The organism is Cupriavidus sp. MPR-AND1C (assembly GCF_058809705.1).
Genome location: NZ_JBXASU010000019.1, coordinates 1 through 100,891 on the forward strand (window position 1 = coordinate 1; position 100,891 = coordinate 100,891).

General features: G+C 64.7%; 97 protein-coding genes and 4 pseudogenes. 41 read left to right on the top strand and 60 right to left on the bottom strand.

The annotated features are described in order from the left end of the window. The 5 genes and pseudogenes from AC1RWI_RS13015 to AC1RWI_RS13035 form a co-directional block, all read right to left on the bottom strand. A pseudogene (locus AC1RWI_RS13015) lies at window positions 1-384 on the bottom strand (copper resistance protein CopQ); the annotation flags it as partial. A gap of 148 nt (window positions 385-532) precedes the next feature. Continuing rightward, window positions 533-1,090 carry a GAF domain-containing protein gene (locus tag AC1RWI_RS13020; RefSeq protein WP_492866808.1) on the bottom strand — a complete coding sequence of 186 codons (558 nt, stop codon included), beginning with the start codon at window positions 1,088-1,090 and terminating at the stop codon, window positions 533-535. 4 nt (window positions 1,091-1,094) lie between these two features. Beyond that, entirely contained in the window at window positions 1,095-2,075 is a 981-nt protein-coding gene (locus AC1RWI_RS13025) for a Bug family tripartite tricarboxylate transporter substrate binding protein (protein ID WP_043353302.1), read from the bottom strand. A 138-nt stretch (window positions 2,076-2,213) separates the two neighbouring features. After that, window positions 2,214-4,043 (bottom strand): gamma-glutamyltransferase family protein, encoded by a 1,830-nt coding sequence (locus AC1RWI_RS13030; RefSeq protein WP_043353305.1) that lies wholly within the window; start codon window positions 4,041-4,043, stop codon window positions 2,214-2,216. A 179-nt stretch (window positions 4,044-4,222) separates the two neighbouring features. Further along, window positions 4,223-5,002 carry a hypothetical protein gene (locus AC1RWI_RS13035; RefSeq protein ID WP_492866811.1) on the bottom strand — a complete coding sequence of 260 codons (780 nt, stop codon included), beginning with the start codon at window positions 5,000-5,002 and terminating at the stop codon, window positions 4,223-4,225. 219 nt (window positions 5,003-5,221) lie between these two features. Here AC1RWI_RS13035 and AC1RWI_RS13040 point away from each other — a divergent pair, with 219 nt between their 5' ends. Then, a complete protein-coding gene (locus tag AC1RWI_RS13040) occupies window positions 5,222-6,172 on the top strand; it encodes a LysR family transcriptional regulator (protein ID WP_043353308.1) in 951 nt (316 codons plus the stop codon). 99 nt (window positions 6,173-6,271) lie between these two features. Here AC1RWI_RS13040 and AC1RWI_RS13045 read toward each other — a convergent pair. The 3 genes and pseudogenes from AC1RWI_RS13045 to AC1RWI_RS13055 form a co-directional block, all read right to left on the bottom strand. Then, window positions 6,272-6,433 (bottom strand): annotated as a pseudogene (locus AC1RWI_RS13045) (type II toxin-antitoxin system RelE/ParE family toxin); the annotation flags it as partial. Window positions 6,434-6,570: 137 nt separating this feature from the next. Further along, entirely contained in the window at window positions 6,571-6,855 is a 285-nt protein-coding gene (locus AC1RWI_RS13050; RefSeq protein WP_043353310.1) for a hypothetical protein, read from the bottom strand. 165 nt (window positions 6,856-7,020) lie between these two features. Next, window positions 7,021-7,926: a LysR family transcriptional regulator gene (locus tag AC1RWI_RS13055; protein WP_043353312.1), complete on the bottom strand. Its 906-nt coding sequence runs from the start codon at window positions 7,924-7,926 to the stop codon at window positions 7,021-7,023. A gap of 60 nt (window positions 7,927-7,986) precedes the next feature. Here AC1RWI_RS13055 and AC1RWI_RS13060 point away from each other — a divergent pair, with 60 nt between their 5' ends. The 3 genes from AC1RWI_RS13060 to AC1RWI_RS13070 all read left to right on the top strand — a co-directional run bounded on the left by AC1RWI_RS13060 (window position 7,987) and on the right by AC1RWI_RS13070 (window position 11,267). After that, entirely contained in the window at window positions 7,987-9,066 is a 1,080-nt protein-coding gene (locus AC1RWI_RS13060) for a 4-oxalomesaconate tautomerase (RefSeq protein WP_043353314.1), read from the top strand. A 55-nt stretch (window positions 9,067-9,121) separates the two neighbouring features. After that, window positions 9,122-10,069, top strand: a complete 948-nt coding sequence (locus AC1RWI_RS13065) for a Bug family tripartite tricarboxylate transporter substrate binding protein (RefSeq protein WP_043353317.1) — start codon at window positions 9,122-9,124, stop codon at window positions 10,067-10,069. Between the two features lie 139 nt (window positions 10,070-10,208). After that, window positions 10,209-11,267 carry a porin gene (locus tag AC1RWI_RS13070; RefSeq protein WP_158408295.1) on the top strand — a complete coding sequence of 353 codons (1,059 nt, stop codon included), beginning with the start codon at window positions 10,209-10,211 and terminating at the stop codon, window positions 11,265-11,267. A 145-nt stretch (window positions 11,268-11,412) separates the two neighbouring features. Here the strand turns inward: AC1RWI_RS13070 and AC1RWI_RS13075 are convergent, their stop codons facing one another. The 4 genes from AC1RWI_RS13075 to AC1RWI_RS13090 form a co-directional block, all read right to left on the bottom strand. Then, on the bottom strand, window positions 11,413-12,588 hold the full coding sequence (locus AC1RWI_RS13075) for an L-rhamnonate dehydratase (protein ID WP_492866815.1): 1,176 nt from the start codon (window positions 12,586-12,588) through the stop codon (window positions 11,413-11,415). A 162-nt stretch (window positions 12,589-12,750) separates the two neighbouring features. Beyond that, window positions 12,751-13,782, bottom strand: a complete 1,032-nt coding sequence (locus tag AC1RWI_RS13080; RefSeq protein WP_492866817.1) for a 4-hydroxythreonine-4-phosphate dehydrogenase PdxA — start codon at window positions 13,780-13,782, stop codon at window positions 12,751-12,753. 31 nt (window positions 13,783-13,813) lie between these two features. Then, window positions 13,814-14,779 carry a Bug family tripartite tricarboxylate transporter substrate binding protein gene (locus tag AC1RWI_RS13085; RefSeq protein WP_492866819.1) on the bottom strand — a complete coding sequence of 322 codons (966 nt, stop codon included), beginning with the start codon at window positions 14,777-14,779 and terminating at the stop codon, window positions 13,814-13,816. A 204-nt stretch (window positions 14,780-14,983) separates the two neighbouring features. After that, a complete protein-coding gene (locus AC1RWI_RS13090; RefSeq protein WP_043353329.1) occupies window positions 14,984-15,919 on the bottom strand; it encodes a LysR family transcriptional regulator in 936 nt (311 codons plus the stop codon). A 159-nt stretch (window positions 15,920-16,078) separates the two neighbouring features. On the opposite strand from AC1RWI_RS13090, the gene AC1RWI_RS13095 reads away from it, so the two are divergent. Both AC1RWI_RS13095 and AC1RWI_RS13100 read left to right on the top strand, forming a co-directional pair. Then, window positions 16,079-17,005: a dihydrodipicolinate synthase family protein gene (locus AC1RWI_RS13095; RefSeq protein ID WP_043353333.1), complete on the top strand. Its 927-nt coding sequence runs from the start codon at window positions 16,079-16,081 to the stop codon at window positions 17,003-17,005. Between the two features lie 33 nt (window positions 17,006-17,038). After that, complete coding sequence (locus tag AC1RWI_RS13100) at window positions 17,039-18,640, top strand: aldehyde dehydrogenase (NADP(+)) (RefSeq protein WP_492866821.1); 1,602 nt, start codon at window positions 17,039-17,041, stop codon at window positions 18,638-18,640. 41 nt (window positions 18,641-18,681) lie between these two features. On the opposite strand, the gene AC1RWI_RS13105 is transcribed toward AC1RWI_RS13100, so the two are convergent. After that, complete coding sequence (locus AC1RWI_RS13105) at window positions 18,682-19,497, bottom strand: MBL fold metallo-hydrolase (protein WP_052494877.1); 816 nt, start codon at window positions 19,495-19,497, stop codon at window positions 18,682-18,684. A gap of 89 nt (window positions 19,498-19,586) precedes the next feature. Between AC1RWI_RS13105 and AC1RWI_RS13110 the strand changes: the two genes are divergently transcribed. Next, window positions 19,587-20,552, top strand: coding sequence for a GlxA family transcriptional regulator (locus AC1RWI_RS13110; RefSeq protein ID WP_043353338.1), 966 nt, complete (start codon window positions 19,587-19,589; stop codon window positions 20,550-20,552). A gap of 135 nt (window positions 20,553-20,687) precedes the next feature. On the opposite strand, the gene AC1RWI_RS13115 is transcribed toward AC1RWI_RS13110, so the two are convergent. The 3 genes from AC1RWI_RS13115 to AC1RWI_RS13125 all read right to left on the bottom strand — a co-directional run bounded on the left by AC1RWI_RS13115 (window position 20,688) and on the right by AC1RWI_RS13125 (window position 23,729). Next, entirely contained in the window at window positions 20,688-21,146 is a 459-nt protein-coding gene (locus AC1RWI_RS13115) for a hypothetical protein (protein WP_043353339.1), read from the bottom strand. 193 nt (window positions 21,147-21,339) lie between these two features. Continuing rightward, window positions 21,340-21,870: an isochorismatase family protein gene (locus AC1RWI_RS13120; RefSeq protein WP_492866824.1), complete on the bottom strand. Its 531-nt coding sequence runs from the start codon at window positions 21,868-21,870 to the stop codon at window positions 21,340-21,342. A gap of 149 nt (window positions 21,871-22,019) precedes the next feature. Continuing rightward, a complete protein-coding gene (locus AC1RWI_RS13125) occupies window positions 22,020-23,729 on the bottom strand; it encodes a serine hydrolase (protein ID WP_492866826.1) in 1,710 nt (569 codons plus the stop codon). Window positions 23,730-24,227: 498 nt separating this feature from the next. Between AC1RWI_RS13125 and AC1RWI_RS13130 the strand changes: the two genes are divergently transcribed. Next, entirely contained in the window at window positions 24,228-24,554 is a 327-nt protein-coding gene (locus tag AC1RWI_RS13130) for a cupin domain-containing protein (RefSeq protein ID WP_043353345.1), read from the top strand. Between the two features lie 32 nt (window positions 24,555-24,586). Here the strand turns inward: AC1RWI_RS13130 and AC1RWI_RS13135 are convergent, their stop codons facing one another. The 8 genes from AC1RWI_RS13135 to AC1RWI_RS13170 form a co-directional block, all read right to left on the bottom strand. Beyond that, on the bottom strand, window positions 24,587-24,874 hold the full coding sequence (locus AC1RWI_RS13135; RefSeq protein WP_043353347.1) for a DUF6881 domain-containing protein: 288 nt from the start codon (window positions 24,872-24,874) through the stop codon (window positions 24,587-24,589). 39 nt (window positions 24,875-24,913) lie between these two features. Continuing rightward, complete coding sequence (locus AC1RWI_RS13140) at window positions 24,914-25,279, bottom strand: glyoxalase superfamily protein (protein WP_043353348.1); 366 nt, start codon at window positions 25,277-25,279, stop codon at window positions 24,914-24,916. A 17-nt stretch (window positions 25,280-25,296) separates the two neighbouring features. Next, complete coding sequence (gene fabV, locus AC1RWI_RS13145) at window positions 25,297-26,493, bottom strand: enoyl-ACP reductase FabV (RefSeq protein WP_492866829.1); 1,197 nt, start codon at window positions 26,491-26,493, stop codon at window positions 25,297-25,299. A 78-nt stretch (window positions 26,494-26,571) separates the two neighbouring features. After that, window positions 26,572-26,913 carry an FKBP-type peptidyl-prolyl cis-trans isomerase gene (locus AC1RWI_RS13150; RefSeq protein ID WP_043353352.1) on the bottom strand — a complete coding sequence of 114 codons (342 nt, stop codon included), beginning with the start codon at window positions 26,911-26,913 and terminating at the stop codon, window positions 26,572-26,574. Window positions 26,914-27,056: 143 nt separating this feature from the next. Further along, complete coding sequence (locus tag AC1RWI_RS13155) at window positions 27,057-28,154, bottom strand: CaiB/BaiF CoA transferase family protein (RefSeq protein ID WP_043353354.1); 1,098 nt, start codon at window positions 28,152-28,154, stop codon at window positions 27,057-27,059. Between the two features lie 29 nt (window positions 28,155-28,183). Beyond that, window positions 28,184-29,167: a tripartite tricarboxylate transporter substrate binding protein gene (locus AC1RWI_RS13160; RefSeq protein WP_492866832.1), complete on the bottom strand. Its 984-nt coding sequence runs from the start codon at window positions 29,165-29,167 to the stop codon at window positions 28,184-28,186. A gap of 63 nt (window positions 29,168-29,230) precedes the next feature. Continuing rightward, a complete protein-coding gene (locus AC1RWI_RS13165) occupies window positions 29,231-30,412 on the bottom strand; it encodes an acyl-CoA dehydrogenase family protein (protein WP_492866834.1) in 1,182 nt (393 codons plus the stop codon). Between the two features lie 11 nt (window positions 30,413-30,423). After that, a complete protein-coding gene (locus AC1RWI_RS13170) occupies window positions 30,424-31,977 on the bottom strand; it encodes an AMP-binding protein (protein ID WP_043353359.1) in 1,554 nt (517 codons plus the stop codon). 100 nt (window positions 31,978-32,077) lie between these two features. On the opposite strand from AC1RWI_RS13170, the gene AC1RWI_RS13175 reads away from it, so the two are divergent. Beyond that, window positions 32,078-32,968 carry a LysR family transcriptional regulator gene (locus tag AC1RWI_RS13175; RefSeq protein ID WP_492866836.1) on the top strand — a complete coding sequence of 297 codons (891 nt, stop codon included), beginning with the start codon at window positions 32,078-32,080 and terminating at the stop codon, window positions 32,966-32,968. Window positions 32,969-32,977: 9 nt separating this feature from the next. On the opposite strand, the gene AC1RWI_RS13180 is transcribed toward AC1RWI_RS13175, so the two are convergent. After that, window positions 32,978-33,913, bottom strand: coding sequence for a LysR family transcriptional regulator (locus tag AC1RWI_RS13180; protein ID WP_492866838.1), 936 nt, complete (start codon window positions 33,911-33,913; stop codon window positions 32,978-32,980). 192 nt (window positions 33,914-34,105) lie between these two features. Here AC1RWI_RS13180 and AC1RWI_RS13185 point away from each other — a divergent pair, with 192 nt between their 5' ends. Together AC1RWI_RS13185 and AC1RWI_RS13190 are read left to right on the top strand one after the other, a co-directional pair. Next, entirely contained in the window at window positions 34,106-35,275 is a 1,170-nt protein-coding gene (locus AC1RWI_RS13185) for a mandelate racemase/muconate lactonizing enzyme family protein (protein ID WP_043353368.1), read from the top strand. Between the two features lie 225 nt (window positions 35,276-35,500). After that, the gene (locus AC1RWI_RS13190; RefSeq protein ID WP_492866840.1) at window positions 35,501-37,687 is read left to right on the top strand and encodes a TonB-dependent siderophore receptor; all 2,187 of its coding nucleotides are present in this window, start codon (window positions 35,501-35,503) and stop codon (window positions 37,685-37,687) included. 233 nt (window positions 37,688-37,920) lie between these two features. Here the strand turns inward: AC1RWI_RS13190 and AC1RWI_RS13195 are convergent, their stop codons facing one another. After that, window positions 37,921-38,970 (bottom strand): DMT family transporter, encoded by a 1,050-nt coding sequence (locus AC1RWI_RS13195; protein ID WP_492866842.1) that lies wholly within the window; start codon window positions 38,968-38,970, stop codon window positions 37,921-37,923. A gap of 120 nt (window positions 38,971-39,090) precedes the next feature. Between AC1RWI_RS13195 and AC1RWI_RS13200 the strand changes: the two genes are divergently transcribed. Next, window positions 39,091-39,618, top strand: coding sequence for a hypothetical protein (locus AC1RWI_RS13200; protein WP_043353372.1), 528 nt, complete (start codon window positions 39,091-39,093; stop codon window positions 39,616-39,618). A gap of 117 nt (window positions 39,619-39,735) precedes the next feature. Next, window positions 39,736-40,683 carry a DMT family transporter gene (locus AC1RWI_RS13205; RefSeq protein WP_492866844.1) on the top strand — a complete coding sequence of 316 codons (948 nt, stop codon included), beginning with the start codon at window positions 39,736-39,738 and terminating at the stop codon, window positions 40,681-40,683. 94 nt (window positions 40,684-40,777) lie between these two features. On the opposite strand, the gene AC1RWI_RS13210 is transcribed toward AC1RWI_RS13205, so the two are convergent. Both AC1RWI_RS13210 and AC1RWI_RS13215 read right to left on the bottom strand, forming a co-directional pair. Then, window positions 40,778-41,218, bottom strand: a complete 441-nt coding sequence (locus AC1RWI_RS13210) for a GFA family protein (RefSeq protein ID WP_492866846.1) — start codon at window positions 41,216-41,218, stop codon at window positions 40,778-40,780. A 91-nt stretch (window positions 41,219-41,309) separates the two neighbouring features. Next, window positions 41,310-41,699 (bottom strand): hypothetical protein, encoded by a 390-nt coding sequence (locus AC1RWI_RS13215; RefSeq protein ID WP_043353376.1) that lies wholly within the window; start codon window positions 41,697-41,699, stop codon window positions 41,310-41,312. Between the two features lie 242 nt (window positions 41,700-41,941). Between AC1RWI_RS13215 and AC1RWI_RS13220 the strand changes: the two genes are divergently transcribed. After that, window positions 41,942-42,619: an alpha/beta hydrolase gene (locus AC1RWI_RS13220; RefSeq protein ID WP_492866848.1), complete on the top strand. Its 678-nt coding sequence runs from the start codon at window positions 41,942-41,944 to the stop codon at window positions 42,617-42,619. Window positions 42,620-42,637: 18 nt separating this feature from the next. Here AC1RWI_RS13220 and AC1RWI_RS13225 read toward each other — a convergent pair whose 3' ends face one another. Next, on the bottom strand, window positions 42,638-44,176 hold the full coding sequence (locus AC1RWI_RS13225; protein WP_492866850.1) for a DHA2 family efflux MFS transporter permease subunit: 1,539 nt from the start codon (window positions 44,174-44,176) through the stop codon (window positions 42,638-42,640). Window positions 44,177-44,305: 129 nt separating this feature from the next. On the opposite strand from AC1RWI_RS13225, the gene AC1RWI_RS13230 reads away from it, so the two are divergent. Beyond that, window positions 44,306-44,749 carry a MarR family winged helix-turn-helix transcriptional regulator gene (locus AC1RWI_RS13230; protein WP_043353379.1) on the top strand — a complete coding sequence of 148 codons (444 nt, stop codon included), beginning with the start codon at window positions 44,306-44,308 and terminating at the stop codon, window positions 44,747-44,749. Window positions 44,750-44,964: 215 nt separating this feature from the next. On the opposite strand, the gene AC1RWI_RS13235 is transcribed toward AC1RWI_RS13230, so the two are convergent. The 6 genes from AC1RWI_RS13235 to AC1RWI_RS13260 all read right to left on the bottom strand — a co-directional run bounded on the left by AC1RWI_RS13235 (window position 44,965) and on the right by AC1RWI_RS13260 (window position 50,015). After that, window positions 44,965-45,339, bottom strand: a complete 375-nt coding sequence (locus AC1RWI_RS13235) for a DUF1484 family protein (protein WP_492866852.1) — start codon at window positions 45,337-45,339, stop codon at window positions 44,965-44,967. A gap of 152 nt (window positions 45,340-45,491) precedes the next feature. Continuing rightward, a complete protein-coding gene (locus tag AC1RWI_RS13240) occupies window positions 45,492-46,682 on the bottom strand; it encodes a glycerate kinase (RefSeq protein WP_043353380.1) in 1,191 nt (396 codons plus the stop codon). Between the two features lie 124 nt (window positions 46,683-46,806). Next, complete coding sequence (gene glxR / locus AC1RWI_RS13245) at window positions 46,807-47,697, bottom strand: 2-hydroxy-3-oxopropionate reductase (RefSeq protein WP_492866854.1); 891 nt, start codon at window positions 47,695-47,697, stop codon at window positions 46,807-46,809. 156 nt (window positions 47,698-47,853) lie between these two features. Beyond that, window positions 47,854-48,645 carry an HpcH/HpaI aldolase family protein gene (locus AC1RWI_RS13250; RefSeq protein WP_043353384.1) on the bottom strand — a complete coding sequence of 264 codons (792 nt, stop codon included), beginning with the start codon at window positions 48,643-48,645 and terminating at the stop codon, window positions 47,854-47,856. A 202-nt stretch (window positions 48,646-48,847) separates the two neighbouring features. After that, window positions 48,848-49,558 (bottom strand): fumarylacetoacetate hydrolase family protein, encoded by a 711-nt coding sequence (locus AC1RWI_RS13255; protein ID WP_492866856.1) that lies wholly within the window; start codon window positions 49,556-49,558, stop codon window positions 48,848-48,850. Between the two features lie 34 nt (window positions 49,559-49,592). Next, complete coding sequence (locus AC1RWI_RS13260; RefSeq protein ID WP_043357696.1) at window positions 49,593-50,015, bottom strand: VOC family protein; 423 nt, start codon at window positions 50,013-50,015, stop codon at window positions 49,593-49,595. A gap of 189 nt (window positions 50,016-50,204) precedes the next feature. On the opposite strand from AC1RWI_RS13260, the gene AC1RWI_RS13265 reads away from it, so the two are divergent. Next, window positions 50,205-51,077: a LysR family transcriptional regulator gene (locus AC1RWI_RS13265; RefSeq protein ID WP_492866858.1), complete on the top strand. Its 873-nt coding sequence runs from the start codon at window positions 50,205-50,207 to the stop codon at window positions 51,075-51,077. A gap of 540 nt (window positions 51,078-51,617) precedes the next feature. On the opposite strand, the gene AC1RWI_RS13270 is transcribed toward AC1RWI_RS13265, so the two are convergent. Together AC1RWI_RS13270 and AC1RWI_RS13275 are read right to left on the bottom strand one after the other, a co-directional pair. Further along, the gene (locus AC1RWI_RS13270) at window positions 51,618-52,313 is read right to left on the bottom strand and encodes a glutathione S-transferase family protein (protein WP_492866860.1); all 696 of its coding nucleotides are present in this window, start codon (window positions 52,311-52,313) and stop codon (window positions 51,618-51,620) included. Window positions 52,314-52,341: 28 nt separating this feature from the next. Next, complete coding sequence (locus tag AC1RWI_RS13275; protein WP_492866920.1) at window positions 52,342-53,511, bottom strand: MFS transporter; 1,170 nt, start codon at window positions 53,509-53,511, stop codon at window positions 52,342-52,344. A gap of 494 nt (window positions 53,512-54,005) precedes the next feature. On the opposite strand from AC1RWI_RS13275, the gene AC1RWI_RS13280 reads away from it, so the two are divergent. Then, entirely contained in the window at window positions 54,006-54,581 is a 576-nt protein-coding gene (locus AC1RWI_RS13280; RefSeq protein WP_043353402.1) for a hypothetical protein, read from the top strand. On the opposite strand, the gene AC1RWI_RS13285 is transcribed toward AC1RWI_RS13280, so the two are convergent. The 3 genes from AC1RWI_RS13285 to AC1RWI_RS13295 form a co-directional block, all read right to left on the bottom strand. Next, a complete protein-coding gene (locus tag AC1RWI_RS13285) occupies window positions 54,578-55,894 on the bottom strand; it encodes a cytochrome-c peroxidase (protein ID WP_492866862.1) in 1,317 nt (438 codons plus the stop codon). The genes AC1RWI_RS13280 and AC1RWI_RS13285 overlap by 4 nt on opposite strands. Before the next feature lie 8 nt (window positions 55,895-55,902). Then, window positions 55,903-57,462, bottom strand: coding sequence for a metallophosphoesterase family protein (locus AC1RWI_RS13290; protein WP_492866864.1), 1,560 nt, complete (start codon window positions 57,460-57,462; stop codon window positions 55,903-55,905). An 84-nt stretch (window positions 57,463-57,546) separates the two neighbouring features. Beyond that, the gene (locus tag AC1RWI_RS13295) at window positions 57,547-59,211 is read right to left on the bottom strand and encodes a hypothetical protein (protein ID WP_492866866.1); all 1,665 of its coding nucleotides are present in this window, start codon (window positions 59,209-59,211) and stop codon (window positions 57,547-57,549) included. A gap of 260 nt (window positions 59,212-59,471) precedes the next feature. Between AC1RWI_RS13295 and blaOXA the strand changes: the two genes are divergently transcribed. Next, on the top strand, window positions 59,472-60,272 hold the full coding sequence (gene blaOXA, locus AC1RWI_RS13300) for a class D beta-lactamase (protein WP_492866868.1): 801 nt from the start codon (window positions 59,472-59,474) through the stop codon (window positions 60,270-60,272). 53 nt (window positions 60,273-60,325) lie between these two features. Further along, on the top strand, window positions 60,326-61,213 hold the full coding sequence (gene bla, locus AC1RWI_RS13305) for a class A beta-lactamase (RefSeq protein WP_492866870.1): 888 nt from the start codon (window positions 60,326-60,328) through the stop codon (window positions 61,211-61,213). Here bla and AC1RWI_RS13310 read toward each other — a convergent pair. The 3 genes and pseudogenes from AC1RWI_RS13310 to AC1RWI_RS13320 form a co-directional block, all read right to left on the bottom strand. Then, window positions 61,210-61,305, bottom strand: coding sequence for a hypothetical protein (locus tag AC1RWI_RS13310; RefSeq protein ID WP_492866872.1), 96 nt, complete (start codon window positions 61,303-61,305; stop codon window positions 61,210-61,212). The genes bla and AC1RWI_RS13310 overlap by 4 nt on opposite strands. A gap of 22 nt (window positions 61,306-61,327) precedes the next feature. Then, a pseudogene (locus AC1RWI_RS13315) lies at window positions 61,328-61,747 on the bottom strand (hypothetical protein); the annotation flags it as partial. 34 nt (window positions 61,748-61,781) lie between these two features. Beyond that, window positions 61,782-61,946: pseudogene (locus AC1RWI_RS13320) on the bottom strand (RNA repair transcriptional activator RtcR family protein); the annotation flags it as partial. Between the two features lie 130 nt (window positions 61,947-62,076). Between AC1RWI_RS13320 and AC1RWI_RS13325 the strand changes: the two are divergent. Further along, window positions 62,077-63,303: an RtcB family protein gene (locus AC1RWI_RS13325; RefSeq protein WP_492866874.1), complete on the top strand. Its 1,227-nt coding sequence runs from the start codon at window positions 62,077-62,079 to the stop codon at window positions 63,301-63,303. A 104-nt stretch (window positions 63,304-63,407) separates the two neighbouring features. Here the strand turns inward: AC1RWI_RS13325 and AC1RWI_RS13330 are convergent, their stop codons facing one another. The 8 genes from AC1RWI_RS13330 to fliL all read right to left on the bottom strand — a co-directional run bounded on the left by AC1RWI_RS13330 (window position 63,408) and on the right by fliL (window position 69,205). Further along, on the bottom strand, window positions 63,408-64,355 hold the full coding sequence (locus AC1RWI_RS13330) for a methionyl-tRNA formyltransferase (RefSeq protein WP_492866876.1): 948 nt from the start codon (window positions 64,353-64,355) through the stop codon (window positions 63,408-63,410). A gap of 194 nt (window positions 64,356-64,549) precedes the next feature. Further along, window positions 64,550-65,335, bottom strand: coding sequence for a flagellar biosynthetic protein FliR (gene fliR / locus AC1RWI_RS13335; RefSeq protein WP_043353409.1), 786 nt, complete (start codon window positions 65,333-65,335; stop codon window positions 64,550-64,552). 117 nt (window positions 65,336-65,452) lie between these two features. Continuing rightward, window positions 65,453-65,722: a flagellar biosynthesis protein FliQ gene (gene fliQ, locus AC1RWI_RS13340; protein WP_043353410.1), complete on the bottom strand. Its 270-nt coding sequence runs from the start codon at window positions 65,720-65,722 to the stop codon at window positions 65,453-65,455. 34 nt (window positions 65,723-65,756) lie between these two features. Next, on the bottom strand, window positions 65,757-66,599 hold the full coding sequence (gene fliP, locus AC1RWI_RS13345) for a flagellar type III secretion system pore protein FliP (protein ID WP_043353412.1): 843 nt from the start codon (window positions 66,597-66,599) through the stop codon (window positions 65,757-65,759). Next, window positions 66,596-67,114: a flagellar biosynthetic protein FliO gene (gene fliO, locus AC1RWI_RS13350; RefSeq protein ID WP_492866879.1), complete on the bottom strand. Its 519-nt coding sequence runs from the start codon at window positions 67,112-67,114 to the stop codon at window positions 66,596-66,598. Before fliO ends, fliP begins: the two co-directional genes overlap by 4 nt. Continuing rightward, entirely contained in the window at window positions 67,111-67,569 is a 459-nt protein-coding gene (gene fliN / locus AC1RWI_RS13355; RefSeq protein WP_043353414.1) for a flagellar motor switch protein FliN, read from the bottom strand. Before fliN ends, fliO begins: the two co-directional genes overlap by 4 nt. Then, complete coding sequence (gene fliM / locus AC1RWI_RS13360; RefSeq protein ID WP_043353416.1) at window positions 67,562-68,569, bottom strand: flagellar motor switch protein FliM; 1,008 nt, start codon at window positions 68,567-68,569, stop codon at window positions 67,562-67,564. The genes fliN and fliM overlap by 8 nt, the downstream gene beginning before the upstream one ends. 150 nt (window positions 68,570-68,719) lie before the next feature. Next, window positions 68,720-69,205, bottom strand: coding sequence for a flagellar basal body-associated protein FliL (fliL, locus tag AC1RWI_RS13365; protein ID WP_043353421.1), 486 nt, complete (start codon window positions 69,203-69,205; stop codon window positions 68,720-68,722). 720 nt (window positions 69,206-69,925) lie between these two features. On the opposite strand from fliL, the gene AC1RWI_RS13370 reads away from it, so the two are divergent. Both AC1RWI_RS13370 and AC1RWI_RS13375 read left to right on the top strand, forming a co-directional pair. Beyond that, window positions 69,926-70,243, top strand: a complete 318-nt coding sequence (locus tag AC1RWI_RS13370; protein WP_052494885.1) for a tripartite tricarboxylate transporter substrate-binding protein — start codon at window positions 69,926-69,928, stop codon at window positions 70,241-70,243. Window positions 70,244-70,399: 156 nt separating this feature from the next. Continuing rightward, window positions 70,400-71,263: an alpha/beta fold hydrolase gene (locus AC1RWI_RS13375; RefSeq protein ID WP_492866883.1), complete on the top strand. Its 864-nt coding sequence runs from the start codon at window positions 70,400-70,402 to the stop codon at window positions 71,261-71,263. Window positions 71,264-71,287: 24 nt separating this feature from the next. On the opposite strand, the gene AC1RWI_RS13380 is transcribed toward AC1RWI_RS13375, so the two are convergent. After that, entirely contained in the window at window positions 71,288-72,175 is an 888-nt protein-coding gene (locus AC1RWI_RS13380) for a LysR family transcriptional regulator (protein ID WP_492866885.1), read from the bottom strand. 213 nt (window positions 72,176-72,388) lie between these two features. Between AC1RWI_RS13380 and AC1RWI_RS13385 the strand changes: the two genes are divergently transcribed. Continuing rightward, entirely contained in the window at window positions 72,389-73,378 is a 990-nt protein-coding gene (locus tag AC1RWI_RS13385) for a Bug family tripartite tricarboxylate transporter substrate binding protein (RefSeq protein ID WP_492866887.1), read from the top strand. A 12-nt stretch (window positions 73,379-73,390) separates the two neighbouring features. Further along, complete coding sequence (locus AC1RWI_RS13390; RefSeq protein WP_492866889.1) at window positions 73,391-74,776, top strand: MmgE/PrpD family protein; 1,386 nt, start codon at window positions 73,391-73,393, stop codon at window positions 74,774-74,776. On the opposite strand, the gene AC1RWI_RS13395 is transcribed toward AC1RWI_RS13390, so the two are convergent. After that, window positions 74,773-75,672, bottom strand: a complete 900-nt coding sequence (locus AC1RWI_RS13395; protein WP_043353433.1) for a LysR family transcriptional regulator — start codon at window positions 75,670-75,672, stop codon at window positions 74,773-74,775. The genes AC1RWI_RS13390 and AC1RWI_RS13395 overlap by 4 nt on opposite strands. An 84-nt stretch (window positions 75,673-75,756) precedes the next feature. Between AC1RWI_RS13395 and AC1RWI_RS13400 the strand changes: the two genes are divergently transcribed. From AC1RWI_RS13400 to AC1RWI_RS13465, 14 genes are all read left to right on the top strand, one after another. Further along, window positions 75,757-76,452: a carboxymuconolactone decarboxylase family protein gene (locus AC1RWI_RS13400; protein WP_492866891.1), complete on the top strand. Its 696-nt coding sequence runs from the start codon at window positions 75,757-75,759 to the stop codon at window positions 76,450-76,452. Window positions 76,453-76,506: 54 nt separating this feature from the next. Beyond that, entirely contained in the window at window positions 76,507-77,307 is an 801-nt protein-coding gene (locus tag AC1RWI_RS13405) for an SDR family NAD(P)-dependent oxidoreductase (RefSeq protein ID WP_492866893.1), read from the top strand. A 44-nt stretch (window positions 77,308-77,351) separates the two neighbouring features. Then, window positions 77,352-78,347: a Bug family tripartite tricarboxylate transporter substrate binding protein gene (locus tag AC1RWI_RS13410; RefSeq protein ID WP_492866895.1), complete on the top strand. Its 996-nt coding sequence runs from the start codon at window positions 77,352-77,354 to the stop codon at window positions 78,345-78,347. A 21-nt stretch (window positions 78,348-78,368) separates the two neighbouring features. Further along, window positions 78,369-79,184: an amidohydrolase family protein gene (locus tag AC1RWI_RS13415; protein ID WP_492866897.1), complete on the top strand. Its 816-nt coding sequence runs from the start codon at window positions 78,369-78,371 to the stop codon at window positions 79,182-79,184. Between the two features lie 22 nt (window positions 79,185-79,206). Beyond that, on the top strand, window positions 79,207-80,160 hold the full coding sequence (locus AC1RWI_RS13420) for an SMP-30/gluconolactonase/LRE family protein (RefSeq protein ID WP_043353443.1): 954 nt from the start codon (window positions 79,207-79,209) through the stop codon (window positions 80,158-80,160). Between the two features lie 40 nt (window positions 80,161-80,200). After that, window positions 80,201-81,160, top strand: coding sequence for a Bug family tripartite tricarboxylate transporter substrate binding protein (locus tag AC1RWI_RS13425; protein WP_492866899.1), 960 nt, complete (start codon window positions 80,201-80,203; stop codon window positions 81,158-81,160). A 282-nt stretch (window positions 81,161-81,442) separates the two neighbouring features. After that, window positions 81,443-82,435 carry a tripartite tricarboxylate transporter substrate binding protein gene (locus tag AC1RWI_RS13430; RefSeq protein ID WP_492866901.1) on the top strand — a complete coding sequence of 331 codons (993 nt, stop codon included), beginning with the start codon at window positions 81,443-81,445 and terminating at the stop codon, window positions 82,433-82,435. A gap of 32 nt (window positions 82,436-82,467) precedes the next feature. Continuing rightward, complete coding sequence (locus AC1RWI_RS13435) at window positions 82,468-83,262, top strand: enoyl-CoA hydratase/isomerase family protein (protein WP_043353449.1); 795 nt, start codon at window positions 82,468-82,470, stop codon at window positions 83,260-83,262. Between the two features lie 3 nt (window positions 83,263-83,265). Beyond that, a complete protein-coding gene (locus tag AC1RWI_RS13440; RefSeq protein WP_492866903.1) occupies window positions 83,266-85,356 on the top strand; it encodes an acetate--CoA ligase family protein in 2,091 nt (696 codons plus the stop codon). After that, window positions 85,349-85,897, top strand: a complete 549-nt coding sequence (locus AC1RWI_RS13445; RefSeq protein ID WP_492866905.1) for an alpha/beta fold hydrolase — start codon at window positions 85,349-85,351, stop codon at window positions 85,895-85,897. The genes AC1RWI_RS13440 and AC1RWI_RS13445 overlap by 8 nt, the downstream gene beginning before the upstream one ends. Before the next feature lie 2 nt (window positions 85,898-85,899). Continuing rightward, window positions 85,900-87,234: an MmgE/PrpD family protein gene (locus AC1RWI_RS13450; RefSeq protein ID WP_492866907.1), complete on the top strand. Its 1,335-nt coding sequence runs from the start codon at window positions 85,900-85,902 to the stop codon at window positions 87,232-87,234. 31 nt (window positions 87,235-87,265) lie between these two features. Next, on the top strand, window positions 87,266-88,231 hold the full coding sequence (locus AC1RWI_RS13455; RefSeq protein ID WP_492866909.1) for a Bug family tripartite tricarboxylate transporter substrate binding protein: 966 nt from the start codon (window positions 87,266-87,268) through the stop codon (window positions 88,229-88,231). 22 nt (window positions 88,232-88,253) lie between these two features. Then, window positions 88,254-89,057 (top strand): IclR family transcriptional regulator, encoded by an 804-nt coding sequence (locus AC1RWI_RS13460; RefSeq protein ID WP_492866922.1) that lies wholly within the window; start codon window positions 88,254-88,256, stop codon window positions 89,055-89,057. Between the two features lie 133 nt (window positions 89,058-89,190). Next, window positions 89,191-89,361 carry a hypothetical protein gene (locus AC1RWI_RS13465; RefSeq protein WP_492866911.1) on the top strand — a complete coding sequence of 57 codons (171 nt, stop codon included), beginning with the start codon at window positions 89,191-89,193 and terminating at the stop codon, window positions 89,359-89,361. 20 nt (window positions 89,362-89,381) lie between these two features. Here the strand turns inward: AC1RWI_RS13465 and AC1RWI_RS13470 are convergent, their stop codons facing one another. The 6 genes from AC1RWI_RS13470 to catA form a co-directional block, all read right to left on the bottom strand. Then, a complete protein-coding gene (locus AC1RWI_RS13470) occupies window positions 89,382-90,215 on the bottom strand; it encodes a 3-oxoadipate:acetyl-CoA acetyltransferase (protein ID WP_043357708.1) in 834 nt (277 codons plus the stop codon). A gap of 152 nt (window positions 90,216-90,367) precedes the next feature. Continuing rightward, window positions 90,368-91,153, bottom strand: coding sequence for a 1,6-dihydroxycyclohexa-2,4-diene-1-carboxylate dehydrogenase (locus AC1RWI_RS13475; RefSeq protein WP_043353454.1), 786 nt, complete (start codon window positions 91,151-91,153; stop codon window positions 90,368-90,370). Window positions 91,154-91,181: 28 nt separating this feature from the next. Beyond that, complete coding sequence (benC, locus tag AC1RWI_RS13480; protein ID WP_492866913.1) at window positions 91,182-92,201, bottom strand: benzoate 1,2-dioxygenase electron transfer component BenC; 1,020 nt, start codon at window positions 92,199-92,201, stop codon at window positions 91,182-91,184. Window positions 92,202-92,226: 25 nt separating this feature from the next. Further along, complete coding sequence (gene benB, locus AC1RWI_RS13485; protein ID WP_052494889.1) at window positions 92,227-92,757, bottom strand: benzoate 1,2-dioxygenase small subunit; 531 nt, start codon at window positions 92,755-92,757, stop codon at window positions 92,227-92,229. Window positions 92,758-92,768: 11 nt separating this feature from the next. Continuing rightward, window positions 92,769-94,157 (bottom strand): benzoate 1,2-dioxygenase large subunit, encoded by a 1,389-nt coding sequence (benA, locus tag AC1RWI_RS13490; protein ID WP_043353457.1) that lies wholly within the window; start codon window positions 94,155-94,157, stop codon window positions 92,769-92,771. Between the two features lie 132 nt (window positions 94,158-94,289). Continuing rightward, window positions 94,290-95,204: a catechol 1,2-dioxygenase gene (catA, locus tag AC1RWI_RS13495; RefSeq protein ID WP_043353459.1), complete on the bottom strand. Its 915-nt coding sequence runs from the start codon at window positions 95,202-95,204 to the stop codon at window positions 94,290-94,292. Between the two features lie 196 nt (window positions 95,205-95,400). Here catA and AC1RWI_RS13500 point away from each other — a divergent pair, with 196 nt between their 5' ends. The 3 genes from AC1RWI_RS13500 to AC1RWI_RS13510 all read left to right on the top strand — a co-directional run bounded on the left by AC1RWI_RS13500 (window position 95,401) and on the right by AC1RWI_RS13510 (window position 99,717). After that, window positions 95,401-96,318, top strand: coding sequence for a LysR family transcriptional regulator (locus AC1RWI_RS13500; protein WP_492866916.1), 918 nt, complete (start codon window positions 95,401-95,403; stop codon window positions 96,316-96,318). 175 nt (window positions 96,319-96,493) lie between these two features. Further along, entirely contained in the window at window positions 96,494-99,079 is a 2,586-nt protein-coding gene (acnB, locus tag AC1RWI_RS13505; protein WP_043353461.1) for a bifunctional aconitate hydratase 2/2-methylisocitrate dehydratase, read from the top strand. A 164-nt stretch (window positions 99,080-99,243) separates the two neighbouring features. Beyond that, window positions 99,244-99,717 carry a thioesterase family protein gene (locus tag AC1RWI_RS13510; RefSeq protein ID WP_492866918.1) on the top strand — a complete coding sequence of 158 codons (474 nt, stop codon included), beginning with the start codon at window positions 99,244-99,246 and terminating at the stop codon, window positions 99,715-99,717. Window positions 99,718-99,737: 20 nt separating this feature from the next. Here the strand turns inward: AC1RWI_RS13510 and AC1RWI_RS13515 are convergent, their stop codons facing one another. After that, window positions 99,738-100,859, bottom strand: a complete 1,122-nt coding sequence (locus AC1RWI_RS13515; protein WP_492866925.1) for a tetratricopeptide repeat-containing glycosyltransferase — start codon at window positions 100,857-100,859, stop codon at window positions 99,738-99,740. Between the last annotated feature and the right edge of the window lie 32 nt (window positions 100,860-100,891).

Sequence of the window (100,891 nt, forward strand, 5' to 3'; positions counted from 1 at the left end):
GGCCGGCGTAGCCGATACGCCCGAGCGATCCAGGCCGGCAACCAGCGCGCCATCGGTGTACGGGTCAACCTTGCCGGTACGCGCACCATCGGTGTAGGCATCGAATCCGCGCGCCGGCGAAGCCGAAACGCCCGAGCGGTCCAGGCCAGCGATGCGGGCGCCTTCGGTGAAGGTATCCAGCTTGCCGCTGCGAGCGCCGTCGGTGAAGGCGTCGGTTGAACGGAAGTCGTAGCCATACTTGTCGGCGGGCACCGAGGTGCGGAATTCATAGCCGTACTTGTCGCCGGCGAGGGTGTCCTTGGCAGAAGCGGCCTGGGCGGCGCCGATGGCGGCGAGCGACAGCACGAGGGTGGAAGCGAGCTTGAGGGCGAAGGTCTTGGTCATGATGTTCTCCAGTATCTTAAAATTCGTTGAATTTCGTTGATTGTTCGCTGCGACTGCCAGAACGTTGCTTTGTTTGTGCGCGCCGTCCATGTAACGAACTATAGGAGAATCATCGGTGCGTTAGACCAGTCTTATCCGGATAGATTGTTCAGAATTTTTGAATTCGCGTCGGTGGCATCAGGCAGCCGCTAGCCGCCATCACGGCCGGCGTCGCCATCTGCGCGAGCACGCGCAACACGGCCACCTCGCTCTGCGTCCACGCGTTGCGCGCGGCAAGAAAGTTGAACGTCCCCACGCAGTGTCCGCGCTCGCATACCGGTACGTTCACCACCGCCGAAAGCGCAAGCCCGCGAATCGTCGAGATATCGTCGAACACGGCTTCAAGCGCCGCGTCCCCCTCGCCCACGAAGACCTCGCCCTGATGCAGCACCCAGCGTGTCCACGGCGTATCAGCCTTGTACTTGCGCCCGCCCACGGGGTAAGCGGTGGTGTCGGAGGACCATAGCCGCACCACTTCCGAGCTGGCGCGCCGGTACGCGTTGATGGTGAGCAGCCCCGGGCCCAGCAGCGCGGCAGTGGCGCTGCCGATCGCATCGAAGGCGATGGCGGGCTTGGCCGCGCGCGCCAGCGTGTCGCATAGCGCGGCTAGCAGCGGCACCGGCAAGGTCACGACGCAGGGCGCGGCATCATTCACGGTCTCGGTCACGGCTTCACTCTCCCTTGATGCCCAGGTCCCGAATCAACTTGCCATAGCGGTCCGCGTCGCGGCGCAGGATGGCGGCGAACTGCTGAGGCGTGGAGGTCGCGGTTTCCACGCCGATGGCGTTCATCTTTTCCTTCACGTCAGGCAGCGACATGATGCGGTTGATCTCCTGGTTCAGGCGCGCCACCAGCGCCGGCGGCATGCCGGCGGGGCCGAAGGCGCCGTACCACACGGACAGCTCATAGCCGGGCACAGTCTCGGCCACCGTGGGCACGTTGGGCAGCAGCGGCGAGCGCTTGGCTTCGGTCACGGCGAGCAGGCGCAGCTTGTTGGCCCTGACGTGGGGCAGGGTCTGCGTGCCGGCGGAGAACAGCAATTGCGTTTGCCCGGCCACGGTGTCGACCACGGCGGGCGCGCCGCCCTTGTAGGGCACGTGCAGCATCTGCACGCCGGCCATCTTCTCGAACAGCACCGCGCTCAGGTGGTTGGTGGAGCCGGGGCCGGCGCTGGCATAGGCTAGCTTGCCGGGGTTGGCGCGTGCGTAGGCGATCAGTTCCTTGACGTTGCGCGCGGGCACCGATGGGTTGACCACCATGGTGTTGGTGACAAAGGCCAGCAGGCCCAGCGGGGTGAAGTCTTCCACGCCGCGAAAGGGCATATTGGGCATCAGCGCGGGGTTCATCGCGTGCGTGCTCATGGAGCCGACCAGCAGCGTGTAGCCGTCGGGCTGGGCGCGCGCCACCATGGCGGAACCGATATTGCCCGAGGCGCCGGGCTTGTTGTCGACGATCACCGGCTGGCCGAGAGAGCGGGTCAGGTGCTCGGACAGCACGCGGGCAAGGATGTCGGTGGAGCCGCCGGCGGCCCACGGCACGATCAGCGTGATGGGCTTTTGCGGGAAGGGATCGGCGGCGCCGGCGCCCGAGGCGGCGGCAAACAGCGAGAACGTGGCAAGGCCCAGCAAGCAGCGCTTCAAAACGGCTTTCATCTCTTTCCTTCTCCGATGGCTATGCGAACCGCACGGTGCGATCCGCCTTGATTCGATCCTGCGAGTCTGGTCCAGCGGGCCAATGCACCAATGCACCAATGCACCAATGCACCAATGCACCAATGCACCAATGCACCGTCAGCGGCCCACCGCATATCCCTGCATGCCACGCGCATTGGCGCCGGCGCGCAGCACCAGCCGCCCCTGCGCATCGCGCTCCCGCGTGCAGGCGGACATCCGACCCTCCGACCAGGGCTCGCCTACCTTGACCTCATGGCCGCGCGCGCGCAGCGCCGCGATGGTGTCTTCGGGCAGCCGGGACTCCACGCTGAGCCGGTTGAGCACCACCGAGCGCGGCCAGAACGAGCCGGGGAAATGATCGACATGCCAGGCCGGCGCATCGATGGCTTCCTGCAGGTTCATGCCGTGCACGGCGTGGCGCAGGAAGAAGGCGACAGACCATTGGTCCTGCTGGTCGCCGCCGGGGGTGCCGAAGACCATATAAGGCTCGCCGTCGCGCAGCGCGAGCGAGGGCGACAGCGTGGTGCACGGGCGCTTGCCCGGCGCCAGCGTGTTGGGCAAGCCGGGCTCCAGCCAGGTCATCTGCAGGCGGGTATTGAGCGCGAAGCCCAGCTCGGGAATCACCGGGCTGGACGACAGCCAGCCGCCCGATGGCGTAGCCGCGACCATGTTGCCGTCGCGGTCGATCACGTCGATGTGGCAGGTGTCGCCAACGAAGATCTCGCGCTCGGCCCATTGCGCTACCGGCGGCATGGCCGCAAAGGTGGGCTCGCCCACGCCGAAGCGCACATCGGCGTGGCGCAGCGTGCGCTGCGCCGCGCCGAGGTCAGGCAGGCGGGGCGCGCGGCCATCGACCGTGCCCGGCAGGATGTCGAGCGAGGCGCATCCGCCGATCTGGCGCGCGCGTGCGGCGAGGTAGCCGGGATCGAGCAGGCCGGCCAGCGGCACATCGCCAAAATCGGGGTCGCCATACCACGCCAGGCGGTCGGCCATGGCCAGCTTGGCCGCCTCGGCAATGCGGTGCACGAACTCGGGCGAGGTGGGTGCGTGCGCGGCGAGATCGGCGTGGCGCAGCATGCCGAGTTGCTGCAGGAACGCCGGGCCTTGGCTCCAGATGCCGCACTTGGCCACCGTATAGCGGCCAAAATCCAGCGTGGCGGGCGCCTCCACGGTGGGTGTCCAGTGCGCCATGTCTTCATGGCGCAGCAGACCTTTATGCCGCTCGCCGGTGGTGTCGCGCACCGCCTGGGTACGGCAGAAGCTGTCGATTTCCTTGGCGACGAAGCCCCGGTACCAGCCATCCAGTGCGGCGTCGATCTGCTGCTCGCGCGTGCCGCTGGCGGCTTCGGCGGTCTCGACGATGCGCGTATAGGTGCGTGCCACGCCAGGCACCGTATGCAGGCTGCCCGGGCGGGGCACGCGGCCATCAGGCAGCCAGACGGCCGCCGAGCTGTGCCATTCGTTCTGGAACAGTTCGCGCACCGCCAGGATGGCTTGCGAGATGCGCGGCACCAGCGGGAAGCCGTCGCGCGCATAGCCGATGGCGGGGGCCAGCACATCCGCCAGCGTCCAGGTGCCATAGTCGCGCAGCATGGTCAGCCACGCGCCGAAGGCGCCTGGCACCGTGGCGGGCAGCAGGCCGATGCCGGGCACCAGGTCCAGCCCCATGGCGCGCATCGCCGCCGGGTCGGCCAGCGCGGGCGCCGGGCCTTGCCCGCAGATGGCGCGCACCGCGCGTTCGCGCTCGCTCCACAGCAGGATGGGCACCTCGCCGCCCGGCCCGTTAAGGTGCGGCTCCACCACCTGCAGCACAAAGCCGCCGGCAACGGCCGCGTCGAACGCGTTGCCGCCGCGCTCCAGCACGCTCATGGCGGTTTGCGAGGCCAGCCAGTGGGTGGACGAGGCCACGCCAAAGGTACCGACGATTTCCGGGCGGGTGGTGAACATGCAGACTCCGTGGCGGATCGGGCAGGGTGGCGAAACGCGCTGGCGCTCAAGCGCGCAACGCAAGCCGAGTGGGATTGGTGCCTGGAAGTATAAGGTCACCGGATAACTGTTTTTGGTCAATAAATTATCGTTGCATAACAGATTGGTTATGCATGGAGCGGGTCATGGCCGCATCCGGACTAGCCCTTCGCCAACGCGAACAGCAGAAGCAGGACATTCACAACGATTAACGCGTACAACACCAGCATGGGCGCCGGCGTGCTCCGGCACAGCGCAACCACGTTGCGCAAGCGCCCGTCTCGTCCGCGTTTGAGCAGGTAGGCCAGGCTCATGCCGAACGCGCCAAACCAGGCCAGGTTGCCAAGCGTGCCTTTGGGGGCGGAGGCCGCCTTGCTAGCGAGAGGGGGCGCGGCAGCGACAGCCGGCGAAGCGCGCGACGATGTATCCGCCGTGGTGGCGTTTAGGGCCGGTGGCGCGTCGTGCAGCGCGGCCATCGGCTGCGCCGATGCTGGCGGATTCTGTCTGAGCGGCATTGGCCTTGCTGCTTCGCCGCGCCGTGGACTGTTATGCGCTTCCAGCTTCTCGTGCTGCTTGCTGGAGCGGTTGGTGTCCCGGGCCGGCTTCGGCCTGGCATCGTGCTGCGGCCATTGCGCGAAGACACCGTCAAGACAGCGCACGGTGTCGCAAGCGTCCCGCTTCTTGCGCCAGGCTACGATATCCGCTTGGCGAATGGCACCTGCGTGCAGCAGCCGTTGCTGCTCGGCATAGATGCGCTCATAACCAATCGACAGAAGGGCGTAATCGCAGATGAGCCGCGCCGCGCGTGGGCCTTTGTCTGTTTGCCGCGCACACGCCTGGTGGCTTGCGGCCGGGCCTTGGCAACCGGCAGGGGCCGCACGGCTCGCTGTCTTACAGACGATGTCCGACGCCTGCGCACCAGGAATGACAAACAGGCTCAATGCTAGGAGGACGGCCAGGTGGCCTGTGACCCTGTTCATCGTGTCTTCTCATAGAAGTGACGATTTCGGCGCTGAGGTCCGGCCGGGATCCGTCAGACATTGTGCTACAACGTCACGACCGCGGTCCGCGCGTTACCGCACGTACGCCGCCAGCATCTTTTGGAAATGGTCTCTTAATAAAATCAAAGGTGTGCAACGCGCACAGGCCCAGGACTTTCATTGCCCTCACCAGTCGACAAACTCCAGCACAACCTCATCTCGCGCCTGCGCTTGAAGCACCTTGCGCTGCTCCTGGCGCTGGACCGCCAGCGCTCGGTCTCGCGCGTGGCGGCCGAGATGGACCTGACCCAGCCCGCCGTGACCAAGGCGCTGCGCGAGATCGAGGAGATCTTCATGGTGCCGCTGTTCGTGCGTTCGCGCCGGGGGCTGGAGCCGACGGGCACCGGCGCGGCGGTCTTGGCGCATGCGCGACTGGCCATGGCGGATACGGAGGCGCTGGGGCGGGAGCTGGCGGTGATCGGCGCCGGACTGCATGGGCGGTTGCGCATCGGCGTGATTCCCTATGTGGCGCCGGTGGTGCTGGACGCGGCCTGCTCGCACGGCCTGCGCCAGCAGCCGCGCGTGGCGGTGCTGGTGCGCGAGGGCACCACCGATGAACTGGTGGCGGCGCTGCGCGCGCACGAGCTCGATTGCGTGATCGCGCGGTCCTTCTACGCGCCGGGCGATGACATCGCGCAGACGCCGCTCTACCGCGAGGAACCGGCGCTGGTGGTGCCTGTGGACGCCGCGGCGCGGCTCGCGCGCGGCAAGCTGGACTGGCAGCGCCTGGCGGCGCTGGACTGGATCCTGCCGCCCGCGCACACGCCGATCCGGCGCACCATCAACACACTGTTCGCCACCGCCGGCGCGGTGCCGCCCACGCCAGTGGTGGAAACCTATTCGATCAAGACCATCGCCACGCTGATGCGCGACCAGCCGCGCGCCATCACCATCGTGCCGCGCGCGGTAGCGGCTGAACTCGCCGCCACCGGCAGCGCGGCTGTGTTGCCGCATGCGCTGACGTGGGACTTGCCCGCGGTGGGCGCGATGTGGTTGCGGCGCACGGAGCATAGCGAGCCGCTGCAGGCGCTGGTGCGGGCGTTGCTGGGGGCGGTGGCGGTGAAGGGCTGAAGCCTATGGGGAGCAGCCGGCACGGGGTCAATGTGAACATCCCCCGGTACTTCCGTGGCATCAGCTCTTACGCCTAGCGATCAAGTCATGCATCCATGGCTATCGCGCGTCGCCACGGCTTGTCTTACTTGGCCACCGTCGTGCGGCATGCAGAATGCGCAATATTTTCACGTCACTGCGCCCAATACGGTAGACCATGATGTAGTTCGATCTCACAACGCATTCCCTGGTGCCGGCGACTCTGCCTGCTTTATATAACTCAGGCCGCTGCCGAACCTGTTAGGCCACGGCTTCAAAAGTTTCATCCAACTCAACTGCAGCAACAGGATTGTCATCGCCGATGTAATCCATGATTGCCGCCCGATCTTCAAGTGCCGCTGGTAGCCAGCTTAGCCGCATCACTCGGTAGCCTTGGTCCCGCGAAGCAGCGCTTCACGACGCTTCGCGAAAATTCGGCGGGCCTCATTGTCCTTAACGCTTGGGCGGGCATCCTCGAGGCTGGCCTGAACCTCTTTGCGGAACCACGCGTCATGTTCAGTCGCCTCATCTTGGCTGCGCTTGACGTAGTCGCGCATGAAATCACGAAGCAGCAATGACGCTGGCCGGTCATGGGCCTTCGCAGCCTCGGTGAAAAGTGCTTTTAATCTATCATCAACGCGAAAAGTGAAGGTGGTTTCGGACATGAGTGACGATCTCCATGCAGATACTAGGTATGTATTTCGCACTAACAATGCACTGTGAACAAACCGAACCTAACAACGTCGTCGTGGCCGCACCAGACACTGCGAGCCGTCGATGGCGCTAGTGCCCGCGTTGCAGCAGGCGATTCGTGTGGATGGCCTGCCGCCCTATGTCGCTCGCCTGGCGGTTTTCTGCACCATGTCGCGAAGCACCTTGGCCGTGGGCGAGAGCGGTACGCTGTGCCGGGTGATCAGGCCCAGGGTCCGCGACACCTCGGGCTCGACCAGCGGGATGCTGCGCAACGTGGCATGCCCCTTCACAGGCAGGGCCAGGCGCGGCACCGCGGCGACGCCCAGCCCGGCTTCGACCAGCCCGAGCAGCGTCGACACATGGGCCACTTCAAAAAAACTCGTCGGCCTGCGTTCGCAGTTTGCCAATGCCGAGTCGATCAGCACGCGATTGCCGCTGGAGCGGTCGACGGTCATGAACCGCTCATCCGCCAGCTCCGACCACCTTACGCTTTTGCGGCGCGCGAGCGGATGCGTATGGCAAACGGCTAGCACGAACTTCTCGCTGAAGATCCCTTCGAAGGCGACATCCGGCTCCTGCGTGCCGATGAAGTTGATGCCGAAGTCCGCGCGCCCGGTGATGACGGCATTCAGCACGGTGTTGGCGCTTTCATCCAGTACACGGACACGAATGCGTGGGTAGTGCTGCGCAAATCGCAGGATCACCGAGGGCAGGAAGTAGTAGGCGGCGGACGGCACGCAAGCCACCGTCACCAGGCCGCTGCGTTGCGCGGCAAGGTCCGTGATGTTCAGCACCCCACCCTCAAGCTCCTCGAGTGCCGCCCGTGCGTGATCCAGGAACAGGCGTCCGACGTTGGTCAATGCAACGTGGCGCGTGCTGCGTTCGAACAGCTTGACGCCCAGGATGCCTTCCAGTTTTTCAATGCGCCGGCTCAGTGCCGGCGGCGAAAGATGGAGGTCGTCCGCGGCCGCGCGGAACGACAGTCGGTCCGCTACGGCCACGAATGCCTGCAGTTCCTGCAAATCGAAATTGATGCGTGCCATGCAACGATGTCTCCTGGAATTGCAATATACAAGTAATTACCTATAGGACATCATCAATTCATGAGCAAGGACATTCCCTGTGTATTGATGCGTGGCGGCACGTCTCGCGGACCTTTGTTCCGTGCGGACTGGCTGCCCGATGACCCGGCCAGGCGGGATCAGGTACTGCTGTCGGCGATGGGCTCGCCCCATGCCTTGCAGGTCGACGGGCTTGGCGGTGGCAGCTCGCTGACCAGCAAGGCGGCGATCGTCTCGTGCTCGCGCCGGCCAGGATGCGACATAGATTATCTGTTCGCGCAGGTTGCGGTCGACAAGCATCGGGTAGACACCCGTCCCAACTGTGGAAACATGCTCGCGGCCGTGGCGCCATTCGCCATCGAGGAGGGCTTGGTCCGGGCCGGCCAGTGCGCGACCACCCTGCGCATCTTCAACGTCAATACCTCGTCGGTCGTCGAAGCCGTGGTCCAGACCCCGGGCGGCCAGGTGACCTACGCCGGCGCTACGCGGATCGATGGGGTCGCCGGGACAGCGGCCCCGATCATGCTGAACTTCCTGGACGCCTGGGGGCGCGTGACCGGCGCCATGTTCCCGACCGGGAACACGATCGACGTGATCGACGCGGTCCCGGTGACCTGTATCGATGCCGCCATGCCTCTCGTCGTCGTTCATGCGGCGTCGCTCGGCGTGCGGGGAGACGAAACGCCCGCGGCGCTCGATGCCAACCGGGAGATGCTCGCGCGGCTGGAGTCGGTGCGCAGGCAGGCCGGACGCCGCATGGGGCTGGGCGACGTCAGCCACAGCGTCATTCCCAAGCCTGTCCTCGTCAGCGGCTGCGGCCGGGCGAATGAGATCACGTCGCGCTATTTCACGCCTTTGCGTTGCCACACGGCGCACGCCGTGACGGGGGCCGTCGGCATTGCGGCGGCGTATTGCACGCCTGGGACGGTGGCCAACGGGCTTGCCTCGACGCCTTCGCCGCAAGGCCGCATCGTGGTGCGTCACCCCGCTGGCAGCATCGAGGTCCACGTCGAACCGGAGCGCGACGGCGGCCCGTCGCCGTTCCGGCGCATCGGGCTCGTGCGTACCGCACGACGCATCATGAAAGGCCTGCTTTCCGTTCCCGGCGAAGTGATGGGCTGACCCCCGGGGTGCTTCGCGCTTCATCGCATCACGATAAACCTATCAGGAGATAAAGATGGCGACTACCTTCAGGCATGCCTGTGTCCTCGCGCTGGCCCTCGCCGCCGGCGTGGCGCACGCCAGGAACATCACGATCGTCGTTCCAACTTCGGCGGGTGGCGGCAACGATGCCATGGCGCGCGTCATCGCCCAGCGCATGAGCGTGTCGCTCGGCAAGCCGGTGGTGGTGGAAAACCGTGCCGGCGCCAACGGCGCGATCGCATCCGAGTATGTTGCGCGGGCCAAGCCGGACGGGCATACCATCCTGTTCGGGTACATCGCGACGCATGGGATCAACCCGGCTCTTCAGAAACTGCGCTACGACCCCGTCAAGGATTTCACGCCGATCGGCATGGTCGCCAGTTCCCCCACCCTGGTTGTCGTCAACCCGATGGTAAAAGCCGGCGACATGCAGCAACTGATCGACCTGGCACGCAACAAGAGTGCGAACCTGAACTACGCCTCCGCGGGCAATGGCACCGCGCCCCATGCCACGGCGGAACTATTCAGGCTCGCCACGCAGACGCAGATGGTGCACGTGCCTTACAAAGGATCCGCGCCGGCGCTGGTCGATACGATCGCCGGCAATACGCAGATCATGTTCCCGAGCTTGTTCACCGCCTACCCGCAGATCCGCAACGGCAAGGTACGCGTTCTCGCCGTGGCCAGCAGCAGTCGCACGCCGCTGCTGAAGGACACGCCGACACTGAACGAGCTGGGGATCGATGTCGCCGTCGATCAGTGGTATGCCATGTTCGCCCCCGCGGGCACGCCGCCGGAGATCGTCGCCCGGCTGAATGCGGAGCTCAACGCAGCGCTGCGCGACCAGGAAGTCGCGGACAAGATCGCGGAGCAGGGCGCCTACGTGCAGACCAGCACGCCACAGGAACTCGGCGCGCTCGTGAGCGCCGAGGTCGCCAAGTGGAAGCGGGTGGTTCAGGCGGCCGGCATGACCACGGACTGACTTCGGCAATTCCCGCCGCGTGGCGCCAGCCCGGTCTCGATTGGGGCATCGCGCGATCCGCGCGCGTGCTTGCATCACCGCATCGCTTCGCAGCATGGCCTCACAACATGGCCTCACGACACCTGACCACGGGGGACAAATGAACCAATACCGCCTCGCCATGCACGTCGCAAAACACACTTCGCTCGGTGCGATCTCGACACTGATGGCGTGCGCCGCGCATGCCCAATCCAGCGCGGCCATGTACGGCACCGTCGAATCCGGCATCCGGTACGCGACCAACGCCAGCAAGACCGGGGACGGCAAGCTTGAACTAACGGCGGGCGCGCTGAACGGGTCGCGATTCGGATTGCGGGGCACAGAGGATCTCGGCGCAGGGGTTGCGGCGGTCTATGTGCTGGAAGCGGGCTTTGACCTCGGCACGGGAAGCGCCCCGCAGTCATCCGTCGCGGGCTATGGTCAAGCGTCATCCGGTGGCGCGGGGCGCATGTTCAGCCGGCAGGCTTTCGTCGGGATGCAAAGCCGTTTCGGCGCGATCACCCTGGGCCAGCTGTACGGCGCGGCCTATCAGGCGACGGCAGGCGCGCAGATCTTCGGCAACCTGAGCCTGGACACGCTGGCGATCACGCGCTTCTATACCGGTAGCCGGCAAGACAACGCGGTCAAATACGAAGGAAAGGCCGGCAGTTGGAAGCTGGCCGCGCACCACGCCTTCGGTGAAGTGCCCGGCAACACGCGCGCCAACGCCAGCACCGGGACCGGCCTTAGCTACGACGACAGGAGATTCCGGGCTAGTGCGTTTTACCAGCAGGCCCGAAGCGCCGATGGCGCGCAGGCAAGAAAGACCGTGGGCGCTACGGCGGGATATGCGAGCGGCCGCCTGAAAGCGACTGCCGGATACCTCTCTAACCGATACAGCGCAACGGGCACGCGAAACGATGTCGTCATCGGCGGCGTCAGCTATCAGGTGTCACCGGCCTGGCTGGTCGGCGTGGGCGCATTCCACGATGAGCAGAAGGACCCGGGCGGGCGGCGCTCGGCCGCCTATCTGATCGCCGACTACCGTTTATCCAAGCGGACGGATGTCTTTTTCGGCGCCGACTACAACCGCATCACTGGCGGATACGCGCTGATCAAGTCGCAAGGCAGGGTGGGTGCCAAGGTAGGGGCGATGGTCGGGCTTCGGCATGTTTTCTGACGCCTCGTTCGCAACCGCGGCTTGCCGGAGCGCGCAAGCCGTTCGTCCCGATACGGGCAGCAAAAAAACGAGGCCGGCGGCGCCTGTCGCATGGCGCCGCCGGCCTCGTCCGATGCGATAGGGCGCCGGTCAAACGGCTTTGGCCTCACTCAATAATCTCGAACTCCCCGAAATACGCTTCATTCAGCGTCAGTCCCAACCCCGGCAGGTCATCGTCCAGTTGCAGATACCCGTTGTCCGGCGCCGGCTCGCCCTTGAAGATGTAATAGAACAGCTCATTGCCCACCTCCACGTCATGCACCGGGAAGAACTCGGACATCGGCGATGCGGTCGAGGCCATGGTCAGGTGATAGTTGTGCATCTGGCCCGCGTGCGGGATGACCGGCACGGACCAGGCCTCGGCCATGGCGTTGATCTTCTGCGCGGCGGTGATGCCGCCAACCCGGTTGGTGTCGTACTGGATCACGTCCACCGCGCGGCGCTCCAGCAGGTCCTTGAAGCCGTAGGAGGTGAACTCGTGCTCGCCGCCGGAGATGGGGAAGGGGCTCATCTTCTTGAGTTCGGCGTAGCCTTCGATGTCGTCGGCAATCACCGGTTCTTCCAGCCAGCGCGGGTTGAATTCGGCCAGGCGCGGAATCATGCGGCGGGCGTACTCCAGCGTCCAGCCCATATAGCACTCCAGCATGATGTCCACACCGTCGCCCACCAGCTCGCGCAGCAGGCGCACTTGTTCGATGTTTTTTTGCATGCCGGCGGGGCCATCCTTCGGGCCGTAGCCGAAGCGCATCTTCATCGCCGTGAAGCCCTGGTCGAGATAGCTCTGAGCCTCGGCCAGGAAGGCGTCGCGGTCATCGTTGTTGTAGAGCTTGGAGGCGTAGCACCAGATCTTCTCCTTGGTGCGCCCGCCCAGCAGCTTGAACACCGGCTTGCCCACGGCCTTGCCCATCAGGTCCCACAGCGCGATGTCCACCGCCGAAATCGCTGCCATGCCGATGCCCTTGCGGCCCCAGGCATGGGTGCGGCGATACATCTTCTGCCACAGGTATTCATTGTCGAAGGGGTCCTGGCCGATCACGATCGGGGCCAGGTACTGGTCGATGATTTCCTTGGCCACGCGCGGCGCCAGCGCGCAATTGCCGATGCCGACCAGACCCGTGTCGGTCTCGACTTCCACCACCAGCCAGCCGTGGAAGCGGAAGGAGCCCATGGCGTCGCCGCGCTCGAACAGGATGTCGGTGGCGTTGGTGCAGAAGTGGGCCTGCGGGGGCACGGTCTTGCCCTTCCATTCAAAGACGCGGGTGCGGATGTTGGTGATTTTCAAGAGAGTCTCCGTGGGTTTGGTTGCCAGTGGCGAATCGGTGGCGGGCTTAGAGGCCATTTCAAAAAGATTCTGGCGTCGTTGCGCGGCCTTGGCCGATCCAGTTGTACTGTCTGCGGCCGCGCGCCTAGCCAGAACCGCTTCGCTTCATTTTGAAACAGCCTCTTAGTCGGCTTTATGGGCTGCGCGGCTGCTGCCCATCTGGCAGGCGATGCGGAAAGCCTGCAGCGTGGCGCCGACGTCGGCGCGGCCTTGCTGCGTGATATCGAAGGCGGTGCCGTGGGCCGGCGTGGTGATCGGCACCGGCAGGCCGCCCTGCACGGTGACCCCGCGCGAGAAACCCATCAGCTTGATGCCGATCTGGCCCTGGTCGTGATACATGGTGACGATGGCGTCGAACTGCCGCTGCGCCGGGCCGCCCTGCACCTTGAGGAAGATGGTGTCGGCGGGGAACGGGCCGTCGGCCGCCACGCCGCGCGCCTGTGCGTCGGCCACGGCCGGCGCGATGATGTCGATCTCCTCGCGTCCGAAGGCGCCGTTGTCGCCGTTGTGCGGGTTCAGGCCGCACACGGCAATGCGCGGACGGGCCATGCCGGCGCCGCGCAGGGCCTGGTCGATCAGGTCGATGGCGTCGCCCACGCTGGCGCGGTTGATCATGGCGGGCACGTCCTTGAGCGCCACGTGCGACGTCACGCGGGAGGTCCACAGGCCATCGAGCACATTGAACTCGCAGAAGGCGCCGTGGTAGCCGAGCTTCTCGGCGAACCAGTGCAGCTCGTCGTTATGCCCCATGCCGGCGGCATGCAGCGCGCTCTTGTTGAGCGGGCCGAACAGGATGGCATCGGCCTTGCCGGCGTCGGCCAGTTCCAGCGCCAGTGCCAGCGTGCCGAGGCTGTAGCGCCCGCCTTCGGCGCTAGCCACGCCGCGCTGGTAGGCGGGCTTGCCGTCGAGTTGCCAGTGGAACAGGCGCGCTGCGTTGTTGCCGTCATCGCCGCCGAACGCCAGCGAATCGGTTTCGCGCAGTGCGATGTCGACACCAGCCACCTGCATGCCGCGGCGCCATTCGTCGCGATCGGCAATCAGCAGGATATCGGCGCGCGCCGCGGTGTCGGGGTCCGCGAGCAGCTTGGCGATCAGTTCGGGGCCGATGCCGGCGGGGTCGCCGAGCACCATGGCGATTCTGGGTCGTTGGGTCATGGGGGTCTCAGAGTGATCGGGAGATGTTGGTTCAGTCCAGCTTGACGCCGAGCTCGGCGATCATCTTGCCGTAGCGCGCATATTCGGCGCGCGAGAAGGCGTCGAACTGGGCGGCATTGAGCGTGCCTGGCAGCGCGCCCACGTCGTTCAGGCGGCGCACGGTGTCGGGATCCTTGAGTACGGTGGCCAGCGCGGCGCCCAGTTTTTGCAGCGTGGCGGGCGGCGTGCCGGCGGGGGCATAGACGCCGTACCAGGCATTGGTCTGGATGCCCGGCACGCCGGCTTCGGCCAGCGTGGGCACGCTGGGCAACAGCGCCGAGCGCTGGTCGGCGGTGACCGCCAGCGCGCGCAGCTTGCCGGCCTTGATATGGTTGATGACGGACGGCATGGTCTCGAAGCTCATGTCGACCTGCCCGCCCATCAGGTCCACCAGCGCGCTGCTGCTGCTCTTGTAGGGCACGTGCAGCAACTTGCCATGGATCTGGTGCGCAAACGCCGCGCCGGCCAGGTGCTGGGTGCTGCCCACGCCCGAGGAGCTATAGCGGAACTTGTCGGGGTTGGCCTGGATCTGCGCCACCAGCGACTTGACGTCGCGCGCCGTCACCTGGTTGTTGACCACCAGCACATTGGGCACCGACGACACCAGCGCCACCGGCACCAGGTCCTTGAGCGGATTGAATTGCAGCTTGAGCAGGTGCGGCGCGATGGCTTGCGAGGTGACCACACCCATCAGCAGCGTGTTGCCATCGGGCGCGGACTTGGCGGTAATGTCGGCGGCAATGGTGTTGGAAGCGCCGGGCCGGTTGTCCACCACCACGGGTTGCTTGAGGATGGCGGCGAGCTTGTCGGAGACGATGCGGGCCATGACGTCGGTGCCGCCGCCGGGCGCGGCACCCACCATCAACCGCACCGGGCGGGTGTCTTGCGCATAGGCGCCGGTCATGGCGGCGGCAATTCCCAGCAAGCCGGCGAGGGTGCCGGACATCCATCGTTTCATTATTGTCTCCATCGTTGTTATGGGTCTGCGCTGAGGTGCTGTTGTGCTGACGTGCTGTTTTGCTGATGCGCGGATAGCCAGACTATAAGGATGGGAGTGATATCTGACTAATGATGTTTATTGAATGGGTGATTACCTGCGGGAATACATCAGGACGCCCCCTGGTGTGTCTTGCCCGCCCTGCGCCCGGTCTGAAACGCGCTTTCAGGCTGGCGAGCAACCGGCGCGCAGCAGCTTGATCAGCTGGCCGGCCGCGGCGGACAGCGTGCCCCCGCGCCGGGTCACGATGCCGAAGGTCTGTTGCCGGGACTGCATCCTCACTGGAAGGATCCGCAGCAGCTTTTGCCGGGCAAACAGCTCCGCCACGCTGGTCGGCAGCAGCGATACCAGCCTGGCGCTGCGCTGCAGCATGGTCACCGTGACAAAGGTGGACGAGGTGGAGATCGCATTGGGCGGCATGCCCAGTCCCGCCATGTCCAGCTCCCGCTGCAGCAGGGCATGCATGGGCATCTGGCCGGGATAAACGATCCAGCGGTAGCCGGCAAGGTCGGCAAAGCCCAGTTCCTTGCCGCGCGGCGCCGCGTGGGCATAGCCCACCACCACGGAGATCGGCTCGTCGCCCAGCGGCTCGTATTGATAGCTGGCGGGCTGGTCGCTCACCAGCGCACGACCGATGACAAGGTCCAGCCGGCCATCGTCGAGCAGCGTCAGCATGCGCAGGCTGGTGTCCTCGACGATCTCGATGGACAGGTTCGGCTGGTCGGCCTGCATGGCATCGAGCGCCGGCACCAGCACCTGCGGCACCGCGCCCATGATGGTGCCCACGGCAAGGTGGCCGCCACGGCCCGAGCGGATCTCGGCCATGTCCTGGCACAGCGACGTCAGGTCCGTCGCCAGCAGGCGGGCATAGCGGATCACGCAATGGCCGAACTGGTTCGGCCGCATGCCGGTCTTGGAACGCTCGAACAGCGGCGCATCGAGCATGCCTTCCAGTTCCTGCAAGGCCTTGCTGGCCGCGGACTGCGTCATGGCCATGGCCGACGCGGCCTGGTGCAGCGATTTGTGGTCGTCCAGCGCGATCAGCAATTGCAGCTGCTTCATGCGCAGGCGGGACATCAGCACGTCCAGCGTGGCTTTCATATGCGTTCGGGTTCAGGAAGGAGGACGGCCATTTGAGCGGCCATGTGAGTCGTAAAAGCGATCACGAGATGGAAAGGTTTCAATATACAGCGCGGCATGGCGCGCCGTATATTCATTCCCTGCCGCAAGTCGCCCAGCCATAACAAGGAGAGAGACACCATGCCCAGTATCCAGCCCGCCTATCGTGGCGTATTCCCGGTGGCGCCCACCATCTTCGACGAGCAGGGTGGCCTTGACCTCGACGGCCAGCGCCGCTGCATCGATTTCATGATCGACGCCGGCTCCAACGGCATCTGCATCCTGGCTAACTTCTCCGAGCAGTTCGTCCTTGCCGACGATGAGCGCAGCCTGCTGATGACCACGGTGCTTGAGCACGTGGCCGGCCGCGTTCCGGTGATCGTCACCACCACGCATTTCAGCTCGCGCATCTGCGCCGAGCGCAGCCGTGCCGCGCAGGATGCCGGCGCCGCCATGGTGATGGTGATGCCGCCGTACCACGGCGCGACCATCCGCGTGCCCGAGCGCGCCATCTACGAGTTCTTCGCGACCGTCTCGGCGGCGATCGATATTCCCATCATGATCCAGGACGCGCCTGTCAGCGGCACCACGCTGTCGGCGCCGTTCCTGGCGCGCATGGCCAAGGAGATCGCCAACGTCTCGTACTTCAAGATCGAGGTGCCGCAAGCCGCGGTAAAGCTGCGCGAGCTGATCGCGCTTGGCGGCGACGCCATCGTCGGCCCGTGGGATGGCGAGGAAGCCATCACGCTGATGGCCGACCTCGATGCCGGCGCCACCGGCGCGATGACCGGCGCGGGCTTCCCCGATGGCATCCGCAAGATCGTCGATGCCTACCAGGCCGGTGACACGGAACTGGCCGCGCAGCATTACCAGCAATGGCTGCCGCTGATCAACTATGAGAACCGGCAAGGCTGGCTGGCCACCGCCAAGGCGCTGATGAAGGAGGGCGGCGTGATTGCCTCCGACGCGCTGCGCCATCCCTTGCAGCCCATGCACCCGGCTACGCGTGCCGGCTTGCTGCAGATCGCGCGCCGGCTGGACCCGATGGTGTTGCGCTGGGGCAAGTGAGGCGCGCCGCTTTTTTCATTTCAAGGACCCAAGATGAACCTCACAGGCGAACTGCTCATTGGCCGCCAGTCGGTGCGCGGCACCCATGGCGAGATCCGGGCCATCGATCCCGCATCCGGCGAAACCCTGGCGCCGGCTTTTGGCGGCGCCACGCGGGCGCAGCTGGATCAGGCTTGCGCGCTGGCCGCGCAGGCGTTCGATGGGTATCGCGAAACGCCGCTCGCGCAACGCGCCGCGCTCCTCGAGAAGATCGCCGCCAATCTCCTGGCGCTTGGCGACGCGCTGATCGCGCGCTGCGTCAGCGAGAGCGGCCTGCCGCGCGCCCGCATCGAAGGCGAACTAGGGCGCACCATGAGCCAGTTGCGGCTGTTTGCCGGCGTGGTGCGGCGGGGCGACTTCCTCGGCCTGCGCATCGATCCCGCGCAGCCGCAGCGCATGCCGCTGCCGCGCGTGGACCTGCGCCTGCGCCACATCGCGCTGGGCCCGGTGGCCGTGTTCGGCGCCAGCAATTTCCCGCTGGCGTTCTCGGTGGCGGGTGGCGACACGGCGTCGGCGCTCGCCGCCGGCTGCCCGGTTGTCGTCAAGGCGCATCCGGCGCATCCCGGTACCTCGGAGCTGGTCGGCCGTGCGATCCAGAAGGCGGTGGAAGAACTTGGCTTGCCCGAGGGCACGTTCTCGCTGCTGTTCGATTCCGGGCTGGAGATCGCGCAGGGGCTGGTCAGCGATCACCGCATCAAGGCGGTCGGCTTCACCGGCTCGCGCGCTGGCGGCACCGCGCTGATGCAGCTCGCCGCGGCCCGCAGCGAGCCGATTCCCGTCTACGCGGAAATGAGCAGCATCAACCCGGTCCTGCTGTTCCCGCACGCGCTGGGCAACCGCGCTGATGCCATCGGCAAGGCATTCGCTGCCTCGCTGACGCTGGGCGCGGGCCAGTTCTGCACCAATCCCGGCTTGATCCTTGCCGTGGACGGCCCGGATCTGGAGCGCTTCCTGGCCGCGGCCGAAGCGGCGATCGCGCAGATCCCGGCTTCCACCATGCTCACGCCCGGCATTCACCGCGCTTACGGCGCGGGGGTGGAAACCCTCGGCTGCCATCCGCAGGTGAGCACCGTGGCGCGTGGCCAGGCAGGTGCGCAATACCAGGGGCAGGCCGCATTGTTTTCCACCACCGCGCAAGCGTTCCTTGAACACGAGGCCCTGCGCGCGGAAATCTTCGGCGCGGCGTCACTGGTGGTGCGTTGCCCGGACCTGGCCACCATGCAGCGCGTGGTGGAATCCCTTGAAGGACAATTGACCGCCGCCATCCACATCGATGAAGCCGATTACGACACTGCGCGCAGCTTCCTGCCAGCCTTGGAGCGGCGCGTGGGCCGGATCTTGGTGAACGGTTTCGCCACGGGTGTGGAAGTCAGCCACGCCATGGTGCACGGCGGCCCATATCCGTCCACGTCGGACGGGCGCTCTACCTCCGTTGGCTCGCTGGCAATCGCACGCTTCCTGCGTCCGGTCTGCTACCAGGACATGCCTGCGGCTTTGCTGCCGCAAGCGTTGCGCGCGGGCAATCCGCTGGGCCTTGCGGTGCGGGTGGACGGCGAAATGCAGCCGGGCCACCAGCCAGTGGCGCATACCGGCTGAGGACGCGTGACCCGAGTCTTCGTTATCGGAGTGACGGTCGCCTAACCAGGCAGTGAGCACGGCCGTCGCTCTCTGTCCGGTGCCGCCAGATGCAACACCTCGCCATCCGTTGGAATACGCAATCGCGATTCGATGCCCGCCTGCCTTGCGGCGAGCGCTAGTGCGCAGCGTGTCACCGGGCAGTGGCTGAGCGCCTCCAGGTGATTTGCGACCACCGTGCCAGGTGCCAGGCGAGTGAGCTCGATGACTTCATCCACGCCCATGATGATGTCGCCACCCAGATCGAACCGTGCACCGCCGGCAGGCACGACGCACACCTGCGGGCGATGGCGCGCAACGAACGCCCGGACACCCGGTGTCAGTACGGTATCGCCGCTCAGATACAGGCTGGGCTCACCTGGTACTTCGATCAGGTAGCCGACGCCGTGCTCCATCAGTGTTCCAACCAGGCCACGGCCATGGGTGCAGCGGACCGTGCGGATCCGGCCTCCCAAAAAGGGGCTGGGCTGCTCATGCGCTTGCGGCAAGGGCTGGACATTCAATCCGCGTTCGGCCAGATAAGCGGCATCGTGCGGTGTGCAGATGGTCGGAATCTGCTTGTCGCGCAACCACCTTTTCGCGGCGCGATCCAGATGATCGAAATGGCCCTTCTGGCAATGCGTGATCAGGCAATGGGTGACAGATTCAAGCGCCGCCGCGGCCGAGCCGGGCAATTCGACTAACGGGTTGCGTTGCCTTGCGCCGAACAGGCGCAAGGGCGGCAGCGCATTTTTCGGCGCGAGCATCGGGTCGACCAGAACCCGGTTTGGGCCAAGTTCCAGAATGATGGTCGCGTTGCGAAGCTGGTGAATATGCATGACGAAGCCTCTGAGAAGAGACTTCATTGTGTCGAGGAGGCAATCCGTTGAGAATGGCGAGATTGGACATAATTGATTCGGTTTCTGCCATGCCAAAACCACTTCGTATTGGTTTGCTTTTTTTCCCGGGTTGCATGCCCGCCGGGCTGTTCGCGTTCTCGGATATGCTGCATGCGGCCAATCGGCGCACCGACCGCCCACTCTTCGAAATGCACCATGTGGCGCTGCGCGCTGGCACAGTCGAGTGCGCCCAGGGCGTGTCATTGCACGTTTCCAAGGCGCTGGATCTCACCAGCCTTGATGCTGTCCTGTTGCCAGGTTTTTGGGCCGAGTCGGCCCAGCAGGTAGACGACACGCTCGCGGCCAACGCAAGCCTTGTCTCGGCTCTGGCGACGCGACCCAAAGCAATGCTGCTATGGAGCTACTGCAGTGGGGTCTGCCTGCTGGCCGCAAGCGGGCAACTGAATGACCAGCCCGCGACCGTGACCTGGTGGCTGGCAGAGGCAATGGCACAACGCTACAAGAAGGTGAAATGGCAATGCGAGCGCAATTGCATTGTCACCGCGAGTACCGCCACGGCTTCCGGCGTGAATGGCTACCTGCCCATTGCCGAGGCGTTGATAGCGCGGCATGTCAGTCCTGAGGTGCTGCGCGATCTGGTCAACCTGATGGTGCTTCCACGTCCTGCGCAGCCGCATCCAGCGTTTCTGGCAATGAGCCTGATCGAGCAATCCAGCCGCTTGCTGCGGCAGTTGCATGCGCTGGTCGAGCAATTACCGGCCGAACAGGTCACGGTGCAACGGCTGGCGGAGCAACTCCGCATGTCGGAGCGCACGCTCGCTCGCAAGGTGAGAGCCGAAACCGGAGTGGCGATCGCAGCGTATGCCCGCTGCATCAAACTGAACCAGGTCAGTGACCGCCTTATTCTCACGGCATCGCCGGTCAGCATACTCAGCGCAGAGCTTGGTTTCAGCAGCGATTCCAATATGCGCCGCATGTTCAAGGAGTTGACTTCGCTGACGCCCCTGGCCTACAGGCAACGGTTCTCCAGATGACGACTCGGCACAGCATGCGCCTGGCTATCTGGTCGAGCCGGCTCGCTGCGTATTGACACCACCCACCCAGGCAAAGCGCGCGGCGCGGCTGTCAGCCGGCACCGCGCGCGGTGAAACCTCTTGCTAATGGATGCATCAGGCGTTGGCGCCTTCGGTGAAGACGTCGACCTTGCCGCTGCGAGCGCCATCAGTGTAGGCATCGAAGCTGCGGGCCGGCGTAGCCGATACGCCCGAGCGATCCAGGCCGGCAACCAGCGCGCCATCGGTGTACGGGTCAACCTTGCCGGCACGCGCACCATCGGTGTAGGCGTCGAATCCGCGCGCCGGCGAAGCCGAAACCCCCGAGCGGTCCAGGCCGGCGATGCGGGCGCCTTCGGTGAAGGTATCCAGCTTGCCGCTGCGTGCGCCGTCGGTGAAGGCGTCGGTTGCGCGGAAGTCGTAGCCATACTTGTCGGCGGGCACCGAGGTGCGGAACTCATAGCCGTACTTGTCGCCGGCGAGGGTGTCCTTGGCAGAAGCGGCCTGGGCGGCGCCGATGGCGGCGAGCGACAGCACGAGGGTGGAAGCGAGCTTGAGGGCGAAGGTCTTGGTCATGATGTTCTCCAGTATCTTAAAATTCGTTGAATTTCGTTGATTGTTCGCTGCGACTGCCAGAACGTTGCTTTGTTTGTGCGCGCCGTCCATGTAACGAACTATAGGAGAGTCATCGGTGCGTTAGACCAGTCTTATCCGGATAGATTATTCAGATTTTTTGAATATACAGACAGCTCGGGCGCACCGTGGCCCGCTACTTCACAAAGCCAAGCACCTCCCGGAACCGTTCATGCTGGCTCGTGCGCATCCATTCAAAGGCAACCATCTCGACCGTGGCCGCGGTTGCCCCGCTGTTGCGCATCCTGTCGATTGCCGCCTCCCGGCTGCAGGCCTGCCGCGAGCCGATGGCATCCAGCACCACGGTGACTTTCAAGCCGTGCCCGAGCAGCCCGGCAACGGTCTGGAGCACGCAGACGTGGGCTTCGCAGCCGGCCACCACCACGTTCTTCCGGCCTTCAGGAAGCAAGTCGAGCAAACCGTCCCGGCAGCCGTCGAAGTAATCCTTGGCCAGGGTCCGGTCGCACAGGCGCTTGATGTCATCGATATTCCCGCCCAGGCTGCCGGGGCTTTGTTCGGTGCCGATCACAGGCACGTCCAGCACGCGCGCGATGTTGCCAAGACGGACGGCCTCCTTTGCCACGCGATCGCCTTCGTGGATCGCCGGCATCAGGCGACCCTGGAAATCCACCAGCACTAGAACGGATTCGGCGGCGTTGTGCAGCATGTTCATTTCCTTTGGCGAGTTGGAGTGCCCAGCGTTTCGCGCATGCGATGCCCGGCGGGAGCGGTCGACGTCTCAAGCCGCATTGTCCCGCTTTGAGGCCGGCTCGGGCAGGTCGATTCAAGGGCGCCGGCATGCGGCCGTGATGCGGCTTACGCCGGCACAGCCTGCCGCAGTGCCAGGAAGGTGCCATCAGGCTGGTAGAAGATGACCGCGTCCACGATGTCTGGCGAGGGACGGCGAAACGCGACCCGATACCCCTGGAGGCCTTCCAGGTCAAAGGTCCGCCCGTCAAATGGCCGCAGTGGCCAACTCTGCCGCTCGTCGATGCGCAGCGATAGCTGGCCCGCCGCATCGAGCGTGACGCTGATCTCCTGCATGCCGTGCATGAAACTGCCAGCGCAGAGGGCGCGGAATGCCGGGTCGAGCACGTCGCCGCCTGCCGCGCGGCGAAATACGATATCCGCCACCATCGGCTCCAAAGGCGCGCAGATCCGGTCGATGTTGCCTTCCCGGTCATAGCCGAAGCTCAGTGCGAGATTGTCGGGATGGATCTCGGCCGGCTTGTCGGGGGTGGTGAACACATCGTAGTGGCGGTGTTCGAGCTGGCCCGACATGCCGCGCCAGCGCCATGCCAGCGCGTTGTTCTCTTTGGTGATGCCGATCCGCCCGTAGGCCGGGTGTTCGTACTCGCCCGCATAGTCGTCGAGCGGATGGCTCGGCGTGGTGCCGGTCCGGCGCAATTCGCTGCGCGCTTGCTGGTCGACCTTCTGCTGCGCAAGCGCCTGGCGGCGCATGGTGCGGAACCGGTCGAACCAGTCGATCGGCTTGTGGCCGCAAAGCTGATCGAGCGCGTGGTAGGTCAGCAGTTCGGTGACGGCGCTTGGGGCGCGATTGGTGAGCACCGCGATGCCGATCCGGCGTTCCGGCAGCATCGTCATGGCGTTGCCCCAGCCGACCCAACTGCCGGTGTGCGAGACCTTTCGTTCGCCGCGATAGTGTTCCAGTGACAGGCCGAGCCCGTAGTGGAACTCGCCCACCTCCTTGAACACGGAGCGGCCCACGTGCACGCGCGGGGTCATCATTTGCCGGACGATGTCCGCCGACAGCAGCGGCTTGCCGTCCACGGTGCCTTCGTCGATCAGCAAGCGCATCCACTTCGCCAGGTCCGACACGCAGGCATTGAGCCCGCCGGCGGGCAGGGCACGGATCGGCGTCAGCATCGCACGCTGGCTTTCGTCGCCTTGCATGATGTGTGGATGCGCATGGTTCGGCGCGGCGGCGAGCGCTTCGATGGATAGTCCGAAGTGTGCGAAGCCCAGCGGACGGAGCAGGCGCTCGGTGGTGAAATCCTCCCAGCGCTGCCCGCTGATGCGCTGCGCGATGTGCCCGGCCACGAGATACCCCAGGTTCTGGTACTGGTAGGCCTCGCGCACGTCGCGGCTCGGCTCCAGATGGCGCAAGGCCGCCAGGATCTGCACCATGGACAGGTCGCCCGGCGAGTGGATCCAGTCGTGGCGCGGGACGCCGCTGTGATGGCAAAGCAAGTCCCGCACGGTCACGCGCTCGGTCGCGACCGCATCGTGCAGCCGAAACTCCGGTATGTAATCGCGCACGGGCCGGGTCCAGTCGAGCTTGCGCTCATCCACCAGCAGGCCAAGCCCGGCGGCGGTGAAAGACTTGGTGAGCGAGCACAGCAGGAACTGGGTGTCCGCCGTCACGGGCGCCGACGCTTCCGTGTCGCGCACGCCATAGCCTTTTGCCAGCACCGTTTCACCATCCCGGATCACGGCGAGTGCAAGGCCCGGCACCTTCCATTCTTGCATCGACGCCTGGACGAGATCATCGAAATCACTGAGCATGGCGCGGGATCCTTGTCTGTGCAACGGCATGGTTTATTGGCGCTCGGCGCGGTTTGCGTTGCGCGCCGGATCGCCCGCGGGGATCGCAGCATGCGCCAGACGTTAGCACCGGCCCGGCAAACTGTTATCGCCACCAAGGAGGGTGTGTTGTGGCCGCGCGACGGCGCAGGACGCGGCGCAATCCTGCGAGGTTCCCGGCCGGATTGATTTACCGCCAGGACCTCGGAGCGGGGCGGACACCGCTGGGCTGCCGGCGAATGTGCATGTGGTTGGCGACACGCCATCGGGGCCATGATGCGGGATGGCACCTGATGTTACCGGGGCCAGCGGGCGGCCAGGTATCCGGGTTTTTCCGTGTGCGCTAATTTCCGGATCGCTGGCGGGCACGACTAGAATGGATTGTCCGGAGCGAGGCGCTTCGCACTGAAGTGCCCGCCACGCCCCACATCGCTCGCATCGCTCACATTACTCACGCCGTTCGCACCAGAGGAGCCGCCCATGTCCCTGCCTCATCTAGCTTCCGGCCAGGTGGCCAGCGTGCTGCCGCTAGGCGAGCGTCTCGCGAAGACACCCACTACCGCCTTCTTCAAGGAAAGCCGCCTGGAGGTCATGCGCCTGGTGCTGACCGCCGGCAAGCATATGCCGGCCCATGCGGTAGCCGGGCCAATCACCGTGCAGTGCCTGGAAGGCGAAGTCGATATCGGCGTGGAGGGCGCGCACCGGCTGCTACGCCAGGGCGACCTGGTCTATCTGGAATCCAACGTGATGCACGATGTGACGGCGATCAGCAACGCATCGCTGCTGGTGACGCTGGTGCTGCTGTAGCCAGTGCCATAGCTGGCGTCGCCAGGAAACGCTCAGTGCTTTGCCGGACGCGCGTGCAATAGCCAGAGGACTTCAAATTCCTCCGGTGTCATCGCCGTGCCGTCGAACTCCGGATCCGCGTTGATCTCGGCAAGGCAGGGAACCGGCACCAGCCCGAGATTGGTACTGCCCGTTGCCGCGCCGGTGCTCGCGAAGCCTACGGTTCCATCCCGGAAGAATTCCAGCTTCCTGGTCTCGAAGCGTGCGCCGTCAAGCTCCGACACGAGTCGAACCGGCTCCGAGGCAAGCTCGTGCCGCCAGATGACGTCGATGTATTCCATCGGGGTCTCCCCTCAAGCTGCGTGTCGCCAAACAAAAACCTAGTCCTTGGATAGCTCGCAGAACCGCAGGCGGTTGCCAAACGGATCCGCGACTTGCAACTGCCGTCCCCAACCCACCACGTCGATGCCCGGTTTTGCATAGCGATACTGCCTGGCATCCAGTTCGCGATGCAGGGCATCGATGTCCTCCACGGGGACGAACACCGTCGAACCCGGCGTGGCGTCGCCATGGTGCTCGCTCAGGTGCAGCGTCAGGCCGGATCGCCTCACCTGGGCGTAGAGCGGAAATTCCTCACCGAAACGATGCTCCCAATCGAGCGAAAAGCCAAGATAGTCCAGATAGAATTCCTTGGCCTTCTCGACCGAGAAGATCCGGAAGATGGGGATGGCGGGGGACAGGTTCATGGCATTGCGCCTGCGGCTTACGCTTCGACCAGGTTGGGAATCTCCACAGCGGGATTGACGTCGGCCGCATAGTCCACGCCGTCGATGCCGAATCCGAATAGGCGCAGGAACTCCGCCTTGTAGCCCGCAAAATCGGTGAGCGCGTAGATATTCTCGTCGGTGACCTGGTCCCACAACTGCGTTACGCGGGCCTGGACATCCGGGCTGAGTTCCTTCTCGTCCGTGCGCAGGCGGCCTTCCGTGTCCTGGCGCGGCGACTGGCTGTACAGGCAGTCCTGGTAGAGCGAGTAGACCTGCTCGATGCAGCCTTCGTGGGTGCCGGTTTCCTTCATGACCTTGAACAGCAGCGACAGGTACAGGGGCATCACCGGGATGGCGGAGCTGGCCTGGGTCACTACGGCCTTGAGCACCGCGACACGCGCGTCGCCGCCGGTGGCGGCCAGCTTGCCGCGCAGGTCCAGCACCTTCTGATCCAGGTCTTTCTTGGCGGCGCCGATGGAGCCGTTCCAGTAGATGTCGTGGGTGACCTTCTCGCCCAGGTAGGTAAACGCGGTGGTCTTTGCGTTGTCGGCGAGCACGCCGGCGGCGAGCAGGGCGTCGATCCACATTTGCCAGTCTTCGCCGCCCATCACGGCGACCGTGTGATCGATCTCTTCCTGCGTGGCTGGCTGCAGGTTGATTTCCTTGATCACCTCTTTGTCGGTGTCCAGGCCGCGCTGCCGGATTTCCTTGCCAATGGGCTTGAGCGTGGAAGTGAAGATTTCCCCCGTCTTAGGGTGCTTTCGCCGCGGCGCAGCAAGACTGTAGACGACCAGGTCGACCTGGCCGAGATCACGCTTGATGATGTCGATGGTTTGCTGCTTGATCTCGTCGGAAAAGCCGTCGCCATTGATGCTCATGGCATAGCGGCCTTCGGCCGCTGCCGCCTTGTGAAACGCCGCCGTGTTGTACCAGCCTGCGGTGCCAGGCTTGCTCTCGGTGCCGGCGCGTTCGAAGAACACGCCGAGCGTGTCGGCGCCGCAGCCGAACGTTGCCGTGATGCGAGCGGCTAGCCCATAGCCCGTGGAGGCGCCGATGACGAGGACCTTCTTGGGTCCGTTGGCGACCGGGCCGTTTGCCTTCACGTAGGCGATCTGCTGGTTGACGTTGGCTTCGCAGCCGGCGGGGTGGGCGGTGACACACATAAAGCCGCGCACGCGGGGTCCGATGATCATGGTGGGTTCCTTGCAATTTTGGTGGATTGTAATAGAACCCCGGCCTGCGGCATGCGCCAGCCTGCATTGCCGCCGGTATCAATCGTCCCGCGTCAGCACTTCCAGCAACTCGATCTCGAAGACCAGATTCGAGTTTGGCTTGATATGGGCGCCGACCTGCCGCTCGCCATAAGCAAGGTGGGCGGGGACATGGAGCTTGCGTTTGCCGCCGACTTTCATGCCCATCAGCCCCAGGTCCCAGCCTTTGATCACGCGTCCGGTGCCGATCACGCACTGGAAGGGCTTGCCGCGATCGTAGGAGGAGTCGAACCTGGTGCCGTCCTCCAGGTAGCCGCTGTACTGGGTGGTGATCAAGGCGCCTTTGACCACGGCCTTGCCGTCGCCGAGTTGAATGTCTTCAACCTGTAGTTCGTTGCTCATCCGCTGCTCTTTTTCATGGGTGCATTGACCGAGGAGGCAGAGTTTACATCCCGCGGCAGTGTCACCAGAAGGGGCACTGGCGCCGCACGTGCACATGCTGGATCTTGGCGGGCGTCAAGATGGTGTTCAGCGCACCGTTCGCGCTACGTGTTGTTCTCGCCAAGCGCGGGAACGTGATCGTCGCTTGCAGGCAGTCCAAGGGAGAACTTGACGGGGAAGTTCAGCGCGATGGCGTTCTCCGATGGCACCTCGCGGACCATGTTCCGCGCCTTGACGTGCGGGTCCGCGAAAAGCTCCCGCGCGCTGAGCGCCGGTGAGAACGGCAGGTCGAAGGGCGCGAAGACTGCCGCCCATTGCGCAAGGGACCGCGACCGGAAGATCCCGCAGAGCAGGCCGTTGACTTCTGGCTTGTGCTGCTGGCGGCCGGGCCGCGACGTGAACCGGGCATCGAGCAGCGCTGGAAAGTCCGCACCAATCGCCTCGCACAGGTTGAGCCAGAACTTGTTTTCCAGGATGCCCATGGCGAGATGGCGGCCATCGCTGGTCTCGAAGATATCGTTGTCCGGCATGACGGTTGGCGATTCGTGCGGGCGATCCTCGTACCCGCGCGCGGCCCAGGCGCCATGGGCAGTCCACGACAGGATGGCGTCATGGATCGACACATCGAGATGCTGGCCACGGCCATGTTGCCGCGCGCTCATGACCGCCACGGCCAGCGCCAGTGCCGCATAGCCCGAGGCCGCGTAGTCGGAAACGCGCACGCGCGGCCGGGACACCTTGTCGTCCACCTGCACCGGCACGGACCAGTAGCCTGCCAGCGCGAGATAGTTCAGGTCGTGGCCGGCATGGTTCGCATACGGGCCGGTCTGGCCGAACCCGGACACGGAGCACAGCACGATGGCCGGGTTGGCTTGCGCAAGCGCGTCATAGCCCAGGCCGAGGCGTTGCATCACGCCGGGCCGGAAGCCTTCGACAACGGCGTCCGCTTCTGTCACCAGGCGCAGGAATGCCGCGCGGCCCTCGTCGGATTTCAGGTCGAGCGCGACGGATTGCTTGCCGCGATTGAACTGGGCGAACACGGCAGGCCCGAGCTGGCGGGCGGTGTCGCCCGTGCCCGGCTGCTCCACCTTGATCACGTCCGCGCCCAGTTGCATGAGCAGGGTGGTGGCATGCGGGCCGGGCAGGAGCTGGCTGAGATCAATGATCTTGACGTCCTTCAGGCAGGACCACTCTGGTTTCATTGCGGGTTTCACTACGGGCTCCCGGCGCTTTAGCCGACGTCGCCGTTCATGCCGATCGAGCGGATCAGCTTGCCGTATCGGGCGGTATCCGCGGCCACCATGCCGTTGAACTGCGACGGCGAAGCACTGCGGCGCAATTCCCCGGCGTTGGCCTTCAACTGCGCATCCAGGCGCCCGCTGGCCTGCAACGCCGTGACTGCGGCAAAGAGCCGCTGGGTGAGTTCGGCGGGCAGGTGCGCGGGCGCGAACAGGCCGCTCCAGTTGTCCAGCACCAGGCCGGGGGGCAGGACCTCGGCAAGCGTTGGCACCTCCGGGAAATAGACGGAGCGTGCGGACGACGACACCGCCAGCGCCCGCACCTGGCCATTGCGCAGGTACTGGGTCGCTGTGCCCAGCACCGGCATGCCGAACTGGGTCTGGCCGCTGAGCATGGCGGTGATGATCTCCGTCGCGCCTTTGTAGGGGATGTGCACGGCCTCGGTGCCCGTCTGGTGCAGCAAGGCCTCTACCGCCAGATGCGCGATGCTGCCTTTGCCGCCCGAGCCGTAGTTGAGCTTGCCCGGCGCGCGCCTGAGCGCGGCGATCAGCTCGCCGGCGGTCTTGTATGGCGCATCGGCAGGCACGACGAGAGCGGTAGGGCCGCCGGAAATCGCCGCGATGGCGGTGAAATCGCGCGCGGGATCGTACGGCATGTTTTGGTACAGATGCACGTTGATCACATGCGCGTTCGCGAGAATGCCCAGCGTGTAGCCGTCCGCGGCGGCGCGCTTCAAGGCGTTCGCGCCGATCACGCCGCCCGCGCCGGGCATGTTCTCCACGACCAGCGGCTGGCCAAGCGCGCGGCCCAGCTCGGCCGACAACGTCCGTGCGATGTTGTCCGGCGCGCTGCCAGCCAGGAACGGGACGATCAGGCGCACGGGACGATTGGGATAGGGCGCGGCGGCGCGCACCGGCGCGAGCATGCTGCCAAGTGCGGCAGCGCCCGCGGTGGCGAGCCAGGTTCGGCGTTTCATAGGAGTGTCTCCAGTTATTGGCTGCGCAGTTTGCCTGCGTCGGATGGATCAACCGCTGCCGGCTCAGGCTTTCGCCTGCATGGGTTCGAGAATCGCGCGGGCGATGGTATTGCGCTGGATCTCGCTGGTGCCGGTGAAGATCCGGAACATGCGCAGCTTGCGGAAAGCCTGCTCCACCGGATGTCCTCGCGTCACGCCCACATTGCCGTGGATCTGTACGGCTTTGTCGGCCACCTCGAAACAGCGCTCGGAGATGAACAGCTTGCATGCCGCGGCCTTCACCCGAAGATCCGCGCCACTGTCCGCCAGCGTGGCGGTTTGCGCGATCATGCTCTCGCAAGCCCACAGCGCGGCGGCCATGTCCGCCAGCATGTGCTGGATGGCCTGGAAGCGCGCAATGGGCCCGCCGAACTGGCGGCGCTGGCCGGCGTACTCCAGCGAGGATGCGTAGGCCTTGGTGGCCAGGCCCAGCATGGTGGGGCAATGCAGCAGCCGGTTGACGTTGATGCGCGACATGCCGAGCTTGAAGCCGTTGCCTTCGCCGCCAAAGATGTTGGCGCGCGGCACCCGCACATTGACGAACTCGATGTCCCCATCGATATGCTGGCCCGACATCGGCACGTACTCGGTGCTGACCTTGACGCCGGGCAGGTCCAGGTCGATCAGCACGGCCGTGATGGCCGGGGGGGACGCAGTGGCGTCGGTGACGCACATGACGATGGCAAAGTCGGCAAACGGCGCGCCGCTGATGTAGTGCTTGCGGCCGTTGATGACGAGGTCATCGCCGTCCACCACGGCCGTGGTGGAGATGCTCTGGGCATCCGAGCCGGAATGCGGCTCGGTCAGGGCGAAGCAGGTGGACTTCTCGCCCCGGATGACGGGCTGGAAGTAGCGCGCCAGCTGGTCCGGCGTGGCGTACTTGAGCATATTGCCCACGCGCGGCGGGCCGCCCAGGTCGCCCAGCACATGCGGCGCCAGCACCGCGCCGCTGGCGGCAAGGTCTGCCTTCAGCGCGCATTGCTCGGCGATGTTCAGCCCCTTGCCGCCGAGCTCGACGGGCAGGCAGGCGGCATAGAGCCCCAGCTCGCTGGAGCGGCGCCACACGCCGCGCAGCACGTCGCGCGGCCAGGCATCTTCCGAGCCCAGGCCCAGCTCGCGCTCCAGCGGCAGCAGTTCCTCATGGATGTAGCGCTGGATGCTGGCGCGGGTCTCGACCAGCACGGGATTGGTGAGGTTGTCGAACATGGTGGTTCTCCTTAATTCACGCGACGGGATACGCCTTGCCAATACGGCTCGCGCACCAGTTTGCGAGCGAGCTTCCCGCTCGCGTTCTTGGGCAGTTCGGTGACGAAATCGATGGTTCGCGGCGACTTGTAATCGGCAATGCGCGCGCGGCAGTGCGCGATGAGGTCTTCGGCAGTGCCTTGCCGGCCGGGCCGCAGGGCGACGACGGCCTTGACGCTTTCGCCCCAGGTGTCGTCGGGCACGCTGATCACGCAGGCTTCCATCACGTCCGGATGCTGGTAAAGCGCGGCCTCGACCTCGGTCGGATAGACGTTGAAGCCGCCGGAGATGATCATGTCCTTCTTGCGGTCGACCAGGTAGATGTAGCCTTCTTCATCCACCCGGGCCAGGTCGCCGGTGCGCAGCCATCCGTCCACCAGCACTTCGCGCGTCAGCTCCGGCTCGCCCCAGTACCCGTGGAAGACATCCTCGCCGCGGATCACCAGTTCGCCGATGTCGTCCCCGGCCACTTCGCGGCCCTGCTCGTCGACCACGCGCACCTGCGTTTCGCCAAGTGCCCGCCCGCAGGAGGCCAGCCGCTCGGGCCGGTGCGCCAGTGCGTGGGCATGATCGTCGGTCGAAAGGCGGGTCACGCCGGAGGTGGACTCGCTCGCGCCATAGCCTTGCGACAGGATGGGGCCGATGCGCTCCCACGCCTCGCGGATGCGCGCGGGCGCCATCGGCGCGGCGCCGTAGGCCAGGGTCTTGAGGCTGCTCAGGTCGGCGCTGGCCAGGGTTGGTTCCGTCAGCAGCATATTGATCATGGCCGGCACCATGAACACATGGGTGAGGCGCAGCCTGGCCACCTCCGCCAGGAAATGCGCGGGCTCGAACTTGTCGAACAGCACCAACGTTGCGCCGGTGTACAGATACGGCTGCATCAGCATGCCGGAGGCGTGGGTGATGGGGCCGATCAGCGCCAGGCGGTCACCGGGACGTGCCGGCTTGTCCATGCTCTGCAGCATCTTGCGCAGCGCTGCCAGGCGGTTGCCATAGCTTTGCATGGCGGCCTTGATCTTGCCCGTGGAACCCGAGGAAAAATGCAAGACGGCGAGGTCGTCGGGCTGCGGCGCGATGTCGAGCGGCGCTGGGCTCGCGCCTGCGAGCAGGGCCTCGTAATCGCCGTAGCCGTGCGCGGGTTTGCCAATCGCGATGAACGTTTCCACTGACGCGAAGCCCGCGGTTTGCGCCGAGTAGCCGGTATAGCCCGGTCCGGCAAACAGGATGCGCGGCGTGCAGTTCTCGACCACATCCGATGCCTCCGCCGCCGTGAAGCGCGGATTGAGCGCGGCCTTGACGAGCCCGGCCTTGTACAGGGCGCACTCGATTTCGACCAGTTCGGGGCGGTTGCGTGACTGAATCGCCACGCGATCACCCCGGGTAAGGCCGAGGGCCAGCAAGGCATTGGCGAGGCGGTTCGAGCGCTCGTCCAGTTCGCGATAGGTCAGCACGCGGTCGTTGTAAAGCACGGCGGCGTGATCCCCCCAATAACGCGCGGCGCGGCGCAGGAAGAAAGCGAATCCCATGGGTTGTCTCCTTGATGGTTCTTGGCCGTAGTCTGTAAGATGCGGGGCATCACTACAATGCTGTACCGGATATAAAGACATAACCAGCGGGAATGTCGCGATGGAGACGAGAGATCTTGAATACGTGCTGGCCGTGGATGCGCACGGCGGCATCGGCCGCGCCGCGGAGTCGCTGGGCATCAGCCAGCCGGCCCTGACCAAGGCGGTGCAGCGTGTGGAAGCGCAGATCGGCCTGCCCTTGTTCGAACGCACCGCCCACGGCATGACGCCGACGCAGGCGGGCATGCAATTCATGGTGCGGGCGCGCCGCATCCGGCTGGAGTTCGACGATGCGCTCAAGGAGATGCAAGGCATCCGCACTGGCGAACTGGGCATGCTCCGTCTGGGCTATTCGCCTTCGATCCCCAATGCCCTGGTGCTGGACGCCTGCCGTCAGCTGCTGCGGGAGCGGCCTGTTGCCCGCCTGCGATTGCGCCGGCTGCTGGCGCGGGACCTCATGGAGCTGCTGCTGGCGGGCGAGCTGGACCTTGCCATTGCCCCCACACCGAGGGAGCGCGCCAGCGAGTTCGCGGTGGAAGAGCTGTTCGACGACCGGCTGGTGGTGGTGGCCGATGAAGCGCACCCGCTGCAGCGCCGCCGCAAGCTGACCCTTGCGGATCTGGCGGGCCAGGACTGGCTGCTGCCCGGGCCGCATATCATCTTGCGCCAGCAGGTTGACGCGGCGTTCCGCAAGCAGGGGCTGGCCGCCCCGAACCTGCGCATCGAGACCGATTTTGGCAGCGCCTCGCTCTTCGACCTGATGCGCGGCACGCTGATGCTGGGCATATCGGGCACGAACGCCAATGCGGTGACGACCGGGCTGCGCCCGCTCAACCTGGGGCATGAAGAACTGGACCTGCGCCGGCGCGTGGGCGTGATCACCCGGGCCGGCGCCTATCTCTCGCCGCTCGCGCAGCGCATGACGGCGCTGGTGCGCGAGCAAGGCGCCTGAGCTGCCGGGCTATGCGCCACTGTCTGGGGCCAGCGGGGCCACCGGAGTGAAAGGGGCGCGGAAATGATCGACCAGGAAATCGATGAACGCCCGCGCCCGCGTGGTCTGGTCGCGCTGCCCCGGATAGTAGACGAACAGGTCGGCCGGGGGCAGGGTGGCGTCGGGCAGCACCAGCCGCAAGCGCCCGCTTTCCAGGTACTTGGCCAGATCCCACTCGGAGCGCATCAGGATCCCATGCCCGTCGAGCGCCCAGCCCAGGACGATGTCGCCATCGTTGCTCGACAGCGTGCCATGTACCCTGACCATCTCGCCTTGGGTCCCTGCCATGAAGCGCCATATGCCATGTGCGTCGTCGTTCTGGCGATGGATGATGCAGCGGTGATTGGCCAGTTCGGCCAGGCTCGCCGGGGTGCCATGCCGGTCAAGGTAGGCGGGTGACGCGCACAGGAAGCGCCGGTTCGACATGATGCGGCGCGCGTTGAGGCGGCCGTCCGGCAGGGCGCCGAAGCGGATTGCCAGGTCGAAGCCGCTTTCCACGAGATCGATTGCCTTGTCGGTGACTTCGAATTGCACCTCCACGAACGGGTAGCGCCTGGCGAATTCGGAGACCAGCGGGGCGATGGTGGTCCGGCCGAAGCCGAGCGTGGCGTTGATGCGAAGCAGCCCGCGCGGCTCGGCACGGCTGCTGGAAATGGCATCCTCCATCTCGCGCAGCTGGGCGAGGATCTGCGTGGCGTGCGCGAGGTAGATGTCGCCCTCCCGCGTCAAGCTGGTGCTGCGGGTGGTGCGGTTCACCAGCCGTGCGCCAAGCCGTTCTTCCATTTGCGCGAGCCGCTTGGTGGCTGCCGGTGGCGTCAGGTTCAGCGCCCGCGCGGCGGCCGAGAGATTGCCGTATCTCGCAATCAGCACAAAAAACTCGAGGTCCGAGGTGATATCGGTTTTCACTGATGGAAAAGAGTGATGGGTGTCCCAGTGGATTTTAAGCGGGTTATTGCCGCCCGGAGCCGCATCAGTATTAACCACAAGTGAATAGTGAAATGCGTTCTGGCGAAACTCAGCCATGCGCCGCCTCGCTACGCTGGAGCCTTCCTACCACTCAGCGCACGCACGCCGTGCCACGCTCCAGGAGACGCTCCAATGAAAATCGTGGAAATTCGCGAGAAGACGGTGCCCATCAGCTCGCCGATCCGCAACGCCTATATCGACTTCAGCAAGATGACGCTGAGCGTCGTCGCCGTGGTGACCGACGTCATCCGGGATGGCAAGCCCGTCGTTGGCTACGGCTTCAATTCCAATGGCCGCTATGGGCAGGGGCTGCTGATGCGCGAGCGGTTCATCCCGCGCGTGCTCGAGGCGGACCCCGCAACCCTCATCGACGACAACGGCACCAACCTCGACCCCCACAAGATCTGGGCGGCGATGTTCGCCAACGAGAAGCCGGGCGGCCACGGCGAGCGCTCGGTGGCGATCGGCACCATCGACATGGCGGTGTGGGATGCGGTGGCAAAAATCGAGGGCAAGCCGCTGTTCCAGTTGCTGGCCGAGCGCTACGGCGACGGCAAGCCGGAGCGCAAGATCTTCGTCTACGCGGCGGGTGGCTACTACTACCCGGGCCAGGACCACGGCAAGCTCAAGGATGAGATGCGCAGCTATATCGATCGCGGCTATACGGTGGTCAAGAAGAAGATCGGCGGCGCCTCGCTCGACGAGGACCTGCGCCGCATCGATTCGATTCTCAGCGTGCTGCAGGATGGCCAGAAACTCGCCGTGGATGCCAACGGGCGCTTCGACCTGGACACCGCGATACGGTATGCGAAAGCCCTCTCGCAATACGATCTGTTCTGGTACGAGGAGCCGGGCGATCCGCTCGATTTCGAGCTGCAGGCCACGCTGCGCAACTACTACGACAAGCCGATGGCAACGGGCGAGGACCTGTTCTCCATGCAGGATGCGCGCAATCTGATCCGCTATGGCGGCATGCGCCCCGACCGGGACTGGCTGCAGTTCGACTGCGCGCTGAGCTACGGCCTGGTGGAGTACCTGCGCACGCTGGACATGCTGTTTGAGCACGGCTGGTCGCGCACGCGCTGCATTCCGCATGGCGGCCACCAGATGTCGCTCAATATCGCGGCCGGGCTTGGCCTGGGCGGCAACGAGTCCTATCCGGATCTGTTCCAGCCCTACGGCGGCTTTCCCGATGGCGTGACGGTCGATAACGGCTACATCACCATGCCGGACCTGCCGGGCATCGGCTTCGAAGGCAAGGCCGACCTGTATCGCGCCATGCGGGCACTGGCGGGCGGATGACAGGCAGCACATGGGCCGGCTTGCCGGCCCATGTTGCGTACAGAATACAAATCCTTGGGAAATTTCTGACTGTCGTTGAGCTGGCATCTTTCTTTGTGGTAAAAAAGCGAACTATTCTCATTCGTATTCGTATTCGTATTCGCATTTGAGGGTGGATGGGCGCTTCGCACCACACAGCAGCCCAGGTTCCCGCCAGACCCAACCTTCCCGAGGACGTTTCCGCCGATGTTCAATCACCGCCGCTTGCCGCTGCGCGCCGCCGCATGCCAGGCAATGCCCCGCCTCTCGCCCATTGCCAGCGCTGTATTTGGCCTGACCGTCGCGTTCGCCACGCTGCCCGCCGCCAGCCTGGCGCAGACCGCCACGCCGGCAGCCACGCAAGCCGATGCCACCTTGCCGGTGGCCACCGTCAAGGCCGAGCGGCTGACCGAGCCGGCCAAGGTGGAGAGGATTGGTGGTGGGGCGCTGGGTGAGCGCAAGCCTGTCGACACGCCGTTCTCGGTGGTGGCGGCAAGCAGCGAGGAGATCCAGGACCGCATGGCGCAGACCGCCAGTGACGTGTTCAAGTACGATCCCGCGGTGTCCATCCTGGGCGAGAACGGCCGTACCGAAAACGCCTATTTCGCCGTGCGCGGCATGGCCATCGACCTGCTTAACGGCACCAAGGTGGACGGCCAGAACTTCGTGTCCTGGAACACCGACCTGCCGCTGGAACCGTTCGAGCAGGTAGAACTGCTCAAGGGCCTGTCGGGCTTCATGTACGGCTTCGGCAGCCCCGGCGGCATCATCAACTATGTGGCCAAGCGCCCCACCGATGAGCCGTTGCGCCAGTTCACCGTGGGCTACCAGGCCAACAATGTGTGGAGCGAGAAGATCGACCTGGGCGGGCGCTTCGGGCCGGACCAGCGCTTCGGCTATCGCCTCAACGCGGCCCATGAAGAAGGCCGCACGGCCGATCCGGGCGTGCAGCTGCGTCGCGACGTGCTATCGCTGGCCGCGGATTTGCGCATGACGCCGGACCTGACATGGAGCGCCGACGTGATGTACTGGAAGCGCAAGACCAACGGTACCCTGTTTGGCCTGGGGTTCGACGCCAGCCTGCCGGTCGCCGATGCCAGCAAGGTCTCGCGCCGCTTCGTCCAGCCCTACAGCTTCCACGAGACCGAGACCACCACGGTGGGCACCGGGGTGGACTACCGCATCAACGACAAGTGGAAGACCAGCTTCAAGTACCGCTTCGCGCGCGAAAGCCGCTTCAGCGGGGACAGCTACATCTTTGTCAACGATGCCGCCGGCAATTTCTCCGACACCCAGTACAACTGGAAGTCGGCGTTTTACTACCAGGCCTATGACGGCATGGTGCAGGGCAGGTTTTCCACCGGCGGCATCCAGCACGACGTGGTGTTGGGCGCGGGCTACCAGTCCCAGGTGCGCGTCAACGATGCGGGCGTTGGCGCCACCGACGGCATCTTCCTGGGCGAGAACAATCTCTACAATCCCACGCTGCTGACCAACCAGGCATCCGGCCTGGTGTACCAGCCGTACCGGGACTACAAGATCACGCAGAAATCCGTCTACGCCAGCGACACCATCCAGTTCACCCAGCGCGTCTCGGTCCTGGCCGGCCTGCGCTACACCGATTTCAGCCAGGACAATTTCGACAGCTCGGCCAATGTCACGGCGAGCTACAGCGCCAGGCCGGTCTCGCCCACCGTGGCCCTGATGGTCAAGACCGACAACGACTCCACCGCTTACGTCAGCTACGTGGAGTCGCTTGAGCAAGGCGGCTCGGCCAGCAACAGCAACGCCAACTTCCCGCAGACCTATGGCCCGCTCAAGAGCAAGCAGTATGAGGTTGGCTACAAGACCGAGCGCCGCGGCTGGGGGGCCAACGTAGCGCTGTTCCGCATCGACCGCGGCTACGAGTACACCAACACGGCCAACGTCTTCGTGCAGGACGGCACCCAGCGCTACACCGGCCTGGACACCAGCGGCTGGGTACGCGTGGCGCGCGACTGGCGCGTGATGGGCGGCGTGCTGTGGCTCGACACCAAGGCTACCGGCATCGACGATCCCGCGGTCAACGGCAAGCGCATCTTTGCCACCCCCAGCTACATCGTCAGCGGCCGCGTGGAGTACGACGCCCCCTTTTTGCGCGGCCTGACGCTGGCGGCAGGCGCCAAGGTCACCGGCGCCATGTGGGTGAATGCGGCCAATACCCAGTACGTGCCGTCGTACACCACTGCGGACCTCAGCGCCAGGTACACCACGCGCTACGCTGGCAAGACGGTGACGTTGCGGGCCGCGCTCAACAATGTGTTCGATCGTCGCTACTGGACTACCACGTACGGCGGCTTTGTGTTGCCGAGTGCGGCGCGCACATTCCTGGCGAATGCCACCGTGCAGTTCTAAAGGCCAGTTCTAGCGGTCATTTCCAAAAGATGCTGGCGTCGTCGCGCGGCCTTGGCCGATCTACTTGTACTGCCTGCGGCCGCGCGCCTGGCCAGAACCGCTTTGCTTCATGTTGAAACAGTCAGCCTCTTGCGAATGACTGCCGGAATCGTCCAAGCTAGGATGGTGGAAAGTCCCCCTGCTCATGCGTGCAAAGGGGCCTGGCTGAGCCCTTGCCTCAGTGCTTCAGTGCCTCAGTGCGAGTGCCGGTGATGCGTATCCGGATAGTGCGGGTGCTTGTGCACCAGCGGCTCGTGCCGATGCAGGTGCCGGTGCGGCTCCTTCCCGTCCCAGTCGAAGGCGTGCTCGTGCTGGTGATGCGCATCGTGGCGATGCGCGTGGCTGTGCTCGGTCGCCTCGTGGCTGTGCTCGTGCTCATGATGCTCGCGCAGGTGCAGCCACACGCCCAGCGCCATCAGCAGCGCCGCCACGTAGAACGCCGGCTGCGGCGCCTGCGGCCATATGCCGAACGCGATCACCACGCCGAACAGCGGCGCCACGGAGAAATACGCGCCGGTGCGAGCGGTCCCCAGCAGCCGCAGCGCGATGACGAACAGCGCCAGGCTCACGCCGTAGCCGAGGAACCCGATGATCATGGCCGCGCCCAGCGCGGGCAACGCCGGCAGGTGGTCACCGCCGGCCAGTGCCAGCCCGGTGTTGCACACGCCGGCAACCAGCCCCTTGATACAGGCGATCAGCATGGCGTCGTTGCTTGATACCTTGCGCGTCAGGTTGTTGTCGATGGCCCAGCACAGGCACGCGCCGACGATCAGCAAGGCGCCGGCGGACAGCCGCAGGCTGCCCGGCTGCCAGGACAGCAGCAAGCCGCCCGCCACGATGGCAAGCATGCCAAGGACGATGTGGCGGCTGGCGTTTTCCCTGAAGACCACCCAGGCGATCAGCGCGGTGAATACCCCTTCCACATTCAGCAGCAGGGAGGCCGATGCCGCGCTGGTGCTGGCCAGGCCAGTCATCAGCAGGGCCGGCCCGGCCACACCGCCAGCCAGGATGGCACCCAGCAGCCATGGCGTCTCCTGTCGCGGCACGGTGAGCGGGCTTGTTGCGGCGCCGCTCATGCTGCGCCGCAGCGCCAGCAGGATGCCAAGCCCCAGCCCGCTGCCCAGGTAAAGCAGGCCGGCCAGCAGCAACGGCGGGATCGACCCGGTCAGGGCCTTTGCAAGTGGCGTGCTTGCCCCAAACAGCAGGGCGGCGGCCAGGGCGGGGGCGGCGGTTCGGATGGTCATGGGCAAGGCAGCGAAGCGTGGCAATGCCGTATTGTCGCGCCACGGCGTGGTGGCGGGGGATGCTATATATTTCAGCCTTGGATGCCATGCCGGGCACGGCGGTTTCTACTCTGGAATGTTATGAAAACCCCCTCGCAATACGTGGGCGGCTGGCTGATCTGCGCGGCTGCGCTGCTGATGCTGCCAGCCTGCGCCATCCTGCAACCGGTGCAGGAAGGCCAGAAGCTGATCGGCTCGCCGGAAAGCGCGGTGCGCGCGACCTTCGGTGAGCCCACCAATATCTACCGGCTGGCCGACGGTTCCGTGCGCTGGATCTACTCCAAGCAACCGCTGGGCTATGAGGCCTACGCGGCAGATTTCGATGCCAGCGGAAAACTCACGAACTTCCGGCAGATGCTGGTCACTTCCGAGATCTACCAGGCCAAGGTCGATAGCTGGACCAAGCGCGATGTGGAAGAGCATTTCGGCAAGCCGCTCGAGCCGGTGCAGTACTACCCGCTGATGCAGCGCGACGTCTGGTCTTATCGTTTCCGCCAGGACGGCAACCTGTCTTCGCTGTTCAATTGCTACTTCGACAAGCAGGGCATCCTGAGGCAGGTGCAGATCACCCTGGATCCGCTGGGTGGGGATTCCAGCAGGGCGCCCTGATGCCCTGATGCCTCAATGCGCGCTGGCTTGGCCTGCAATCCATGCTTCGCCGCAAGCTGAAACGTTCTCCCGCGGCGCGCGCCCACAATGGCGACGTGTCCTTCCGGAGAGAACGCCATGCCAGCCTTGCCCAGCGCGGATGCGCGCGCCAACCACGCCCAAGGCGCCAGCGGCCGCGGGCTGGACATGGCCCTGCTGCTGGCTTTGTCCACGCTCTGGGGCGCGTCTTACACATGCATCCGGCTTGGCGTGGCGACGATTCCCCCGGTCACGCTGATTGCGGCCAGAACGTGGATCGCCGCTGCGCTGCTGATGGCGTGGATGGCGGCAAGAGGCATGCAGATCCCGCGCGGCGCGGCAGTCTGGCGCCGTTTTGCGGTGCAGGCCATGCTCAACAGCGTGGTGCCGTTCACGCTCATTGCGTGGGCTGAGCAATCGGTCCCGGCGGGGCTGGCGACGATACTGAACTCCGCGTCGCCGGTGATCGCCGTACTGGGCACGTGGCTGGTCACGCGCCATGAGCGCATCACGGCACGCAAGCTGTTCGGTGTGGTGACGGGGCTTGCGGGCATTTGCCTGATCGTCGGCACCAGCGTGCTGGGCGGGCTTGGGCAGCAACTTCTTGCGCAACTGGCCATCGTTGCCGCGACTGTCTGCTACGCCGGCGCGGCTATCTACGGGCGCTCGTTCAAGGACCTGCCCGCCGCCGCGCCCGCCGCGGGCTCGATGATCGTCGGGGCGGCGGTGCTGGTGCCGGCAAGCCTGGTCATCGACCGGCCCTGGACGCTGCATCCTTCGCTGTCATCGCTTGCCGCGCTGCTGGCGTTATCCGTGTTCTCGACCGCGCTGGCCTTTGTCATCTACTTTCGCCTGGTACGTACGCTGGGGCCGGTGGGCACCACGGCGCAAGCCTATCTGCGGGTGCCGATCGGGGTTGGCATTGGCATCGTGTTTCTTGGGGAATCGCTGGCTGCGGGGGCGTGGGCCGGCCTGGCGTGTGTTGTCGCGGGCGTAGCCGCCATGACGATGCCTGCCCGGCACCGGCCAGTCCGGCAAGGGGAATAGGCCGCACGCGCCGGCATTCGCACCCGGACCCAAATGCTCGAACCCGCTTAGGGTCCCTGGCGCTGCCGATGGTATCCGGGCCGCGGCCCTTGGCTCAGAACCCGGCCTTGTGCACAGGGCCATCCCAGCCGTCGAGGTACTTGGGCAGGGCGTCGTTGACGTCCAGCACGCGATGGCGATAGAACAGGTGCATGGCTGGCTGCAGCGCATCCGGCAGCGCACCGCCGCAGGCCCGCGCGAAAAGGGTGTTCGGGACCACCGACATGCCCAGCCGGTTGATGCCAAAGAGCGTCTCGCCGCACTGCGGGCAAAACTGGCGCTGGAGCTGCCGGGTCGCATGGTGATAGGTGGCCAGGTGCTGCGCGCCGCGCGCCACCACCACGTTGGCCGGCTCCCAGGCCGTGGCGGCGAACACCGGCGTGGCATAGAAATCCCGGCAGGCCTGGCAATGGCAATTGGCTCTCGCCACCGGTTCTCCGGCAATGCGCAGCTGCACCTGGCCGCAAAGGCACTCCAACGTAGCGGGAATCTGCATAGGCGTTATCTCCTGTTGTTTGTGTTTCCTGAATGGCGGGGTGCATTCTACTTGGCCGCGATGCGGGCTGCAGGGCGCGCCTTCCGGGCGCCTATCCCGCCACGGCCGCATCCAGCATGGCGCCGAACAACCCGATCAGCAGCGCGATGGCCGAGGCGATGAACCAGCGTACCGTCTTGCGGTACTCGGGCACCAGGTCGTCCTCCACCCGCAGCGAACGGAACAGGGCGATGATCTGCAGGCACACCGCCGCCACCAGCGAGATGGCGGCGAACAACGCCTGGACGCTCCAGTGGCCGGGACTCTCGAAGCCCCAGAAGCGCCAGAACGCCAGCGAGAAGCCCAGCAGGACCGTGATGGCGGTGATGATGCCTTGCCGGTAGCCGGCCGGCACGACCTGCGGCGGCGCGCCTGCCGCCTTGGGGGCGGGCGGTGGCGGGGCCGCGGGATCGGGGCCAGGATCGGCTTGAGAGGCGGTCATGGGCTGTCCTCCTGATTGGTGCCGCAAGGCCATGCAAGTGATGCAACGAGTATAGGCACCGGCGGGGCGCGAACGCTCCCCCTGGCCTCTGCATCCGACCCGTATCCGACCTGTCCTGTATCCGACCATCCGTGGCCGCCATCCACCCTCTGCGGGCATTACAATGCGGCTTCAAAGCCGCCGCGTTGCCCGCAACGCTGGCCGGTCTGTTTTTTTGCCTACGCCTGATCCCCTACCTCCTCATGTCCTCGCTTCCCCCCTCAGACAATCGCATCTGGTTCGATGGCGCAGCCGGTAGCATCGAAGCCCTGGCGGATGCGCCGCAAGGCCCGATCCGCGCGATCGCCGTCGTGGCGCACCCGCATCCGCTGCTGGGCGGCAGCGCGGAACACAAGATCCCGGTGGCGCTGGCCAGGATCTTCCAGGCGCGCGGCTTCCTTGCCGTGCGGCCGAATTTCCGGGGCGTGGGCGGCACGCAAGGCAGCCACGATGCGGGTGAGGGCGAGACCGACGATGTGCTTGCCGTGGTGCGGCAGATCCAGTCAGCGCACCCAGGCCTGCCGCTGGCGCTGGCGGGATTCTCGTTCGGCGCCTATGTGCAGACGCGCGTGGCGCAGCGCTTGCTGCAAGGCAGCGAGCCCGTCGCGCACCTGATCCTGGCCGGCATGCCGGCCGGCCCGGCGGCCGGCGGGCGCACCTACGACACGCCCGCGGTGCCGGCCGATGCTTTTGTCATCCATGGCGAGAACGACGCCAATGTGCCGCTGCAAGCGGTGTTCGACTGGGCACGCCCGCAGGAGCTGCCGGTCGCGGTGGTGCCCGGCGCCAACCATTTTTTCACCGGCAAGCTGCCGGTGTTCCAGCGCGCCGTGGCGCAGTACCTGGATACCCGGCTGCGAATCGCCGGGGCCGCCAGCTAAAGATTCTTTTAAAGCGCGTCAATCCATGGCCGCATGCGCCACGGCATCGTCGTCGACGTGGCGCGTGGGCTTGATCAGCAGGATGAGCGGCACCACCAGCAGCGTGGCAAGGAACATGACCTTGAAATCGTTGAGGTAGGCGATCATCGTGGCCTGCTGGTTGATCGACTGGTTGAGCATGGCCAGGTCGTAGCGCGAGCCGCTTGCCAGCAGGGATTGCAGGGCCGGGTTGTACACGCTCACATTGGCCGCCAGGTCGGCGTGGGCCACCTGCGTGTTGCGCGTCATCAAGGTCTGGATCACGGAGATGCCGATGCTGCTGCCGATGTTGCGCATCAGGCTGTAGGTGGCCGTGCCGTCCGCGCGCAGCGCTGGCGCGAGCGTGGAAAACGTCAGCGCGCTTAGCGGCACGAACACCAGCCCCAGGCCAAAGCCCTGGATGATGCCGGGCCACACGATATCGGACACCGACAGCACCACGGTGTACTGCATCATCTGCCACAGTGCGAAAGCGGAAATCAGGAAGCCCGCAAACAGCAGCACCCGGGCGTCGATCCGCTTGAGCAGGCGCCCGGCCAGCAGCATGGAGAGCATGGTGCCGGCGCCGCTTGGCGCGGTAACCAGCCCGGTGGTGGCCACCGGATAGCCCATCAGGTTTTGCAGCATCGGCGGCAGCAAGGCGCGGGTGGCGTACATGACCGCGCCGATCACGAAGATAAAGCAGGCACCGGTGGCAAAGTTGCGGTCCTTGAGCAACTGGTACCGGAAGAATGACCTGGGCCCGGCCGTGGCGGTGTGCGCCAGGAAATACAGGAAGCTGACCCCCGCCAGGATGGCCTCGATGCGGATCTCCAGCGAGCCGAACCAGTCGAGCTGTTCGCCACGGTCGAGCATGGCCTGGAACGCGCCGATGGCCAGGCCTAGCGTGATGAAGCCGAACGCATCGAACTTCACGGCCCGCGCCGGCGCCCGGCTGGGCAGGAAGGACAGCACGCCGAACAAAGCGAATGCGCCGATCGGCACATTGATGAAAAACACCCATCGCCAGTTGTAGCTATCGGTCAGCCAGCCGCCTAGCGTCGGGCCCAGGATGGGTCCCACCATCACGCCCATGCCCCACACCGCCATTGCCTGTCCCTGCTTCTCGCGGGGGTTGATATCCAGCAGGATGGATTGCGACAGCGGCACCAGCGACGCCCCGAAAATGCCCTGCAGCAGCCGCGACGCCACGATCTGCGCCAGCGTGTCCGACATCCCGCAGAACGCCGAGGCAATGGTGAAGCCGGTGATCGAAATGGCCAGCAGGCGCTTGACGCTGAGCCGGTCGGACAGCCAGCCGGTGAGCGGCGTGGCGATCGCGGCAGCGACGATGTACGAGGTCAGCACCCAGGTGATCTCGTCCTGCGACGCCGACAGGCTGCCTTGCATGTGCGGCAGCGCCACGTTGGCAATGGTGCTGTCGAGTGTCTGGATCAGGGTCGCGGCCATGATCGCGATGGTGATCATGGGCCGGTTGAGCGGCATTTCTGCGCGCCCGGCTACCGCTTCGGAAGACATGGTTTGAACAACCTGGAGGGGTTCGGTTGAATAATAAGCATGCTTATTATACGGGCGCGCTAAAGCATGGCAAGCCGCTTGTGGCCGGCGTGCCGGCGTGCCCGAGGGAGATCTTTGTACAATCGCGCCATGGAAACGAAACTGGAAAAGCGCTTTGGCTTCCTGGTCTCGGACGTTGGCCGCCTCAACGGCAAGCGGTTCGATGAACTGGCCAAGTCGTCCCTCGACCTCACCCGGGCGCAATGCCGCGCACTCGCCTACCTGTCGCACTACGGTGAAGTCAACCAGGTGCGGCTCGCCGAACTGCTGGAAGTCGCGCCGATTTCGGCGGGACGCCTGCTTGACCGGATGGAAGAGGGCGGCTGGATCGCGCGCGTGCCCAACCCGGAAGACCGCCGCGAGCGCGTGGTGCGCATGACGCCCAAGGCGGAAAGAGCGCTGGACAAGGCCCGGCGGGTCGGCGACGAGGTTGCGGCGGAGGCGCTGGCCGGCCTCAGCGAGCCGGAGCGGGAGCAACTGATCGGCCTGCTCCAGCGCGTGCGGCAAAACCTGGGCACGATCGTTGATCGTTGACGGCGGGCAGCAAGCCCATCCGGAACCCCTGAATTTCTCAGCCCCGGCGCCGCCTTGCTTCGCTGCCTTGCTTTGCTGCCCTGCTTTGCCGCGCTCCCAGCGCGCCGCGCCATTGCGGCATCGAGTATCGGCGGCTCCCGTGCGATGCCGGCGGGCGGGATGTCGCGGCCAGGCAGGCGGGTGAACGCCGCCGCGTAGTGGATCGAGCCGGCGTCTCAGACCAGTCGAGCCACATCCTCCACTGCGTCAGCCAGTTGCAGCTTGAGCAACTTGAGCAAGCAATACAAGCCGTAAGCCTCCTCCGTCTTCTCGCTCTGCAGCTCCGCCAGTTGCAGCAGGCTATCCATCCCGGCGCTGACGCTTTGCAACTCCGCGCAACTGTTGGCGATGCGTTCGCGCAGGCCGCGATCCAGCGTTTCGATCCGCTCGATCAGTGCGGATACGAGGGGCTGTTCCTCGGCATTGGCGGGACGCGTCATGCCGATCAGCTCGGCGATGAGATCGCCTTGCCTGCTGATGGCGGGCAGGGTGGCGGTGGGACCGCCGCCGCGCGTGGCCGAATCGGGACCGGCTCGGGCGCTGGGATGCATGCAAGCTCCTTAAGGAGGGGGAGGCTATGGGGTGGCAAGACCAGGCCGCCGGCTTCAACGCGAGCGTGGCGGACTCGTAAAAGCATACTGCTTCCGCGCTCGCTCACCTTTAAGAAATTTCTGGATTTGCAGGCAGCCGTGCGCCGTTGCGCTCAGTGCAAGCCTTCGCCCGCCTGGCGGGGGCGCCCATGTTCGAGAGGGTGGGTGCCGGTGAAGCGCAGCCTTGCCATCTGCTCGGCCGCATCCGATAGCAAAGCGCTCGCGTTGGCCATGGCCTGCTCGACGGTGATCGGGCCGGGCGCCAGGGAAAAGCAACCCGTGAAATGGGTCCCGAGCGCCGGCAGCGCGGCGGGGTCGATGGCGCCGGAAAGCAATGAGGCGGGCACCCCGCAGGCATGTGCGCGCTGGCAGGCGATCAACGGCGCCTTGCCGCTTAGCGTTTGCACATCGCTGCGCCCCTCGCCGGTGATCAGCCAGTCGGCGCCCGCGAGCGCGCCATCGAGGTCTACGCAGTCCGCCACGATGTCGGCGCCCGGGCGCATCTGCGCGCCAAGCATCAGCAAGGCGTAGCCCAGGCCACCGGCCGCGCCCGCGCCCGCGGCGTCCACGGCGTGGCGCCCGAGCGCCGGCGCCAGCAGGCGATCGTAGCCGGCGAGCGCGGCATCGATGGCATCCACATCCTGCGCTTGCACGCCCTTTTGCGGGCCGAACACGGCGGTGGCGCCTAGCGGCCCGGTCAGCGGGTTGGTGACATCGCACATCGCTACCAGCCTGGTGGAGGCCAGCCGCGGGTCGAGCTGGCTGGCATCGATTGCCGCCAGCTGGGGCAGCGCGGCGGGCGTTGGCGGGATGTCGCGGCCCTGCGCATCCAGCAAGCGCAGCCCCAGGCCATGCAGCAGGCCGGCGCCGCCATCGTTCGTGCTGCTGCCGCCAAGGCCGACGAAGATCTCGCGCACGCCCAGGTCGAGCAGCGCCTTGATGGCATCGCCGAGGCCGGTCGTCGAGCGCTGCGCCACGGGGCATGCCATGCCCGCCGGATCGGTGATGCCGACGATTTCCGCGGACTCGATCACGGCGCGGTCGCCCGCGAGCAGGGCTACCGTGGCGATGCGCGCGGCGCCGTGCGCGCCGCGCACCTCGATGCCGGTGCGCTGGCCGCCGGCGGCCAGCATCGCGTCAATGGTGCCTTCGCCGCCGTCCGCCATCGGGCGTTGCCGGATCGTCGCGCCGGGCAGTGCGCGCTGGATCCCGGCGGCGATGGCGGCGGCGACCTGGCCGGCCGCAAGGGAGCCCTTGAATGAATCGGGGGCAATGACGATAAGGGGATCGGGAAGGCTAGGCATAGGGCGAGGCGGGGTGAACGGCGCTCACCGCAGGGCAAACGCCATACCGAGGAAAAGGGATCAAGGGCCATCGGGTGGCAGCAGGTACCACCCGATGGCAAAGACTGCTGGCCAAGTCGTGCCCTCAATCCTTCTTGGCCGCGACTTCATGGTTGGCCATCAGTTCAAGCGCGCGGACCAGTGCGGAGTGATCCCAGTCCGAGCCGCCATGGCTTGCGCAGGCATTGAACAACTCCTGGCAGGTGGCGGTGTTCGGCAGCGACACGCCCATCTCGCGCGCGTTCGACAGCGCAAGGTTCAGGTCCTTCTGGTGCAGCCCGATGCGAAAGCCCGGGTCGAACGTCCGCTTGATCATGCGTTCGCCGTGCACTTCCAGCACCTTGGACGACGCAAAGCCGCCCATCAGGGCCTGGCGCACGCGCGCCGGATCCGCGCCGGCCTTGGAGGCAAACAACAGGGCCTCGGCAACCGCCTCGATGTTCAGTGCCACGATGATCTGGTTGGCCACCTTGGCGGTCTGCCCCGCACCGTTATCACCCACCAGCGTGATGTTCTTGCCCATCAGCTCGAACAGCGGGCGCACGGTCTCGAACGTCGCTTGCGGGCCGCCGACCATGATCGATAGCGTGGCGTTGCGCGCGCCGACCTCGCCGCCGGACACCGGCGCATCCAGGTACTGGCAGCCAAGCGCATTTACGCGCTCGGCGAAGGCCTTGGTGGCAATGGGCGAAATCGAGCTCATGTCGACCACGATCTTGCCCGCGCTCAGCCCGGCGGCAATGCCGCCGTCATTGAACAACGCGGCTTCCACATGGGGCGTGTCCGGCACCATCAGGAAGATCACGTCCGCGCGTTCGGCCACTTCCTTGCCGCAGCTGCAAGCCACGCCGCCGCTGTCCAGCAGGGATTGCGGCACGCCGCTGCGGCTGGACAGGCTGACTTCGTGCCCGCCGGCGATCAGGTTGGCGGCCATCGGGGTGCCCATGATGCCAAGGCCAATAAATCCAAGCTTCACTTTCGTTCTCCGTTAGTCGATCTCGATGGCGTCGCTCGCCGCCGCACGCCTGCGCAGCGGGCACCGCGATGCCGGTGCCTCAAATCTGTTGTCTCAATACAGTCTGAAACGCTGTCTGAAATGCTTGTGCAGAAACGGGGCCGGCTCGGAACCGGCTCAGTACCCCGATGTTTCGCCGCCTGATGCCAGCCCGTCGCGCATCTGCGTCACCACCTGCCGGGCACCGGCCGCCATCAGGCGCGCATCGGAGCCAACGGTGACGAACTGGAAGCCTTGCTCGATCCTGCGCAATGCCGCTTCCGGCGCGCCGTTGTGGATGCCGGCGACCACGCCGTGCGCCTTGGCGCGGGCCACCACGTGCGCGATCGCCTGCGCGACGGGCGGGTCGACATCGTCGAAGGTCGGGCGGCAGCCGAGCGCGAGCGACAAGTCGGACGGGCCGATATAAACCGCATCGAGCCCTTTGACCGACAGGATGTCGTCCAGGTTATCCAGTCCCTGCTTGGTCTCGATCATCGCAAAGACGACGATGGTTTCGTTGGCGCGCTCGGGATAGTCGGGGCCGCCATACAGCATGCCGCGGATCGGCCCGAAGCTGCGCGTGCCCATCGGCGGGTAGTGGGTGGCGGCGACCAGGCGCTGCGCGTCTTCGCGCGTGTTGATCATCGGGCAGATCACACCGTATGCGCCGGCGTCGAGCACCTTCATCAGGATGCCTGGCTCGTTCCAGGGCACGCGCGCCACCGGCATGGTGTCGGTGGTGGAGATCGCCGTAAACAGGCTGAGGGCATCGCGGTAGTCCAGCGCGCCGTGCTGCAGGTCCACCGTGAGGGAGTCCCAGCCCTGGTGGGCCATGGTCTCCGCGGCAAAGCTGCTGGGGATGGACAGCCAGCCATTGACGACGGCTTGCCCGTTCGCCCACATGTTCCGTATCCGGTTTTCGCGCATTGCGTCTCCTGTGGCTTGACTTATAAGTTATCGTACAACATGGGGCAAGTATAACCCTCGCAGGCATGTCGTCAAGCGAAGCGGCAAGGTTAAGGCCGGTTTGAGGAAAGTTTGTGTGCCCGGCATGGCCCGAGGCAGGCGGGGATCGTGCTGCGGTGATGACATGGCTCGGGCTGAGCCATGTCATCGTATGTCTGGCTAGCTAGTTCGATACGTCTTCACGCTTGCCCACGCGGAAAGCGATCTCGCCGACACCCGCCACACCGGCGGTCACTTCGTCGCCGGGCTGCAGCGCGCCTACGCCGGCCGGCGTGCCCGTGAAGATCAGGTCGCCAGGTGCCAGGGTCACGCTCTGCGACACATGGGCAATGACGTCGGCCACGGGCCAGATCAGCTCGTCCAGGTCGCCTTCCTGGCGCGTCTCGCCATTGACCTTGAGCCACACGTGGCCTGCGCCGGGATGGCCGATGCTGGCCACGGGGTGCAGCGGGCCGCAAGGGCCGGAGGCGTCGAAGCCCTTGGACCAGTCCCACGGACGGCTCATCTTCTTGGCGGTGTCCTGCAGGTCCCGGCGGGTCAGGTCCACGCCCACGGCATAGCCCCACACCAGGTCGAGTGCCTGCTCGGGCTGGATGTTCGCGCCGCCCTTGCCGATCGCCACTACCAGTTCGATCTCGTGGTGCAGGTTCTCCGTGAGCGGCGGATATGGCACTGTGCCCTCGGTGGCCACGACGGCATCGGCCGGTTTGGTGAAGAAGAACGGCGGTTCGCGGTCCGGGTCATTGCCCATCTCGCGGGCGTGCGCGGCGTAGTTGCGGCCCACGCAAAACACGCGGCGGATGGGAAAGCGGGCGCTGCTGCCGGCCACGGCGACGCTTGCCTGTTCGGCGGGCTGGATAACGTATTCGGTCATGTTGGGGTCCGTCTGTGACGATAGCGGGGAGGGATTACTTTGCGAAGACCTGGCTGATGTCGCCAAAAGCCTTGAACTCCAGCGCGTTGCCCGACGGATCCAGGAAGAACATCGTCGCCTGCTCGCCGACCTGCCCCTTGAAGCGCACATGCGGCTCGATCACGAACTGCGTATGCGCTGCGCGCAGCTTCTGCGCCAGCGCTTCCCAGGCATCCATGGACAGGATCGCGCCGAAGTGGCGCACCGGCACCTCGTCGCCGTCGACGGCGCTGGTGGCACGGTGGCCGCATTCTTCCGGCGCGAGGTGGGCGACGACCTGATGGCCATAGAAATTGAAATCGATCCAGGCGTCTGAGCTGCGCCCTTCGGGGCAGCCGAGGAGCTCGCCATAGAAGCGGCGGGCTTCCTCCAGGTCGTTGACGGGGAAGGCCAGGTGGAACAACGGGGTTGCGCTCATCAAAGGGGCTCTTGTGGGTGGGGGTTGTCGGTGTGTTGCCGGTGTGTTGCCGCGTTTGATTGTAATCAGCAGAAGTCGTAATATAAAACGAATGATTTCTGTGCTTAGTATCAAAAATTTCAATATCAATCACGCCATGCCGCCTGTAGTCCCCGCATGACTCCGGCATGATCCCGGCATGACCCCCAAATGATCCGTTACTTCCGCACCTTCCTCGTGGCGGCCGAGACCTCGTCCTTTTCCGCCGCCGGCGCACGCCTCGCCCTCACCCAGTCAGCGGTGAGCACGCAGATACGCCGGCTGGAGGAAGACCTTGGCTGCACGTTGTTCGACCGGGCCGGCAAATCGGTCGCGCTGAGCCAGGAGGGCCGCAAGCTGCTGCCCGAAGCCATGCGCTTCGTCGCGCTATACGAGTCCATGAAGGGCCGCGCGCATTGCGCCTCCGACACCACGCCGCTGGAGCTTGGCGCCGTCTCCACCGTGCAGGCCACGCTGCTGCCCGGAGCCATGAAGCGCTTTCGCGCCGGATTTCCCAAGGCACACGTCAACATCGTCCCCGGCACGTCTACCCAGTTGCTGACCCAGGTCGATGCCCGAGAGCTCGACGTGGCGGTGCTGATCAAGCCAAGGCTCGGCATTCCGCAGGAACTCAAATGGGTGCCGCTGATGCGCGAGCGCTTTGTCGGCATTGCGCCGGCGGGCTCGCCGCGCGACTTGAAGGCGGTGCTGGCGGCCATGCCCTTCATCCGCTACAACCGGCATTCCATGGGTGGGCAACTGGTGGACCGCTATCTGCGCCGGCACCGGCTGTGGGTGGAGGAAGGCATGGAACTGGACGAGCCCGCCGTGATCCTGCGGATGGTCGACGAAGGGCTGGGCTGCGCGATCATTCCGGCCGCGCTGGTGCCGCTGCAAGCCGCGCGCCACGTGGTGGAGATACCGTTGCCCGGCGAGCCCATGTTCCGCGAGATCGGCGTCCTGGTCAGGCAGTCGGCGCTCAAGCGCGCGTCGATGGCAGCGCTGATCGATGCGCTTGTCGCCGAGACCGCGCACGCAACATGATGCCCTTGCCCGGGCCGCGCAAACGCCGCCGCGGCCTGAAAAAAAATGCGCCCCGCGCGGCGGGAGCGCACGCGGGGCGACCAGGACGACATGGCAGCGCCCACAAGGGCGCTGCCGGACCAGCAAATCTTCAGATGTTCAAGGTTCCGGGTTCACGTTCAGTCAGGGCGCTGCCGGGCAAGGCGCCGCAGAACGTTCCGTGATGGTTACGACGCTGTGGCACCTCGTCGCGTTTCGCTAGGTGCGGCGGCATCTTAAGCAGCGGGAAGAGGGATCAATGCGAGGAGGAGCAGGGCCATTGCGCCCTTATCCCGGCTTTAGGAACGGCGGAGCGGCCTGTCGCCGGCGAGGCGGGAGCGGGCAGGGCGGATGAACTGCCGCGTGCGTCACCTGGCGGGCGCTTGGCGCGGCAATTCGCCGCATATTGGTGCACATGCCACGCATGTGTTGTCATGCCTTTCAACACGCAGGCATTGATTGCGCCAGGCCGGTCAGGAAGACTTGTCGCAGGGCTACAACAGGTGCAACCCATTGACAGGATCAGGCAACCGGCGGCTCACCCTGGAGAAAGCGCGCCGGGATGGCGTCCTTGATTGGGAGCATGTGGAAGTAGGGGCGGGCCTCGGCCAGCACCCGCGCAACCGAAAGACGAGCCACCAGGCGCTCGAAATAAGCGGCCAGGAGCGGATGCGTTTGCGCGAACGGCACCACCATTGCCGCGTAGAACAGCGCGGGTTCCGCGGCGCAGTCGGCCAGCGTGAAGTGCTCGCCGGCCATCCAGGTGCGGCTGGCCATGCGCTGCTCGATCAAATCGTAGGCAGTGCGCAGCGCGGCTTGCGCGTCCGCCACGCCGCGTGGGTCGCGCTCTGCCTCGGCCCGTAGCTGGTCGCCCACGATCTTCTGCATCGGCTGGTGCACGTACAGGTCGAAGATGCGATCCCACAGCCGCGCCTCGCGGCGCGCATCGTCGCCGGCCGGCAGCAGCGCTTGCGCGCCCGGGTAGTGCTGGTCGAGATAGTCGATGATGATCGTGGTTTCCGGGAGCGTCACGTCGCGGCTGTCGTCGCGCAGCACCGGCATCTTGCCGACGGGCCAGAGCGCCAGGAACGCGGCGCGCGAGTCCTTTTCGCCAAGGTGCACCACAACGCCGGAAAATGGCGTCTGGTTTTCGTAGAGCGCGATCAGCACCTTGTGACAGAACGAAGACAGCGGATGGTAGTGGAGAGTCAGGGCCATGATCGTTGCTCCTTGCCGTAGTGCCCGCCTACGTGGCCATCAGCTGCGGCGGCCGCGGGCGCGTGGCCACCGCAAAGGCAATCTGCGCCAGCCCGGCGGCCAGCCCCAGCGCCACGCCGATCTGCCACGCCAGGGTGTAGGAGCCCAGCGCATCGTAGACCAGCCCACCGCCAAACGCGCCGACGAAGCTGCCGATCTGGTGGCTGAAGAACGCCACGCCGCCCAGCATGGCCTGCCAGCGCAGGCCGAAGGTCTGCGCGATCCAGCCCGCCACCAGCGGCGCGACGCCCAGCCACAGGAAGCCCATCACGGCGGCAAACACCAGCGTGCTGCCCGGCGTGGGCGCCGATGAGAAGTACCAGGCCAGCGCCAGCGAGCGCACGCTGTAGATGGCGCCGAGCAGCACCAGCTTGTTGACCCGCCCGCCAGCCCAGCCAAAGAACAGGCTGCCCAATACATTGAAGCCGCCGATCACGCCGAGCGCCTTGGCGCTGAGCATCGGGTCCATGCCGCAGATGTCGAGATACGAAGGCAGGTGCGTGGTGAGGAAGACCAGTTGCATGCCGCACACGAAATACGCGGCGCCCATCACCAGGAATGCCTTGTTTCGCAGGGCCGCGCCAAGCGCCTCGCGCGCATTCTGCTGCACGGCGCCGGGCAACGTGGGCAGCGGCAGCCGATCCACCTTGCCCGCGTACCACGCGGCGGGCAGCATGACCAGCGCAAGCAGGATAAAGGCCGCCAGCCCCACGCGCCAGCCGAACGACTGCGCCACCACCTGCCCGATCGGCGCCGCCACCAGCGCCCCGAGCGAGCCGGCGCCGGACACAATGCCAAGCACCGCGCTGCGCAATGCCGCCGGCACCGGCCGCGCGGCCACCGCCATGGCAATGGCGCTGCCCGTGCAAGCCATCGATGCGCCGATCGCCACGCCCGCGCCGAGCGTCACGCCTGCGATGCCGTGCGCCGTGGCCAGCAGCGCCAGCCCCAGCACATAAAGCAGCGAGCCGCTCATCATCAACGGCCGGAACCCCACCCGCGTGGCCCAGGCGCCGGCCATGGGCTGGAGCAGCCCCCAGGCCAGGTTCTGCACCGCGATCGCAATCGTGAAATCCGACACCGAGATGCCGATGTCCCTGGTCAGCGGGGGCATGAAGATGCCAAGGCTCTGGCGCAGGCCCATGGCCAGGCTCAGCATGACGGAAGCACCGAGCAGGATCGGCAGGACGGGGCGGAGGTCGGACAGGCGAGGGGGCACGGTGGAACGGTCTCTGTCTTTGTATTGTTGTTATTGTTTTCTTCTTTGTCGTGACCTGATCGGCACACTACGGGCAGCCTTGAAACCACGTAGCCGTGAAGTGATATCGAAATGGATATCAACATGCGGGCCGATCGGATAACCCGGCCGAGGGTAAGTCCGGGCGCAAGCGCTGTCAATCTGGATATGGCAAAGGCTGGGTTTGGCTAGCCGGGCGAGGTCAAGGGTTGCGTGCCGTGACGATATCCACCACGCGTTCGCTCGCTCCGATGGGGCCGCATCCCTGGCTTGCGCCTCAGCCGGCCACCTGGCGCGCCCGAGCATGTACGCTCGCGGCTCAATGTGCCATGAGCCATACGGTTAGCCTCTTGGGGAAAACCGTCATGAAATCAAAGCGGGTATGCTTTGCCGGTGGCCAACTTTCCTGCATCCCCATGTCGAAAGTCCGCAAAACCGCCATTCCGCCCGCTGCGCTCTGCGTCCTGGCGCTTGCCTTGTCCGGCTGCATTTCCCATTACCGGGTCGAGACCGGCACGCCCGCCGCCCGCATCCGGCTGGTGACCAACACGGACGACAACACGACTTTCAACGTGGTGGACGCCACCCGGTGCCCGAAGCCACCCAAGCCGCTCCTGCTGGGCGGCACGGGCAAGCAACTGCCCGCGATGGGCACGGAGCGCGACCTGGCCATGGTGGGGATATCGCCGGAGCCGCCCGGCCGCACGCGTGAGCGGTGGCTGGTGGCTGGCCAGCGCATCTACCTGACGGCAGCGGCGGTTGCCGCTGGCGAGCAGCCCTATCGGTGCGCGGTGGGGGTTTCCTTTGTGCCGCTGCCAGGCTGGCAGTACGAGTTGCGCTACCAGCGCGACGCGGCGGCGAAGAGCTGCACCGGGCAGGTGCTGCGGCTGGCCGGCAAGGACGGCCGCGAGATCGAGCCGCAGCCGGATCCCACGCAACTGGTCTTTCGCGGGTTCGAGGCCGATGCCGTCTGCGCGGCGCGGGGTCCTTAGGGCTTGGCGGCCTGCGCGGCCGGCATGAGGCCCACATAGGGCGCATCGGTCAGCGTGCGCAGGAACGCCACGAGATCGTCGATCTCCGCTTCGGTCATGGCCGGCGCGGTCCCTGCGCGCCGGTTCATCGGCGTCGAGTTGATATTGATGTTGCCCCGATACGCCGCCGGCACGTCATCGAAGGTCTTGCCGCCGTGATACCACTTGCCCGGGTCGGTCGAGCGCGTGTTGTAGAAGGCCACGGCATCGCGCAGCGTGGTGAACACGCCGTTGTGCATGAAGCTCTGGCGCACCGCGACATTGCGCAGGCCGGGCGTGCGGATGTACCCGCACCATTGCTCCGGCTCGGGCCAGCGCAGGCGGCGGGCGGTGTCGCACAGGCCATTGTCGAAGCGCCTGGGATCGCGGTTGGCGGCTAGCGCCCGGTTGCGGGGCACGGCAATCGCGTCATAGCCAAAATCCGTGAACAGCGATCGCTCCGGCCGGCTGGCGGTGTCCGAGAGCGTGTGGCAGGTCATGCAGTTGCCCTTGTCCGGGTTCTTGAACAAGGCCAGGCCGCGGGCTTGCGCTGGCGCCAGCGGCGTGCGATGGCGCAGGTAATCGTCAAAGCGGGAGCTGAACGGCGCCATCTCATCGCTCTGCAGGTAGGCCTCCAGCGCTTTGCCGAGCGCCAGCAGCATTTGCTCGGGATCGGTCTGCACGGCGGGGCCGAAGCGCGCCGCCAGCTCCGTCGCCTTGACCTTGCGCAGCAGGCTGGCCGGCGTTGCGTTGTTCATCTCGTTGGGATCGAGCAAGGGGCCGCGCGCCTGTTCGGCAAGCGTATCGGCGCGCCCGTCGGCGAACAGGCCGCCGAAAGGCGAGGCGTAGGGCGCGTCGTCGTCCTGGTAGAAGTGCCGGCGCGGGATGTAGCGCACGTACAGCAGCGAGGGCGCGTTGCGCAGGCTGAAGCGGCCGGGCCGGCTGCCCTGGGGCACGTGCGGGCCTGCCAGCGACGCGGGCGATAGCGTCGGCGCGAAGGCGCGCGCGGGGTCGTGGCACCCGGCGCAGGACATGCCGCGCGGCTCGGACAGGCGCGCATCGAAGAAGATGCGCTTGCCCAGCGCGGCCAGTGCCGGGTCGGGGCGGAACACGGCGGCGGTGGGGTCGACCTTGGCGGCGACCTTGGGCGTCCCCTTGCCGATGGTGTCCACCACGCTGGCGGGTGGGGCGCCGGGCATCAGCACCATCCCCGGCGCGGGCGCTGCAAGCGCCGCGGCGCCGCCAGCGCCAGCCGCAAGACAGATGGCGGCAAGGGTGGCGCTGGCGGCGCGCATGGCCCCGGTCACGGCGCCAGGAAGCCGGTCTTGTCGCAAGCCAGCGTATTGGAGGTTTGCACGCAGGTCGCCATCAGCTTGCCGGCCACGCTATACGCCTTGAAGGTCCAGCCGGTGGCGGGCGACGCATTGCGCTCCATCATCAGGAAGCCAAAGCTTGCGCTGTGCGTGATCTTGTCGATCACGGTGCCGGGCGCGGGAATCGTGCCGGGCGGCAGCGGATCGGGCAGCGCTACGTCCAGGTTGTCGCCGCCGTTGCCCGACACGATGGTGGCCGGGTGGCTGGAGGCAAAGTTGATGGCCTGGAAGTCATGCACGTGGCCGTGCAGCGCCACTTGCACGCCGGGCGGGTAGTAGGCCTGGGCGTTGGCATTGCTCATGACCGATTGCAGGGCCAGGTTGCCCGGCGCCGGGTTGCTGCCCGCCACCGGCGCAAAGGCCAGGATGGGATGGTGGTTGGTGAACATCGTGGTGGTCATGCCCGGCTTGGCGGCCAGCCAGCCTACCGTCTGGAACTGCTTCTGGTAAGCGATGAACTGCGGGTCGGAGGTTGGCAGCGCGGCCTTGCCGGCCTTGGCCGAGTCGAACACGATGACCTGCGAGCCGGTGCCAAGCGCAACCGCATAGGGCTCGGAGTAGTTCGCGTTGCTGTCGTTGGCGGGGTCGTTGCAGGAGCGCGCGTCCGAGTACGGGCGCGGATCGAGGAAGCGGAACCAGCCCTGGCCGGCACGGGCGCATTCTTCATGGTTGCCGCGCACGACCACCCACGGCGCCTTGGCCATCAGTGGGGCGGCGGGCTTGAAGAGGTCGGCCTGCCAGGTATCCCAGCCATAGCCCCACGGCGTGCCCTGGCAGCCGGCGATGTCGGGCGGGCAGAGGTTTTCGCGGTAGTGGTAGTCGCCGATATGCAGCACCAGGTCCGGGTTCATGCCGGCGGCGGTAGTGGCCAGCGCGGCAAACGGCCAGGCGGTGCCATCGCTGCAAGGCTGGTAGGCGTTATCCGCTTTCTTCAGGCGGCAGCCGGTATCGGCCAGCACCAGCACGCGTTGCGGCTGGGCCTTGGGCAGCGGCAGCGTCTGGCCCGCCACGCTGGCGGCGGCGGCGCCGGCCGGCAGCGTGGCTTCGCACACGGAGACCGGGAAATCAGACGGTTTGGAGTCGGCTGCGGCGCTGGCGGTGGTGCGCTGCGCCATGGTGCCGGCGCCCGCGCGCAGCGTCATGCGCTGCTGCACGCCATCGACGGTCAGCAGCGGGCAAAGCGAATTCGAAGGCAACGCGCTGCCTGCCACGACGGCCGGCGCGGCGTAGTTGGTGATGACGCGTGCAATGGCCTGGTTGCTGTCGCCGATCTCGACCCACGCGGCCTGGATGTTGGCGCTGGCGCTGGGTGCATCGCCGGACGGCGTGACCGGCGTGACCGGCGCGGTGGCCACGGCGGCTGGCGCCGCGTCCGTGCTGTCGCTGCCGCAGCCGTGCAGCACGGCGGCCGCGGCCAGCATGGCGAGGACAGCGCCAGCGCCCAGGCGCATGGCGGGGCCGGCGTGCCGGTTGGCGTTGTGGTTATCCATCCTTATATCTCCCTGTTATCCCTGATTGCGAGGCGGAAATATACGGATGTGATGTTTCGGTGCGATGAATGTTATGTGTCAGCCTCACCGGCGAGGCGTTCCTTTGGTCTTGCGGGCAGCGCGCGGCGCGGCGCGGATGGCTTCGGCGGCGGCCAGTTGCAGCTCGCGTGGCAGCGCGGTGATGGCCGAGACGAAGAAGCGGCGCTCCGCCGCGCGCAGCTTGCCGAGCAGCCCGGCCAGGCGCTCCACGGTGGCAAACGCGGCAGCCGTGGCACCGTGCTCGAAGGCTTGGAACCAGCTGGCCTCCAGCAGCAGGTTGGCGAGTGGCAGGGCACCGTAATGCACGTGGCCGCTGTCGTGCTCGTCAAGCGCGAAGCTGGCCAGCGACGACCAGCTGATAAAGCCCTTGGCCCGCGCAAAGGGCGCATGGAAGGGACGCAGCGCGTCCACCGCTTCATCCAGCAGCAGCGGCTGTTGCGCGCGAAACGCCTTGAGCGTCCCGCCGCCGTCCTGCGCGCAGTTGCCGCGCGCAATGCGCAGCAGGAAGATGATGTTCCACGCCGAGCCGCCGCCCACGCCAAAGCGGTCGCAGATCCATTCCGACAAGCCCAGCCAGCGCACGGCCTGGCGCTGCACCTGGCCCGCGGGCCATGCGCGCCGGGGATCGATCAGCGCGTGGTTCCAGAACAGCCACAGGCAGAGCCCGAGGTTGGCCGCCACGTGCTGCGCGGCATCCACCGAGTCCGCCTCATAGGCTGCCTGCAGGGCGCCGGAGAAGCCTGCCACGGCCGCTTCAGCCGCTTGCCGCGCCGCCTCTGGCTGCGTTGCCATGTCGCGGATCGCCACCGTCTTGTGGACCAGCGCACCGAGGTTGAGGGTCTCGAAACGCACGCGCGGGTTGTAGCGCACCACGGGCTGCAGCGCCGGATCGGCGCCGAGGCCTTCCAGTTCCGCCTGCGCCGCCTCCATCTGGTTGCCTGCATAGCGTTCCCAGGCCCGCACCACGCGCGCCATGGCGGCGAAGGTGGGCACCGCCGTGTCCACGGTGCCGGTGCCCACGATGCGGTCAAAGCGCTGGAGCGCCGCGCGGCTGCGCGCAAGGTCGTCGCCGCGCCGCCAGGCCAGGCTCTCCTTGAGCAGCGCGAAGGCGTGCTGGAAATCGTCGGTGGCGCAGCGCTGCGCGGCGCGCAGGGCATCCACTACGCCGTTGCTGGCACCACCACCCGCAACGCCCACGCCGTCCTGCATGCCGCGCATGGCTTGCGTGAGATGGCTCCAGTAGCTGATGTCGCGCATCACGTAGTCAACCGCGGGGTGGGCCGCGTCCGCCTGGCGGGCGGCGTGCTTCGCGCAGGCAGTGCCCAGCCCCACGAAGCGCGCCAATGCCGCATCGCCAGCGCTGCGGCCATCCACGGTGAAGCGCACGCGCTTGGCCGCCGCCGGCTCGATCCAGAACGGCCCGCGGCTGCGGCGCGCCGGGTTGAGACCCGCGATGCCCTGGCCCCGGTCCGGTCCCCACCCCACCGGCACGCCCCAGCGTGCGAAGTCGGCAAAGGCGCGCGAGACCATCATGCGGATATTGGCGGCATCGGGGAAGCGGGTTTGCAAATGCACCGCCGGCAAGCTGGCCCCGCGGTTGCGCGCGGCCGCGCAGACGGCGGCGAGCAGCCACAGGCTCTGGTAGCGCGCGGGCTCGCCGTTGACGAGATAGGGGGCGGATAGCTCAATGGCAAGGGCGGGCTGGCGCATGCGGGACGGTTGTGTGTGGGACGTTGATGCAGGACGTTAATGCAGGACGTTGAGGCGGGTCTTTGCAGCGGCACTTTTTAGCAACAACTTGCAGCGGGACGTGTGGGAATTGTGCCATCGGCGCGTGCACCGAGGGTGCCATGTTACGCAGGTTACAGCCAGCGGGCTTGGCGTCATGCCGCCGCGCTCCTATGCTCCGTTTCGTGCGCCGGCCTGGCCGGCCAGATCGATCGCGCTCATAAAAAAACACGGAGGTCATCTTGAAGCCAATCGCCATCTTTGCCGCGCTCTGCGCGGCGCTGTCCTTTTCAGCCGCCCATGCCGAGCTGACGTGCACGGTTCTTGCGGACGCCGGTAGCGGCAAGGTGCTCAAGCAAGAGGGCACCTGCGACCAGCGCGTGACCGCGGCATCGACATTCAAGGTCCCGCTCAGCCTGATGGGCTTCGACGCAGGGCTGCTGGCGGATGAGCACGCGCCAGCCATGCCGTATCGCGAGGCGTATCGTGAGAGCAACCCGTCCAAGCGCGTCACCACGGACCCGCAGAGCTGGATGAAGACCTCGGTCGTGTGGTACTCGCAGCAGTTGACGCAACAGCTTGGCCAGGCGCGCCTCGGGCGGTACATCAGTGCGTTCCAGTACGGCAATGGCGATATCTCTGGCGACCCCGGCAAGCACAACGGACTGACGCGCTCATGGCTCAGCTCGTCGCTGAAGATCTCTGCGCTGGAGCAGGTTGCGTTTTTGCAAAAGGTGGTCAATCGCCAATTGCCCGTGACCGCGCATGCCTATGACATGACAAGCCGGATCATGGCGCTCGGCGAGTTGCCGAACGGATGGGCCGTCTTCGGCAAGACGGGCACCGGCGCCCCGCGCCTGGCCAATGGCGCCGAGGACTGGAGCCACGGCTATGGATGGTTTGTCGGCTGGGCGGCGAAGGATGGCCGGAACGTTGTCTTTGCGCGCCTGATCCAGGATGAGAAAAACGAGCCTGTCAGCGCAGGATTGCGCGCGCGCGATGCGTTCCTGCAGGCGTTGCCGGGATTGTTGGGATCGCTCTGACGCCGCCGCTCAATCAACCGCTCAATCAGCCACTCAATCACAGGAAAAAACCAATGACACATTCTCCCGTTCGCCGCACGCTGCTGCTCGCCGCCGCGACGGTCCCCTTCGCCGCCGCCTGCACTTCGTGGGCTGGCAGGACCGAAGGGAGCGTCGCGGCGCAAGACCGCCTGGCCGCGCTCGAACTTGCAGCAGGCGGGCGCCTTGGCATCGCTGCGCTGAACACCGCCAATGGCGCGCGGCTCAGTCACCGCGCCAATGAACGGTTTGCGCTGTGCAGCACATTCAAGGTGATCGCCGCATCCGCCGTCCTGCAGCGCAGCGCAACGCAGGCCGGGTTGCTGCAACGGCGCATTACCTACAAGAAGGACGAACTGGTCGCGTACTCGCCGATCACAGAGAAGCACGTCGGCGGTGGCCTGACGGTCGCCGAATTGTGTGCGGCCGCCCTTCAGTACAGCGACAACACGGCCGCCAACCTGCTGATGAAGCTGCTCGGTGGCCCTGCCGCTGTGACCGCGTTTGCCCGCACGATCGGCGACGACCAGTTCCGGCTCGACCGCTGGGAGACCGAGCTCAACACCGCGCTGCCTGGTGACCCGCGCGATACGTCGACCCCCGCTGCCATGGCCGCTAGCCTGCAACGGCTCACGCTGGGCGATGCGCTGGGCGGGGTAGAGCGCGAACAGCTGGTGGCATGGATGCGCGGCAATACCACTGGCGCCACGCGGATCCGCGCCGGCGTGCCGGTGGACTGGCAGGTGGCGGACAAGACGGGCACCGGCGACTACGGCACGGCCAACGACATCGGAGTGGCATGGCCGCCCGGAAAGCCGCCCATCGTGCTGGCGATCTATTTCACGCAACCCGGCAAGGACGCCGCCTATCGCAACGATGTGCTGGCCTCCGCCGCGCGGATCGCGGCTGAGGCGCTAAGCTAGGACTGGCTCGCCGCCGCGAAGGTCAGGCCGAATTTGCCGAGGTACTTGGCCAACCGGTGGCTGTCGTTGCTGCTGCCCTTGCCCAGCCGCAATACGGCAAACTACGGCAAACAGCGTGCGCCCGGCCTCGGCCTGGCTCTTGCTCCGGCGGCACACGCTCAACACATAGTCGAGCTGCACCAGGTCGAACGGGTCCGTGGCAGCCCGCACGGCGGGATCCGGGATGGCCTGCACCTGGCCCTGCATCTGGTCCTGCATCTGGCCTTGCGCTAACGCCTGCTGAGCGCCGTCCTGCCACGAGTCGCTCAGCCGCGCGATTTCCGCGTCCACGACGCTGGCATCGATGCGGCCGCTGTCGGCCAGCGTCATCATGCGCGTCACCGATGCGGCGAGGTCGCGGAAGTTGCCGCGCCAGGAACGACCTGCCGGTGCCGGTCGGGCCGATGAGCAGCACCACGCGTTCGATCTCGCCGATCGTCTGGTTGAAGGCGGCGTTGCGGGTGGCAATGCCGGATTTGAGCAACGACACCGCATCCTGCTGCTCGCGCGAGAAGCGCGCGGCCAGCTGGTCGTAGCGGGACAGGTCCAGATCGATGGCGGCGTAGCGGCCTGGCTGGCCGCTGGCCTGCCGCAAGGGCGGCGAGGTCTGCAACAGGCAGGCCGGCAGGTAGCGGGCCTCGGTCAGCAGGAACGGGCAGATCTGTGCCACGTGGGTGCCGGTGGTGATGTGCACCCAGTACTACTGTGCCGCATTGTCCTACGCTTACAGCACCGGTTCCACAACCCATAGTCGCCCACCTTATTTGGTATCTTGCTGGCCAACGCCAGCGTAGTCCCGCTGCAAGGCAAAGAGAGATGAAGACATGAGCAAGGAGAATTACGATGTATTCCTGTCCGGCACCGGCCGCCCGGTCAAGATGTGGACCCATGGCGTGCCCGTCGATGACGGCGCGCGCGCGCAGCTCGCCAACACCGCGCAGATGCCGTTCATCTTCAAGCATCTGGCCGTGATGCCGGACGTACACCTGGGCAAGGGTTCCACCATCGGCTCGGTGATTCCCACACGCGGCGCCATCATCCCGGCGGCGGTGGGCGTGGATATCGGTTGCGGCATGATCGCCGTCAAGACCACGCTAACCGCCAGCGACCTGCCCGATAGCCTCGGCCCGCTGCGCAGCGCCATCGAGAAAGCGGTGCCGCACGGCCGCTCCAGCAACCGCAGCGGCCGCGACAAGGGTGCCTGGGGCGCGGTGCCGGATGCGGTGGATGCGAGCTGGGCCGCGCTGGCAGGTGGCTTCGAGCACATCACGCGGAAGTACCCGAAGCTGGCGCGCACCAACAACCGCAACCACCTGGGCACGCTGGGCACCGGCAACCACTTTATCGAGGTCTGCCTGGATGAAAGCCAGTCAGTCTGGTTCATGCTGCACTCGGGCTCGCGCGGGGTGGGCAATGCCATCGGCAACACCTTTATCGAGCTGGCGCAAGCGGATATGCGCCGGCACTTCATCAACCTGCCCGACCGCGACCTGGCCTACCTGGTGGAAGGCAGCGAGCACTATGAAGACTACGTGTTCGCGGTGGAGTGGGCGCAGCAGTACGCGCGCCGCAACCGCGAGACGATGATGGCCAACGTGCTGGACGCCGCGCGCGCTGTGATCGGCAAGCCCTTTGCCACGGAGATGGAGGCGGTGAACTGCCACCACAACTACGTGCAGAAGGAGCGCCACTTCGGCGAAGACGTGCTGATCACCCGCAAGGGCGCGGTCAGCGCCAAGGCCGGCGAGCTTGGCATCATCCCGGGCTCGATGGGCGCGCGTTCCTACATCGTGCGAGGCAAGGGCAATGCGGAATCGTTTTGCTCCTGCAGCCACGGTGCGGGCCGTACCATGAGCCGCTCCGAAGCCAAGCGCCGGTTCTCGGTGGAAGACCAGCGACTGGCCACGCAAGGCGTCGAGTGCCGCAAGGATGCCGAAGTCATCGATGAGATCCCGATGGCCTACAAGGACATCGACGCGGTGATGGCGGCGCAGTCCGACCTGGTCGAGATCGTCCACACGCTCAAGCAGGTGGTGTGCGTGAAGGGTTGAAGGCAGCAAACGCCGTCGCCGGGGACGAACCTGTCCCTGGCATCGCAACAAGAACAGGAGGGGCAACGCTGCATTCGCCCGTTGCGTCCCGCGGCCGTGTGCGCTCAGCGCGGCGCCGTGCCCCGCATCTGTCCGGGCGGCAACAGGTTCCACTCGAGAATGGCGATGAATCCGCCCGTGCAGGAGACGACGAAGCGCTCGCCATCGACATGGTCTACCACGCCCGGCGGCAGGTTATGCGGTTCGCGCCAGGTGTGGGCGTCGATGACGTGGACCACATTGCCGTTGATGCGCGCCAGGCATTCATGGCGCCCGAAGGCGCGCAGCATCGCGTTAATGCGCTCGGGCGTCAGGGAAAAGTCGAGCGTACGGTCGGCGTCGGTCCAGAAGGGGATGTAGGAGCCCGCGCCCTGCGGCACGGCGTTCTTCCACAGGGCATCGAGATTGAAGGCCACTTCGTGGGCCAGGCGCGATGTGGCGCGCTGCACCTTCAGATCGAGGCTTTCATGCGTTTCGTCGGGGGCAACGTCGAACTGGCGCTGGGCCAGGATGTCGCCCTGATCGAAATCCTTGCTGATCTTGTGGCAGCTTACGCCCCAGGTGGCCAGACCGTCCAGGATGGCCCGTGGCAGCGGATAGGGTCCGCGGCCCACCGGCAATGGCGAGGGGTGGAAATTGATGGCCATCGGGATTCGCGAGGCCCAGTCTCCGATGCGCCACGCGTAGCTCGCCACCACCAGCAAGTCGCGCCCGAGATCGCGCAGGCCGTCGAGTGAGTGGTCATTCATGGGGGAGAGCTGGATGTCGATCTTGCGGGCTTGCGCGCGGTCCAGGATGGCGTCGGTGCGATGCATGCGCCCGTCGACGCGGGCGGTGAACAGTTTCACCGGTTCCCATCCGTGCTGGACGAAGGCATCGAAGACGCCAACATAACGGTCGGATGCGGTGATGGCGAAGCGTTTTGGCGTGGCGGGTACCGCCACGGGTTGCGCGGCGGCGGGGCCGAAGCTGGCACTTGCACCGGTGTCGAGGGAGGCAGGGAGGGGGCTCAACGATCGATTCCTGAATCGTCGGGCGGCCCTGCTTGTAGCAAATGGATGCCGCTTCAGCAGGAAGCGAAGCAAAAGGACCCTGGCTGGAACCGCGGCCGCCGACACGTCACTGTACGGCACCGCCGCGCAACGCTGCCAGCATCTATTTGAAACGGATTCTTAAAGCTCCGGGCGGGTCCGCCGAGACCTGACCCTCACCGCCCAAACTGCCCCAACACCGTTGCCACCGTACTCAACCCGCCCTCGATCAGCCGCGCCATGAAGGTGCTCATCTGCGGCATGATCAGCATCATCAACAGGAGGCCGCCGCCCAGCGTGACCGGGAAGCCGACCGCGAAGATCGACAGTTGCGGGGATGCGCGGTTCAGGATGCCCATGGCGAGGTTGAGCGTGAGCAGCGCGGCGATCAGTGGCAGGGCCAGCAGCAGCCCCGAGGAGAACACGGTGGCGCCGGAGGCGGCCACCGCCGCCCAGCCGGCGCCGGTGAGGGGCTGGGCGGCGATGGGCAGGCTGGCGAAGCTATCGGCGATGGTGGCCAGCAGCATCAGGTGGCCGTCCATGGCCAGGAACATCAGCATGGCGACCACATTGAGAAAGCGCGCCAGCACCATGGTCTGGCCGCCGGCGGAGCGGTCGTAGAAGGAGGCGAACGACAGGCCCATCTGCAGGCCGATGGTTTCGCCGGCGAATTGCACGGCGGAGAACACCAGCCGCATGCTGAATCCCATCGCCAGCCCGATACCTACCTCGTTGAGGATGATCAGGAAGCCTTCCAGCGAGTACACCGGCACCAGCGGCAGGTGGCCGATGGTGGGCGAGATGATCACCGCCATCAGGGCCGCCAGGCCGACCTTGGCGCGTCTCGGGATGGTCGACTCGCCAAACAGCGGGGCGGTGCCGATCAGGGCCAGCAGGCGGAACAAGGGCCAGAGGAAGGCGGCGATCCAGGCGTAGAGCTGGGCGGAGGTGACGGAGAGCACGGCGGCTGTTGCGGCGGATACGGCTGTTGCGGCGATTGCGGCGTTAGATGTCGCTCAGCGCAGCCAGGCGCGACGCCTGGCTTGTCCGGCGCATGGGGCGCATCGCACGCATCGGACTCAATGCACCAGGGCGGGAATGCCCTGGAACACTTCGCGCATGTAGTCGACAAAGGTGTTGATCATCCACGGGCCGGCCAGCACCATGGTGGCGAACAGAGCCAGCAGCTTGGGGATGAAGGACAGCGTCATTTCATTGATCTGCGTGGCGGCCTGGAACAGGCTCACCACCAGGCCAGCCACCAGCGCCACCAGCAGCAGCGGCGCGGACAGCATCAGGGTCATTTTCATCGCCTGGGTGGCGATGCTCATTACGGTTTCCGGCGTCATGGCGAAGGCCTCGGGTGGGGCTAGCGCCCCGTGATCAGTTCAGGAAGCTCTGCGCCAGCGAGCCCAGCAGCAATTGCCAACCGTCCACCAGCACGAACAGCATCAGCTTGAACGGCAGCGCGATGGTGGCCGGCGGCACCATCATCATGCCCATCGCCATCAGCACGCTGGCTACCACCAGGTCGATGATCAGGAAGGGGATAAAGACGGTAAAGCCGATCTGGAACGCGGTCTTGAGCTCGCTGGTGACAAAGGCGGGCACCAGGATGTGCATCTGCACGTCTTCGGGGCCCTGCATCTCGGGCACCTTGGCCATCTGGGCAAACAGCGCCAGGTCCTTCTCGCGGGTCTGCTTGAGCATGAAGGTCTTGAGCGGCGCGGCGGCCTTGGCGGCGGCGTCTTCCAGGCTGAGCTTGTTCTCGGACAGCGGCTTGTAGGCGTCGGTGTAGATGCGGTCGAACACCGGCGACATGACAAAGAAGGTCAGGAACAGCGACAGTCCCACCAGCACCTGGTTGGGCGGGGAACTGGCCGTGCCCAGCGCATTGCGCAGCAGCCCCAGCACGATGATGATGCGGGTGAAGCCCGTCATCATCAGCATGGCCGCAGGCAGGAACGACAGCGAGGTGAGCAGGACCAGCGTCTGTACCGACAGCGACCAGGTCTGGCTGCCGCCCGGGCCGGCCTTGCTGGTCAGGCCGGGCAATGCCTGCGCGTGGGCCATGGCAGGCAACAGCACCAGCGCAAGGCAGGCGCTCACCAGCAATGCCGCGAGCGCAAGCCGGGAGGGTTGGCTGGCGCATTCGCGCACGGACCGGAGGTGGCGTTGCAGGTGGTGTTGCAAAGTGCGCCGGGAGGCGTCAGGCAGGAAATTCATGACTTCAGGTTGTCTTGCATGGCACGCAGCAGCTTTTGTCCAAAGCTGCCGGCCGGCCCCGGGGTTGCCGTGCTGCCGCAGGGGTGGTCCGGCTTGTGCGCGGCTTGCGCGGGCAAAGTGTGGAGCGTGCGAATCTCGCCGGCGCTCACGCCCAGCACCAGGCAGGTGTCGCCCACTTCCACCATCACCAGGCGCTGGCGGGGCCCGAGCATGGTGCTGCCCACTACCTTCATCTGGCCGCCTTGGCCATGCCGGACCAGGCCGGCGCGGCGCGCCAGCCAGGCCAGCAGCAGGATCAGGGCGATGACGGCAAACAGGCCGAGGCCGGCTTGCGCCAGCCCCGTTGCGCTGCTGACCGGGACATGGCTGCCGGCCCCGGCGTTGCTGGCGATCGTACCGGTACCGGCCGGGCTGGCCGCCGTGGCACTGGCTTGCGCGTGCGCGCTCGCCGCATGCGCCAGGCCCACGCCGGCGGCAAGCGCGGCGTGGGCGGTCCGGCGCGGTCCGGCTTTCATCGGTTGAGCTTCCGGATGCGTTCGGACGGCGTGATGATGTCGGTCAGGCGGATGCCGAACTTATCGTTCACCACGACGACTTCGCCCTGGGCGATCAGGTAGCCGTTGACCAGCACATCCATCGGCTCGCCGGCCAGGCCGTCGAGCTCCACCACCGAGCCCTGGGCCAGCTGCAGCAGCGTCTTGATCGGCACCTTGGTGCGACCAAGCTCTACCGTGAGCTGGACCGGGATATCGAGAATCATCTCGATATCGTTGTGGAAGCCGCTCGGCGTTTCCTTCTCCAGCGGCTGGAAGACCTTGGAGGCGGCCGGTGTGGCTGTGGCTGGCGTGGCGGCGACAGCCTGGGCAGGCGCGGCGGCAGCGGCGAGATCCTCGGCGCTGGTCTGCTCCGCCAGGGCGCTGGCCCAGTCGTCCATCGGGTCGGCCGGCTTGTCGTCTTTGCCGTCAGTCATGGTCGGTTTCCTTGTTGGAATCGATTTCTTGGTGATTGATCATCCGTTCTACGCGCAGCGCATACTGGCCGTTCATGGTGCCAAAGCCGGCCTGCAGCACGGGTACGCCATCGACCTTGCCGAAGACCTGCTCGGGCAACTCGATGGGGAGTACGTCGCCGACGCGCAGCGCCAGCACTTCGGCTACGGTGCTTTCCACGTGGGCAAATTCGGCCACCAGATCCACCTCCGCCGAGCGAATCTGCTGCGACAGCTGGGAGATCCAGCGTTTGTCTACTTCAACCTCGTCCTGCAGCGGGTTCATCAGCAGGTCGCGCACCGGCTCGATCATCGAGTACGGGAAGCAGACGTGCAGCTGGCCACCCACCGCGCCAAGCTCGATATGGAAGGCGGTGGTCACCACCACCTCGCTGAGCATGGCGATGTTGGCAAACTTCGTGTGCATTTCCGAGCGGATATATTCCAGCTCGATCGGATGTACGGCATTCCAGGCCTGGCCGTAGCTGTTGAGCGCAAGGTCCAGCAGGCGCCGGATGATGCGCTGCTCGGTCTGGGTAAAGTCGCGGCCTTCCACGCGGGTGTGGAAGCGCCCGTCGCCACCGAACAGGTTGTCGACCACCAGGAACACCAGGTTGGGGTCGAACACGAACAGCGACGTGCCGCGCAGCGGCTTCATGTGCACCAGGTTCAGGTTGGTCGGCACCGGCAGGTTGCGCACGAAGTCGCCGTACTTCTCGATCCGCACCGAGCCCACCGAGATGTCGGCGCCGCGGCGGATGAAGTTGAACAGCTGGGTGCGAAGCTGGCGGGCAAAGCGCTCGTTGATGATTTCGAGCGTGTGCAGCCGGCCGCGCACGATGCGCTCTTGCGTGGCCAGGTTGTACGGGCGCACGCCATCCTCGGAGACCGGCGCGGCGACCGCGGGCGTATCGGTCTCGCCTGACACGCCTTTCAGTAATTCGTCTACCTCGTCCTGCGAGAGAAACTTGTCGTAGGCCATCTAGTGTCCTGCCCCTTGAGTGCCGTGATGAATGAAAGCGACCATGCACCGATCAGCCCGCGCGCTGGCGTTGGCGCGCGCGCTGTGAGACAGGCAAGGAAAACAAGGACGCATTCATATCGGAGTTGCTGGTGGGGCAGGGCAAAGCGCTTACTGCACCACGAAGGAAGTAAATAGGACGTCCAGGATCTGCTGCTTGGGCAGGTTGGGCGCGAACGGCTGGCTGATGACGTTCTGGATTTCCTGGGCCAGCTTGCGCTTGCCGTCCACCGTCGCCAGATCGGGCGGTTGCTTGGCCGACAGCAGCAGCAAGATGCGGCTGCGGACTTCCGGCAGGTACTCGGTGATGCGCGCCTGGTCCTTCGCGTTCGCCACCTTGAGCGACAAACCGGTATGCAGGAAGCGGTCGCCGTCATCGCTCTTCAGATTGACGGTAAATGCTTCCAGCGGCACAAAAATCGGCGGCGGTACAACCGGAGCGGCAGGCGCGGCCGGTTGGCGGTTGCTCAGGATGTTGCCCAGAAAAAAGCCCCCGGCACCCAGCGCCGCGACGAGCACGACGCCGAGCACCAGCAGCAGTCGCCCGCGCTTGCTCGTGTTGCCGTCAGCCTGGGAAGAAGTGAGCGTATTCGCCATGAGATGCCTGTATCGGAATGCCTTGCCATTCTTGAGGGAATGACCGGCAAGCAAAGGGCCGAAAAAAAGGGTGAAACCCGCTCAGCTTGGCCCTTTGAGCCGAACAGGTCTTGTCATCCGAGCTACGCGGATGGTCTTACAGGGGTTAACGAATGACGGGCACGGAACTTGAGTGGATGTTTGACTAAAAGCCGCACCGGGTACCGGATAGCGGGCGACGGACCAGGAAACCGCGATGATTTGCCGGGTTGGCGAGCGGGGGGCAGGCAGGCGCGGGTGGCCGCCAAGGGCATGGCGCTGGCGCTGGCGATGCCACCGTCACTTGTCGCGCCGCGTTGCTAAGTCGTTGATTGGTTTGTGGATTTAGTCCGCCAGTGGGACGGTGCGGAGAACCGCGCGACGCCGCGGACTGGCGCCACGCCGCGCCTGGCGGGCCGTAGGAGCTGGCTGCGGACCGCGAAGTCCGCATTCCCGGGCCGACCCATTCGCGAGTGGCGCTACCTGTCCGAGGCAGTGCAAAAATATGCATCTAAGTGCATATTTTGGAGGTGGGTAATACGTTGTGCGCCTCGCCATCCAGGGCATCGTTCCGAAAACGCCGCTTCCCGCTGTCTTGTGAAAAAAAACACGAAAATGCGAAGCGTTGGTCTGCTGGGAGGGGCGCGGTGGCGATCGGGGAGGGCCCGAGCCGGCGTCGCCGCGGCTCGGGCGTCCGCAGCTTTGCGCTTCCTGATCCAGTTCCTGCAGCGGTTGAAGGCACTCCCAGAGGTCCCGACCGTGGCCGAAAGCGGGCTGCCGAACTACGACGTAACGCTCAGGTACGGCCTGATCGGACCCAAAGGGATGCCGGCGGATGTGGTGAAGCGACTGAATACGGAGGTGAACCGTATTCTCGCCATGCCTGAGACCGCGACGAAGTTCTCTACAGATGGCGCGGCGCCCGCGGGTGGCACGCCGCAGCAGTTTGGGGGATTGATCTCGCGAGAAGTCACAGCCTGGACCGGGATCGTCACGAAGCTTGGCGTAAAGCCGGACTGACGAAGGAAGCAGGAGGCGGGCCCCCCCGGGGAACCCCCGGGAACGCGCCCGCTATAACTCTCAGTCAGAATCCATATTGGATATCGCGTTGCCCTCTCGGTACAGTTGTCTGGCGTTTTCACGGTGTCTGATCGCCCTCCAACCGAAGAGGTAGTTATGCAAGTGGATTGTCAGAAGGCGTCGCACGACAAGCTGTCGGTGCCGGTGCAGCGTTACGATGTTCGTCGCGATGACGAGATCTCCATTGAGGTATATGCGACAGGGACGGGCCCCGTCGTTGTTCTGTTGCCGTCCCTTGGCCGTGGTGCGACGGATATGCTCGAACTTGCTGAGCCGTTGGTGGATGCCGGCTATCGTGTGCTCTGTCCGGAACCTCGGGGGAACGCTCGGAGCACCGGTCCCATCGAGAATAAGAGCCTCCACGATTGGGCTGGCGATATTGCCGCCGTTATCGAACACGCCGGTCAGGCTCCGGTGGTGATAGTCGGGCACGCCCACGGAAACTGGATTGCTCGGACAACCGCAAGTGACTATCCCCACCTGGTCAGCTCACTGGTGTTGCTCGCAGGCTCTGCGGGCAAGGTGCCTCGCGGGGTCGATGCACTGCCTATTCCTGCCGAGATTCGTGCAAGGATCGAGCAGTGTGCAGACCTGACCCTTCCTGACGAAGTTCGTCTCGACAGCCTGAGGGCGGTCTTTTTTGCGCCGGGCAACGATCCGACCAGTTGGTTGACGGGTTGGAACACCGAATTGATGACGATGCAGACATTGGCCCAGAAGCGGACGCCAGTAGACGACTTCTTTGCCGGCGGTGGAAAGCCTATCTTCAACGTTCATGCTGAGTATGACGTCATCGCGCCTCAGCGGTACGCGAATGTCCTCAGCGAGTATCTGGGCGAACAGGTCACGAATCACACGATTCGCAATGCGGCCCATGCGTTGTTGCCGGAGCGCCTGGATGAAGTTGCCGAGGCAATGATTGCCTACCTTAAATTGCCCACCATAAGGAACGGCGCGTAGTGGCTGAGAGCCTGGCGACCCCAGTCAGCTGACAATTGGCTCACGCATGACGGTACCCAGGACCTTGCGGACGAGTTCCCCTGGTCCTTGCTCGCGCCAGATGGCATAGAGCTGAATATGCCCGGCGGTCTCGCCTATTTCCCGAAAGACGACGCCGGGCATCCCTGCCCGCGCGTACGAACGCGGTACGAGCGCTACCCCTAAACCAAGTCTCACCATCTGGAAGGTCGTCAGCGGATTGCGCGCTGTATGCGCAATGGTAGGGCTGAATCCCGCGTCAAGGCACGATGCAATCATGGCATCGAACAGCGCTGGCGCGTGGTCGCGGGAGAAGGCCACCAGAGGCATTTCCTCCAGGTCCCTTATTGTCAGGTCCGACTTCGTCGTGAACTCGTGTCCCTCTGGCACGACGATCGAAAAATGTTCAGTGAAAATCGGGGCTTTTCCGAGGCTCGCTCGCGTAGGAACCGAGTGCACGACGCCGACATCGAGTTTCCCTTGCATGACTGCGTGCACCTGGTCAGCCGATCCCATGTCCGTTACGGCGATATGCAGTCCCGGAAAGCTCTCAGCCATACGCTTCAGGATTGTCGGGAGCACGTGGTAAATACCGGAGGTAACCATGCCAATCTGAAGCGTACCAATGTCGCCCGCCGCGGTGCGGCGTGCGGTGGATACGGCAACCCGCACCTGTTCCAGGACGGAGCGACAGTCGGATTGAAAGGCGCGGCCGGCGTCGGTGAGCCTGACTTCCCTGCGATTGCGGGTGAGCAGCTCTACGCCAATCTCGTCCTCCAGAGCCTTGATCTGCTGAGACAGTGGAGGTTGCGACATATGCAGTCGCACCGCAGCTTTGCTGAAGTTGAGTTCGTCAGCAACGGTGACGAAGTAGAGCAATTGGCGCAGTTCCATCCCGCTTCCCTTGTGTTTCGTGGCGTAAGGATAGCTCGAAGTGCAGCGTGGAGATGCTAGGGAAGACGTGGAGCGTAGCTGATTCGTCAGCCCTATAACTCATGGAGGCAATCGGTATTGGACGCTTGGCAGGGCGAATCTTAAAGTGGCTTGCATGCGCAGCCGGTGGTCAGTACCGGCGAGAAGCGTAAGAACACTTAGGAGGAGACTGCCATGAAGGTATCTGGACTTAACGCGCGACGTGCCGCCATCGGCCTGGCTGGTGCACTGTCGATGGCAATCGGCCTGCCTTCGCATGCGGCAGGGGACTACCCGAATCGGCCCATCAAGATGGTGATTCCCTATACCCCCGGCGGTTCCATCGATACGGTTGGCCGGCTGGTCGCCGCGCAACTGCAGCGTCAGATGGGGCAACCTATTGTTGTGGAGAATCGCCCAGGCGCGTCGGGGATGATCGGCTCGGAAGCCGTTGCCAAGGCCCAGTCGGACGGCTATACGCTCCTCTTCAACGCGTCCAGCCAAGTCTATCTTCCTCTGGTTGCCAAGAACGCACCGTATGACGCCATCAAGGACTACACCCCGATTGGACAGATTGGCCACGTGCCGCTGCTAGTGGTGGCGAATACCAATGTTCCGGCGAACTCGCTGCGCGAGCTCGTGCAGCTGGCCAAGGCCAAGCCAAGAACCTACGCCTGGGCGACTTCGGGGCTGGGGACGACCAGCCATCTCACTGAAGAGATGATCCGCCACTCGTTCAAGCTCGATATGGAGATTGTTTCCTACAAAGGGGCGGTTCCACAGCTCAACGATGTCATGGGAGGCCATGTAACAGCTGCGGTTTCGCCGATGCCTGGCGTATATCCGTTCGTCAAGGGCGGGCGTTTGAAGGTCCTCGCGGTTACCAGTGGCAAGCGGATTCCCCAACTGCCTGATGTCCCGACTGTGGCGGAGAGCGGGCTGCCAGGCTTTGAGTTGCTGTCATGGTACGGAATCTGGGGCCCGGCTAATCTGCCGGCTGAGATCACACAACGCCTTTCACGAGAAATCAACAAGGCCGTCCAGGATCCGGCGATGAAGGCGCGATTCGCGGATATGTCGTTCGAGACCGTGCAATCGACACCGGAGCAGTTCAAGGCATTGATCAGCTCCGACATCACCAAGGTGTCCGCCATCGTCAAGGCAGCAAATATTCAGATTGATTGAGACGAGACGACTATGAAATTCAACGGGCCGGATGTGGAAATGACAGCGGCGCTTGCATCCTGGATTGCGAACGTCAGAAATGACGACCTGCCGCTGGAGGTGAGAGAGGCCGTTGGCTTGCTGTCTCTCGACACCTTCGGGGCGGGACTCACCGGCCATGATGAGCCGTGGTCGAAAGCCATCGCCGACTGGGCAGCCGAGGGCAGCCAGGTGCCACGTGTGAAGGGCGCGCGCGCCTGGGGAAGTCAGAGCGTGACATATCGGGCAGCTGATGCAGCCCTGGTAAATGGCGCAGCGGCGCATGCGTATGAATTGGATGACTTTCACAATGCAAAGGTCCATCTTGGTGCCGTCGTGTTGCCGGCGGTCTTCGCTTTGGCAGAGGAGCACCACGTAGCGCCTGGGCGGGTGGAGACCGCCATCGCCGTCGGTTACGAGACGATGATCCGCTGTTCACTTGCGCTACAGCCGGCGCTTGCACGTATGAAGGGGTGGCACATGACGGCCGTGTGCGCGCCGTTAGGTGCCGCAGCGGCTTCGGCGGTCATGCTGGGCCTCGACGCCCAGCGTACGGCGTGGGCGCTGGGACTTGCCGGCACCCAATCTGGCGGGCTCTTCGCATTTGCATGCGATGGCTCGGATTCGAAGCGCTTCCATCCGGGGCGCGGTGCTCATGCCGGGGTCATGGCAGCCGAACTCGCGGCACGAGGGCTTACGGGTCCGGGAAAACTGTTCGAGACCGAAGATGGAGGGTGGTTGAAGGCATTCTCGGATGATCCCAGGCCGGACGAAATCCTGAACGGGTTGGGCCGGGAATGGCGCATGCCACGAACCAACTTCAAGCCATATGCCTGCTGTGGGAGCGCGCACTCTCATGTGGATTGCGCGCTTCAGCTGAGGGAAGAGTGGTCCCGCCAGGGGAAAATCAAGGTCGGCATGCCCACTGTCGTGGACGTGCAGTGCGGCTACAGGTACGAGCCGGGAAGCGTGCTCAACGCCCAGATGAGCGGACGCTACAGCCTCGCCGTGGCTCTGATCGATGGGCAGGTCCTGCCTGCACAGTTTGGCGACAAGCGGCTGTCTGACCCGGAGGTTGTCGCACTTGCAAATGCAATGGAAATCGTCCGCGATCCTCAGCTTGATGCGCTGTATCCGGCGAGCTTCTGCGGATGGGTGGAGCTTGAGTCGCGAGATGGCAAGCGAGTACGGGCGGAACAAACCAATCCGTCCGGCTCAGCGGAGAATCTTGAGCGCCCGGCAGCCATTCGCGCAAAGTTCAGGGCATTGACAGAGTCGGTCTTGTCACCGGGGCAGGCAGACGAGCTAACCGCCGCGTTTGGAAGGCTAAGCACGACTTGCGTCAAGGACATTCTCACCTTGGCCGTTCGTCGGAACTAAGCTACTGAGCTGTCCACGTCTGGAACTCCAAGTGCCTTCAAGGCTCGCAGCAGTACCGGTGACTGGTTCGCGGGGTTCCAGATTGCAGAGTATTCCGCCACGGCTGAGACATCGTTTAGCTCCCTCAGTGCAACGCCTGGCAACGAAGCCTTCGCAAGCGTGGCAGGGACCAGAGCGAAACCTCGTCCCAAGCCTACGAGGCTGACCACGGAAAGCAGATGCTTGGCGTAGTGGCGGATGTGGGGACTGAATCCGGCTTGCATGCACGTGGCGGTAACGAGATCGAAGTAAGCAGGCGCGCTGTCACGTGGAATTGCGACGAAAGGGACATCCGCGAGCTGGAAAAGGTCGATCTTCTTGCGTTTTGACGCAGGGTGGTCGTCCGGTAGCGCTGCAACCAGGCGTTCTTTATGAACGACGTGTGCGCGCAACTCAGCAGGCGGTGTTCCTATTTGGGCGAACCCGAGATCAATGCGGTCGCGTTGCAATGCGTCGACTTGCTCGGCCGTGCTGATTTCTTCCCAGGTCAGGTCAATCTCGCTGATGTCTTTTTCGAACTTTCGGACGATGTTCTCGATGTTCATGTAGAGCACAGCCGCGACGAAACCGATGCGGAGGTGGCCGATGTCACCGTGTTCCGCCTTCTTGACCGCTTCCACCGTCGCATCAAGCTGGTTCAGCATGCGGCGTGCTTCGCGCACCAGCGCTGAGCCAGCTGGTGTCAGTTTCACGGTACGCCGGTTGCGGTCGAAGAGTTGCACGCCCAAGTCTTCCTCCAGCTGCTGGATGTGCTTCGTCAGGGGCGGCTGGGATATCGCAAGCCGTTGCGCGGCGCGGCCGAAATGGAGTTCTTCGGCTAGCACGAGAAAGAGGCGGAGGGTACGGAGTTCGAGCATTTCGGGTGCTGCTGCATTGCAGCAGGGCGGCGTCGATGAGTCTCACTTATTCTAATCGGGAATTAGTCTCTTCCGAAATATGTATTGGACGCTATCGATTCGTCGACCCAGAATACAGCCATCAAATCAAGAATGAAACGGAGACAAGCCTTACCCGGCGGCACATCGATGATGGCGTCCGGGGCGGTGTTCCGGTTCATTGTCACCTCGGAACACATGCACACCATGGAACGTCTCCAGCCGCTCAAACCTGAAGAACTGTCGCCCGAACAGCGCGAGGTGTACGACGCCATTGCTTCCGGTCCGCGTGGCCAAGTACGTGGCCCGCTGGCCATGTGGCTGCACCGCGCCGGGCTTGCCAGCCGAGCCCAGGCACTTGGACAGTATTGCCGTTACGACTCTTCGCTGCCTCCTCGACTTTCCGAGCTTGCCATTCTTGTGATGGCCCGGACCTGGATGGCCGAGTTTGAGTGGTGGGCCCACAAGCCTATCGCGCTGAAGGCGGGCGTGTCATCCGAGGTAGTCGAAGCGATTCGCGTTGGCAAGACGCCGGAGTTTTCGCTCCCGGATGAAGCCGTCGTCTACGACTTCATTCATGAACTCCACGCTACGCGCAATGTCTCGGATGCGCTCTATCAACGTGCGCTCGACGTCCTTGGCAAGGAGAGGGTCGTAGACCTGGTGGGTGTGGCCGGGTATTACACCCTGATCTCCATGACCATCAATGTGTTTGGCGTCGTGCCGCCTGACGGGAGCGCGCCGGAGCTCCAGAAAGCCTGACGGCTTGCGTTCCAATCAACTTCGTTTGCGAATCAAGAGATAGAGGTATCAAGAATGGCTGGTCGTCTGGAAGGAAAGGTCGTCATCGTTACCGGTGCAGGTTGCGTCGGTCCGGGCTGGGGTAATGGTCGTGCGGTTGCTGTGCGTTTTGCGGAAGAAGGCGCGAAGGTATTCGCGGTGGACAAGAACCAGGACCCGATGGTGGAAACCCTGGACCGTCTGGCGGCAGTCGGTGGCGAGTTTGCATCGCATCTCTGCGATGTGACTGACTCGGCCGCCGTTGGCGCAATGGTCGAGGCCTGTGTTGAACGATTTGGCCGCGTGGATATCCTGGTCAACAATGTTGGCGGGTCTGCGAAGGGCGGGCCGGTTCAGCTGAGCGAAGAAGACTGGGACCGTCAGCTTAACTTCAACCTGAAGAGCGTTTTCCTGACTTGCAAGCACGTGCTGCCGCACATGGAAAAGCAGGGTAGCGGCGCCATCGTGAATACGGCGTCAACGTCCGGTATCCGCTGGACTGGTTCCGCTCAAGTGGGGTATGCATCGGCCAAGGCTGCCATCATCCAGTTCTCACGCGTGGTTGCCGTTGAGTACGCGAAGAAGAACGTTCGCGTGAACACGGTGGTTCCTGGCCAGATGCACACGCCGATGGTCGAGGCGCGCCTGGCAGGTCAGCGTGCGGGTGGCGATGTCGATACGCTGCTCGCGCAACGTCAGGCTCGCATTCCTCTTGGCTTCATGGGCGATGGCCGCGACACGGCGAACGCTGCACTCTTCCTGGCTTCGGACGAGGCTCGGTTCGTCACCGGTACTGAGATTATCGTTGACGGCGGCATGAGCGTTCGCTGCGACTAACCCTGAATGACACATAACAGCGCAAGAGAAGTAGAGGAGTCGCAATGAAATCAAGTTTCCACGTGATGCGCCGTCGGTCGCTCGGTCTGGTGGCCGCTGCGGTACTGGGGGCTGCAGCATTCCCCGCAGCGGCCGGCGGGGCATATCCGGACAAGCCGATTCGACTGGTCGTGGCGTTCTCGGCGGGAGGTCCTACCGACATCATCGCTCGCGTCATCGCGAAAGACATGAGCGCTCGGCTGGGGCAGCAAATTATCGTAGACAACCGGCCGGGCGCAGGTGGAAACATTGCTGCGGAGTTTGTGGCAAAGTCGCCGGCCGACGGATACACGTTGCTCTATAACAGCTCCTCGATTGCGATTTCTCCTGCGCTGTTCAATCTCTCGAAACTGAATCCGGATCAGATTTTTACGCCGGTCGGTTACGTAGCAAATGTGCCGCTTGTTCTCATCGTGAACTCGGCGTCGCCGGTCAAGACACCGGCCGACTTTATCAAGTTGCTCAAGGACAAGCCTGGCCAGCTGAACTTTGGCTCGTCAGGCAACGGCACCATCGATCACCTGACGAGTGCCGTGTTCGCTGAAAAAACGAAGACGAAGTTCAACCACGTGCCGTACAAAGGCAACGCGGCGGCATTGCCTGACCTTCTGGCTGGCCGCATTGATTTCATGATGTCCGGAAGCCTGAATGCCGTCCTGCCGTTCGTCAAGGAAGGAAGGCTGCGCGCCATTGCTGCTACCACGTCGAAGCGAGTTTCGGTTTTGCCCGGCGTTCCTACGTTGGCGGAAACCGTGATTCCCGGATTTGACTCGGGCACGTGGCAAGGAATCGTGGCACCGGTGGGCGCCACGGCGCAGGTCGTTGAACGCCTGAATCGCGAGCTGAACCAGACGCTGAAGTCGCCGGAGGTTGTGAAGGCGTTGCAGGCGCAAGGCGCGGAGCCCACCGGCGGAACGCCTTCGCAGTACCACGACCTCATCCACAAGGAGTACGTTCGTTGGACGAAGGTCGTCAAAGAGACCGGCGCTACGGCGAACTAAACGATTCAAGGCAAGGGAAGCATGTCGGTTTCCACTCCTGTGTGGGATTGCCACACGCATATCTACGGCCCTTACGATCGCTATCCGCTGCCCAAGGAAGCCGTCTATGTGCCAGAGGCCGCGCCATTCGACGCGCTACGTGCGGTACACAAATCGATCGGCATCACCCACGGGGTGATTGTCCAGGCTGCCAACTATGGGCCGAATCATTGCGCGTTGTTGGCTGCCTTGGATGCTGGCAAAGGGACGTACCGAGGTATCGCCGTCATTTCGCCAGAAATCCCGGATGAAAAGCTCGCGATGATGGCGGCTCGTGGCGTCAAGGGGATTCGGATTGGTCTGATGAGCCATCTGGGTAACTCGTTTGATGCCGGCAAGGTGCGAGCGCTGGTTGAGCGCATACGACCGTACGGTTGGCACGCGCTGATCCATGGAGAACCCAAGAACGTAATGGCTGCGGTGGATGCTGCTGGTCACTATGGCGTGAAGCTGGTCATAGACCACATGGCCCGTCTTCCCCTTGATGCGCCTGACCTGACTGCCCGCCTCGACGACATCTGCACGCTGCTGCGTCACGAGCATGTATGGATCAAGGTTTCCGGAGTTGACCGTATCACCAAGGGTCGACTGGACGCGCCAGAGGCCAAAGCGGTGTTGCAGCGCCTGGTCAATACGGCGCCGAAGCGTGCAATCTGGGGGACGGACTGGCCGCATCCGAACCTGACTTATCCAGTGCCCAAGGACGATGCACTGCTCTCCTGGCTAGGTTCCGCTGTCGGGGATGAAGCCATGCTGAAAGCCGTTCTGTCCGAGAACCCCGCCAGCCTGTATCAATAACAATGCCAGAGAGGAGACCATCATGCAGGACGCTTCCTTGTCGGTCGAGCCCATCCGCTATCCGGACGCACGCATTCAAGCACTCAGCCCGCGGTTCGAAAAGTACCACTTGCCTCTGGCAGCGATCGACCGCATCGCGACGGGTGGCCGATGGAATGAGGGGCCTGTGTGGTTTGGCGATGCACGCTGTCTGCTTTGGAGTGACGTGCCGAACAACCGGATTCTTCGCTGGGACGAGGAGACGGGCAACACCACCATCTTTCGCAAGCCATCTAACAACGCCAACGGGAATACCCGCGACAGGCAAGGGCGCTTGGTTACCTGCGAGCACGGCGGCCGACGAGTCACCCGTACTGAATACGATGGCTCCATCACCGTGTTGGCTGACCAGTACGACGGGAAGCCGTTGAATTCCCCCAACGATGTGGTTGTGAAGTCGGATGGATCTGTCTGGTTCACGGATCCGCCGTTTGGCATCGTCGGGTTCTACCAGGGCGAGAAAGCCGTAGCCGAGCTTCCCGAGCGTGTCTATCGCATTGATCCGCATACCGGGGAGCTGAGCGTGGTTGCTGACGATGTGAGCGGTCCAAATGGCCTGGCTTTCTCTCCAGATGAGAAACTTCTGTACGTCATCGAGTCCCGCACTCGTCCGCGTCGGATTCGTGCCTTTCACGTATCCGGCGACGGTGAAAGCCTGACGGACAGCAAGGTGTTGATCGATGCCGGACCCGGCACCCCTGATGGCTTCAGGGTAGATGTTGACGGAAACCTTTGGTGCGGTTGGGGAATGGGCACGCCTGAGCTTGACGGAGTACGGGTCTTCGCTCCGGACGGTGAGGCGATTGGTCACATTGGCCTGCCTGAGCGATGCGCCAATCTTTGTTTCGGTGGTCGTCACCGCAATCGGCTTTTCATGGCGTCGTGCACGTCAATCTACGCCCTTTACGTCAACACGCAAGGGGCAATCGGCGGCTGACTGGCGCCGATTCAAGCGTTTCCATAGAGAGGGCGGTGGTATGAGAAGGACATTCCTGCGGGTGGCTTTGGCCTGCGCAATGGCAGCGCTTTGCTCGCAATCCGCGATGGCGGCGGAAATCGCCCGGATGGTGGTAGCGTTTCCGGCTGGCGGTCCTGCGGATGCCCTGGCACGGTCGATCGCAAAACAGCTCGAAATCGAACTCAAGCGAACCGTCATCATCGACAACCGCCCAGGTGCAAATGGCGCTATCGCAGTCAGCGCGGTGACGAAGGGACCTGCCGATGGTTCGGTCTTCTTCCTGACCAGCGCCGGCGCAATCGTCATCAATCCAGCGTTGTATAAGAACCTGTCCTATAAGCCCGAAAAGGACTTGGTCCCCGTTTCTCTTGTGACGACCACGCCGCAGGTCATCGTTGCCCCTATGCAGTCCAAGTTCACGACGGCAAAAGACATCGTTGTTCTGAGTCGTTCGGGTAAGGCGGTGTCGCTGGCTTCCTCCGGGGTTGGCAGCATGCCGCATATGGCTATCGAACTCTTCAAGGCATCGACCGGCGCCGAGTTCCTCCATGTGGCATACAAGGGTGCAGCGCCGGCGATCACGGACACCATTGGCGGGCAAGTTGATGCGTTCTTCGGCGATGCCTCTGGCCTGCTGCCTTTCATCGCAGGGAAAAAACTCAAGCCCATCGCCGTGACGACGAGTGCGAGGCTGCCCTATCTTCCCAACGTGCCCACGCTTGAAGAGGGAGGTATCAAGGGGGTGATCGCCGAGAACTGGTACGGCGTGATGGTACCGGCCGGCACCTCGCAGAAGGTTGTCCAGGAACTCAATTCCGCCATTCGCAAGACGCTCGAGAACAAGGAAGTCAAGGCTGGTCTCACGACCATGGGCATGACTCCGACACCGTCGTCTCCCTCGGAATTCGCTTCACGGATCCGCTCGGATGGAGAGAAGTGGTCGCGACTCATCACGGAACGCCGCGTGAAGCCGGAGTGACACGCAACGGAACTTTCTGACCCCTGTCCGACTTTGTAAAGTCTCCAGGAATTGAGGCAGGGTTAGCCCGGCGGAGTGCCTACCGCCGGGCTTTTTTTTGTATTTGTCGCAAGCGTCGTTCGGTGGCCGGCTTGGATGGTGCTCCGCAAAATTCCACGGTATGGAATTTTGGGGGTGTCCGATCGCCAGCTTGCCGCTAACCTGTATCTAACAAAGAAACGCGCTGAGATGAGGGACGTATCGCGTCTCACACGCTCAAGCATTCGTTAACAGGAGACAAGTATGAATATCATCCGTGCGGCCTTCGTGCGAAGCATCGCTCTCGCATTGATTCCACTGGCAGCCGCTGTTGCACCATCTGCGGCGTCTGCCGCCTATCCAGACAAGCCAATTCGCCTGGTCGTTCCGTTTGCTCCGGGCGGCGGCACGGATCTGGTTGCGCGGGCGATGGGAATCACGATGGGCGAGGAGCTGGGGCAGCCCGTCATTGTGGACAACAAGCCGGGTGGCAGCACCATCATCGGTACCGACGCGGTTGCGAAGGCCGCGCCCGATGGCTACACGATGGTGATGGCAACCTTGGCACACGCGGTCAACCCCAGCCTTCACAAGAAGCTGCCGTTCGATACCGAAAAGGCATTCGCTCCGGTGATGCTTGTCGGCCGGTCGCCCAATGTGCTGGTGGTTCGCCCCGATAGCGCGATCAAGTCCGTTCAGGATCTCATTGCTGCCGCCAAAGCGAAGCCTGGAAAAATCACCTACGCCTCGCAAGGCGCGGGCACGTCCGCCCACCTGGCCGGCGAGCTCTTCAAGAAGCTGGCCAAGGTCGACATGAACCATATCCCATACCGCGGTGCGGGCCCGGCAATTACTGACCTGCTTGGCGGGCAGGTCGATGTGATGTTCGCAACAGCGGCAGCCGTGGCACCTCATATCGAGAGCGGGAAGCTCCGCGCCATTGCAGTGACCACAGCACAACGCTCGCGGGCTGGCGGCCTGAGCAAGGTTCCGACCATCGCTGAGAGCGGTGTCCCCGGTTACTCCGCCGACAGCTGGTACGGCCTCTTCGTGCCGGCAGGCACGCCCAAGGATGTTATCGCGCGTCTGAATGCTGCCGCCAAAAAGGCAGTTCAGACAGAAATGTTTCGCAAGCGTGCTGAACAGGAAGGCCTGACGGTGAGCGCCGGTTCCCCTGAAGAGTTTGGCCGGTATGTAGCCGGTGAGAGCCAGCGCTGGAGCAAGATCATCAAGGAATCAAACATCACGGCCGACTAACCGCGGTGTAGTTACGAAAACTGGATTGGATCATGGAAAACTATTCCCTTATCGAACTGAAGTACGAGTCTGGCGTGGCTGTCATCGCGCTTAACCGTCCCGAGAAGCGCAACGCCATGAGCGACGATATGCGCACCGAGTTCATCGACGCACTCGAGCGTGTTGCTGCCGACAAAGCGGTGCGGGCTCTGGTGATCACCGGAAACGGCAAGGGATTCTGCGCTGGCGGCGACGTATCCGGTATGAAGCGCCGGATGGAGGCGCCGCAAGGCGAGGTTGGGTTCAATGGCTGGAGTCGTCAGCAGCGCGTGCATTACACTCAAAAGCTGCTGCATACCATGCCCAAGCCGACCGTTGCGGCGGTCAATGGCGCAGCCGCTGGCCTTGGCGCAGACACGGCGCTGTGCTGCGACTTCGTCATCGCGTCGGAGCACGCATCGTTCTCCTGGTCTTACATCAATCGTGGCCTGATTCCGGACGGTGGCGGCATGTACTTCCTGCCGCGACGGGTTGGTCTGGCGAAGGCCAAGGAGTTGGTCTTTACCGGCCGGAAGGTCGCGATTGAAGAGGCAAAGGAGATTGGCATTGTCGATCGCGTCAGCCACGCTGACAGCCTCGTGGCAGACGCCGTGGCATGGGCAAAGGAACTGAGTCAAGGTTCGCCCACTGCAATCGCGCTGGGCAAAACCATCATGAATCAGTCTTACGAATTGCCGGCGGATCAAATCTTTGCTCAGGGCAGCCAGGCTCAAGGCATCTGCTACACCAGCGCTGAACACCGTGAGTCGGTACTGGCGTTCCTGAACAAACTCGCAGACAAGGGCTGAGCCATGAATGCTATCCAACGCCTTGTGGCGCCGCGTAGCGTCGCAGTGATCGGTGCATCCGCCGACCCGACGAAGACGGCTGGCCGGCCGGTCCAATATCTCCGCAAGCATGGCTTCACCGGCGCTATCTACCCCATCAACCCGAAGGTTGGCGAGATTGATGGCCTGCGTTGTTACCCGGATGTGGCTTCCCTTCCAGAGGTACCGGACGTCGGCATCGTACTGCTTGGCGCCGAGCGTGCGCATTTGGCGGTTCGCGACCTTGCTGCCAAGGGCGCCGGGGCTGCGATCGTGCTGGCAAGCGGGTACACGGAAACCGGTCCCGAGGGCGCACGGCGTCAAGCCGAACTGATTGAGGCCGCGGGCGATATGCGGTTGCTCGGCCCGAACACGATTGGCCTGGTGAACCTGACCGATGGAATTCCGCTCTCTGCCAGCGGCGCTCTGGAGATGGACAAGTTTCCGGCCGGCAGCATCGGCGTTGTGTCGCAAAGCGGCGGCATCCTCGGCGCGCTGTTGTCGCGCGCGGCTGCTCGAGGGATCGGGATGTCCAAGCTGGTTTCCACGAGCAATGAGGTGGATCTCGATCTGGCGGATTTTATCGACTATCTGGCGGACGACGCGGCGACCAAGGTCATCGCGCTGTATGTCGAGAGTATCCGCAATCCCGAGACCTTCCGGCGTGCTGCGCTGAAGGCCGCTCGCGCTGGCAAGCCGGTTGTGGCATTCAAGATCGGTCGTTCGGAGAGCGGCGCGCGCGCTGCGGTATCGCACACCGGTGCGCTGGCCGGTGCTGACCGAATGTATGACGCACTGTTTGACCAGGTGGGCGTCATTCGCGCGCAATCCTTCGCGGACCTGCTGGATATTCCGGCCGCGCTTTCCACGGGGCGCAAACTGGCAGGAAAGCGAATCGCGATCCTCACGTCTACAGGCGGTGCTGGTACGCTGGTTTCGGATAGCCTGGGTGTCGCCGGTTTCGAGACGCCGGCCCCGGATGAAGAGACGGCAGAGAAGCTGCGCGCGCTGCAAAAAGGGGACCATGCCGCGCTGGACCGTAACCCGATTGACGTGACGTTGGCCGGCCTGCAGCCAGACCTGCTTCGTGCGGCGATTCGCATCCTGCTGGACAGTCCGAGCTACGATGCAGTCACCGTCATCGTCGGATCATCGAGTCTGGCAATGCCCGACCTGATGGCAAACGCCATTCGCGATTGCCTCCCGACCAGCGCCAAGCCGGTCATCGCATACGTCAGCCCGCATGCGCCGGAAGTGGCGTCGCTCTTGAATCGGTGCGCAGTGCCGGCGTTTTCGGCCCCCGAGGCCTGCACGGTGGCTTTCCAGGCGATGCTGCGCTCCGGCTCGTCTAATAGCGCAGAGGATCTCGGCACTGAACCGAAAGCCGCTCCCAAGCTGGACGACTTTGGTTCGGGATCACTGGATGAGGCGGCTGGCAAAGCACTGTTTGGTGCGTTTGGGGTGCCGGTGACGCGAGAGACGGTGGTGAAGAGCCCGGAAGAGGCTCTCGCGGCCGCCAGGCAGTTCGAGGGTGGCGTGGTGCTGAAGATCTTGTCTGGCGAGATCACCCACAAGAGCGATGTCGGCGGGGTGGCTGTCAATGTGGACCCCGCTCGGATTGGCGAGCGGCTGGTTCAGATGGGCGACCAGGTCGAACAGGCGGTCGGTACGCGCCCGACTCGCTTCCTGGTACAGGAAATGGTGAAGGGTGGCGTCGAGGTCATTCTCGGCATGCACCGGGACCCGCTTGGCACGGGCATTCTCCTTGGGATGGGCGGTGTCGCCGCGGAACTGTTTGAGGACACGACGCTGCGCCTGCTGCCGTCGGGTCGCGGTTTGTCGAAGACGGTCGCGCTGGAAATGATCCGCTCATTGAAGACCGTCCCGTTGCTGGAGGGTTATCGCGGTCGGCCGAAGGCGGATGTCGATGCGTTGGCTGATGCCATCGTAGCCTTCTCGGACATGGTTGCTGCGCTCGGTGAAAAGCTGGTGGAGGCCGAAATCAACCCGGTCTTTGTCCTGCCGGAAGGACGCGGCGTGGTGGCTGGCGATGCCGTCGCAGTCCTCGGTGCCTGAAGTCCTGACGACTTCGGTGGAGGGGCACAAGGTCGCATGGCGGGTCGTCGGTGACGGCCCGCCAGCGATTCTCCTGCAGGGCGGCCATGGCTCATGGAGGCACTGGGCTCGGAATATCGCATCGTGGTCGGGCGTTCGCCGACTGCTGATTCCCGATATGCCAGGGTTTGGCGACTCGGACGACTCGCCGTTTGCCGACATGGCCGGATTTGTCGGCCTGTTGGCGAAATCGATAGACCAACTACCCACCAGTGACGGAAGCGTCGACCTGGTGGGTTTCTCGTTTGGTGGGCTTGCTGCCGCTCATCTGGCATGGGGTGATGCAGACGTAACAGTCACCCCGGCCGGGATTCCAGACATCATCCATGTCTCCCGTCCCAATGCCGGTGCGCAATGCGCTGACGGCCGCACGCGTGTGTGCGTCGTTCCGGCAGCGGGGCATTGGGGCCAGTACGAGGCTGGTCAATCGGTGAACGAACTCCTGCTGCAGTTGTGGCAGGACACAGAAAATAGCCTGGCTGGTGCCGGGCGAGGAGCCTAAACGTGTACGCAACAGAAGCCTTCGGCAAGTTCTACGCCACCGTCCAGTCTGCGCCGCTTCCCCCGCAAGCCATGCACCACGCCAAGCGCGCCCTGGTGGATTGGCATGCCGCGGTTTATCCCGGTATCAGCCATGAGGCCGTTGCGATCCTGGAGCGCATTCTCGAAGACGAGTTGGGGACGGGCAGCGCAAAGCTGGCGTCCGGCAAGTCCGCGATCATCAGGGCGGCGGCGTTGATCAATGGCGCGGCCGCGCATGCGGCGGAGATCGATGATAGTTTCAAGGACGCCATGTATCACCCGGGGGCACCTACGATTGCCGCGGCAATCGCTGCTGCCCAGGGCGTAGGCGCCACCGGCGAGACGTTGCTCAAGGGCATTGTCGTCGGCTACGAGATCTCTACTCGCATCGGCGTTGCTCTTGGCCGCGGTCACTACAAATACTGGCACAACACCGCAACTGTCGGCGTATTTGGCGCCGCGTCCGCGGCGGCCTTCATTTACGGTGCAACGCCGGCCCAACTGGCTCACGCGCTGGCAACGGCTGCGACCTTCTCCGCGGGCCTGCAGCAAGCGTTCCGGATGGACTCCATGTCGAAGCCGCTGCATGTGGGGCGCGCTGCGGAGGGAGGACTGCTGGCGGCCAAAGCAGCAGCCGCGGGCGCAACCGGTTCGCTGGATGTCCTGGATGGTGATGCCGGCCTCGGCAAGGCTATGTCCGATGGTGCGAACTGGGACGCGGTGGCTGCGACGCTCGGCAGTGACTTCCATATCTGCCGGTTGACTTTCAAGAACCACATCGGTTGCGGCCACACGTTCGCGGCGATTGATGGCGCCTTGGCGTTGAAGGCTGTGCTCGGCATCGATTCCAGCAAGATCAGACGCATCCACGTCGCGACATACCGGCCCGCACTCGATATTGCTTGCAATCTGAATCCGAAGACCGAGAATGAGGCCAAGTTCAGTTTGAAGTACATTGTCGCGACCGCTTTGGCATTCGGCAGCGTGCGGCTTGCAGCCTACACACCGGAAAGGATTACTGACGCCGAAACTCGCCGACTGATGGACTGCATGACCATTGAGGTCGATCCGGAGATTGACGCGGCGTTTCCCGGAAAGCGCGCTGCGAACATCCGCATCGAGACTGTCGACGGGCAAGTTGCCGAACACTTCCAGCCGAATCGCAAGGGCGACCCTGAGGATCCTCTCACCGATGCGGACCTCGATGCGAAGTTGCTCGAGCTTGCATCTCCTGTTCTGGGGCAATCCGTGGCAGAGAAGCTTGCTTCGGCACTTTGGCGCATCGACCGTGCGACAACGGTGGATTTCGCACGGTAACCCATAAAAACAGAGATCAGGAGGAGACAAAATGCGCAGAAATCTCTTGAGGCTGACCTGCGTTTGCGCAGCGTTCCCGGCGCTGCCCGTCCTGGCCGCATCGTACCCGGAACGTCCGGTTCGAATTGTCGTCCCGTTTCCTGCAGGTGGCGGAACGGATGCCATTGCAAGGTCGCTCGGCGAAGCGCTGTCACGTCGCCTCGGCAAGCCATTCATCGTCGAGAACAAGCCGGGCGCGGCGTCCATCATGGGTTCGGACCAGGTAAGCAAGAGCCCGGCGGATGGGTATATGCTGCTTCTGACGACGAGCGCGTTCGCGATTGTGGCAAGCGTTGGTCCCAAGCTCCCCTATGACGGCACGCGCGCGTTCGAGCCGGTCGCGTCATTGGGGCGCGCGCCTAACGTTGTGCTTGTCCGAAAAGAGAGTCGGCTGACATCGATGGAAGACCTGTTGCAGGTTGCCAAGGCTTCCCCGGGGAAGCTGACATATGGCTCGGCTGGCAACGGAAGCTCGGTGCATCTGGCTGCCGAGTATCTGCAGGCGATGTCTGGCATCAGGTTGATTCATGTTCCTTACAAGGGATCGGCACCGCAGTTTGCCGACCTCCTCGCGGGCCATATCGATGCCGCGTTTGCCACCATGGCCAGCTCGGCGAGCCTCATCCGGGATGGCCGCGTGCGCGCGCTGGCCGTGACCTCCGCTGATCGCTCCCCCACGTTTCCGGGGGTACCGACCGTCGGTGAAGTTGGCGTGAAGGGATATAGCGCGGACGTCTGGTACGGTGTCTTTGCGCCGAAGGGCACGCCCCCGGCGATCGTCCAGGTTCTCTTCCAAACGATTGCGAGTGCTTCGGCGAGTGGCCCGTATCGCGAGCGTCTGACGCGGGAGGGCGTGACCGGTAAGGTAGGTTCGCCACAAGAACTGACGGCCACCGTCGACCAGGAAGTCGCGCGATGGAAGAGCGTCGCGAAGGAACGAAATATTCAGTTTGACTAGCCACATCGGCCTGCGGCTCACCATGACGAAACCCATCGCAAATCCAGACCGTGTGAAACCGGGAAAGGGAAAGGCGACACCCAACCGGTCGCTAGAACGGGGAATATCCGTCTTGCGGGCGTTCCGGGCAGGCTCGTCAATGCTCGGCAATAGCGAGATCGCTGATAGAACGGGACTCTCGCGGTCGACCGTGAGCCGACTTACGCAGTCATTGGTCGAGAGCGGAATGCTCGAGTATGTTCCGCAATTTCGCGCTTACCGGTTGGGCGTTCCGGTCCTGAGCATGGCGCATGCAATGCGCGACGGCTCCACGGTTCTAAAGGCGGCGACTCCACTCATGACAGAGGTGGCGACGCGCCACAAGATAAACGTCGGACTAGCGGTGGCTGATGATGATGACATGGTGTATCTGGAGTCATTCCGTTACAGCAGGCGCCAATCGCTCCGTACTATCGTTAGTGGCTTGCGTATCCCCATGGCTTTGACATCCCTGGGCAGGGCTTACCTGGCGACACTGTCCGCGACCAACTTTGACATTGCGATGCGCGAGATGGCCGGCCGTAACCCAGGGCGAGCGTGGCACTCTATTCGCAAGGAGATCGAACTGGCGGTCAAGTCAGTGCAGGAGAACGGATATTGCGTGGCGTCGTGGCAGCCGCAGGTGGTGGCAGTTGCAACGCCAATGCAGATCGAGGGCTATGGCACGTACGTCCTCAACGCCAGCATCTCGACTCAGCAGACGGTCGAGGAGGTCGAAGCCACGCTCGCAAAGCCTCTGCTGTCCTTGGCGGCCTCGATTCAAGCGGCGATCAGTCGTATTGAATGAATGCGACGAGGCACCGTGAGTTTGCTCACAACTTGCGTTGTCCGTTGTCCGTTGAGCGTTTGGGCGGGACGCTGTGTGCATCAGGTGATACTCTGGATTGGAGCCGCTCGCAAATCCGTATCAGAAGGTGTTAATGGACGACTTCAATGCGGCGGCGGCGGCGGCCGGTCGCTGGGACCTGCACAGCAATCCCAGCGGCGTGGGAGGAGGGCTACTTACCAAGGCCAAGCCAGCGCGAGAGATCGTCGCAGACCTTGTGAAAAGCGCTTCGGAATCAATCTCTCGGCTGGCGGGCAGTATCTGACAGGCTAGGTTGCTATTGGATTAGACGAGGGCTTTCAATCCGAGGAGAGCCCTCGCCTCGGCAACAGTTGCCACGGGACGCTCGTACTCTTCGCAGAGTGCTGCGATTTGGCGGACCAAGGCAGCGTTTGACGGCGCGAGCGTATCTCGGTCCAGGCGAATGTTGTCTTCAAGACCCGTGCGGCAATGTCCGCCCAATTCAAGCGACCAGCGTGCCATGGTCATCTGGTCGCGCCCAATGCCAGCTCCCGTCCAGGTCGCGTTGGGCGAAAGCCTGCGCAGGGTCGCCGCATAGAACTCCAGAGCCTCGCGGTCGACGGGCATCGCGTTCTTGATGCCCATCACAAACTGGACATGCAGTTCTCCGGCGATCTTGCCGACCCGCTGCATATTGGCTGCCTGGAAGATCATTGATAGGTCGAAGGCTTCAATTTCGGGCTTGACGTCGTACGCCAGCATTTCAGATGCCAGCCAATCCACCAGGTCTGGCGAATTGTCGTAGACGCGGGTCGGGAAATTGACTGAGCCTGTCGCAAGTGAGGCCATGTCCGGGCGCAGGGAGATCATCCCACCACGTTCACGGCCTGCGCCGGAGCGTCCACCCGTTGAAACCTGGGTAATCATGCCTGGGGCATGCTTCCGAATCCCTTCGAGTACACGCGCGAACCGCGCGGGGTCCGAGGACGGAGTGCCATCGTCGTTTCGGACATGCAGGTGGACGAGCGTTGCTCCCGCTTCAAATGCTTCTTGAGTGGATTCGATTTGCTCGTCGACCGTAACCGGCACTGCCGGATTGTCGGATTTCCGCGGCAAGGAGCCCGTGATGGCCACGGAGATAATGCAAGGTTGGGTCATGAGTACCTCAAAGCAGGAAGCCGTATATTCGGTTACGGCCTGGATTCGTGGAGATTTTGCGCGAGCGAGAATCCAGTAGAGGTCAAATTCGCTCGGCTGTGACCGGAACTCGACAATCTCCACAACGGCTCGCCATTGGTCGCATCGGAGGCTTAGCCGAGGTCGCCGCCGCCCACGGGCAGGACGGTGCCGGTGATGTAAGAGGCCTCGTCGGACGCCAAAAACAGAATCGCGCGCACCTGTTCATCAATGGTGCCGTAGCGGTGCATCAGGCTGGATGCCATGGTCTGGTCGACGATGCCCTGGTACCACGCGGCTTCCTGCGGGGTCTGCTCCGCCGTGTTGCGGGGCACTTTGCGCGGCGGTGCTTCGGTGCCCCCGGTGGCGATCGCATTGACGCGGATGCCGTCCTGCGCGTGCTCGAAGGCGAGGCTGGCGGTCAGGGCGTTGACGCCGCCCTTGGCGGCCGCGTAGGGCACGCGGTAGATGCTGCGCGTGGCGATGGACGAGACGTTGACGATCACGCCCTGCTTGCGCTCGATCATGCCGGGCAGCACGGCGCGGCAACACCACAGGGTGGGAAACAGGGAGCGGCGGATCTCGGCTTCGATCTGCGCCTCCTCGTATTCCTGGTAGGGCTTGGCCCAGATGGTGCCGCCCACGTTATTGACGAGGACATCGATGCGGCCATGGGCCTGCAGCGCCGCGCTGGTCATCAGGCAGGCGCCGGCATAGGTTTCCAGGTCGGCCTCCACCGCTAGTGCCTGGCCGCCGTTCGCGTGGATTTGCGCGGCGACCTCGTGCACCAGTGCCGCGCGGTCGACCAGCACCAGGCTGGCGCCCTCGGCCGCGGCGGCTAGCGCCACGCCGCGTCCAATCCCCTGCGCCGCGCCGGTTACCACGGCGATTTTTCCGCTAAAGCGCGCGTTGTTGTTCATAGCGTGTCTTTGATCCGTGGAAGGTGGGTCAGGCAGCGTTGCTGGCCGAGAATTTTTCGTAGTGGAAGCTGGCCGGCGTCACCCCGGCGTCCTGCAGCCAGGCGCGCACCGCATCCACCATGGCAACGGGGCCGCACAGGTAGATGTCGACATCGCCGCCGTTGAGCCAGTCCCGCTCCACGTGCTGCGTGACATAGCCCTTGCGGGTTTCGTTGCTGACCGGATCGAGCACGCAGGTGCGGTACTCGAAGCCGGCGAGCTGGTCCTTTGCGCGGTCGAGTTGCGCCAATGCCACCAGGTCGATCTCATGCGTCACGCCATACACCAGGCGGATCGGGTGCGGGCTGCCGTTCGCGGCCAGCACGTCCAGCATGGACAGGAAGGGTGCGATGCCGGTGCCGCCCGCCAGGAACAGCACCGGGCGGGCCACTTCGCGCAGGTAGAAGCTGCCATAGGGGCCGGCGAAGGAAATGGGCTGGCCGGGCAGCGCCTCATTGCTCAGGAACTCGCTCATTCGGCCGTTGGGCACGTTGCGTACCACGAACGAGGTACGGGCGGCGCCGGGGGCGGAGGAAAACGAGTACGAGCGGGTCAGGCCGGTACCCGGGATATCCACGTTCACATACTGCCCCGCCAGAAAGGTCGGGGCGGCGGCTTCACCGAGGTCGATCGAGAACCCGATGGTGGAGTCCGACAGCTTGTCCACTGCCGCCAGCTTGCCCTGGTAGCGGGTCACGCCGGTCTTGCAGGCGGCCGACGAGGCCGGCACCTTGATCACGCAATCGGAGCGCGGGCGGGTCTGGCAGGCCAGCACGTAGCCCTTGGCGGCCTCCTCGGGCGTCAGCGCGTCTTCGATATAGCTCGACGCCGGCAGGTCGTACTCGCCGGATTCGCACAGGCCGCGGCAGGTGCCGCAGGCGCCGTCGCGGCAGTCCAGCGGGATATTGATCTGCTGGCGATAGGCAGCATCGGACAGGGTTTCGTTGGCGGCGCAGGTGATGAAGCGGGTAACGCCGTCTTCAAACTGCAGAGCGATGTTGTATTCCATGGCGTGGTTCCTCCGGCGCGTCCGCTCAGATGTGATAGATGTCGATGACCTGGTTGATGTAGTCGTTCTTCAGCACGACGTACTTGTCCAGGATCTGCGCTTGCTCGCCGGCGAAGTCGATGACGTAGCGCGACATGCCGAAGTAGCTGTAGTTGGTCTTGTAGCGGTGGCTCAGCGTGTGCCAGTTGAAACGCACCGTGCAGACGCTGCCTTCCTGGCGCTCCAGTTCGACGTTGCTGATGTTGTGGCTGGTGCGCGTGTCCGGCATGGTGGCGCTGGAGCGCTCGGTCTTGATGCGGAACACGCGGTCCTCCAGGCCTTGGCGGTTCGGGTAGTAGATCAGCGAGATCTCGCGCTGCGGATCGGTCACCAGGGTGTCGTCATCGTCCCAGGACGGCATCCAGAACGCGGCATCCGGGTGATAGCAGGCCAGCCATTCATCCCATTGTTCGTCGTCAAGCAGGCGGCTTTCCCGGTAGAGGAAGGCCTGGATCCCGGCAAGGCCGATGGGTGCGGTCGTGGGCGTCGTTGGGGTCGTTGGGGGCGTTGAGGTCATTGGGGTCGTGCTCATGCTTCACTCCCGGCGCTGCTGATCTTGCTGGCTTCGGCTCCGGTGGCCTTCTTCATCACGTCCAGCCAGTAGCGGTGCTGCACCGTGTACAGGCCTTCGTCCTCGGTCTTGACGCCGCTCATCAACGGCTTGAGGCCAATCTTGCGCGCAGCCTCGTCGGCGCCCTCCACCCAGTGCGTAGCGCCGCGGCACATGTCGTTCCATGCCACCGCGCTGCCGGCATAGCCTTGCTGGCAGGCGCGGAATTCTTCCAGGTCGTCGGGCGTGGCCATGCCGCTGACGTTGAAGAAATCCTCGTACTGGCGGATGCGGCGCGCGCGCGCGTCGTCGGCTTCGCCCTTGGGCGCGATGCAGTAGATGGTGACTTCGGTCTTGTCAACCGACAGCGGGCGCAGCACGCGGATCTGCGAGCCGAACTGGTCCATCAGGTAGACGTTGGGGTACAGGCACAGGTTGCGCGAGTTCTGGATCATCCAGTCCGCCGTCTCGGCGCCGCAGCGCTCGGCGAATTCCTCGCGCCGGTTGAAGTTCGGCCGGTCTTCCGGGTTGGCCCAGCGCGACCACAACAGCATGTGGCCGTGATCAAACGCGTAGAAGCCGCCGCCTTGCCGGCCCCAGTTGCCCGCATCCATGGCCCGGATCTTGTCCTCGCGGGCATTTTCCTGCTTGCGGTGATTAGTGGTGGCGGCGTAGTTCCAGTGCACGGCGGAGACGTGGTAGCCGTCGGCGCCGTTCTCGGTTTGCAGCTTCCAGTTGCCTTCGAAGGTATAGGTGGACGCGCCACGCAGCACTTCCAGGCCGTCGGCGGACTGGTCCACGATCATGTCGATGATCTTGGCCGCCTCGCCCAGGAAATCCTTGAGCGGCGCCACATCCGGGTTCAGGCTGCCGAACAGGAAGCCGCGGTAGTTCTCGAAGCGCGCCACCTTCTTCAGGTCGTGCGAGGCTTCCTTGTTGAAGCAATCGGGGTAGCCGGCGCCTTCCGGATCCTTGACCTTGAGCAGCTTGCCGCTGTTGTTGAAGGTCCAGCCATGGAACGGGCAGGTGTAGGTCGCCTTGTTGCCGCGCTTGTGGCGGCACAGCATGGCGCCGCGATGGGTGCAGGCGTTGATCAGCGCGTTGAGTTCGCCCTGGCGGTTGCGTGCGATCACGATCGGCTGGCGGCCGATGTAGGTGGTGTAGTAATCGTTGTTGCCGGGGATCTGGCTTTCGTGGGCCAGGTAGATCCAGTTGCCCTCGAAGATGTGCTTCATCTCGAGTTCGAACAGGGCCTCGTCGGTGAAGGCGCTGCGATGCAGGCGGTGGTCGCCGGTCTCGCGGTTTTCCACCAGGTAGTCGTCCAGGCGCTTCAGGGCCGGGCTGTGGTCCGGGTAAATGGGGATCATGCGGTGTCTCCTGCATCCGTGGCGGATGCGCCGGGCCGTGAGGGATCCTCAGAAGCGGCCCTGATGTTGCTGCGTCGTGGCTGATGCTGTGGGAGGCGCCTGAGGTGCTTGAGGTGCCTCAGGCGCCGTGGCTTATGCGGCGGCGCGCGTGCGCTCCACTTCCGGTACCGGCGCTGCCGCGCAATCGGCGTACAGGCGGAAATCGAAATCGATGGAGGCAAACGGCTTGTCCAGGCCGTGCTCGGCCAGTGCCCGCGGGGACTCGACGTGCCTGAGCGCTGGCACCAGGCCCTCGCGGCTGGCAAAGGCAAAGTCGTCCCACAGGTATTCGTCGCCGTCGATGTTGATCTGGGTGGTCAGCTTGCGATGGCCGGGCGCGGACACGAAGAAGTGAATGTGCGCGGGACGCCGGCCATGGCGGCCCAGCAGGTCCAGCAGGCGCTGCGTGGTGCCTTGCGGCGGGCAGCCATAGCCCATCGGCACGATGCTGCGGAACTGGTAGCGGCCCTCGCTATCGGTGGTGATGGTGCGGCGCAGGTTGAAGTCGGACTGCGTCTTGTCGAAGAACGAGTAGTTGCCGAGCAGGTTGGCATGCCAGACCTCCACTGAGGCGCCCGGCAGCGGCTTGCCGCTGGTGTCGAACACCGTGCCCTGCATGAACAGGACTTCGCCCTGGCCGTCTTCGCTGCCGTCGTCCAGCCGCGCGAAGCCTTCGCTCGCGGGTGCGCCGGCCACGTACAGCGGGCCTTCGATGGTGCGCGGCGTGCCGCCGGCGAGACCGGCCTTTGCCTCGGCTTCATCCGCGCGGATGTCCAGGAAGCGCTCCAGGCCCAGGCCGGCGGCCAGCAGGCCAAGTTCCGGTCCCGCCTCGGCGAAGTACTCGATGCCCTTCCAGACTTCGCTGGCGCTCAGGTCCAGGTCTTCGATCGCCTTGAAGAGGTCGGTGGTCAGGCGGACCACCACGCTTTGCACACGCGCATCGGCCTTGCCGCTGGCGGTGTCGAGGATGAACGCTTTCACCAGCGCTTCGATTTCCGGGTGCGTCATTTGTCTGCTCCTTGTCTCTGGTTTTCTATGTGGGGTCCGTCTTTGCAGTGGCATTTCGCCAGGGAAGCGTGATCCGAACTAAAATGCCATAAAGGTATAAAAAGTCGTTGTCACAGCCTGATGCGAAGGATAGGAGTGCCAAAATCGGTGGTCCAACACTGTTTTAGTATTGGCTGAATACTTAAAAGGTATAGTCGTGGACTTGCGTCACTTACGTTACTTTGTTGCCGTCGCGGAGGAACTCAACTTCACTCGCGCGGCCGAACGGCTGCATATCGCCCAGCCGCCGCTGAGCCGGCAGATCCAGCAACTGGAAGAGGGCCTGGGGGTGCAGCTCTTCGAGCGCAACGCGCGCCCGCTCAAGCTGACCGAGGCCGGGCGCTTTTTCTACGCGCACGCCCAGCAGTTGCTGGCGCAAGCCGCGGAGCTGGAGTCAATGACACGGCGGGTGGGGCAGATCGAGCGGAAGATGTCGCTCGGCTTTGTCGGCTCGACCCTGTACGGCATGCTGCCCAAGATCATCCGGCGCTTTCGCGCCGAGCACCCGCAGATCGAGCTGAGCCTTGTGGAGATGACCACCATGGACCAGATCGCGGCGCTCAAGCAGGGCACCATCGACGTGGGGTTTGGCCGCATCCGGCACGAGGACCCGAACGTGCGCCGGGTCGTGCTGCGCGAGGAGCGGATGATCGTGGCGCTGCCGGTCGGGCACCCGCTCTCGCTGGCCAAGCCGGTGCTGGCCCTGCACGACCTGCTGGGCGAGACCCTGATCATCTTTCCCAAGGCGCCCCGACCAAGCTACGCCGACCAGGTGCTGGCGGCGTTTCATGACCGGGCCTTGCAGCCCGGGCGTATCCATGAAGCGCGTGAGCTGCAGATCGCGCTGGGGCTGGTGGCGGCCGGCGAGGGTATCTCGATCGTCCCGAGCAGCGTGCACGGCCTCAAGCGGGACGACATCAGCTACCGGGAGCTGGACGATCCCAACCTGGTCTCGCCCATCATCATGAGCATGCGCAGGCTCGACGAGACCGAGGAGATCAGCGCCATGCTGGACATGATCTACCGGCTGTATGAGGAGGAGAAGCTGGTTTTCCTGCCGCCGAGCCAGGATTGATGGCTGCTGGCCTGATGGCGCCGGGGGAACTCTTGCATGCGGCCTGGCCTTGATTTGATTGGGTTTTCCGTTTCTAACTCTTATATAAGATATAAGACGTTTGACCCAAGGGGGCACTTTATTTTACAATCGCGGCACAACCGGTTTTTGCAACCCTATTACTCCGCAGGTTCCCATGCTTGAAAACTATCGCGCCCATGTAGCCGAACGCGCCGCGCTTGGCATCCCCCCTCTGCCGCTGACCGCCAAGCAGACTGCGGAGTTGATCGAATTGCTGAAGTCCCCGCCGGCTGGCGAGGAACAAGTCCTGGTTGACCTGATCACGCATCGCGTGCCGGCGGGCGTGGACGACGCCGCCAAGGTCAAGGCCTCGTACCTGGCAGCCGTGGCGCTGGGCAAGGAAGCCTGCGCGCTGATCTCGCGTGCCAAGGCTGCCGAGCTGCTGGGCACCATGCTGGGCGGCTACAACATCTCCCCGCTGATCGAGCTGCTGGACGACGCCGAGATTGGTCCCGTTGCGGCTGAGGCGCTCAAGAAGACGTTGCTGATGTTCGACGCCTTCCACGACGTCAAGGAAAAGGCCGACAAGGGCAACGCCATCGCCAAGTCCGTGCTGCAAAGCTGGGCCGACGCCGAGTGGTTCACCAGCCGTCCGGAAGTGCCGCAAAGCCTGACCGTGACCGTGTTCAAGGTCACCGGCGAAACCAACACCGACGACCTCTCGCCGGCGCCGGACGCCACCACCCGCCCCGACATCCCGCTGCACGCGCTGGCCATGCTGAAAAACGCGCGCCCGGGCATCACCCCGGAAGAAGACGGCAAGCGCGGCCCGGTCAAGTTCATCGAATCGCTGAAGGAAAAGGGCAACCTGGTTGCCTACGTGGGCGACGTGGTCGGTACCGGTTCCTCGCGCAAGTCCGCCACCAACTCGGTGCTGTGGTTCACCGGCGAAGACATCCCCTTCGTGCCGAACAAGCGTTTCGGCGGCGTGTGCCTGGGCAGCAAGATTGCCCCGATCTTCTACAACACCATGGAAGACGCCGGCGCACTGCCGATCGAGCTGGACGTGTCGCAGATGGAAATGGGTGACGTGGTCGAGCTGCGTCCCTATGATGGCAAGGCCCTGAAGAATGGCCAGGTGATCGCCGAGTTCACCGTCAAGTCCGACGTGCTGTTCGACGAAGTGCGCGCTGGCGGCCGTATTCCCCTGATCGTTGGCCGCGGCCTGACCGCCAAGGCCCGCGAGGCGCTCGGCCTGGCCCCGTCCACGCTGTTCCGCCTGCCGCACAACCCGGCCGACACCGGCCGCGGTTTCACGCTGGCCCAGAAGATGGTTGGCCGCGCCTGCGGCCTGCCGGAAGGCAAGGGCATCCGCCCGGGCACCTACTGCGAACCGAAGATGACCTCGGTGGGCTCGCAAGACACCACCGGCCCGATGACCCGCGACGAGCTGAAGGACCTGGCTTGCCTGGGCTTCTCGGCCGACCTGGTGATGCAGTCGTTCTGCCACACCGCCGCTTATCCGAAGCCGGTCGACGTCAAGACCCATCACACGCTGCCGCAGTTCATCAGCACCCGTGGCGGCATCTCGCTGCGCCCGGGCGATGGCGTGATCCACTCGTGGCTGAACCGCATGCTGCTGCCCGACACCGTTGGCACCGGCGGCGACTCGCACACCCGCTTCCCGATCGGCATCAGCTTCCCGGCAGGCTCGGGCCTGGTGGCGTTCGCCGCCGCCACCGGCGTGATGCCGCTGGACATGCCGGAATCCGTGCTGGTGCGCTTCAAGGGCAAGATGCAGCCCGGCGTCACCCTGCGTGACCTGGTCAACGCCATTCCGCTGTACGCCATCAAGTCGGGTCTGCTGACCGTGGCCAAGCAAGGCAAGAAGAACATCTTCTCGGGCCGCGTGCTGGAAATCGAAGGCCTGCCCGACCTGAAGGTCGAGCAAGCGTTCGAGCTGTCCGACGCTTCCGCCGAGCGTTCGGCCGCCGGTTGCTCGGTGCGCCTGAACAAGGAACCGATCATCGAGTACATCAACAGCAACATCACGCTGCTGAAGTGGATGATCGCCGAAGGCTACCAAGACCCGCGCAGCCTGTCGCGCCGTATCCAGGCCATGGAAGCCTGGCTGGCCGATCCCAAGCTGCTCGAGCCGGATGCGGACGCCGAGTACGCCGCCGTGATCGAGATCGACCTGGCCGACGTGCATGAGCCCATCGTGGCCTGCCCGAACGACCCGGACGACGTCAAGACCCTGTCGGAAGTGGCTGGCGCCAAGATCGACGAAGTCTTCATCGGTTCGTGCATGACCAACATCGGCCACTTCCGCGCAGCCTCCAAGCTGCTCGAAGGCAAGCGCGACATCCCCGTCAAGCTGTGGGTTGCCCCGCCGACCAAGATGGACGCCAAGCAACTGACCGAAGAAGGCCACTACGGCGTGTTCGGCACGGCCGGCGCCCGCACCGAAATGCCGGGTTGCTCGCTGTGCATGGGTAACCAGGCACAAGTGCGCGAAGGCGCCACGGTGATGTCGACCAGCACCCGTAACTTCCCGAACCGTCTGGGCAAGAACACCAACGTGTACCTGGGTTCGGCCGAGCTGGCGGCAATCTGCTCGCGCCTTGGCCGCATCCCGACCAAGGAAGAGTACATGTCGGACATGGGCGTGCTGGCCACCAACGGCGACCAGATCTACAAGTACCTGAACTTCGACAAGATCGAAGACTTCAAGGGCGTGGCGGATACGGTGACGGTGTAAGCGGTATTGGTTTTCCAGCCGTACGTTTGAAAGGCCCCTTACGGGGCCTTTCTTTTGGTTGGTCGCTGTGTTTTTAGCGGCGTTGGTTTTTGGGTCCAAAAACCAACACCACCCACAAAAAACCAAATAGCACTAAACCTCACCTAGTTCTCCCACTTCACATCATGGCCCGCCTGAATCTCGAATTCCCCGAAGATCAATTCTGCTACTCCACCCACCTGACGGTGCGCGTGACCGATATCAACGCCGCCAACCACCTCGGCAACGACTCGATGATCTCGATGATTTCCGAGGCGCGGGCGCGCTTTTTGTTCGACCTGCGCACGGCAGACGAGCCGGATGCGCAGACCGACCAGGTGGGCATCATCGTGACCGACCTGGCCACCACCTACCGCAATGAGGCCCATGCCCGCGACCAACTGCTGTTCGAGGTGGGGGTGATGGACTTCAATCGCTATGGCGGCGATATCACCTTCCGCATCACGCGCCCGGCAGACCAGGCGCTGGTGGCCATGGCCAAGTCCGGTTTTGTCTTTTTCAGCTACGAGCGCAAGCAGGTCGTGCCGATGCCGGAGGCGTTCGCGCGCAAGTTCCCCAAGGTCAACTGGGTGGACCGCGGGGTGGCCAAGGCAGGCTAAGTCAGGCCAGGGCTCAGAAGCTACAGTCCGTAGTAAGGCCGGTTCGACTGGATGCGCGTGCTTTCGGCGGGCGGGAAACGCGCCTCGGCCAGCAGCTTTTGCAAGGTGGCCTTGCCTTGCGCCAGCGCGCCGATGTAGTACGCGCTGACCGTGAGTTCGTCGAGCGCGCGCCAGGCATAGACCGACGCGTCGACAAACAGGGTATCGGCCGGGCAGGGCATGGCCGCGGCCTGCTGGGCGTAGAGATGCGCCTGCGCGAACTCGCCGCGCAGCCGGTGGTAGCGGGCCAGTTCGCACAGCGGTTCGGCACGCGCGGGGCGCGCCTGGTAGGCGGCGAGGTAGGCATCGCGTACGGCAGCGGGGGCGTAGGCCGGGTTTGCCGCATGCGCGGCGTCGGCGGCAAGGCGCTCTGTCAGCACGGCGATCTGGAACAGCGCGAACCAGCGCTCCTCCTCCCAGCCGCCCATGGCCACGCGCACCTGGTATTGCTGCAGGCTGGCTTCCAGCTTGCCGGCGTCGCGGTAGCTCTGCGCCAGGTAGAAGCAGTAGCGCGCGTTGGCCGGATCGTTGCGCAGGGCGCGCTCCAGCACTTCGATGTCGCGCAGGTAGGTCTGCGGATCCCGGGCGCGGGCGCCATCGCGCGAGACCTCGATGGCAGGGCCGGGCAGGTGCTGCCAGGCGTGCGCCGGGTCCTGCGTCAGGTATTCGTGCAGCACGCCTTCCCAGCGCCAGGGCTGGCCCGCCTTGACCAGGGCGTTGCGCTGGTATTGCCAGCCGCCCAGCTCGCACTGGAAGCGGTAGCCGTCGTCGGCCAGCCGGGGCCAGCGGAATCCTTCGGGCATGCGCAGGGTTTCATCGGCATCGATGAACAGTACGTAGTCTTCGGCGCCGGCCGCGCCCTCCATGCCGGCGCGCGCCAGCGCCAGGGCCTCGTTGCGGTTGTGCGCGAAATCGATCCAGGGCCGCTCATGGAGCGCGCCGGGCAGGTCCCCCATGATCTTGCGCACCAGCGCCTGGGTGCCGTCGGTGGACCCGGTGTCGACGATCGCCCAGCGGTCGATCCATGGCTTGACGGACGCGAGGCAGCGGGCGATCACCGGGGCCTCGTTCTTCACGATCATGTTCAGGCAGATGCGCGTCAATTCAGGTTTCCTGTGATCCTGGGGGGCGGGGC

Excerpts from the sequence above, each read along its gene's own strand:
- AC1RWI_RS13025 (WP_043353302.1), bottom strand. The coding sequence starts at position 2,075 with ATGAAAGCCGTTTTGAAGCGCTGCTTGCTGGGCCTTGCCACGTTCTCG.
- AC1RWI_RS13030 (WP_043353305.1), bottom strand. The coding sequence starts at position 4,043 with ATGTTCACCACCCGCCCGGAAATCGTCGGTACCTTTGGCGTGGCCTCG.
- AC1RWI_RS13050 (WP_043353310.1), bottom strand. The coding sequence starts at position 6,855 with ATGTCCGAAACCACCTTCACTTTTCGCGTTGATGATAGATTAAAAGCA.
- AC1RWI_RS13055 (WP_043353312.1), bottom strand. The coding sequence starts at position 7,926 with ATGGCACGCATCAATTTCGATTTGCAGGAACTGCAGGCATTCGTGGCC.
- AC1RWI_RS13060 (WP_043353314.1), top strand. The coding sequence starts at position 7,987 with ATGAGCAAGGACATTCCCTGTGTATTGATGCGTGGCGGCACGTCTCGC.
- AC1RWI_RS13065 (WP_043353317.1), top strand. The coding sequence starts at position 9,122 with ATGGCGACTACCTTCAGGCATGCCTGTGTCCTCGCGCTGGCCCTCGCC.
- AC1RWI_RS13070 (WP_158408295.1), top strand. The coding sequence starts at position 10,209 with ATGAACCAATACCGCCTCGCCATGCACGTCGCAAAACACACTTCGCTC.
- AC1RWI_RS13080 (WP_492866817.1), bottom strand. The coding sequence starts at position 13,782 with ATGACCCAACGACCCAGAATCGCCATGGTGCTCGGCGACCCCGCCGGC.
- AC1RWI_RS13085 (WP_492866819.1), bottom strand. The coding sequence starts at position 14,779 with ATGAAACGATGGATGTCCGGCACCCTCGCCGGCTTGCTGGGAATTGCC.
- AC1RWI_RS13090 (WP_043353329.1), bottom strand. The coding sequence starts at position 15,919 with ATGAAAGCCACGCTGGACGTGCTGATGTCCCGCCTGCGCATGAAGCAG.
- AC1RWI_RS13095 (WP_043353333.1), top strand. The coding sequence starts at position 16,079 with ATGCCCAGTATCCAGCCCGCCTATCGTGGCGTATTCCCGGTGGCGCCC.
- AC1RWI_RS13100 (WP_492866821.1), top strand. The coding sequence starts at position 17,039 with ATGAACCTCACAGGCGAACTGCTCATTGGCCGCCAGTCGGTGCGCGGC.
- AC1RWI_RS13105 (WP_052494877.1), bottom strand. The coding sequence starts at position 19,497 with ATGCATATTCACCAGCTTCGCAACGCGACCATCATTCTGGAACTTGGC.
- AC1RWI_RS13110 (WP_043353338.1), top strand. The coding sequence starts at position 19,587 with ATGCCAAAACCACTTCGTATTGGTTTGCTTTTTTTCCCGGGTTGCATG.
- AC1RWI_RS13115 (WP_043353339.1), bottom strand. The coding sequence starts at position 21,146 with ATGACCAAGACCTTCGCCCTCAAGCTCGCTTCCACCCTCGTGCTGTCG.
- AC1RWI_RS13120 (WP_492866824.1), bottom strand. The coding sequence starts at position 21,870 with ATGCTGCACAACGCCGCCGAATCCGTTCTAGTGCTGGTGGATTTCCAG.
- AC1RWI_RS13125 (WP_492866826.1), bottom strand. The coding sequence starts at position 23,729 with ATGCTCAGTGATTTCGATGATCTCGTCCAGGCGTCGATGCAAGAATGG.
- AC1RWI_RS13130 (WP_043353345.1), top strand. The coding sequence starts at position 24,228 with ATGTCCCTGCCTCATCTAGCTTCCGGCCAGGTGGCCAGCGTGCTGCCG.
- AC1RWI_RS13135 (WP_043353347.1), bottom strand. The coding sequence starts at position 24,874 with ATGGAATACATCGACGTCATCTGGCGGCACGAGCTTGCCTCGGAGCCG.
- AC1RWI_RS13140 (WP_043353348.1), bottom strand. The coding sequence starts at position 25,279 with ATGAACCTGTCCCCCGCCATCCCCATCTTCCGGATCTTCTCGGTCGAG.
- fabV (WP_492866829.1), bottom strand. The coding sequence starts at position 26,493 with ATGATCATCGGACCCCGCGTGCGCGGCTTTATGTGTGTCACCGCCCAC.
- AC1RWI_RS13150 (WP_043353352.1), bottom strand. The coding sequence starts at position 26,913 with ATGAGCAACGAACTACAGGTTGAAGACATTCAACTCGGCGACGGCAAG.
- AC1RWI_RS13155 (WP_043353354.1), bottom strand. The coding sequence starts at position 28,154 with ATGAAACCAGAGTGGTCCTGCCTGAAGGACGTCAAGATCATTGATCTC.
- AC1RWI_RS13160 (WP_492866832.1), bottom strand. The coding sequence starts at position 29,167 with ATGAAACGCCGAACCTGGCTCGCCACCGCGGGCGCTGCCGCACTTGGC.
- AC1RWI_RS13165 (WP_492866834.1), bottom strand. The coding sequence starts at position 30,412 with ATGTTCGACAACCTCACCAATCCCGTGCTGGTCGAGACCCGCGCCAGC.
- AC1RWI_RS13170 (WP_043353359.1), bottom strand. The coding sequence starts at position 31,977 with ATGGGATTCGCTTTCTTCCTGCGCCGCGCCGCGCGTTATTGGGGGGAT.
- AC1RWI_RS13175 (WP_492866836.1), top strand. The coding sequence starts at position 32,078 with ATGGAGACGAGAGATCTTGAATACGTGCTGGCCGTGGATGCGCACGGC.
- AC1RWI_RS13185 (WP_043353368.1), top strand. The coding sequence starts at position 34,106 with ATGAAAATCGTGGAAATTCGCGAGAAGACGGTGCCCATCAGCTCGCCG.
- AC1RWI_RS13190 (WP_492866840.1), top strand. The coding sequence starts at position 35,501 with ATGTTCAATCACCGCCGCTTGCCGCTGCGCGCCGCCGCATGCCAGGCA.
- AC1RWI_RS13195 (WP_492866842.1), bottom strand. The coding sequence starts at position 38,970 with ATGACCATCCGAACCGCCGCCCCCGCCCTGGCCGCCGCCCTGCTGTTT.
- AC1RWI_RS13200 (WP_043353372.1), top strand. The coding sequence starts at position 39,091 with ATGAAAACCCCCTCGCAATACGTGGGCGGCTGGCTGATCTGCGCGGCT.
- AC1RWI_RS13205 (WP_492866844.1), top strand. The coding sequence starts at position 39,736 with ATGCCAGCCTTGCCCAGCGCGGATGCGCGCGCCAACCACGCCCAAGGC.
- AC1RWI_RS13210 (WP_492866846.1), bottom strand. The coding sequence starts at position 41,218 with ATGCAGATTCCCGCTACGTTGGAGTGCCTTTGCGGCCAGGTGCAGCTG.
- AC1RWI_RS13215 (WP_043353376.1), bottom strand. The coding sequence starts at position 41,699 with ATGACCGCCTCTCAAGCCGATCCTGGCCCCGATCCCGCGGCCCCGCCA.
- AC1RWI_RS13220 (WP_492866848.1), top strand. The coding sequence starts at position 41,942 with ATGTCCTCGCTTCCCCCCTCAGACAATCGCATCTGGTTCGATGGCGCA.
- AC1RWI_RS13225 (WP_492866850.1), bottom strand. The coding sequence starts at position 44,176 with ATGTCTTCCGAAGCGGTAGCCGGGCGCGCAGAAATGCCGCTCAACCGG.
- AC1RWI_RS13230 (WP_043353379.1), top strand. The coding sequence starts at position 44,306 with ATGGAAACGAAACTGGAAAAGCGCTTTGGCTTCCTGGTCTCGGACGTT.
- AC1RWI_RS13235 (WP_492866852.1), bottom strand. The coding sequence starts at position 45,339 with ATGCATCCCAGCGCCCGAGCCGGTCCCGATTCGGCCACGCGCGGCGGC.
- AC1RWI_RS13240 (WP_043353380.1), bottom strand. The coding sequence starts at position 46,682 with ATGCCTAGCCTTCCCGATCCCCTTATCGTCATTGCCCCCGATTCATTC.
- AC1RWI_RS13250 (WP_043353384.1), bottom strand. The coding sequence starts at position 48,645 with ATGCGCGAAAACCGGATACGGAACATGTGGGCGAACGGGCAAGCCGTC.
- AC1RWI_RS13255 (WP_492866856.1), bottom strand. The coding sequence starts at position 49,558 with ATGACCGAATACGTTATCCAGCCCGCCGAACAGGCAAGCGTCGCCGTG.
- AC1RWI_RS13260 (WP_043357696.1), bottom strand. The coding sequence starts at position 50,015 with ATGAGCGCAACCCCGTTGTTCCACCTGGCCTTCCCCGTCAACGACCTG.
- AC1RWI_RS13265 (WP_492866858.1), top strand. The coding sequence starts at position 50,205 with ATGATCCGTTACTTCCGCACCTTCCTCGTGGCGGCCGAGACCTCGTCC.
- AC1RWI_RS13270 (WP_492866860.1), bottom strand. The coding sequence starts at position 52,313 with ATGGCCCTGACTCTCCACTACCATCCGCTGTCTTCGTTCTGTCACAAG.
- AC1RWI_RS13275 (WP_492866920.1), bottom strand. The coding sequence starts at position 53,511 with ATGCTGAGCCTGGCCATGGGCCTGCGCCAGAGCCTTGGCATCTTCATG.
- AC1RWI_RS13280 (WP_043353402.1), top strand. The coding sequence starts at position 54,006 with ATGTCGAAAGTCCGCAAAACCGCCATTCCGCCCGCTGCGCTCTGCGTC.
- AC1RWI_RS13285 (WP_492866862.1), bottom strand. The coding sequence starts at position 55,894 with ATGCGCGCCGCCAGCGCCACCCTTGCCGCCATCTGTCTTGCGGCTGGC.
- AC1RWI_RS13290 (WP_492866864.1), bottom strand. The coding sequence starts at position 57,462 with ATGGATAACCACAACGCCAACCGGCACGCCGGCCCCGCCATGCGCCTG.
- AC1RWI_RS13295 (WP_492866866.1), bottom strand. The coding sequence starts at position 59,211 with ATGCGCCAGCCCGCCCTTGCCATTGAGCTATCCGCCCCCTATCTCGTC.
- bla (WP_492866870.1), top strand. The coding sequence starts at position 60,326 with ATGACACATTCTCCCGTTCGCCGCACGCTGCTGCTCGCCGCCGCGACG.
- AC1RWI_RS13325 (WP_492866874.1), top strand. The coding sequence starts at position 62,077 with ATGAGCAAGGAGAATTACGATGTATTCCTGTCCGGCACCGGCCGCCCG.
- fliQ (WP_043353410.1), bottom strand. The coding sequence starts at position 65,722 with ATGACGCCGGAAACCGTAATGAGCATCGCCACCCAGGCGATGAAAATG.
- fliP (WP_043353412.1), bottom strand. The coding sequence starts at position 66,599 with ATGAATTTCCTGCCTGACGCCTCCCGGCGCACTTTGCAACACCACCTG.
- fliO (WP_492866879.1), bottom strand. The coding sequence starts at position 67,114 with ATGAAAGCCGGACCGCGCCGGACCGCCCACGCCGCGCTTGCCGCCGGC.
- fliN (WP_043353414.1), bottom strand. The coding sequence starts at position 67,569 with ATGACTGACGGCAAAGACGACAAGCCGGCCGACCCGATGGACGACTGG.
- fliM (WP_043353416.1), bottom strand. The coding sequence starts at position 68,569 with ATGGCCTACGACAAGTTTCTCTCGCAGGACGAGGTAGACGAATTACTG.
- fliL (WP_043353421.1), bottom strand. The coding sequence starts at position 69,205 with ATGGCGAATACGCTCACTTCTTCCCAGGCTGACGGCAACACGAGCAAG.
- AC1RWI_RS13375 (WP_492866883.1), top strand. The coding sequence starts at position 70,400 with ATGCAAGTGGATTGTCAGAAGGCGTCGCACGACAAGCTGTCGGTGCCG.
- AC1RWI_RS13380 (WP_492866885.1), bottom strand. The coding sequence starts at position 72,175 with ATGGAACTGCGCCAATTGCTCTACTTCGTCACCGTTGCTGACGAACTC.
- AC1RWI_RS13385 (WP_492866887.1), top strand. The coding sequence starts at position 72,389 with ATGAAGGTATCTGGACTTAACGCGCGACGTGCCGCCATCGGCCTGGCT.
- AC1RWI_RS13390 (WP_492866889.1), top strand. The coding sequence starts at position 73,391 with ATGAAATTCAACGGGCCGGATGTGGAAATGACAGCGGCGCTTGCATCC.
- AC1RWI_RS13395 (WP_043353433.1), bottom strand. The coding sequence starts at position 75,672 with ATGCTCGAACTCCGTACCCTCCGCCTCTTTCTCGTGCTAGCCGAAGAA.
- AC1RWI_RS13405 (WP_492866893.1), top strand. The coding sequence starts at position 76,507 with ATGGCTGGTCGTCTGGAAGGAAAGGTCGTCATCGTTACCGGTGCAGGT.
- AC1RWI_RS13410 (WP_492866895.1), top strand. The coding sequence starts at position 77,352 with ATGAAATCAAGTTTCCACGTGATGCGCCGTCGGTCGCTCGGTCTGGTG.
- AC1RWI_RS13415 (WP_492866897.1), top strand. The coding sequence starts at position 78,369 with ATGTCGGTTTCCACTCCTGTGTGGGATTGCCACACGCATATCTACGGC.
- AC1RWI_RS13420 (WP_043353443.1), top strand. The coding sequence starts at position 79,207 with ATGCAGGACGCTTCCTTGTCGGTCGAGCCCATCCGCTATCCGGACGCA.
- AC1RWI_RS13425 (WP_492866899.1), top strand. The coding sequence starts at position 80,201 with ATGAGAAGGACATTCCTGCGGGTGGCTTTGGCCTGCGCAATGGCAGCG.
- AC1RWI_RS13430 (WP_492866901.1), top strand. The coding sequence starts at position 81,443 with ATGAATATCATCCGTGCGGCCTTCGTGCGAAGCATCGCTCTCGCATTG.
- AC1RWI_RS13435 (WP_043353449.1), top strand. The coding sequence starts at position 82,468 with ATGGAAAACTATTCCCTTATCGAACTGAAGTACGAGTCTGGCGTGGCT.
- AC1RWI_RS13440 (WP_492866903.1), top strand. The coding sequence starts at position 83,266 with ATGAATGCTATCCAACGCCTTGTGGCGCCGCGTAGCGTCGCAGTGATC.
- AC1RWI_RS13455 (WP_492866909.1), top strand. The coding sequence starts at position 87,266 with ATGCGCAGAAATCTCTTGAGGCTGACCTGCGTTTGCGCAGCGTTCCCG.
- AC1RWI_RS13460 (WP_492866922.1), top strand. The coding sequence starts at position 88,254 with ATGACGAAACCCATCGCAAATCCAGACCGTGTGAAACCGGGAAAGGGA.
- AC1RWI_RS13465 (WP_492866911.1), top strand. The coding sequence starts at position 89,191 with ATGGACGACTTCAATGCGGCGGCGGCGGCGGCCGGTCGCTGGGACCTG.
- AC1RWI_RS13470 (WP_043357708.1), bottom strand. The coding sequence starts at position 90,215 with ATGACCCAACCTTGCATTATCTCCGTGGCCATCACGGGCTCCTTGCCG.
- AC1RWI_RS13475 (WP_043353454.1), bottom strand. The coding sequence starts at position 91,153 with ATGAACAACAACGCGCGCTTTAGCGGAAAAATCGCCGTGGTAACCGGC.
- benC (WP_492866913.1), bottom strand. The coding sequence starts at position 92,201 with ATGGAATACAACATCGCTCTGCAGTTTGAAGACGGCGTTACCCGCTTC.
- benB (WP_052494889.1), bottom strand. The coding sequence starts at position 92,757 with ATGACCTCAACGCCCCCAACGACCCCAACGACGCCCACGACCGCACCC.
- benA (WP_043353457.1), bottom strand. The coding sequence starts at position 94,157 with ATGATCCCCATTTACCCGGACCACAGCCCGGCCCTGAAGCGCCTGGAC.
- catA (WP_043353459.1), bottom strand. The coding sequence starts at position 95,204 with ATGACGCACCCGGAAATCGAAGCGCTGGTGAAAGCGTTCATCCTCGAC.
- acnB (WP_043353461.1), top strand. The coding sequence starts at position 96,494 with ATGCTTGAAAACTATCGCGCCCATGTAGCCGAACGCGCCGCGCTTGGC.
- AC1RWI_RS13510 (WP_492866918.1), top strand. The coding sequence starts at position 99,244 with ATGGCCCGCCTGAATCTCGAATTCCCCGAAGATCAATTCTGCTACTCC.